The 106,687-nt window shown below is 64.4% G+C and carries 120 protein-coding genes and 5 tRNA genes (1 of these 125 cut by a window edge); 34 read left to right on the top strand and 91 right to left on the bottom strand.

The window, feature by feature from the left end; translation table 11 throughout:
• From fusA to KBY70_RS14550, 5 genes are all read right to left on the bottom strand, one after another.
• Positions 1-1,809 carry the 5' portion of an elongation factor G gene (gene fusA, locus KBY70_RS07210; protein WP_094560089.1) on the bottom strand. 267 nt of this gene lie to the left of the window's left edge, so the window shows 1,809 of its 2,076 coding nt (coding positions 1-1,809); it begins with the start codon at positions 1,807-1,809; its stop codon lies beyond the left edge, outside the window.
• A 110-nt stretch (positions 1,810-1,919) separates the two neighbouring features.
• Positions 1,920-2,390 carry a 30S ribosomal protein S7 gene (gene rpsG / locus KBY70_RS07205; RefSeq protein WP_094560088.1) on the bottom strand — a complete coding sequence of 157 codons (471 nt, stop codon included), beginning with the start codon at positions 2,388-2,390 and terminating at the stop codon, positions 1,920-1,922.
• 110 nt (positions 2,391-2,500) lie between these two features.
• The gene (gene rpsL, locus KBY70_RS07200) at positions 2,501-2,875 is read right to left on the bottom strand and encodes a 30S ribosomal protein S12 (protein ID WP_094560087.1); all 375 of its coding nucleotides are present in this window, start codon (positions 2,873-2,875) and stop codon (positions 2,501-2,503) included.
• 65 nt (positions 2,876-2,940) lie between these two features.
• Positions 2,941-3,297, bottom strand: a complete 357-nt coding sequence (locus KBY70_RS07195) for an AIR synthase (RefSeq protein ID WP_094560086.1) — start codon at positions 3,295-3,297, stop codon at positions 2,941-2,943.
• Positions 3,298-3,358: 61 nt separating this feature from the next.
• Positions 3,359-4,216 (bottom strand): phosphodiester glycosidase family protein, encoded by an 858-nt coding sequence (locus tag KBY70_RS14550; RefSeq protein ID WP_409996033.1) that lies wholly within the window; start codon positions 4,214-4,216, stop codon positions 3,359-3,361.
• Positions 4,217-5,329: 1,113 nt separating this feature from the next.
• Between KBY70_RS14550 and gltB the strand changes: the two genes are divergently transcribed.
• Positions 5,330-9,928: a glutamate synthase large subunit gene (gltB, locus tag KBY70_RS07185; protein ID WP_254987944.1), complete on the top strand. Its 4,599-nt coding sequence runs from the start codon at positions 5,330-5,332 to the stop codon at positions 9,926-9,928.
• A 16-nt stretch (positions 9,929-9,944) separates the two neighbouring features.
• Here gltB and lipA read toward each other — a convergent pair whose 3' ends face one another.
• On the bottom strand, positions 9,945-10,814 hold the full coding sequence (gene lipA / locus KBY70_RS07180) for a lipoyl synthase (RefSeq protein ID WP_094560083.1): 870 nt from the start codon (positions 10,812-10,814) through the stop codon (positions 9,945-9,947).
• A gap of 105 nt (positions 10,815-10,919) precedes the next feature.
• Here lipA and KBY70_RS07175 point away from each other — a divergent pair.
• A tRNA-Pro gene (locus tag KBY70_RS07175) sits at positions 10,920-10,993 on the top strand.
• A gap of 22 nt (positions 10,994-11,015) precedes the next feature.
• On the opposite strand, the gene cobJ is transcribed toward KBY70_RS07175, so the two are convergent.
• Positions 11,016-12,845, bottom strand: coding sequence for a precorrin-3B C(17)-methyltransferase (gene cobJ / locus KBY70_RS07170; protein ID WP_409996030.1), 1,830 nt, complete (start codon positions 12,843-12,845; stop codon positions 11,016-11,018).
• On the bottom strand, positions 12,842-14,164 hold the full coding sequence (locus KBY70_RS07165; protein ID WP_254987943.1) for an Ig-like domain-containing protein: 1,323 nt from the start codon (positions 14,162-14,164) through the stop codon (positions 12,842-12,844). Before KBY70_RS07165 ends, cobJ begins: the two co-directional genes overlap by 4 nt.
• Positions 14,165-14,696: 532 nt before the next feature.
• Between KBY70_RS07165 and psaA the strand changes: the two genes are divergently transcribed.
• Positions 14,697-17,000, top strand: coding sequence for a photosystem I core protein PsaA (gene psaA / locus KBY70_RS07160; RefSeq protein WP_254987942.1), 2,304 nt, complete (start codon positions 14,697-14,699; stop codon positions 16,998-17,000).
• A 19-nt stretch (positions 17,001-17,019) separates the two neighbouring features.
• Positions 17,020-19,227: a photosystem I core protein PsaB gene (psaB, locus tag KBY70_RS07155; protein ID WP_094560080.1), complete on the top strand. Its 2,208-nt coding sequence runs from the start codon at positions 17,020-17,022 to the stop codon at positions 19,225-19,227.
• Positions 19,228-19,353: 126 nt separating this feature from the next.
• Here the strand turns inward: psaB and KBY70_RS07150 are convergent, their stop codons facing one another.
• The 3 genes from KBY70_RS07150 to KBY70_RS07140 form a co-directional block, all read right to left on the bottom strand.
• The gene (locus tag KBY70_RS07150; protein ID WP_254987941.1) at positions 19,354-19,701 is read right to left on the bottom strand and encodes a hypothetical protein; all 348 of its coding nucleotides are present in this window, start codon (positions 19,699-19,701) and stop codon (positions 19,354-19,356) included.
• A 142-nt stretch (positions 19,702-19,843) separates the two neighbouring features.
• Positions 19,844-20,335, bottom strand: a complete 492-nt coding sequence (locus tag KBY70_RS07145) for a photosystem I reaction center subunit XI (protein ID WP_094560078.1) — start codon at positions 20,333-20,335, stop codon at positions 19,844-19,846.
• A 48-nt stretch (positions 20,336-20,383) separates the two neighbouring features.
• Entirely contained in the window at positions 20,384-20,500 is a 117-nt protein-coding gene (locus tag KBY70_RS07140) for a photosystem I reaction center subunit VIII (RefSeq protein WP_094560077.1), read from the bottom strand.
• A 90-nt stretch (positions 20,501-20,590) separates the two neighbouring features.
• On the opposite strand from KBY70_RS07140, the gene KBY70_RS07135 reads away from it, so the two are divergent.
• Positions 20,591-21,073 (top strand): HEAT repeat domain-containing protein, encoded by a 483-nt coding sequence (locus tag KBY70_RS07135; protein WP_143592862.1) that lies wholly within the window; start codon positions 20,591-20,593, stop codon positions 21,071-21,073.
• Here KBY70_RS07135 and KBY70_RS07130 read toward each other — a convergent pair.
• Together KBY70_RS07130 and KBY70_RS07125 are read right to left on the bottom strand one after the other, a co-directional pair.
• A complete protein-coding gene (locus KBY70_RS07130; RefSeq protein ID WP_094560075.1) occupies positions 21,022-22,023 on the bottom strand; it encodes a glycosyltransferase family 2 protein in 1,002 nt (333 codons plus the stop codon). The two genes, KBY70_RS07135 and KBY70_RS07130, sit on opposite strands and share 52 nt — an antisense overlap.
• A 24-nt stretch (positions 22,024-22,047) precedes the next feature.
• Positions 22,048-22,788, bottom strand: coding sequence for a C40 family peptidase (locus KBY70_RS07125; RefSeq protein WP_261356001.1), 741 nt, complete (start codon positions 22,786-22,788; stop codon positions 22,048-22,050).
• Positions 22,789-22,853: 65 nt separating this feature from the next.
• Here KBY70_RS07125 and KBY70_RS07120 point away from each other — a divergent pair, with 65 nt between their 5' ends.
• On the top strand, positions 22,854-23,801 hold the full coding sequence (locus tag KBY70_RS07120; protein WP_254987939.1) for a serine hydrolase: 948 nt from the start codon (positions 22,854-22,856) through the stop codon (positions 23,799-23,801).
• 86 nt (positions 23,802-23,887) lie between these two features.
• Here KBY70_RS07120 and KBY70_RS07115 read toward each other — a convergent pair whose 3' ends face one another.
• The 3 genes from KBY70_RS07115 to alr all read right to left on the bottom strand — a co-directional run bounded on the left by KBY70_RS07115 (position 23,888) and on the right by alr (position 25,888).
• The gene (locus KBY70_RS07115; RefSeq protein WP_094560073.1) at positions 23,888-24,196 is read right to left on the bottom strand and encodes a hypothetical protein; all 309 of its coding nucleotides are present in this window, start codon (positions 24,194-24,196) and stop codon (positions 23,888-23,890) included.
• 367 nt (positions 24,197-24,563) lie between these two features.
• A tRNA-Ser gene (locus KBY70_RS07110) sits at positions 24,564-24,652 on the bottom strand.
• An 18-nt stretch (positions 24,653-24,670) separates the two neighbouring features.
• Complete coding sequence (gene alr, locus KBY70_RS07105; protein WP_254987938.1) at positions 24,671-25,888, bottom strand: alanine racemase; 1,218 nt, start codon at positions 25,886-25,888, stop codon at positions 24,671-24,673.
• 50 nt (positions 25,889-25,938) lie between these two features.
• Here alr and KBY70_RS07100 point away from each other — a divergent pair, with 50 nt between their 5' ends.
• Positions 25,939-26,439, top strand: a complete 501-nt coding sequence (locus tag KBY70_RS07100; RefSeq protein ID WP_094560071.1) for an HNH endonuclease — start codon at positions 25,939-25,941, stop codon at positions 26,437-26,439.
• Between the two features lie 6 nt (positions 26,440-26,445).
• Here the strand turns inward: KBY70_RS07100 and prfA are convergent, their stop codons facing one another.
• From prfA to rplC, 30 genes are all read right to left on the bottom strand, one after another.
• On the bottom strand, positions 26,446-27,543 hold the full coding sequence (gene prfA / locus KBY70_RS07095) for a peptide chain release factor 1 (protein WP_094560070.1): 1,098 nt from the start codon (positions 27,541-27,543) through the stop codon (positions 26,446-26,448).
• 108 nt (positions 27,544-27,651) lie between these two features.
• Positions 27,652-27,978, bottom strand: coding sequence for a 50S ribosomal protein L31 (gene rpmE, locus KBY70_RS07090; RefSeq protein ID WP_254987937.1), 327 nt, complete (start codon positions 27,976-27,978; stop codon positions 27,652-27,654).
• 32 nt (positions 27,979-28,010) lie between these two features.
• Positions 28,011-28,412: a 30S ribosomal protein S9 gene (gene rpsI / locus KBY70_RS07085; protein ID WP_094560068.1), complete on the bottom strand. Its 402-nt coding sequence runs from the start codon at positions 28,410-28,412 to the stop codon at positions 28,011-28,013.
• Positions 28,409-28,861, bottom strand: coding sequence for a 50S ribosomal protein L13 (gene rplM / locus KBY70_RS07080; protein WP_094560067.1), 453 nt, complete (start codon positions 28,859-28,861; stop codon positions 28,409-28,411). The genes rpsI and rplM overlap by 4 nt, the downstream gene beginning before the upstream one ends.
• Before the next feature lie 85 nt (positions 28,862-28,946).
• On the bottom strand, positions 28,947-29,858 hold the full coding sequence (truA, locus tag KBY70_RS07075) for a tRNA pseudouridine(38-40) synthase TruA (protein ID WP_254987963.1): 912 nt from the start codon (positions 29,856-29,858) through the stop codon (positions 28,947-28,949).
• On the bottom strand, positions 29,855-30,205 hold the full coding sequence (gene rplQ / locus KBY70_RS07070) for a 50S ribosomal protein L17 (protein WP_094560065.1): 351 nt from the start codon (positions 30,203-30,205) through the stop codon (positions 29,855-29,857). Before rplQ ends, truA begins: the two co-directional genes overlap by 4 nt.
• 46 nt (positions 30,206-30,251) lie before the next feature.
• Positions 30,252-31,190 carry a DNA-directed RNA polymerase subunit alpha gene (locus KBY70_RS07065; RefSeq protein ID WP_094560064.1) on the bottom strand — a complete coding sequence of 313 codons (939 nt, stop codon included), beginning with the start codon at positions 31,188-31,190 and terminating at the stop codon, positions 30,252-30,254.
• 56 nt (positions 31,191-31,246) lie between these two features.
• A complete protein-coding gene (rpsK, locus tag KBY70_RS07060) occupies positions 31,247-31,639 on the bottom strand; it encodes a 30S ribosomal protein S11 (protein WP_010311626.1) in 393 nt (130 codons plus the stop codon).
• 138 nt (positions 31,640-31,777) lie between these two features.
• Positions 31,778-32,143 (bottom strand): 30S ribosomal protein S13, encoded by a 366-nt coding sequence (gene rpsM, locus KBY70_RS07055; protein ID WP_094560063.1) that lies wholly within the window; start codon positions 32,141-32,143, stop codon positions 31,778-31,780.
• A gap of 94 nt (positions 32,144-32,237) precedes the next feature.
• Positions 32,238-32,351: a 50S ribosomal protein L36 gene (gene rpmJ, locus KBY70_RS07050; RefSeq protein ID WP_006173336.1), complete on the bottom strand. Its 114-nt coding sequence runs from the start codon at positions 32,349-32,351 to the stop codon at positions 32,238-32,240.
• A gap of 65 nt (positions 32,352-32,416) precedes the next feature.
• The gene (locus KBY70_RS07045) at positions 32,417-32,977 is read right to left on the bottom strand and encodes an adenylate kinase (protein ID WP_254987936.1); all 561 of its coding nucleotides are present in this window, start codon (positions 32,975-32,977) and stop codon (positions 32,417-32,419) included.
• A gap of 43 nt (positions 32,978-33,020) precedes the next feature.
• The gene (gene secY / locus KBY70_RS07040) at positions 33,021-34,340 is read right to left on the bottom strand and encodes a preprotein translocase subunit SecY (RefSeq protein ID WP_254987935.1); all 1,320 of its coding nucleotides are present in this window, start codon (positions 34,338-34,340) and stop codon (positions 33,021-33,023) included.
• 102 nt (positions 34,341-34,442) lie between these two features.
• Positions 34,443-34,892: a 50S ribosomal protein L15 gene (rplO, locus tag KBY70_RS07035; protein ID WP_094560060.1), complete on the bottom strand. Its 450-nt coding sequence runs from the start codon at positions 34,890-34,892 to the stop codon at positions 34,443-34,445.
• A 9-nt stretch (positions 34,893-34,901) separates the two neighbouring features.
• Positions 34,902-35,558, bottom strand: a complete 657-nt coding sequence (gene rpsE, locus KBY70_RS07030) for a 30S ribosomal protein S5 (protein WP_094560059.1) — start codon at positions 35,556-35,558, stop codon at positions 34,902-34,904.
• Between the two features lie 14 nt (positions 35,559-35,572).
• Positions 35,573-35,938, bottom strand: a complete 366-nt coding sequence (gene rplR, locus KBY70_RS07025; RefSeq protein WP_094560058.1) for a 50S ribosomal protein L18 — start codon at positions 35,936-35,938, stop codon at positions 35,573-35,575.
• Positions 35,939-35,970: 32 nt separating this feature from the next.
• Positions 35,971-36,510, bottom strand: coding sequence for a 50S ribosomal protein L6 (gene rplF / locus KBY70_RS07020; protein WP_254987934.1), 540 nt, complete (start codon positions 36,508-36,510; stop codon positions 35,971-35,973).
• Between the two features lie 17 nt (positions 36,511-36,527).
• Complete coding sequence (gene rpsH, locus KBY70_RS07015) at positions 36,528-36,929, bottom strand: 30S ribosomal protein S8 (RefSeq protein ID WP_094560056.1); 402 nt, start codon at positions 36,927-36,929, stop codon at positions 36,528-36,530.
• Between the two features lie 19 nt (positions 36,930-36,948).
• Positions 36,949-37,488 carry a 50S ribosomal protein L5 gene (gene rplE, locus KBY70_RS07010; protein WP_094560055.1) on the bottom strand — a complete coding sequence of 180 codons (540 nt, stop codon included), beginning with the start codon at positions 37,486-37,488 and terminating at the stop codon, positions 36,949-36,951.
• Positions 37,489-37,579: 91 nt separating this feature from the next.
• Positions 37,580-37,936 (bottom strand): 50S ribosomal protein L24, encoded by a 357-nt coding sequence (rplX, locus tag KBY70_RS07005; RefSeq protein ID WP_094560054.1) that lies wholly within the window; start codon positions 37,934-37,936, stop codon positions 37,580-37,582.
• Between the two features lies 1 nt (position 37,937).
• Complete coding sequence (gene rplN / locus KBY70_RS07000) at positions 37,938-38,303, bottom strand: 50S ribosomal protein L14 (RefSeq protein WP_094560053.1); 366 nt, start codon at positions 38,301-38,303, stop codon at positions 37,938-37,940.
• A gap of 13 nt (positions 38,304-38,316) precedes the next feature.
• Positions 38,317-38,568 (bottom strand): 30S ribosomal protein S17, encoded by a 252-nt coding sequence (rpsQ, locus tag KBY70_RS06995; RefSeq protein WP_094560052.1) that lies wholly within the window; start codon positions 38,566-38,568, stop codon positions 38,317-38,319.
• A gap of 17 nt (positions 38,569-38,585) precedes the next feature.
• A complete protein-coding gene (gene rpmC, locus KBY70_RS06990; protein ID WP_094560051.1) occupies positions 38,586-38,810 on the bottom strand; it encodes a 50S ribosomal protein L29 in 225 nt (74 codons plus the stop codon).
• A gap of 3 nt (positions 38,811-38,813) precedes the next feature.
• Complete coding sequence (gene rplP / locus KBY70_RS06985) at positions 38,814-39,257, bottom strand: 50S ribosomal protein L16 (RefSeq protein ID WP_094560050.1); 444 nt, start codon at positions 39,255-39,257, stop codon at positions 38,814-38,816.
• A 16-nt stretch (positions 39,258-39,273) separates the two neighbouring features.
• Entirely contained in the window at positions 39,274-40,002 is a 729-nt protein-coding gene (rpsC, locus tag KBY70_RS06980; protein ID WP_094560049.1) for a 30S ribosomal protein S3, read from the bottom strand.
• An 18-nt stretch (positions 40,003-40,020) separates the two neighbouring features.
• Positions 40,021-40,374 (bottom strand): 50S ribosomal protein L22, encoded by a 354-nt coding sequence (gene rplV / locus KBY70_RS06975; protein WP_094560048.1) that lies wholly within the window; start codon positions 40,372-40,374, stop codon positions 40,021-40,023.
• 4 nt (positions 40,375-40,378) lie between these two features.
• Positions 40,379-40,654, bottom strand: coding sequence for a 30S ribosomal protein S19 (gene rpsS / locus KBY70_RS06970; RefSeq protein ID WP_094560047.1), 276 nt, complete (start codon positions 40,652-40,654; stop codon positions 40,379-40,381).
• Positions 40,655-40,689: 35 nt separating this feature from the next.
• Positions 40,690-41,553: a 50S ribosomal protein L2 gene (gene rplB / locus KBY70_RS06965; RefSeq protein ID WP_094560046.1), complete on the bottom strand. Its 864-nt coding sequence runs from the start codon at positions 41,551-41,553 to the stop codon at positions 40,690-40,692.
• Between the two features lie 15 nt (positions 41,554-41,568).
• Entirely contained in the window at positions 41,569-41,871 is a 303-nt protein-coding gene (locus KBY70_RS06960) for a 50S ribosomal protein L23 (RefSeq protein WP_094560045.1), read from the bottom strand.
• Positions 41,864-42,499, bottom strand: a complete 636-nt coding sequence (rplD, locus tag KBY70_RS06955) for a 50S ribosomal protein L4 (RefSeq protein ID WP_094560044.1) — start codon at positions 42,497-42,499, stop codon at positions 41,864-41,866. The genes KBY70_RS06960 and rplD overlap by 8 nt, the downstream gene beginning before the upstream one ends.
• An 11-nt stretch (positions 42,500-42,510) precedes the next feature.
• On the bottom strand, positions 42,511-43,158 hold the full coding sequence (rplC, locus tag KBY70_RS06950; protein WP_094560043.1) for a 50S ribosomal protein L3: 648 nt from the start codon (positions 43,156-43,158) through the stop codon (positions 42,511-42,513).
• A gap of 507 nt (positions 43,159-43,665) precedes the next feature.
• On the opposite strand from rplC, the gene KBY70_RS06945 reads away from it, so the two are divergent.
• From KBY70_RS06945 to recA, 6 genes are all read left to right on the top strand, one after another.
• Positions 43,666-44,127: an NAD(P)H-quinone oxidoreductase subunit N gene (locus KBY70_RS06945; RefSeq protein WP_094560042.1), complete on the top strand. Its 462-nt coding sequence runs from the start codon at positions 43,666-43,668 to the stop codon at positions 44,125-44,127.
• Complete coding sequence (locus KBY70_RS06940) at positions 44,105-45,133, top strand: LdpA C-terminal domain-containing domain (protein ID WP_254987932.1); 1,029 nt, start codon at positions 44,105-44,107, stop codon at positions 45,131-45,133. Before KBY70_RS06945 ends, KBY70_RS06940 begins: the two co-directional genes overlap by 23 nt.
• 14 nt (positions 45,134-45,147) lie before the next feature.
• Positions 45,148-46,800, top strand: a complete 1,653-nt coding sequence (locus KBY70_RS06935) for an AAA family ATPase (RefSeq protein ID WP_254987931.1) — start codon at positions 45,148-45,150, stop codon at positions 46,798-46,800.
• A gap of 84 nt (positions 46,801-46,884) precedes the next feature.
• Positions 46,885-46,956 (top strand) — tRNA-Gln (locus KBY70_RS06930).
• A gap of 11 nt (positions 46,957-46,967) precedes the next feature.
• Positions 46,968-47,756, top strand: a complete 789-nt coding sequence (locus KBY70_RS06925) for an HAD family hydrolase (protein ID WP_094560040.1) — start codon at positions 46,968-46,970, stop codon at positions 47,754-47,756.
• Between the two features lie 205 nt (positions 47,757-47,961).
• On the top strand, positions 47,962-49,149 hold the full coding sequence (gene recA / locus KBY70_RS06920; RefSeq protein ID WP_094560039.1) for a recombinase RecA: 1,188 nt from the start codon (positions 47,962-47,964) through the stop codon (positions 49,147-49,149).
• A gap of 12 nt (positions 49,150-49,161) precedes the next feature.
• Here the strand turns inward: recA and KBY70_RS06915 are convergent, their stop codons facing one another.
• The 3 genes from KBY70_RS06915 to KBY70_RS06905 form a co-directional block, all read right to left on the bottom strand.
• A complete protein-coding gene (locus KBY70_RS06915; RefSeq protein ID WP_094560038.1) occupies positions 49,162-49,536 on the bottom strand; it encodes a DUF1815 family protein in 375 nt (124 codons plus the stop codon).
• 68 nt (positions 49,537-49,604) lie between these two features.
• Complete coding sequence (locus KBY70_RS06910; RefSeq protein WP_094560037.1) at positions 49,605-49,853, bottom strand: DUF2839 domain-containing protein; 249 nt, start codon at positions 49,851-49,853, stop codon at positions 49,605-49,607.
• Between the two features lie 38 nt (positions 49,854-49,891).
• Positions 49,892-51,358, bottom strand: a complete 1,467-nt coding sequence (locus tag KBY70_RS06905; protein WP_254987930.1) for a helicase — start codon at positions 51,356-51,358, stop codon at positions 49,892-49,894.
• Positions 51,359-51,414: 56 nt separating this feature from the next.
• On the opposite strand from KBY70_RS06905, the gene KBY70_RS06900 reads away from it, so the two are divergent.
• Positions 51,415-52,332, top strand: a complete 918-nt coding sequence (locus tag KBY70_RS06900; RefSeq protein ID WP_254987929.1) for a prephenate/arogenate dehydrogenase — start codon at positions 51,415-51,417, stop codon at positions 52,330-52,332.
• Positions 52,333-52,350: 18 nt separating this feature from the next.
• On the opposite strand, the gene crtD is transcribed toward KBY70_RS06900, so the two are convergent.
• A complete protein-coding gene (crtD, locus tag KBY70_RS06895; RefSeq protein ID WP_254987928.1) occupies positions 52,351-53,865 on the bottom strand; it encodes a C-3',4' desaturase CrtD in 1,515 nt (504 codons plus the stop codon).
• Positions 53,866-53,881: 16 nt separating this feature from the next.
• Here crtD and KBY70_RS06890 point away from each other — a divergent pair, with 16 nt between their 5' ends.
• Complete coding sequence (locus KBY70_RS06890) at positions 53,882-54,808, top strand: fructosamine kinase family protein (protein WP_254987927.1); 927 nt, start codon at positions 53,882-53,884, stop codon at positions 54,806-54,808.
• On the opposite strand, the gene KBY70_RS06885 is transcribed toward KBY70_RS06890, so the two are convergent.
• Entirely contained in the window at positions 54,805-55,203 is a 399-nt protein-coding gene (locus KBY70_RS06885; protein WP_369802029.1) for a CAAD domain-containing protein, read from the bottom strand. The genes KBY70_RS06890 and KBY70_RS06885 overlap by 4 nt on opposite strands.
• Before the next feature lie 48 nt (positions 55,204-55,251).
• On the opposite strand from KBY70_RS06885, the gene KBY70_RS06880 reads away from it, so the two are divergent.
• Both KBY70_RS06880 and moeB read left to right on the top strand, forming a co-directional pair.
• Positions 55,252-55,707: a M67 family metallopeptidase gene (locus tag KBY70_RS06880; RefSeq protein ID WP_254987926.1), complete on the top strand. Its 456-nt coding sequence runs from the start codon at positions 55,252-55,254 to the stop codon at positions 55,705-55,707.
• Between the two features lie 11 nt (positions 55,708-55,718).
• On the top strand, positions 55,719-56,891 hold the full coding sequence (gene moeB / locus KBY70_RS06875; RefSeq protein ID WP_254987925.1) for a molybdopterin-synthase adenylyltransferase MoeB: 1,173 nt from the start codon (positions 55,719-55,721) through the stop codon (positions 56,889-56,891).
• Positions 56,892-56,900: 9 nt separating this feature from the next.
• Here the strand turns inward: moeB and KBY70_RS06870 are convergent, their stop codons facing one another.
• Positions 56,901-58,049, bottom strand: coding sequence for a cob(I)yrinic acid a,c-diamide adenosyltransferase (locus tag KBY70_RS06870; protein ID WP_094560031.1), 1,149 nt, complete (start codon positions 58,047-58,049; stop codon positions 56,901-56,903).
• A 63-nt stretch (positions 58,050-58,112) separates the two neighbouring features.
• Here KBY70_RS06870 and larE point away from each other — a divergent pair, with 63 nt between their 5' ends.
• Complete coding sequence (gene larE / locus KBY70_RS06865; protein ID WP_094560030.1) at positions 58,113-59,000, top strand: ATP-dependent sacrificial sulfur transferase LarE; 888 nt, start codon at positions 58,113-58,115, stop codon at positions 58,998-59,000.
• On the opposite strand, the gene speD is transcribed toward larE, so the two are convergent.
• Positions 58,978-59,484 carry an adenosylmethionine decarboxylase gene (gene speD / locus KBY70_RS06860; protein ID WP_254987924.1) on the bottom strand — a complete coding sequence of 169 codons (507 nt, stop codon included), beginning with the start codon at positions 59,482-59,484 and terminating at the stop codon, positions 58,978-58,980. The two genes, larE and speD, sit on opposite strands and share 23 nt — an antisense overlap.
• 52 nt (positions 59,485-59,536) lie before the next feature.
• Complete coding sequence (recF, locus tag KBY70_RS06855; protein ID WP_409996032.1) at positions 59,537-60,664, bottom strand: DNA replication/repair protein RecF; 1,128 nt, start codon at positions 60,662-60,664, stop codon at positions 59,537-59,539.
• A 49-nt stretch (positions 60,665-60,713) separates the two neighbouring features.
• Here recF and KBY70_RS06850 point away from each other — a divergent pair.
• Positions 60,714-60,787: transfer RNA gene (locus tag KBY70_RS06850), tRNA-Arg, on the top strand.
• 7 nt (positions 60,788-60,794) lie between these two features.
• Here KBY70_RS06850 and KBY70_RS06845 read toward each other — a convergent pair.
• The 8 genes from KBY70_RS06845 to KBY70_RS06810 all read right to left on the bottom strand — a co-directional run bounded on the left by KBY70_RS06845 (position 60,795) and on the right by KBY70_RS06810 (position 71,333).
• The gene (locus KBY70_RS06845; protein WP_254987923.1) at positions 60,795-61,253 is read right to left on the bottom strand and encodes an N-acetyltransferase; all 459 of its coding nucleotides are present in this window, start codon (positions 61,251-61,253) and stop codon (positions 60,795-60,797) included.
• A gap of 20 nt (positions 61,254-61,273) precedes the next feature.
• Complete coding sequence (gene ppc / locus KBY70_RS06840) at positions 61,274-64,234, bottom strand: phosphoenolpyruvate carboxylase (protein ID WP_254987922.1); 2,961 nt, start codon at positions 64,232-64,234, stop codon at positions 61,274-61,276.
• Positions 64,235-64,266: 32 nt separating this feature from the next.
• Positions 64,267-65,457, bottom strand: coding sequence for a glutamate--cysteine ligase (gene gshA / locus KBY70_RS06835; protein ID WP_254987921.1), 1,191 nt, complete (start codon positions 65,455-65,457; stop codon positions 64,267-64,269).
• Positions 65,454-67,007 (bottom strand): anthranilate synthase component I family protein, encoded by a 1,554-nt coding sequence (locus KBY70_RS06830; RefSeq protein ID WP_254987920.1) that lies wholly within the window; start codon positions 67,005-67,007, stop codon positions 65,454-65,456. The genes gshA and KBY70_RS06830 overlap by 4 nt, the downstream gene beginning before the upstream one ends.
• Before the next feature lie 64 nt (positions 67,008-67,071).
• Positions 67,072-67,503: a photosystem I reaction center subunit II PsaD gene (locus KBY70_RS06825; protein ID WP_094560023.1), complete on the bottom strand. Its 432-nt coding sequence runs from the start codon at positions 67,501-67,503 to the stop codon at positions 67,072-67,074.
• A 106-nt stretch (positions 67,504-67,609) separates the two neighbouring features.
• Positions 67,610-68,977, bottom strand: a complete 1,368-nt coding sequence (locus KBY70_RS06820) for a histidine kinase dimerization/phospho-acceptor domain-containing protein (protein WP_409996029.1) — start codon at positions 68,975-68,977, stop codon at positions 67,610-67,612.
• Positions 68,974-70,251: a rod shape-determining protein RodA gene (gene rodA / locus KBY70_RS06815; protein ID WP_254987919.1), complete on the bottom strand. Its 1,278-nt coding sequence runs from the start codon at positions 70,249-70,251 to the stop codon at positions 68,974-68,976. The genes KBY70_RS06820 and rodA overlap by 4 nt, the downstream gene beginning before the upstream one ends.
• A 5-nt stretch (positions 70,252-70,256) precedes the next feature.
• Entirely contained in the window at positions 70,257-71,333 is a 1,077-nt protein-coding gene (locus tag KBY70_RS06810) for an Mrp/NBP35 family ATP-binding protein (RefSeq protein ID WP_254987918.1), read from the bottom strand.
• Between the two features lie 160 nt (positions 71,334-71,493).
• Here KBY70_RS06810 and hemF point away from each other — a divergent pair, with 160 nt between their 5' ends.
• Positions 71,494-72,561 (top strand): oxygen-dependent coproporphyrinogen oxidase, encoded by a 1,068-nt coding sequence (gene hemF, locus KBY70_RS06805; RefSeq protein WP_254987917.1) that lies wholly within the window; start codon positions 71,494-71,496, stop codon positions 72,559-72,561.
• Here the strand turns inward: hemF and KBY70_RS06800 are convergent.
• Positions 72,488-73,327, bottom strand: a complete 840-nt coding sequence (locus KBY70_RS06800; protein WP_254987915.1) for a dehydrogenase — start codon at positions 73,325-73,327, stop codon at positions 72,488-72,490. The genes hemF and KBY70_RS06800 overlap by 74 nt on opposite strands.
• A 19-nt stretch (positions 73,328-73,346) precedes the next feature.
• Entirely contained in the window at positions 73,347-73,898 is a 552-nt protein-coding gene (locus KBY70_RS06795; protein ID WP_254987914.1) for a cofactor assembly of complex C subunit B, read from the bottom strand.
• Between the two features lie 67 nt (positions 73,899-73,965).
• Here KBY70_RS06795 and KBY70_RS06790 point away from each other — a divergent pair, with 67 nt between their 5' ends.
• On the top strand, positions 73,966-74,643 hold the full coding sequence (locus KBY70_RS06790; protein WP_254987913.1) for a ribonuclease D: 678 nt from the start codon (positions 73,966-73,968) through the stop codon (positions 74,641-74,643).
• Between the two features lie 34 nt (positions 74,644-74,677).
• Here KBY70_RS06790 and KBY70_RS06785 read toward each other — a convergent pair whose 3' ends face one another.
• Both KBY70_RS06785 and KBY70_RS06780 read right to left on the bottom strand, forming a co-directional pair.
• Complete coding sequence (locus tag KBY70_RS06785) at positions 74,678-74,935, bottom strand: hypothetical protein (protein WP_254987912.1); 258 nt, start codon at positions 74,933-74,935, stop codon at positions 74,678-74,680.
• A gap of 28 nt (positions 74,936-74,963) precedes the next feature.
• Positions 74,964-76,214, bottom strand: coding sequence for a lipid-A-disaccharide synthase-related protein (locus KBY70_RS06780; protein ID WP_254987911.1), 1,251 nt, complete (start codon positions 76,212-76,214; stop codon positions 74,964-74,966).
• A gap of 44 nt (positions 76,215-76,258) precedes the next feature.
• Here KBY70_RS06780 and KBY70_RS06775 point away from each other — a divergent pair.
• Together KBY70_RS06775 and KBY70_RS06770 are read left to right on the top strand one after the other, a co-directional pair.
• Positions 76,259-76,329, top strand: a tRNA-Cys gene (locus tag KBY70_RS06775).
• 116 nt (positions 76,330-76,445) lie between these two features.
• Entirely contained in the window at positions 76,446-76,577 is a 132-nt protein-coding gene (locus KBY70_RS06770) for a hypothetical protein (RefSeq protein WP_254987910.1), read from the top strand.
• 335 nt (positions 76,578-76,912) lie between these two features.
• On the opposite strand, the gene KBY70_RS06765 is transcribed toward KBY70_RS06770, so the two are convergent.
• Both KBY70_RS06765 and KBY70_RS06760 read right to left on the bottom strand, forming a co-directional pair.
• On the bottom strand, positions 76,913-77,434 hold the full coding sequence (locus KBY70_RS06765; protein WP_254987909.1) for a hypothetical protein: 522 nt from the start codon (positions 77,432-77,434) through the stop codon (positions 76,913-76,915).
• 16 nt (positions 77,435-77,450) lie between these two features.
• A complete protein-coding gene (locus KBY70_RS06760) occupies positions 77,451-77,624 on the bottom strand; it encodes a hypothetical protein (RefSeq protein ID WP_254987908.1) in 174 nt (57 codons plus the stop codon).
• A 33-nt stretch (positions 77,625-77,657) separates the two neighbouring features.
• Between KBY70_RS06760 and KBY70_RS06755 the strand changes: the two genes are divergently transcribed.
• A complete protein-coding gene (locus KBY70_RS06755; protein WP_254987907.1) occupies positions 77,658-78,623 on the top strand; it encodes an aldo/keto reductase in 966 nt (321 codons plus the stop codon).
• On the opposite strand, the gene KBY70_RS06750 is transcribed toward KBY70_RS06755, so the two are convergent.
• Both KBY70_RS06750 and purM read right to left on the bottom strand, forming a co-directional pair.
• On the bottom strand, positions 78,620-79,240 hold the full coding sequence (locus KBY70_RS06750; protein WP_254987960.1) for a hypothetical protein: 621 nt from the start codon (positions 79,238-79,240) through the stop codon (positions 78,620-78,622). The genes KBY70_RS06755 and KBY70_RS06750 overlap by 4 nt on opposite strands.
• 291 nt (positions 79,241-79,531) lie before the next feature.
• The gene (gene purM / locus KBY70_RS06745) at positions 79,532-80,572 is read right to left on the bottom strand and encodes a phosphoribosylformylglycinamidine cyclo-ligase (RefSeq protein WP_254987959.1); all 1,041 of its coding nucleotides are present in this window, start codon (positions 80,570-80,572) and stop codon (positions 79,532-79,534) included.
• Positions 80,573-81,008: 436 nt separating this feature from the next.
• On the opposite strand from purM, the gene KBY70_RS06740 reads away from it, so the two are divergent.
• Both KBY70_RS06740 and KBY70_RS06735 read left to right on the top strand, forming a co-directional pair.
• Positions 81,009-81,560 carry a septal ring lytic transglycosylase RlpA family protein gene (locus tag KBY70_RS06740; protein ID WP_254987906.1) on the top strand — a complete coding sequence of 184 codons (552 nt, stop codon included), beginning with the start codon at positions 81,009-81,011 and terminating at the stop codon, positions 81,558-81,560.
• 48 nt (positions 81,561-81,608) lie between these two features.
• Entirely contained in the window at positions 81,609-83,195 is a 1,587-nt protein-coding gene (locus KBY70_RS06735; protein ID WP_254987905.1) for a bifunctional pantoate--beta-alanine ligase/(d)CMP kinase, read from the top strand.
• Here KBY70_RS06735 and KBY70_RS06730 read toward each other — a convergent pair.
• The 3 genes from KBY70_RS06730 to KBY70_RS06720 are packed head-to-tail and all read right to left on the bottom strand — an operon-like array spanning position 83,192 to position 85,148.
• On the bottom strand, positions 83,192-83,683 hold the full coding sequence (locus KBY70_RS06730; protein WP_094560009.1) for a low molecular weight protein-tyrosine-phosphatase: 492 nt from the start codon (positions 83,681-83,683) through the stop codon (positions 83,192-83,194). The two genes, KBY70_RS06735 and KBY70_RS06730, sit on opposite strands and share 4 nt — an antisense overlap.
• Complete coding sequence (locus KBY70_RS06725; protein WP_254987904.1) at positions 83,680-84,306, bottom strand: HEAT repeat domain-containing protein; 627 nt, start codon at positions 84,304-84,306, stop codon at positions 83,680-83,682. Before KBY70_RS06725 ends, KBY70_RS06730 begins: the two co-directional genes overlap by 4 nt.
• A gap of 14 nt (positions 84,307-84,320) precedes the next feature.
• The gene (locus KBY70_RS06720) at positions 84,321-85,148 is read right to left on the bottom strand and encodes a HEAT repeat domain-containing protein (protein WP_254987903.1); all 828 of its coding nucleotides are present in this window, start codon (positions 85,146-85,148) and stop codon (positions 84,321-84,323) included.
• Between the two features lie 246 nt (positions 85,149-85,394).
• Between KBY70_RS06720 and KBY70_RS06715 the strand changes: the two genes are divergently transcribed.
• Complete coding sequence (locus KBY70_RS06715; RefSeq protein WP_254987902.1) at positions 85,395-86,108, top strand: heme oxygenase (biliverdin-producing); 714 nt, start codon at positions 85,395-85,397, stop codon at positions 86,106-86,108.
• Between the two features lie 27 nt (positions 86,109-86,135).
• On the opposite strand, the gene KBY70_RS06710 is transcribed toward KBY70_RS06715, so the two are convergent.
• Entirely contained in the window at positions 86,136-86,378 is a 243-nt protein-coding gene (locus KBY70_RS06710) for a hypothetical protein (protein WP_254987901.1), read from the bottom strand.
• A 132-nt stretch (positions 86,379-86,510) separates the two neighbouring features.
• Here KBY70_RS06710 and KBY70_RS06705 point away from each other — a divergent pair, with 132 nt between their 5' ends.
• Positions 86,511-87,428, top strand: a complete 918-nt coding sequence (locus tag KBY70_RS06705; RefSeq protein WP_143592861.1) for an NAD-dependent epimerase/dehydratase family protein — start codon at positions 86,511-86,513, stop codon at positions 87,426-87,428.
• Here KBY70_RS06705 and KBY70_RS06700 read toward each other — a convergent pair.
• Positions 87,407-88,237, bottom strand: coding sequence for a hypothetical protein (locus KBY70_RS06700; protein ID WP_254987900.1), 831 nt, complete (start codon positions 88,235-88,237; stop codon positions 87,407-87,409). The two genes, KBY70_RS06705 and KBY70_RS06700, sit on opposite strands and share 22 nt — an antisense overlap.
• A 239-nt stretch (positions 88,238-88,476) precedes the next feature.
• On the opposite strand from KBY70_RS06700, the gene hemH reads away from it, so the two are divergent.
• Positions 88,477-89,652, top strand: coding sequence for a ferrochelatase (hemH, locus tag KBY70_RS06695; RefSeq protein WP_094560108.1), 1,176 nt, complete (start codon positions 88,477-88,479; stop codon positions 89,650-89,652).
• Positions 89,653-89,663: 11 nt separating this feature from the next.
• On the opposite strand, the gene KBY70_RS06690 is transcribed toward hemH, so the two are convergent.
• The 5 genes from KBY70_RS06690 to KBY70_RS06670 form a co-directional block, all read right to left on the bottom strand.
• Positions 89,664-90,452 (bottom strand): phycoerythrobilin:ferredoxin oxidoreductase, encoded by a 789-nt coding sequence (locus KBY70_RS06690; RefSeq protein WP_254987899.1) that lies wholly within the window; start codon positions 90,450-90,452, stop codon positions 89,664-89,666.
• Positions 90,449-91,156, bottom strand: a complete 708-nt coding sequence (locus tag KBY70_RS06685; protein ID WP_094560003.1) for a 15,16-dihydrobiliverdin:ferredoxin oxidoreductase — start codon at positions 91,154-91,156, stop codon at positions 90,449-90,451. Before KBY70_RS06685 ends, KBY70_RS06690 begins: the two co-directional genes overlap by 4 nt.
• A gap of 26 nt (positions 91,157-91,182) precedes the next feature.
• Positions 91,183-91,752, bottom strand: coding sequence for a phycobiliprotein lyase (locus tag KBY70_RS06680; RefSeq protein ID WP_254987898.1), 570 nt, complete (start codon positions 91,750-91,752; stop codon positions 91,183-91,185).
• Between the two features lie 49 nt (positions 91,753-91,801).
• A complete protein-coding gene (locus tag KBY70_RS06675) occupies positions 91,802-92,056 on the bottom strand; it encodes a hypothetical protein (RefSeq protein WP_094560001.1) in 255 nt (84 codons plus the stop codon).
• Between the two features lie 100 nt (positions 92,057-92,156).
• Positions 92,157-92,510, bottom strand: coding sequence for a hypothetical protein (locus KBY70_RS06670; RefSeq protein ID WP_254987897.1), 354 nt, complete (start codon positions 92,508-92,510; stop codon positions 92,157-92,159).
• Positions 92,511-92,925: 415 nt separating this feature from the next.
• Between KBY70_RS06670 and cpeB the strand changes: the two genes are divergently transcribed.
• The 3 genes from cpeB (at position 92,926) to KBY70_RS06655 (ending at position 94,759) form a co-directional block, all read left to right on the top strand.
• On the top strand, positions 92,926-93,486 hold the full coding sequence (cpeB, locus tag KBY70_RS06665) for a class 1 C-phycoerythrin subunit beta (protein ID WP_094559999.1): 561 nt from the start codon (positions 92,926-92,928) through the stop codon (positions 93,484-93,486).
• Between the two features lie 60 nt (positions 93,487-93,546).
• A complete protein-coding gene (gene cpeA, locus KBY70_RS06660; RefSeq protein WP_094559998.1) occupies positions 93,547-94,041 on the top strand; it encodes a class 1 C-phycoerythrin subunit alpha in 495 nt (164 codons plus the stop codon).
• 73 nt (positions 94,042-94,114) lie between these two features.
• Positions 94,115-94,759, top strand: coding sequence for a HEAT repeat domain-containing protein (locus KBY70_RS06655; protein ID WP_254987896.1), 645 nt, complete (start codon positions 94,115-94,117; stop codon positions 94,757-94,759).
• 19 nt (positions 94,760-94,778) lie between these two features.
• On the opposite strand, the gene KBY70_RS06650 is transcribed toward KBY70_RS06655, so the two are convergent.
• Positions 94,779-95,669, bottom strand: a complete 891-nt coding sequence (locus KBY70_RS06650; RefSeq protein ID WP_254987895.1) for a HEAT repeat domain-containing protein — start codon at positions 95,667-95,669, stop codon at positions 94,779-94,781.
• Between the two features lie 72 nt (positions 95,670-95,741).
• Between KBY70_RS06650 and KBY70_RS06645 the strand changes: the two genes are divergently transcribed.
• Both KBY70_RS06645 and KBY70_RS06640 read left to right on the top strand, forming a co-directional pair.
• Positions 95,742-96,170: a DUF2656 family protein gene (locus KBY70_RS06645; RefSeq protein ID WP_254987894.1), complete on the top strand. Its 429-nt coding sequence runs from the start codon at positions 95,742-95,744 to the stop codon at positions 96,168-96,170.
• A gap of 414 nt (positions 96,171-96,584) precedes the next feature.
• A complete protein-coding gene (locus KBY70_RS06640) occupies positions 96,585-97,946 on the top strand; it encodes a HEAT repeat domain-containing protein (protein WP_254987893.1) in 1,362 nt (453 codons plus the stop codon).
• A gap of 303 nt (positions 97,947-98,249) precedes the next feature.
• Here the strand turns inward: KBY70_RS06640 and KBY70_RS06630 are convergent, their stop codons facing one another.
• From KBY70_RS06630 to KBY70_RS06585, 10 genes are all read right to left on the bottom strand, one after another.
• Complete coding sequence (locus KBY70_RS06630; protein WP_254987892.1) at positions 98,250-98,879, bottom strand: chromophore lyase CpcT/CpeT; 630 nt, start codon at positions 98,877-98,879, stop codon at positions 98,250-98,252.
• Positions 98,880-98,887: 8 nt separating this feature from the next.
• The gene (locus tag KBY70_RS06625; RefSeq protein ID WP_254987891.1) at positions 98,888-99,430 is read right to left on the bottom strand and encodes a phycobiliprotein lyase; all 543 of its coding nucleotides are present in this window, start codon (positions 99,428-99,430) and stop codon (positions 98,888-98,890) included.
• Positions 99,431-99,707: 277 nt separating this feature from the next.
• Positions 99,708-100,442, bottom strand: coding sequence for a phycobilisome rod-core linker polypeptide (locus KBY70_RS06620; protein WP_254987890.1), 735 nt, complete (start codon positions 100,440-100,442; stop codon positions 99,708-99,710).
• A 72-nt stretch (positions 100,443-100,514) separates the two neighbouring features.
• Positions 100,515-102,215 carry a phycobilisome rod-core linker polypeptide gene (locus KBY70_RS06615; RefSeq protein ID WP_254987889.1) on the bottom strand — a complete coding sequence of 567 codons (1,701 nt, stop codon included), beginning with the start codon at positions 102,213-102,215 and terminating at the stop codon, positions 100,515-100,517.
• 64 nt (positions 102,216-102,279) lie between these two features.
• Entirely contained in the window at positions 102,280-103,164 is an 885-nt protein-coding gene (locus KBY70_RS06610) for a phycobilisome linker polypeptide (RefSeq protein WP_094559992.1), read from the bottom strand.
• 116 nt (positions 103,165-103,280) lie between these two features.
• A complete protein-coding gene (locus tag KBY70_RS06605; RefSeq protein ID WP_254987888.1) occupies positions 103,281-104,012 on the bottom strand; it encodes a pentapeptide repeat-containing protein in 732 nt (243 codons plus the stop codon).
• Positions 104,013-104,068: 56 nt separating this feature from the next.
• The gene (locus KBY70_RS06600) at positions 104,069-104,635 is read right to left on the bottom strand and encodes a phycobilisome polypeptide (RefSeq protein WP_254987887.1); all 567 of its coding nucleotides are present in this window, start codon (positions 104,633-104,635) and stop codon (positions 104,069-104,071) included.
• A gap of 26 nt (positions 104,636-104,661) precedes the next feature.
• Positions 104,662-105,078, bottom strand: coding sequence for a hypothetical protein (locus tag KBY70_RS06595; RefSeq protein ID WP_254987886.1), 417 nt, complete (start codon positions 105,076-105,078; stop codon positions 104,662-104,664).
• A gap of 198 nt (positions 105,079-105,276) precedes the next feature.
• Positions 105,277-105,765 carry a phycocyanin subunit alpha gene (gene cpcA / locus KBY70_RS06590; protein ID WP_094559989.1) on the bottom strand — a complete coding sequence of 163 codons (489 nt, stop codon included), beginning with the start codon at positions 105,763-105,765 and terminating at the stop codon, positions 105,277-105,279.
• 42 nt (positions 105,766-105,807) lie between these two features.
• On the bottom strand, positions 105,808-106,326 hold the full coding sequence (locus KBY70_RS06585) for a phycocyanin subunit beta (protein ID WP_094559988.1): 519 nt from the start codon (positions 106,324-106,326) through the stop codon (positions 105,808-105,810).
• Between the last annotated feature and the right edge of the window lie 361 nt (positions 106,327-106,687).

Here is a 106,687-nt window from a genome sequence, read left to right as displayed (position 1 = left end):
CTTCATCATCGGCTCAAGAAGTACAGGATTGCACTTCTTGACGGCGTCTTTGAAGGCCATGGATCCGGCGATCTTAAACGCCATCTCCGAAGAGTCGACGTCGTGATAGGAGCCGTCGACCATGGTCGCCCTGACGTCGATCATGGGGAAACCTGCAATCACGCCGGATTGGCAGGTCTCCTTCATGCCGGCTTCGGCGGGGCCGATGTACTCCTTGGGAACGATGCCGCCAACAATCTTGTTGACGAATTCAAACCCTGAACCCGGCTCGCCGGGTGTCATTTCGATCACCACGTGGCCGTATTGGCCCTTGCCACCGGTTTGGCGAGCAAATTTGCCTTCGCCTTTGGAGCTGGAGCGAATGGTTTCGCGATACGACACCTGGGGGGCGCCGATGTTCGCTTCCACCTTGAATTCGCGCAGCATCCGGTCCACCAGGATTTCCAGGTGGAGTTCGCCCATGCCGGCAATCACGGTCTGGCTGGTTTCCGGATCGGTGGAGACCCGGAAGGTGGGGTCTTCCTCCGACAGGGACTGGAGTGCCTTGGAGAGCTTCTCCATGTCGCCCTTGGTTTTCGGCTCCACGGCCACCGAGATCACTGGCTCGGGGATGTAGAGCGATTCGAGAATGATCGGATCGGACTCGACGCAGAGGGTGTCGCCTGTGGTGGTGTCCTTGAGGCCCAGCACGGCACCCAGGTCGCCGGCGCGCAGCTCATCCACCTCTTCCCGGTCATCGGCCTTAAGCAGAATCAGGCGGGAGATGCGCTCTTTCTTGTCTTTGGTGGAGTTGAGCACGTAGCTGCCCTTGTTGAGCACGCCCGAATACATGCGCACAAAGGTGAGTTTCCCGTACGGGTCGGCCATCACCTTGAAGGCCAGGGCGCTGAAGGGGGCGCTGTCGTCGCAGGGGCGGTTTGACTCGGTGCCATCAGGCAGCAGGCCGGTGATCGGCGGCACGTCCACAGGAGCGGGCAGGTAGTCGACGACGGCGTCGAGCACCAGCTGCACGCCCTTGTTCTTGAAGGCCGAGCCGCACACCATCGGCACCATGCCGTGATGAATGGTGGCGCTGCGGATGCCCTTGATCAGCTGCTCCTCTGTGAGCTCGCCGTTTTCGAGGAAAGCATCAATTAGTGTTTCGTCGGATTCGGCGACCGATTCCATCAGCTTGAGGCGCCATTCCTGGGCCTCGTCCTTCATGTCAGCCGGAATCTCGCTTTCGATGATGTCGGTGCCGAGATCATTCGTGTAGATGATCGCCTTGTTACGCACCAGGTCGATGATCCCTTTCAGCTCACCTTCGGCGCCGATCGGCAGTTGGATCGGGGCAGCATTGGCCTTCAGGCGATCTTTGATCTGCTCGTAGACCTTCAGGAAGTTGGCACCGGTGCGGTCCATCTTGTTGACGAACACGATCCGAGGCACGTTGTAGCGATCAGCTTGGCGCCACACGGTTTCCGACTGGGGCTGGACGCCACCGACGGCACAGAACACGGCGACCACGCCGTCCAGCACCCGCATTGAGCGCTCCACTTCGATCGTGAAGTCGACGTGCCCGGGGGTGTCGATAATGTTGATGCGGTTGTCTTTCCAGCTGGTGGAAATGGCCGCAGCAGTAATGGTGATGCCGCGCTCGCGCTCCTGCTCCATCCAGTCGGTGACAGCGGCGCCGTCGTGCACCTCGCCCATCTTGTGCACCACGCCTGAATAGAACAGAATCCGTTCAGTTGTGGTGGTCTTGCCAGCATCAATGTGCGCGGCAATACCGATATTTCTAACGCGTTCCAGTGGAAAGGCGCGGGCCACGGGGCAAGTCTCCGAGAGGTCTACAAAACGAGGGCGTTACTCTACAGACTGGGTCTGCAGTAGCTGAAGCCGCCCAGGACTTCAGCCGCTTGAAGGGCAACTGAAGGGAATCAGTAGCGGTAGTGGGCGAAGGCCTTGTTGGCTTCGGCCATCTTGTGGGTTTCTTCCCGCTTGCGAACGGCACTGCCGGCTTCATTGGCCGCATCCATCAGCTCACCGGCCAATTTCTGGGCCATGCTGCGCCCGTTGCGGGCCCGGGAGAAGTTGACCAACCAGCGCAGGGCCATGGCGGTGCCGCGCTCTTGGCGTACTTCCATCGGCACCTGATAGGTGGCGCCACCCACGCGTCGGGCCCGCACTTCCACCAGGGGCGTGGCGTTGCGGACGGCGGTTTCGAACAGCTCAAGCGGATCAGAGCCCGTGCGGTCGTTGATCAGCGAAAACGCGTCTGAGAGGATGCGCTGGGCGGTGGATTTTTTGCCGTGTTTCATCAGCCGGGCCACGATCATCGAGGCCAGGCGGCTGTTGAACTGAGGGTCGGGAAGCACGGGGCGCTTCTCGGCGGCATTGCGGCGAGACATGGTCGACCGGAGCGGGAAGGACGAGGGTGGAATGGACCAGGGACCCAGGCGGGTGCCTGGTAGGCAGTTGGCAGCGATTCAGCGGCTTGACCGGCTGAATCAACGTCAACTCAGGCTTTCGGCGTCTTGGCGCCGTACTTGGAACGGGACTGGCGGCGATCCTTCACGCCAGCCGTGTCCAGGGTGCCCCGAATGATGTGGTACCGCACGCCGGGCAGATCCTTGACGCGACCTCCCCGGATCAGCACCACAGAGTGCTCCTGGAGGTTGTGGCCGATGCCGGGGATGTAGGCCGTCACCTCGAAGCCGGAGGTGAGGCGCACGCGAGCCACCTTGCGAAGGGCCGAGTTCGGCTTCTTCGGAGTGGAGGTGTACACGCGGGTGCAGACACCACGGCGCTCGGGGCAAGAGCGCAGGGCAGGCGACTTTGTCTTTCGGGAAAGACTCTGGCGCTCAGTACGGATCAGCTGTTGAATGGTGGGCATCGAGGGCCGGGATCTGGTCGGAGAACATTGGTCGGACGTCCGACCGATTTCGACAATCCGTCACCTTACTGGGTCGCCTGTCGGCTCGCCCCTCCCCGGCTGAATGCAGTGCCACAGGCGCAGCTCACCACGCCCTCGCCGGGGCGCACCAAAAAGCCTCCTCCGCTGATGTCGCCGCGATAGTCGAGGCTCAAACCCGTGAGCAGGGTGAGCTGCTCCGGCGGGGCGTAGAGGGTGATGCCATCGGCGCGGGCGATCGGCGTTCCCGCCAGTTGGCCGGGTCGCAGCCGGATGGCCCAACGCTCGCAGCTGCCCTCCACCAGGTCGAGGTGCATCATCCCGGGGGTGCCGGCCACGGCAGCTTGCCGCCCCAGCTCAGCTGCGGCGGCGGCGGTCACGCGCAGGCTGTGACCCTTGGGCATGGCGGGCTCGGGAGGTGGTCGGCCCTCCACTTTGGCAGGACTCGCCAGCTCCACAGCCGTTTCATGGCACCAGTCCCACGCCGTTATGCACCGAGCCGGCCACGCCTCTGCCCTTCACCTGCAGCGAGCCTCCCAGCACCAGGCCGGTGGAGCTGCCGCCATCGAGGTTGAGGGCATGGCGCAGTCCCAATTGCTGCAGCAGGGCGGCCGTTTCCCCCAGTGAGGGTCCGCTGTCCTGGGTGCCTTCCATGGTGATCAACCACACCTGCCGGTCGTCGCTGGCCAGCACGGTGCGCGGCGCCCCTTGGCTGAGGAAGGAGCTGCTGAAGTTCTCGGCGGCGCCATTGAGCACAATGCGGCCGTCCAGGAGCAGCAAGGGGCCGCCCCCGATCACATGGGGTGCCAGGCCCAGGTCGTTGCTCGGGCGGCTCTCGAGCTGGAGTCGCTCGCCCGGCCCCCAGGGCAGTTCTGCGCCGCCGCGAGCCACCAGCAACAGGTCATCCCCCCGCAGGAGCACGCCGGCGTCGAGCTCGGCGGGGCCGAGCCGCTGCCGCACACTGCCCGCCTGGATCAGCAGGCCCGTTTCCGAGCCGCTCAGGGCCTTGTAGCTCGACCCCCAGTCGGCGGTGTAGCGGCTGATGCCGCGCTGCACATAGCCGCTGTTCACCACCACGATCGGCAGCCGCTGGCCGCTCGGGCTCACGATCCATTCGCGCAACTGCAAACGACCGAATTGGGGCAGGCTGCGCTCGCCCCAGGCCGCCACGCCCCGGTTCAGGATGGGTCCGGACAGCCAGCGGCCGTTGTCCTTCAGGGCACCGAGGGGCAGGCGCCGCACCCGGTTGAAGTAGCCGCCGTTGATGGCCACCCAGGCCTGCTGCTGGTTGGCGAGCTGCACCAGCGAACTGAGCCCTTCCATCCCCCCTGGCCTGGCCAGGGGCCGGAGCTGCAGGGGGGCGGTGCGGGGATCGATGCGGACCGCATTGATGCGCACCCCCTGGCGAATCAGCCGATCCCACTGCACCTCCTTGCCGAGCAAGGCCTGCAGGCGGGGATCAATCGGAGGGGCGGGGCTGGCTGAGGCGCCGCTGGCCTCAACGGGCCACTCGATCACCACCCGGGCCGGATCCCCCAGGCTGAACACACGGCCCAACTTGCCCGTGGCGGGCTTGAGGCTCAGGCCTGCGGCGGCCTGCTGGCCCAACAGGCCGAGGCCCTGAAGCTGCGCCTGCTGCTCGTTCCGGCTGGTGAGATCGACCCTCAGCCCGCCGGCGTCGCCCTCCAGAACAGCCGGACCACTGAGGTCGAGGACGACGCGTCGGATGCTTCCCGGAGTGGAGCTGCGCACCTGCAGGAGCTGGGGCTTGGCCAGCTCGAGGTTGAGCAGGTTGCCCTCCTGTCGCATGGCCACCCCGAGGGCGCGAAACATCGGGCTCACCTCGATGGTCACCTCGTCGTCGAGGCTGCGCTGGGCGTTGGCAGGCACCTGGAGCCCTTGGCCGAACCACTCCAGATCGAGGGAGCCGTCGCTGCGGCTGCGGCTGGTGACCCCCAGCTGGTTCTCAAGCACCTCCAGCGGAATCCAGAGTTGCGTGGGGCGGTCGCCGGATGGCCCAACCCAAAGCCAACGGGCCGTTCGGGTGCGGCCGTTGATCCGCAGGCTGCTGCCCTGCCGCTGCTGGCCTGTTTCAGGGCGGGGGGCACGGTTGGCCCCTGGGAGCCTGGCTGGAGCCGCAGGTGTGGCCGGCGTTGTGGCAGGAGGTGGAGGCGGTGGTGGGGGCGGCGGTGGCACCGCTTGGGGGATGGCCCGGCTGGCCGCCGGTAGCAGGAGAACCAGGAGCCAGGGAGCCAGCGAAGCTGCGGAAGCCATGGCCCACCCAGCCGTCAGCGCTGAACGCTAGCCCTCTTCGCCGTTGGGGCGACCAGGGCAGGGGGGTGTACATCCCTAGGATTGGACGTTCTGCTGTTGCAGGCACCTCCGGGTGTGCTGCAGCGCTGATCTGTCAGATCAACTGCCGGACCGTTTCGGGTTATGCCTCGTTCCCCTCGCCCCGTTTGGCCCCATTGCGACAGCCCCGCACCGGCGGCGGTCGCGGGCGAGAAGGACGCCTGCGGCGTGGGCTTCCTGGCCAGCCTGAAGGGGGAAGCCAGCCACTGGGTGCTGCAGCAGGCCCTGCGTGGCCTCGATTGCATGGAGCACCGCGGCGGCTGCGGCGGCGATGGCGATTCCGGCGACGGTGCCGGGGTGCTCTGCGGCATCCCCTGGAGCTATCTGGAGGCAGTGTGGCCCGAGGCAGCGGCTGCCAACGGCAGTGCCCGCGGCCTGGGCATGCTGTTCCTGCCGGCCGATGCCACCAAGCGCGAGCAGGCCAAAGCCTTCTGCGCCGAAGAGGCCGCCAAGCTGGGGCTTCGCAGCCTGGGTTGGCGCGCGGTGCCGCTGAATCCAGCAGTGCTGGGCCCCCTGGCCCTGGGCACCGCTCCGGCGATTGAGCAGTGGCTGCTGGCCGCCGACGAAGCCGGCGATGCCCTGGAGTCGGTGCTATTTCGCCTGCGCCGCCGCTGCGGCGACCGGGCCCGCGAGGCCTGGGGCCCTGGACCCAGCGACCTCTACTTCGCCTCCTTGAGCAGCCGCACGGTTGTGTACAAGGGCATGGTGCGCTCGGAGGTGCTCGCCGCCTTTTATGGCGACCTGCGCGATGCGCGCTTTGCCGTGAGCTATGCGATGTACCACCGCCGCTTCAGCACCAACACCCTGCCCCGCTGGCCCCTGGCCCAGCCCATGCGGCTGTTGGGCCACAACGGCGAGATCAACACCCTGCTGGGCAACCTCAACTGGGCCCGGGCCTCGGAGGCCAGCCTCGATGCGGTGTGGGGGGAGGCCGCTGGTGACCTCAAGCCGGTGGTGAATGCCGCCTTCAGCGACTCGGCCAACCTTGACGCCACCCTCGAGCTGCTGGTGCGCAGCGGCCGGCCCATCACGGAGAGCTTGCTCACCCTGGTGCCGGAGGCCTTCCGCGATCAGCCGGAGCTGACAGGCAAACCTGAGATCACGGCCTTCTACGAGTATTCCGCTTGCACCCAGGAGCCCTGGGACGGCCCGGCCCTGCTGGTGTTCGCCGATGGCCGCAGCGTCGGCGCCACCCTGGATCGCAATGGCCTGCGCCCGGCCCGCTACTGCATCACCAGCGATGGCTTCGTGGTGATGGGCTCTGAAACCGGCGTGGTGGAGCTCGAGGAGAGCCGCATCATCGAAAAGGGCCGCCTGGGCCCCGGTCAGATGCTGGCGGTGGATCTGGAGCAGGGCCGCCTGCTGCGAAACTGGGATGTGAAGCAGGAGGTGGCGGCCCGTCACCCCTACGGCGCCTGGCTGGCGGAGCATCGCCGCAGCCTGGCGGCCCAGCCCTGGACGCAGGAGCGCCAGCTGGGCGATCTGGAGCTACTGCAGCAGCAAACGGCCTTTGGCTTCACCGCCGAAGACTTTGAGCTGGTGATCGAGGACATGGCCGGCGCAGCCAAGGAGCCCACCTACTGCATGGGTGATGACATCCCCCTGGCGGTGCTCTCCGATAAACCGCACCTGCTCTACGACTATTTCAAGCAGCGCTTCGCTCAGGTCACCAACCCGCCGATCGATCCCCTGCGGGAAAAGCTGGTGATGAGCCTGGAGATGCACCTGGGCAAGCGGGGCTCGCCCCTGAAGCCGGAGGCCGCCTCGGCCGCGGTGCTGCACCTGGCCAGTCCGATCCTCAATGAGGCGGAGCTGGCGGCGGTGGCCGAGCAAGGTTTGCCCGCCACCACGCTCTCCACCTTGATGCCGATCACTGCTGGACCTGGGGGTCTGGCGGCTGCGGTGGAGCGCCTCAAGGCAGAGGCGGAGGCGGCCGTGCGCGCTGGCACCCAGATCCTGGTGCTCAGTGATCGTGGCGGCCCCAGCGGTGGGATCACGGCCACCATCACCACCATCCCGCCGCTGCTGGCGGTGGGGGCGGTGCACCATCACCTGCTGAACCTGGGGCTGCGGCTGCAGGCCTCCCTGGTGGTGGACACGGCCCAGTGTTGGAGCACCCATCACTTGGCCTGCCTGATCGGCTATGGCGCCAGCGCTGTATGCCCCTGGCTCACCTGGGAAACCACTCGACACTGGCTGGCACATCCCCGCGTGCAGAAGCTGATCGAAACCGGCAAGTTGCCGGCCCTCACGCCCGACCAGGCCCAGGCCAACGTGCGCAAGGCCCTGGAGGATGGCCTGCGCAAGATCCTGTCCAAGATCGGCATCTCGCTGCTGGCCAGCTACCACGGCGCCCAGATCTTTGAGGCGATCGGCCTCGGTGCCGACCTGATCGCGCTGGCCTTCAAGGGCACCACCAGCCGGGTGGCGGGCCTGAGCCTGGGCGAGCTGGCCAGCGAAACTCTGAGCTTCCACGCCAAAGCCTTCCCCGAGCTCAACCGCACCAAGCTCGAATTCATGGGCTTTGTGCAATACCGCACCGGTGGCGAATACCACCTCAACAGCCCGGAGATGGCCAAGGCCCTGCATGCGGCCGTGAAGGCCGGCCCCGGCTACGACCACTTCTCCACCTACAAAACCCTGTTGGAAAACCGGCCGGTCACCGCCCTGCGCGACCTGCTGGAGCTCAAGCCCGCACCCGCTCCCTTACCCATCGAGCAGGTCGAGAGCATCGAGAGCATTTGCAGCCGTTTCTGCACCGGTGGCATGAGCCTGGGGGCGCTCTCGCGCGAGGCCCACGAGGTGCTGGCCATCGCCATGAACCGCATCGGTGGCAAGAGCAACAGCGGCGAGGGCGGCGAAGACCCAGCTCGCTTCCACACCCTCAACGATGTGGACGGGGAGGGGCGTTCCGCCACCCTGCCCACGCTCAAGGGACTTCGCAACGGCGATACCGCCTGCTCGGCGATCAAGCAGATCGCCTCGGGCCGTTTCGGTGTGACCCCTGAATACCTGCGCAGCGGCCGGCAGCTGGAGATCAAGGTGGCCCAGGGGGCCAAGCCCGGCGAGGGCGGCCAGCTGCCGGGACCCAAGGTGGATCCTTACATCGCCTGGCTGCGCAACAGCAAGCCCGGCGTGGCGCTGATCTCGCCACCACCCCACCACGACATCTATTCGATCGAGGACCTGGCCCAGCTGATCCACGACCTGCACCAGGTGCATCCCGCCGCCAAGGTGAGCGTGAAGCTGGTGGCCGAGATCGGCATCGGCACGATCGCCGCAGGGGTGGCCAAGGCCAATGCTGATGTGATCCAGATCTCCGGCCACGACGGCGGCACCGGTGCCTCACCGCTGAGTTCGATCAAGCATGCCGGCAGCCCCTGGGAGCTAGGCCTCACTGAGGTGCACCGTTCTCTGCTGGAAAACGGACTGCGCGATCGGGTGCTGCTGCGCGCCGATGGCGGCCTCAAGACCGGCTGGGACGTGATCATCGCCGCCCTGCTGGGCGCTGAGGAATACGGATTCGGCTCGGTGGCGATGATCGCTGAGGGCTGCATCATGGCCCGCGTTTGCCACACCAATAACTGCCCCGTGGGGGTCGCCACCCAGAAGGAGAACCTGCGCAAGCGCTTCCCCGGCGTGCCCGAGCACGTGGTGAATTTCTTCCTGTTCGTGGCCGAGGAGGTGCGCCAGCTGCTGAGCGTGCTCGGCGTGGCCCGCCTCGAAGACCTGATCGGCCGCACCGAGCTGCTGCAGGCCCGCACCGTGCAGCTGGCCAAAACTCAGGCCCTTGATCTCTCCTGCCTGATCGATCCGATTCCAGCAGCGGCCGATCGCCGCTGGTTGCAGCACGATGCCGAGGCCCATGGCAATGGGCAGATCTTGGAAGACCAGCTCCTGGCCGACGCTGAGGTGATGGCGGCCATGGAGGGCCACGGCCGCGTGGCCCGCACCCTGGCGATCGTGAACACCGACCGCAGCGTGGGCGCCCGCCTCTCCGGCGAAATCGCCGCCCGCCATGGCAACACCGGCTTCGCTGGCCAGCTTGACCTCACCTACGAAGGGGCCGCGGGTCAGAGCTTCGGGGCCTTCGTGCTCCAGGGCATGAACGTGCGCCTGGTGGGTGAAGCCAACGACTACGTGGGCAAGGGCCTCAACGGTGGCCGCCTCACCGTGGTGCCCCCCGCCGGCGTGCAGGATCCAGGCAGCCAGGTGATCCTGGGCAACACATGCCTCTACGGCGCCACAGGCGGTGAGCTGTTTGCCCTCGGCCGCGCCGGTGAGCGCTTCGCCGTGCGCAACAGCGGTGCCCGCACCGTGGTGGAAGGCGCCGGCGACCACTGCTGCGAGTACATGACTGGCGGTGTGGTGGTGGTGCTGGGCAGCACCGGCCGCAACGTGGCCGCCGGCATGACCGGCGGTGTGGCCTTCATTCTGGATGAAACCGGCGGCCTGACGGAGCGGGTCAACCCCGAGATCGTGGCGATCGCCGAGCTCACAACCCCGGAGCAGGAGGCCTTGCTCAAGCCCCTGCTGGAGGCCCACCTGCAAGCCACCGGCAGCGCCAAGGCCGCGGCGATCCTGGCCGATTGGAGCAACTGGAAGGCTCGCTTCAAGCTGCTGGTACCTCCCAGCGAGAAGGCCACCGTGGGCCTGGCGGAGCGGCAAGCGGTGGCGGCCTAGCTAGCGCCCTCCCCCCTCAGCGGGGGTACTGCCGCATCAGCCGCTGCACCTCGCCGGCGTGGTAGCTGCTGCGGGTGAGCGGGGAGCTCACCACCTGCAGAAAGCCCAGGGCCTCTTCGCCATGGCGGCGGAAGCCGTCGAATTGCTCAGGAGTCACGAACCGGTCTACTGGCAGGTGTTTGGGGCCCGGGGAGAGGTACTGGCCAATGGTCACGATGTCCACCCGGTGGCGCCGTAGATCGGCCATCACCTCGAGCACCTCCGTGTCGGTTTCGCCCAGGCCGGTCATCAGGCCGGATTTGGTGTAGGTGCGCGGCCAGCCTGCGCGCACCCGTTGCAGCAGCTCCAGAGAACGCGCGTAGATGCCCTGGGGCCGGGCTTTTTTGTAGAGCCTCGGCACGGTTTCGATGTTGTGGTTAAGCACCTCCGGGGCGCCCTCCATCACCGCCGCCAGCGCCTCCCAGTTGCCGCAGAAATCGGGGATCAGCAGCTCGATCGTGGTGAGCGGTGAGCGGGCGCGCACGTGTGCAATGCAGGCCACAAACTGGCTGGCGCCGCCATCGGCCAGGTCATCGCGGTTCACCGAGGTGATCACCACGTGCTTGAGCCCCAGCCGGGCCACCGCTTCCCCCAGGCGCTCGGGCTCGGTGGGATCGAGCTCTCGCACGCTCTTGTCGAAGTCGATGTCGCAGTAGGGGCAGGCGCGGGTGCAGCCCGGCCCCATGATCAAGAAGGTGGCGGTGCCGCCGGCGAAGCACTCGCCGATGTTGGGGCAGCTGGCCTCCTGGCAGACGGTGTTGAGCTTCAGGTCCAGCAGCAGGTCGGCCACCTCGCCGATCCGTTCCCGCTGGGGGGCCTTGACGCGCAGCCAGTCGGGTTTGAGCACGGCGCAACGCAGGCCGGTGGGGCCGAAGGAAGGGCTGGACGAGACTCTAGAAAGCCACCGGGATCAGGGGGGTTGGGCGGAGGCCATCCCCTAAAGTCGCTCCATCGGGATGTAGCGCAGCTTGGTAGCGCACTTCGTTCGGGACGAAGGGGCCGCAGGTTCGAATCCTGTCATCCCGATTTTTTCTTCCATGGCTTCGGCTCAGCTGAGCTCGGCCCCCGGGTAGCCGCGGGGAGTCACCATGCGGCCATCGCGGGCATAGCTGCTGCTGTTGCCCACGAGCACCAAGGTGAGCATGTCCACCTGCTCCACCGGAAGTTCGCCCAGGGTGTGCAGGCTCACGGCCTCGTCGGCTCGTCCGAGCTGGCGGGCGAGGGCCACCGGGGTGCTGGCTGGCCGGCCTTGGAGCAACAGCTCTTGGGCCCGGGCCAGTTGCCAGTCGCGCCCCTGGGACCGCGGGTTGTAGAGCGCCACGACGAAATCCCCTGTGGCGGCAGCCTGCAGCCGTCGCTCGATCACGGCCCAGGGCGTGAGTCGATCGCTGAGGCTGATGGTGCAGAAGTCGTGCATCAATGGGGCACCAGCCCGCGCGGCGGCCAGCTGCAGCGCCGAGATGCCCGGATGGACGGCGAAGCTGGGGCGTCCATCCGCTGGTTGGGCCAGCCACAACTCCAGGGCCAGGCCGGCCATGGCGTAGATGCCGCTGTCGCCCGATGACACCAGGGCCACGTTCAGCCCCTGGCTCGCCAGCTCCAGGGCCAGGGCGCAGCGGGCCCGCTCCTCGGTGAGTTGGCCATCACAGCGCAGTTGATCCGGACGCCGCAGGGGTTCGAGCAGGTCGAGGTAGAGGCCATAGCCCACCCAGACGGTGGCGTCAGCCAGGGCGCGCCGGGCATCGCCGGTGAGCAGATCCAGGCTGCCCGGGCCGCTGCCCACCAGGTGCAGCTGACCCCGCTGGGGGGCCCATTGGCTTTCCGCCAGAGCAATCGCCAGGGTGGCGGCCCCCTGCTCACCGCCGCTGGTGCGTTCGATGCGTTTGGCCTGGAGCAGTTGCGCCCCAGGGCCCGCAACCAGCAGGGCGGCCGCCTCCGCCACGCTGGCGGTGCCCATCTCCTGGGCCACGGCCGGCGAGGGATTGGGCACCGGCACATCGGCCAGGCTCGCTGCTGCAAACCAGCGAACGGGCCATTGCCGCTGGGCGGCGAGGGCCAGCAGGGCCGGTTCATCGGCCTTGCGGTCGATGCTGGCCAGCCCGGCCACGGCCTCAGGTGCCAGCTGCAGCTCTGCCAGGGTTTGATCCACCAGGCGCTCCAGCAGGGTGAGGCTGGTATTGCGTTCACAGCCAAGACCCAGCCACAGGCTGGGCGGGTGCCAGCGGCAGCCCTGCCCCGCGTGGATGTCCACCACCATGGCTGGATGGGCCGCGTCGGGGCTGCAGACCGTTTGCAGGCCAGCGGCGGCCGGCAGCTCGAGCCAGCGGCGACTGCCATGGCGGGCCTCCACCGCGACAGGCTCTTCCCCCCTGGCGGCCGCGTGCATCAGTGCGTTCCAATCGCCAGCCCCCCGGCGCCAGCCCCAGGCGGTGCCGAAGCTGTCCAGGCTCAGTCGTGCCGCGGCGGCGGTGGCGCCGGTGAGCACCGCCTGGCCACCGAAGCTGGCGGCGATCCGCTGGCTGAGCCGATCCGCGCCGGCGGCATGGCCGCCGAGCAGGGGAATGGCGAAGCGGCCCTCGGCATCCACCACCACCACTGCCGGATCACTGTCCTTGCCCGTGAGCAGCGGGGCGATCAGGCGGGTCACCAGACCGCAGGCCCCGACGATCACAAAGGCACCGGCCGATGGCCATTGGTCCGCAAGGCAGTCCCGTGGCATCGGCTCGTCGTCTGGGCCGACCCGGCCATCGACCAGGCCCGCCTGGGCCAGCCGTTCCAGCAGGGGCGTGCTGGCCGCACTGAAGCCCAGCGCCCAGATCGGACGGCGCGGCGCCCCGTCGGCGGTGCGCGTCGCGTTGAGGCTCGAATGGGACGTCACGCGCCTAGCTTCTGACGCAACCCGGACAGGGGCCCCTGGGGCTTGGGCTTGAGGAGGGAGCCGTCGGCGTTCACTTGATTGCGCGCTGAGCCTTCCAGACTGGTGGATGGCGCGATGCGCTGAGAACTGGCCGGCACCAGGGGCATGGGTGCGAGCTGGCCCTCAGGACTGGGGTCTGGACTGGGTTCGGTGGCGGAGCTGGGGGTCTCCGCGCCCATGGGCTCTGGGGCGGGTTCGACATCTGGAAGGGCCTCGAGCTCCGGCTCCGCTGCTTGCGGCTCCTCGGCCTGGAGCTCTGTTGCCGGCTCTGGCTGCGGCTCTGGCTGGGGTTCGGGTTCGGGTTTGGGTTTTGGCGCAGCCTCAAGTTCGGCCTCAAGTTCGGCCTCAGGTGCGGCCGTGGGTTGGGGTTCTGCTGGGGGTGGGAGCGCGTTGCCCAGCAGTTGGGCCAGCTCGTCGTCGCTCAGTCGGCCCCGCTGCCAGATCGGCCCGGGGCCGGCAGTATCCAGAACCACTTCAGACACCACCGTGTTGAAAGGAGGGTTGAGGGGCTCGCCTCGCCCATCCACCAGCTCCAACAGCACGCTGTTGCTGCCGGTTTGCCATCCCTTGAGCCAGAGGGGCGCGTTTTGATCCACCAAAAAGCTGTCACCGTTCACGGTCACCCGCAGACGCCAGCTGCCGTCGTTGTCGCGCAGGCCCTGGAGGGGGGCATCCAGCAGCAGCCAGTCGAGCAGCACCGGCTGCCGGCCTGCCAGGTCCCCAGGGCTGACCGGGATCAACTGGGGGCTGCCTGCTTGGGGAATCGCCAGGGGATTGGCGGCGACCCGGTGCACCCGGATCTGGTCCCAGGCCCCTGGGCTTTTCACCGCTTCTCCCCAGGGCCGGGCTGCATAGGCGGTGATGCGGTGGCTGCCAGGGGTAAGGGCTGGCAGGTCGATCTGGAGGCTGGCTGGGCTGGCGGTCGCGGTAGACCGGGACAGGCGTACGGGCGCCTGGTCATCAACCTGAACCACCACATGGGGCCCGAGCCCCAGGGCGCCGGCATCGACCAGCGGCCAATCGCGCACCTGCAGGCGCAGGGATACGGGGCCGTTGGGCAGGTTGACGCCATCCTGCGGCGCCAGGATCGTCACCTGGGGGTTGTGCTCGCCCAGCGCTGACTGGAGCTGCTGCACGGCGATGGGCGGGGCCACTTCCTGCAGGCGGCCACTGGGGCCCTGGGGGCTCAGGGGTGGGGTTGGTGCCTCGCCCCCCCGCGTGCTGGAAAGCCGGTTGCAACCCGCGGGCAGCAGCAGCAGCAACGCCAGCAGGCCCGACATCAGGGGCTGCCACCAGCGGATCGGCCGCCTGGGGGCGGGCGATCCGCCCTGGTGCGCCCCCGGTTGGGGACGGGCTGGATGGATTGCGCTGCCTGCGCCCACGCTGGGTTGCTCAGCTGTTTCTGCGGGCATTCTGCTGGGCCGGGCCACCCTGGAAATCCAGAGACTGTTACAGGTTGAATTTTGGTCATTAAGTAATAACGACCAGGTCAAAAGAAGGTCAATCTCGATGATTCTTTTTGTTCTGTAAAGCCCAGTGCTGGCCTGGGAAGCGCCGGGATTGAACCTTTGTAACTGCAACCCAAAACCCCTCGGAAACGGCCCCTATACTTCCGCCAGCGGTCCCCTATTTGGGGCCCCAAGCTCCAGTTGTGGCAAGCGGTTTCGCGGTTTCGCGATGCCTCTTCCCGGCTGGTGCCCATGACTCCGGAGGCCTCGGTCGCCGGTTGTTCATGGGGCCCAACAGCAGGCCTCCCGGTCTGCTGCAGGGGTGGACCCACCACCTCGACCCCGTCCCTCGAGGAACGTCTCGATGACCATCAGCCCACCAGAGCGTGGGGAAAAGGCGAAGGCCATGGTCGACCGGAACCCCGTTCCGGCCACCTTCGAACTGTTCGGCAAGCCCGGCCATTTCGATCGCAGCCTTGCCAAAGGTCCCAAAACCACCACCTGGGTTTGGAACCTCCACGCCAATGCTCACGACTTCGACAGCCACACGAGTGATCTCGAAGAGGTCTCTCGCAAGATCTTTTCGGCTCACTTCGGCCACCTGGCCGTCATCTTCATCTGGCTAAGCGGCGCCTTCTATCACGGAGCGCGCTTCTCCAACTACACCGGTTGGTTGACCGATCCCCTGCACGTCAAGCCTTCGGCGCAGGTGGTTTGGCCGATCTTTGGCCAGGAAATCCTTAATGGCGATATGGGTGCCGGCTTCCACGGCATTCAGATCACCTCCGGACTCTTCCATGTGTGGAGGGCCTGGGGCATCACCAACACAACCCAGCTGCTGGCCCTGGCCATCGGCGCGCTGGTGATGGCCGGGCTGATGCTCAATGCGGGCGTCTTCCACTACCACAAAGCAGCCCCCAAGCTCGAGTGGTTCCAGAACGTTGAGTCGATGCTCAACCACCACCTGGCTGGCCTGCTCGGCTTGGGATCCCTGTCTTGGACAGGACACCTTCTTCATGTGTCCCTGCCCACCAATGCGCTGATGGAAGCGATCGACGCCGGCCAGCCGCTGGTGCTCAATGGCAAGACCATCGCCACCTATGCAGACATCCCCCTGCCCCACGAGTTCCTGAACCAGGACGTGATTGCCCAGCTGTTCCCCGGTTTCGGGGCGGGCATCTCAGCCTTCTTCACCGGCAACTGGGCGGCTTACAGCGATTTCCTCACCTTCAAGGGTGGTCTGAATCCTGTGACCGGCAGCCTGTGGATGACCGACATCGCCCATCACCATCTGGCGATCGCGGTGCTGTTCATCGTGGCTGGCCACATGTACCGCACCAACTGGGGCATTGGCCACAGCATCAAGGAGATCCTCGAGGGTCAGAAGGGTGATCCCCTGCTGTTCCCTGCTCCCAATGGTCATGACGGACTCTTCGAGTTCATGACCACCAGCTGGCACGCCCAACTGGCGGTGAACCTTGCTCTGCTGGGCTCGCTGACCATCATCGTGGCCCATCACATGTATGCGATGCCTCCGTATCCATACATCGGCATCGACTACCCCACCCAGCTGTCGATCTTCACCCACCACACCTGGATTGGTGGCTTCCTGATCGTCGGAGCCGGCGCCCACGCCGCCATCGCGATGATTCGCGATTACGACCCCGCCAGGCACGTCGACAACGTGCTCGACCGGGTGCTCAAGGCTCGCGACGCCCTGATCAGCCACCTCAACTGGGTGTGCATCTGGCTCGGCTTCCACAGCTTCGGCCTTTACATCCACAACGACACCATGCGTGCCCTGGGTCGTCCCCAGGACATGTTCAGCGACTCCGCCATTGCCCTGAAGCCTGTCTTCGCGCAGTGGATTCAGGGTCTGCACGCCGCCGCTGCCGGAAGCACCGCTCCCAACGCCCTGGCGGGGGTGAGCGAAGTGTTCAACGGCGCTGTTGTGGCGGTGGGTGGCAAGGTGGCCGCTGGTCCGATCCCCCTGGGAACGGCCGACTTCATGGTCCACCACATCCACGCCTTCACGATTCACGTGACGGTGCTGATCCTGCTCAAGGGTGTGCTGTATGCGCGTAGCTCCCGCCTCGTCCCCGACAAGGCGAATCTGGGCTTCCGCTTCCCCTGCGACGGCCCCGGCCGTGGCGGCACCTGCCAGGTGTCGGCTTGGGACCATGTGTTCCTCGGCCTGTTCTGGATGTACAACTCCCTGTCGATCGTCATCTTCCACTTCTCCTGGAAGATGCAGAGCGACGTGTGGGGCACCGTCAACGCTGACGGCAGCGTCCAGCACATCACCAATGGCAACTTCGCCCAAAGCGCCATCACCATCAATGGTTGGCTGCGGGACTTCCTCTGGGCCCAGGCCGCACAGGTGATCAACAGCTACGGCTCGAGCTCCAGTGCTTACGGTCTGATGTTCCTGGGAGCCCACTTCATCTGGGCCTTCAGCCTGATGTTCCTGTTCAGTGGCCGCGGCTACTGGCAAGAGCTGATCGAGTCCATCGTCTGGGCTCACAACAAGCTGAGGGTTGCTCCCGCCATCCAGCCGCGGGCGCTCTCCATCACCCAGGGTCGTGCCGTCGGTGTCGCTCACTATCTGTTGGGCGGTATCGCAACAACCTGGGCATTTTTCCTGGCCCGCATCGTCGCGGTCGGCTGACCTTTCCTGACCTTTCCCAATGGCAACGAAATTTCCTTCGTTCAGCCAGGGTCTGGCACAGGACCCGACAACCCGCCGTATTTGGTACGGCATTGCCACGGCTCACGATTTCGAGAGCCACGACGGCATGACCGAGGAGCGGCTTTACCAAAAGCTGTTCTCCACCCACTTCGGTCACCTGGCCATCATTGGCCTCTGGGTTTCGGGCAACCTGTTCCATATCGCCTGGCAGGGCAACTTTGAGCAGTGGGTCGCCGATCCGCTGCATGTCCGTCCCATCGCTCACGCGATCTGGGATCCCCACTTCGGCCAGGGCGCGATTGCCGCCTTCACCCAGGCGGGCGCCTCCTCTCCGGTGAACATTGCGTATTCGGGTCTGTACCACTGGTGGTACACGATCGGGATGAAAACCAACGCCGAGCTTTATCAGGGTTCCATCTTCATGATGATCCTGTCGGCCTGGGCTCTGTTCGCTGGCTGGCTCCACCTGCAGCCTAAGTTCCGGCCTTCCCTGGCCTGGTTCAAGAACGCTGAATCCCGGCTGAACCACCACTTGGCGGTGCTCTTCGGTTTCAGCTCCATCGCCTGGACCGGTCACCTGGTTCACGTGGCCATCCCTGAGGCCCGTGGTCAGCACGTGGGTTGGGACAACTTCCTCTCTGTGCTCCCGCACCCCGCTGGTCTGGCTCCGTTCTTCACCGGCAACTGGGGTGTCTATGCCCAGAACCCCGACACTGTTTATCAACAGTTCGGCACGGCTGAAGGCTCCGGCACCGCGATCCTCACCTTCCTCGGCGGGTTCCACCCCCAGACGGAAGCTCTGTGGCTCACGGACATCGCCCACCACCACCTGGCGATCGGCTGCATCTTCGTGATCGCCGGCCACATGTACCGGACCAACTTCGGTATCGGCCACTCGATTCGCGAGATCCTCGAAGCCCACAACCCGCCCAAGGGCACCCCTGGTGACCTCGGCGCCGGCCACAAGGGTCTCTACGACACGATCAACAACTCGCTGCACTTCCAGCTCGGCCTGGCTCTGGCAGCTCTGGGTGTGGTCACCAGCCTGGTGGCCCAGCACATGTATGCGATGCCGTCCTACGCGTTCATCGCTAAGGACTACACAACGCAGGCTGCGCTGTACACCCACCACCAGTACATCGCCATCTTCCTGATGTGCGGTGCGTTCGCCCACGGTGCGATCTTCTTCATTCGCGACTACGACCCGGAAGCCAACAAGGACAACGTGTTGGCTCGGATGCTTGAGCACAAGGAAGCCCTGATCAGCCACCTGAGCTGGGTCTCCCTGTTCCTCGGTTTCCACACCCTGGGTCTCTACGTCCACAACGACGTGGTTGTCGCCTTCGGGACCCCCGAGAAGCAGATCCTGGTGGAGCCCGTCTTTGCCCAGTTCGTCCAAGCCGCTTCCGGCAAGGCGATGTATGGCATGGATGTGCTGCTCTCCAACTCCGCAAGCGCGGCCAGCACTGCCAGTGCTGTGTATCTGCCTGGCTGGATTGATGCCATCAATGGCGGCAACGACCTGTTCCTGCCCATTGGTCCTGGCGACTTCCTGGTGCACCACGCCATTGCGCTGGGTCTGCACACCACCACCCTGATCCTGGTGAAGGGTGCCCTGGATGCCCGGGGCTCCAAGCTGATGCCCGATAAAAAGGACTTCGGCTACTCCTTCCCCTGCGACGGCCCCGGCCGTGGCGGCACCTGCGACATCTCGGCTTGGGATTCCTTCTATCTGTCGGTTTTCTGGGCCCTGAACACCGTGGGCTGGGTGACCTTCTACTGGCACTGGAAGCACCTCGCCATCTGGCAGGGCAACGTGGCTCAGTTCAACGAATCCAGCACCTATCTGATGGGCTGGTTCCGCGATTACCTGTGGCTCAACTCCTCCCAGCTGATCAACGGCTACAACCCGTTTGGCAGCAACAACCTGGCCGTTTGGTCCTGGATGTTCCTGTTCGGTCACCTGGTGTGGGCCACCGGCTTCATGTTCCTGATCTCCTGGCGCGGTTACTGGCAGGAACTGATCGAGACCATCGTTTGGGCGCATCAGCGCACTCCGCTCGCCAACCTGGTGGGCTGGCGCGATAAGCCTGTCGCTCTCTCGATCGTTCAGGCTCGCGTGGTGGGCCTGGCCCACTTCACGATCGGCTACATCCTCACGTACGCCGCCTTCCTGATCGCCTCCACCTCGGGCAAGTTCGGCTAATCCTTTAGCCCTTGCCTTCTCCTTGAGGGACGAACCAACCCCGGCACAAGCCGGGGTTTTTTATTGGCTTTCATGGGGGGGGCGATGAACCGAGATGCACGGCTCAGCGGGTTGCCCCTCCATGGTTTAGCGGTTGTTGGTTGATCTGTAGTTCTGCTCCACGTAGGCCTGGTCTTCGCAGCGCAGCTCATTGCCGTCGGTCTGGGCGCGTTCTCCCTGTAGGCAGGTCACGGTGGCGCGGTGACCTGCGCTCCAGCCTTGCTTCAGGGCTGCTTGCTCGATCCGTTGCTGCGCCAGCTTGGCTGCTTCAGCCTGTTGATCCGCCTGGGGTTGTCCAGCTGCATTTGGGGCCGGCAGCGTTGGTTGTGCCGGCAACTGGGGACCACCTTTCTGGCAGGCCGCGAGCAGGACGCCGCTGCCCACGAGCGCCAGGCTGAACGGCAGCAGCCTGCGCTGGTGATTGCGGCTTGGCATGGAATCGTCTGGCATCGCACCATCGGGCATCGGGGCTGCGCCAATGTTGGCGCTGATCGCTCCCCGTGCACCCACGCATCAAAAAAGCCCCGCCGAAGCGGGGCTGGGGCCTGTTGGGATGGCTGGGCTTTGCGGCTGAGGCTCAGCCGACGCTCCAGACGCCGCCGGCGATGTTGACCAGCGGAGCCACGATGGCCGTGCCGGCCAGGAACCAGGCAAAAGCGGCGCCGCCGCAACCGCCGAGCCAGAAGCCGCTGGCAAATTCAGCCCAGCCTGCCTTGGTGAACAGGTCGGCGGGAGGGTTGTCGATGGTGGCGTCAGCGGGCTGGATGTTGGGTCCGTTACCCGCGGTGCCGTAGATCGACAGGCACACCGTGAGGATCGACACCAGGCCGATGGTGGCCAGCAGGCCAGCGGTGCTGGCGTACTCGGTGAGACGCAGCGGCCCGCAGATCGTGAATGGTCCGTAGAGGAAGAAGCCATGGGCCATGCCCACTTCCAGTCCCCGGCGGTTGGGCGAGAGCGACGGGCGGTAGGCCGGCAGGGCGTTCAGGAAGGCCTTGCTGAAGTAGCTGCTGTTAACGGGGGTGGCCAGATTGCCGACACAGGGGTCGGCCACGGGGGTCACAGTCATGGTGGCGGGGGGAAAGCGGTGAGGCAGGGCAACGGCTCCGGTTGGAGCTCAGTCGCTGGCTTCGATCACGTTGAACAGCAGGGTCATGGCCAAGGCTGGGCCGAGGATTCCCACAAGGGGTACGAACACCGAGGGCATCCAAGCGGCAGCGAATTCTCCAGTCATGGCACGGGCCAATAGCAACCATCAATACTGTAGGGAGCTCCCCCAAAGGGGCCCCAATGCCCCTGCAGGGGCGACATAAAAGTTCAATCCATGCCCCCGTCTTTGCTGACCGCCGTTGCGGCCATCGTGGCTGCCTCGTTCTGGTTGTTGGCCCGTCGTCGCCCGACCCTGGGGCTTGCCCTCGATTCGCAGGCCGTGGCGGCTTTGAACCGGGCCCAGATTGCTTTGGTGGCAGGTGGCGCCGAGCCTGCCGCGTTGACAGAGGCTGATGGGCTGGCTGCACGATCCCGGCCGCTGCCCATGACGGCCCGCGAGAGAGCGCTCTTCCTGAGGGCTCTCAGCCTTCAGTTGGGAGGGCCTGCACGCGAGCGCCTGGCTGCCATCGAAGCGGCGGGCGTTTGGGGTCAGCGGGCCAGCCTGCCCCTGTTGGCCCGTGGCCTACGCGACGTCGATCCAGCCGTGGTCCAGGCAGCGGCCCGCGCCATGGAGCGCTTCCGTGGCCGTACCTGTGGATCCGGCCTTCAGCCACCGCTGCAGTTGCCGTTGCCCCGCAATGTGGCCCGCACCCGGTAGATCGGCCGGCCCTGGCTTTCGTGGTAGGTGCGCATCTGGAGCTCGGCCAGCAGGCCAAAGCAGAACAGTTGCACACCCGTCAGAAAACTGAGCAGAGCCATCAGCAGTAGGGGGCGATCGCCGATGTCGTTGCCCAACAGGAGCTTTTCGCCCACGAGCCAGAGGCCGATCAGCAGGCCCACCCCCATGGCAGCGAGCCCGCCGAAGCCGAACACGTGCATCGGTCGGGTCAGAAATCGCTTCATGAACCACACCGTCAGCAGGTCCATCAGCACCCGGAAGGTGCGATCAAGCCCGTATTTGCTCTCGCCAAAGCGCCGGGGGTGGTGGTTCACCTTCACTTCGCTGATCCGCGCTCCTTCGATGAAGGCCAGGGCCGGCAGGAAGCGGTGCAGCTCGCCGTAGAGGTTGAGGTCGCTCACCACTTCGCGCCGGTAGGCCTTAAGCGAGCAGCCGTAGTCGTGCAGCCGCACTCCGGTCACCTGGGCGATCAGGCGGTTGGCGATTCGGCTGGGCAGCAGGCGTTGCATGGCCGCATCCTGGCGCTGGTGGCGCCAGCCACTCACCAGGTCGTAGCCCCGGTTGAGCTCGCTGAGCAGCAAGGGGATATCGGCGGGGTCGTTTTGGAGGTCGCCATCGAGGGTGACGAGCACAGCCCCGCGACTGGCATCGAATCCGGCGGCGATGGCGGCGGTTTGGCCGTAGTTGCGGCGCAACAGCACGGCCACCAGCTCGGGCGCCGTGGCGGTCAGCCGGCTCAGCACGCCGGCGGTGTCGTCGCGTGAGCCGTCGTCCACCAGCACCAACTCAAAGGCCAGCCCCAGGGGCCGCACCGCGGCCAGCAGTTGCTCGACCAGTTGGGGCAGGCTCTCCTCCTCGTTGTAGAGGGGCACCACCACGGAGAGATCCAGACGTTCCGGAATGGGTTGATCCGGCGCCAACTGGTTCATCGTTCTCCTGTTCTTGCGGCGAACCTAGGCGGGCAGGGGGCTGCCGTCATGGCTGTGCATGACACGGCCGGCGCTGCGCAGTTCCAGCCGGTAATGACGCGCCACCGGGTGGGGGTTGTGGGGCGCGAGGTCGTCGAGCCCGACGCCATTGCGGCCATGGGCAATGCCGGAGCTGTGCAGGTAGCGCCCCCCACCCAGGTGCAGGCCCACATGGGTGCAGCGTTGGGGCGTGCCGAAGAAAATCAGGTCGCCGGGGGCCAGCAGCTGGGTTTGGCCGGGTTGCACCGCTACCGGCTGGCAGAAGCGCTCCTGCAGGTAGGCGTCCCGCGGGATCCAGATGCCGGCGCTGGCAAAGGCCCGCTGCACCAGGCCGGAGCAGTCGTAATCAGGGCCCAGGCTGCCGCCCCACAGGTAGGTGTTCGGCTGCTGCCGTGCGGCCTCCGCAAACCCCAGCACCAGCGGCAGCCGCCGGGCAATGGCGCTGCGCGCGAGCCGTTCGGGCTGCGGGCGGCCGCTGGCCACCGCTGCTCCCAGAAGTGCCGTGGGCTCCAGCCAGCCCGGGTAACCATCCTCGAGCAAGCGCACCCGCAGGCGCCGATCCCCCCCCGGCTGTGGGCTGGTGAGGATTTGCAGGTGGCGGCCCACCCAGGCCTGGGTGGCGAGGCCCTTGCCCTGGGGCTGGCTGTGCAGATCCACGGCGGCGGTGAGGCGCCAGATCGTGCCGGCGAGGAGCCATTCAGGCGCCGTCGGGGCGCCTAGGGCCAAGGGGATTGGATGGACGCTGCCTAATCTCGCCACACTTGTATCTCGCCACAACGTGGCCGGTGGTGATGGCGTTCTACAGCCCCGATCCGGCCATGGGCCAGATCCTGGCCGACCTGGTTCGAGCCCTGGAGTTGGAGGGGAGGCCAGGGTTGGCCCAGCACCTTTCGATCACCTGGGTGCGTTACGACCAATCGCTGATCGCGCGCGCTGCCGATCTGGCCCAGGCGCAGTTCTGGGGTCTGCCGGTGCAGGGCGCCAGCTGGGCGGGCGATCGTCGGCGCTATCCCGCCAGTGTGGTGAAGCTGGTGTATCTGGTGGCTGCGGAAGCCTGGCGTCAGAGCGATCTGCTGATCGACACGCCTGAGCTGCGCCGCGCCCTCGCCGACATGATCCGCGATTCCAGCAATGACGCGACCGGCCTGGTGCTGGATCTGCTCACTGGCACCACCAGTGGTCCGGCGCTGCCGCCCCGGCGCATGGCCGCGTGGGTGGAGCAGCGCCAGTTGGTGAATCGCTGGCTGGCAGAGCTCGACTGGCCCGAGCTCCAGGGCTGCAATGCCTGCCAGAAAACCTGGGGAGACGGCCCCTACGGCCGCGAGCGGGAGTTTTATGGCGAACAGCTGGATAACCGCAATCGCCTCAGCACCGATGCGGTGGCTCGGCTGCTGCAGGCGGTGATCGCTTCGGCGCTGGTGTCCCCTCCCGCCTGTGCGCGCATGCGCGCACTCCTGGCCCGCAGCCTGGATCCGGCGCAACGGGCCGCGGATCCTGAAAACCAGGTGGATGGCTTCATTGGTGAAGGGCTGCCGCCATCGGCTCAGCTCTGGAGCAAAGCGGGCTGGATGAGCCAGGCGCGGCACGATGCGGCCTATGTGGAACCGCCAGCGCCACAGGACGGGGGCCGGGCGGCCCCATTTCTGTTGGTGATTTTCTCGGAGGGCGAGGCCTGCGCACGGGACACCCGCCTCTTGCCTGAAATTGCCGCTCGTTTGGCCGCGGCCAGCGCCATTTGAGTGGCTCACCTGGGAGAGGCCGAGGCTGCTGCTGGTCCTGCTGAAATCGCGCTCTTGATTCCGTTGGGTTGATCGGGCGTCGCGTCCTATGCCTTCGAGAGAAGGATGGCCTTGAGATCAGTGGCAATCTGCTCGCATCTCGTCCCCCGCTTGAGCATGGGTTCGGAGCTTCTGACCTCAATCTGGAACTCGTCTTTTGATCCGTTGGTGGCGGAGATGATGACAGTTACACGAGCATTGGCAGGGGTCCTGGTGCTTGCCTGCTCCCTGGCGTAGATCGAAACGCTGCTGGAGAATTCTGGGTCTATCTCCAGGCCCAATTGTTCAACAGCGCCGACGAAGTTTCTCAGAAGGTCCTGGTGCTTGGATACTGCTATCCACTGGAACAGCGCCACGACTGCTTAAGAGCTAAGCCACTTATAGCGCTTTCCCGTGAATAGGCATTTTTTCCGCCCACGGCGGGCCTTGGTGCGTTGATTGAATAGTTTTGCGCAGTGGCTTTCCTCGCCGAGGTGAAGGCTATTTGGTGATTGCTGAGTTCGGGCGCCTCATGCGAGCGTCGCTTTTCCTCTCGCCACAATCCAGGCCCTGAGTTTCCTGAGGCGTACCTGATTCAGGTGTCGACGTAAGCCAGCATCTGCTGGTGTTCTGCCGCGTCTGAACAGTCCTGCTTGGCTGGCCTGCTTGCCGAGGCGTCGCCCTTGGGATCGCGAGGCTGGCCGGTTTCGGGAGGGGACGCACCCTCCTCAAACCAGTTTTCAACGGAGAGGGAGGGATTCGAACCCTCGACAGAAGTTGCCTCCTGTAACTCCTTAGCAGGGAGCCGCTTTCAACCACTCAGCCACCTCTCCAGCAGCTTGACGAGCTTATCAGTGAGCCCCGTCGATGGGGCCCTCCCAGGCGGCCTGGGCCGCGGTGAGGCGTGGCAGACGGTGCTTGAAGCCGCACAGGATCTCCCAGGGGATGGTCTGGCAGTGGTCGCTCCAGTCGCTGGGGGTGATCTGGTCGTCGCCGTCCTGTCCCAGCAGGGTCACCACCGAGCCCACCTCCAGCGCCGGGCAGTCGGTGGCATCCAGCACCAGTTGGTCCATGGTGATGGCCCCTACCTGGGGCAGGCGTTGGCCAGCAAACAGCACTTCAAGTTGGTTGGACAGCTGCCGGGGCACGCCATCGGCATAGCCGATGCCCACCACCGCCAGCCGGCTGGGCCGGCTGGTGCGGAAGCGGTGGCCGTAGCTCACCCCCACTCCGGATCCCACCTCCCGCACCAGGCTCACCCGGGCGTGCAGGGTCATGGCGGGCTCCAGCTGGGTGACACCGGCGAGGTGGGGCGCAGGGCTATGGCCGTAGAGGGACAGGCCGACGCGCACCAGGTCGTAGTGGAGCCCCGCACTGCGCAGGGTGCCAGCGGAATTGGCCAGGTGGCGGCTGCCGCTCTCCAGGCCCTGGTTGCGCAGGGCCTGGAGCACTGTGTTGAAGCGCTGCTGCTGCTGGGCCGTGAGGCCATCGTCGTCGCCCGGTGCCGCATCGGCGCTGGCGAGGTGGGAGTAAACCCCTGCCAGCTGCACCGCCTCCAGCTCGGCGATCGCCGCCGCCAGCCTGGGCCCCTCCTGCCAATCGACCCCCAGGCGCGCCATGCCGGTGTCGAGCTTGAGCTGCAAGGCCATGGCTTGGCCCTGATCGCTGGCGAGGTTTTGACAGAGCAGGGCCTCGCGCATGCCGCTGATGGTGGGCATCAGCTGCCAATGCAGACAGCTGCGCAGCTCCTCCGCCTGGGTGAGGCTGCCCATCACCAGGATCGGTGCCTCGATTCCGGCCCGGCGCAGTTCGATACCTTCGGCCAGGGTGGCCACGCCACATTGGCTGGCTCCGCCGGCCAGGGCGGCCCGGGCCACTGGGATGGAGCCATGGCCATAGCCATCGGCCTTCACCACCGCCATCAGGCTGGTGTTGGCGCCGATGCAGCGCTTGAGGCTGCGGGCGTTGGCGCTGATCGCTTCGGTGTCCACCTCCACCCAGGCCCGCTGGCGGGCCAGCCCGGCCTCAGGGGCCGCGGTGCTCCAGCTGGCCCTGGTGGCCTGGGTCACGGATGAAACGGAAGATTGCGCCTAGCATGCCGCCCATCACGGGTGCTGGCATGGGCCACGTTCTCGTTCTGAATGCGTCCTACGAACCCCTCAACATCACCACCTGGCGTCGCGCCCTGGTGATGGTGCTCAAGGGCAAGGCGGAGGGGCTCGAGCATGATCCTGCTCGCTGGATTCGCGACGATACCTGGTTGCCCACGGTGATCCGGCTGCGTCAGTACGTGCGGGTGCCGTACAAGCAACTGCCACTCACCCGCCGCAACCTCTTCCACCGCGATGGCCATCGCTGCCAATACTGCGGCATCAGCGCCGAGCAGCTCTCGGTGGATCATGTGGTGCCCCGCAGCCGCGGTGGTCTCGACACCTGGGAGAACGTCACCACGGCCTGCCTGCCCTGCAACGTCCGCAAGGGCAACCGCACCCCCCGGGAAGCCGGCATGCCCCTGATCCGGCAGCCCCATCGTCCCTTGAGCAGCCTCACGTTTGAAGCGAGTCGTCAGATCTCGGCGGGCCGCCATGGGGAGTGGGCCAAGTATGTGATCGGCGCCTGAGCTGGCTCAGCGGGTCATCTGTTCGGCCAACTCCTCGAGCTGGCGGCTCTGATCGGCCGCGATGCAGGCCCCGATCAGGTCTTGCAGCTGGCCGTTGAGCACGGGTTCGAGCGAGAAGTTGCGGCCCAGGCGGTGGTCGGTGGTGCGGTTGTCTTTGACGTTGTAGGTGCGGATCTTCTCGCTGCGGTCGCCGCTGCCCACCTGGGCCAACCGGGCGGAGCGCTCCTGGGCATTGGCCTCGGCCAGTTGGCGCTCGTAGAGCTTGGCCCGCAGGATCTCCAGAGCCCGTTCGCGGTTCTGCAGCTGGGAGCGCTCCTGGGTGCAGAACACCCGGATGCCGGTGGGTTTGTGCAGCAGATCCACGGCCGTTTCCACCTTGTTGACGTTCTGGCCGCCGGCCCCCCCGGAGCGGGCGGTGCTGATCACGATCTCGGTGGGATCGATCTGCACCTCCACGGGATCGGCTTCGGGCATCACGGCCACGGTGGCGGTGGAGGTGTGCACCCGTCCCTGGGATTCCGTGGCGGGCACCCGTTGCACGCGGTGCACGCCGGCCTCAAATTTGAGCTGGCTGAACACCCCCTCGCCTTTGATGGCCAGGATCAGTTCCTTGTAGCCACCGAGTTCGGCTTCCGAGGCGCTCACTGGCTCCACGCGCCAACCCACGCTCTGGGCGTAGCGCTCGTACATGCGGGCCAGATCGCCCGCCCAGATGGCCGCTTCATCGCCGCCGGCCCCGGCACGGATTTCCAGCATCACGCTGCGCTCGTCGCGGGGATCGCGGGGCAACAGGGCGAGGGTGAGCTTGTCGCGGAGACCGGCGATGGCCTCGCCCAGGCTGGCGAGCTCTTCAGTGGCGAGCTCTTCCATGGCGGCATCGCCGCGGTGCTGCTTCAGCAGGGCGCGGGCTTCGCGCTCTTCCAGCTCGAGCTTCTGGAGCTGCTGGTGATCCTGCACCAGGGGTTCCAGTCGCGCGCGCTCGCGGGCGATCGCCTGGAGCTGGCTGGGGTTGGCCGCTACGGCGGGATCAGCCAGCTGCCGCTCGAGTGTCTCGAAGGTGCGGCGGGCCGTGTCTAGGCGCTCATGCAGCAGGGAGAGATCCATCGGCGGTGCGGAACGGGTCCGGTAGGGCTCCAGACAACAAAAAACCGGATGCCCGAAAGCACCCGGCCGGGGGATTGGGATTCAAGCGAACGCAGGCCTGACTTGGGTTCAGGCTTCGGCGCCCACTGCAGTGGCTTCGGCAGCAGGAGCTTCGGCAGCAGGAGCGTCGGCTGCGGCTGCGCTCTTGGCTTCTTTTTTGGCACCGGAGCTCGAGCCTGCTGCATCGGCACCGCCCATTCCGTACTTGCGCATGAAGCGATCCACCCGCCCCTCGGTGTCGAGGATTTTCTGGGTGCCGGTATAGAAGGGGTGGTTGCCGCTCCACACGTCGACGTGGATCTCAGGCGAAGTGGAGCCGGTGGTCATCACCACCTCTCCGTTGCAAATCACCTTGGCATCGGGGTACCAGGTGGGATGGATGTCGGCCTTGGGCATGACGAAAAGGGGCTGATGGCGTGAACAGGAAATCAGCGCTTGGAGAACTGAGGCGCCTTACGGGCTTTCTTCAGGCCGTACTTACGACGCTCCTTGGCGCGGGGGTCACGGCTGAGGTGGCCTTCCGTCTTGAGCGGCTTGCGGTTGTCTGGCGAGAGGTCGCAGAGAGCGCGGGCAGCACCCTGCTTGATCGCATCGGCCTGGCCGGTCAGGCCACCGCCGCGCACGTTCACCAGCAGGTCGTATTCGGCTGCCAGACCGAGGGTCTGCAGGGGAGCTTTGACGGCTGCCAGGTAGACGGGGTTGTAGTTGAGGTAGTTGTCGCCAGGGCGACCATTGATGGTGACAGTGCCGTTGCCGGGCACCACACGCACGCGGGCGACGGCGGTCTTGCGACGACCCGTACCCCAGTAGACGACTTTGTTGGTGCTCATTGGGCGGCAGTGGCGGGATCGAGGGCGAGAACCTGGGGTTGCTGGGCAGCGTGGGGATGCTCGGTGCCCTTGTAAACCTTCAGCTTGCGGAACAGCTGACGCCCCAAGGCGTTGTGAGGAAGCATGCCCTTGATGGCCTTCTCCACGATCCGCTCAGGAATGCGGGCCTGCAGATGGGCGAAGGTCTCGGTTTTCATACCGCCTGGGCGACCGGAGTGGCGGCGGTAGATCTTCTGGGTCGGCTTGTTGCCGCTCACCTTCACCTTGTCGGCGTTGATGACGATCACAAAGTCGCCGGTGTCGAGGTGGGGGGTGTAGCAGGGCTTGTTCTTGCCGCGCAGCACCTGGGCCACTTCGCTCGCCAGGCGACCGAGGGTCTGATTCTCAGCGTCCACCAGATACCACTGGCGGTCGAGGGAATCAATGGAGGGCAGGGGGGTCTTGTTCATTTCGCCTGATCAGGCACCGGCAGGCCGGAAGTTGGGGCAGGACAGCTGGTCGTAGAACACAACCCAGTGCCCGGATTCAGTGACCTTACCGCTTGGCCTGCGCTCCCCCGGACGGCGGCGGCGCTGGATGTGCGGACTGGACGGCTGAAGCAGGCTGGAGATCCGGTGAATCGGATGTCTCGAGCTGAAACCGCGGTTGGCAATCATACCAGGCGGCTCTGGGGAAGACCTCAGTGGGATAGCCCACCCGCAGCAGGCACAGGCCCTGGGGGGGCGCCGCCTCTTTCACCTCGGCCCGCCGGCACTCGCGCCAGCGGTGTTCGAAGGCCTCGCCGCTGAGCCGGCCTTCCCCAATGGCCACGAGCTGGCCCATCACCAGGCGCACCATGCCGTAGAGGAAACCGCTGGCTTGTAGCTCCACGGTGATGAGGTCGCCCTGGCGCTCCAGGCGCACCTCCTGGAGGGTGGTGCGGCCGTGGGCGCGGCGGCTGCCGGCCCGTTGGAAGGCCGAGAAATCGTGTTCACCCAGCATGGCCTCAAGGGCTTGGGCCATGGCCTGGTCGTCGAGCCGCTGCTGGTAGCGATGCCAGCTCCAGGGAGCCAGAAACAGATTGGGGGTGCGGGCGTTGTGGATCGTGTAGCGGTAGCGCCGGTAGCTGGCACTGAAGCAGGCGTGCCAGGTGTCGGGCACCTCGGCGGCCGCCCGGATGCGAATCGAGCGGGGGAGCCGCCCGTTCAGCGCCTTGGCCCAGCGCTCCGGTGGGATCGGCCCGGCGGCGTCGAAGTGCGCCACCTGGGCGGCTGCGTGCACGCCGGTGTCGGTGCGGCCCGCCGCCATGGTGCGACCAGGCCCCAGCGGATCCAGTGCGGCGATCGCCGCCTCGATGGTTTCCTGCACGCTGGGGGCGTTGCGCTGCCGCTGCCAGCCGCAGAACGCCGCGCCGTCGTATTGCAGGCAGAGGGCGATGCGGCGCAGGGACGGTCCGGAGCGGGTCAGACCAGCTCGATGATGGCCATCTCGGCGTTATCGCCGCGGCGGGGCACGGTGCGGATGATGCGGGTGTAGCCGCCTTGACGCTCGCCGTAGCGCTCCTGGGCCTTGTCAAACAGGGCGTGCACCAGCTGCTTGTCGTAGATGTAGCCAATGGCGCGGCGGCGGGCCGCAAGGCTGCCGTCCTTGGCCAGGCTGATCATGCGCTCGGCCTCGTCGCGAAGGGCCTTGGCGCGGGCTTTGGTCGTGGTCACCCGACCTTCGCGGATTAGCTGGGTGGTGAGTCCACGCAGCATCGCTTTGCGTTGGTCGGCGGGGCGTCCCAACATGGGGACTCGGCACTGGTGTCGCATGGGACTGGGGCTGGTGAGGTGGCGTGTCGGAAAACGGGGCCGCCGATCAGGCGCTGGTGCGGCTCTGGGGCAGGGTGATGCCGATGCGCTCCAGCGCTTCGATCACCTCATCGGCTGACTTGGAGCCGAAGTTTTTGATCTCCAGGAGATCTTCGTAGCTGAAGCCCATCAGATCAGACACGGAGTTGACCTGGGCGCGCTTCAGACAGTTGTAAGCCCGCACGGAGAGGTTGAGCTCTTCAAGCGGAATCTGGGCCTCGGCGGAGGGTTCCGGCTCCAGGCCGGGCTCTTCCACCATGGTGAGGCTGGCCAGGGGCTGGAACAGCGCGATCAGCTGGTTGGCCGCCTGCGCCATGGCGTCGTCGGGGGTGACGCTGCCGTTGGTTTCGATCTCCAGGCGCAGCCGCTCCCGGGCGGAGCCGCCTTCGCCAACAGCGGTTTCATCCACCGTGTAGTTGACCCGGCGCACGGGCTTGAACACCGCATCGATCTGAAGCAGGTCGATGGCGCTGGTGTCTTCGCTGTGGCGATCGACGGGGCGGTAGCCGACGCCGCGCTCCACATGCACTTCCATCTCGAGGCTGTGGCCCTCGGCCACGGTGGCAATCAGGCGATCACCGTCGATCACCTGCACCTGTGAGGAGAACTGCAGGTCGGCGGCAGTCACGGTGGCAGGGCCATTCACAACCAGTCGGCCGATTTCCAGCTCGCGGTTGCGGCTGTTCACCGAGATCTGCTTGCAGTTCAGCAGGATGTCGAGCACGTCTTCGCGCACGCCAGGAACGGTGGCGTACTCGTGGTTGACGCCGGAGATGCGCACGGCGGTGATGGCACTGCCTTCAAGGCTGCCGATCAGGACGCGCCTGAGGGCGTTGCCGAGGGTGGTGGCCTGGCCGCGATCGAGCGGGCCGATCAGGAAGGTGCCGGTCTGGGACCGGTCTTCGGCGACCTGATGCTCGATCCGATCAATTTGGTAATGCAGCACGTTCTGAAGGGTCGAAAGGTTGGAAGAAGCCTCGGGGGCAAGCACGAGACGACGAATCAGACACGACGGCGCTTGGAGCGGCGGCAGCCGTTGTGGGGAAGGGGAGTCACGTCGCGGATCAGGGTGATCTCCAGGCCCGCAACCTGCAGGGCGCGAATGGCGGTTTCACGGCCGGAGCCGGGGCCCCGCACCAGCACTTCGATCTGGCGCATCCCCTGTTCAAGGGCGCGTCGAGCGGCGGCCTCGGCGGCGGTTTGGGCAGCAAAGGGGGTGCCTTTGCGGGCGCCCTTGAAGCCGCTGGCTCCGGCCGAGCTCCAGGAGATCACTTCGCCGGCCGTGTCGGTGATGGACACGATCGTGTTGTTGAAGGTGCTCTGGATGTGCGCCACACCATTGGGGACGTTGCGCTTCGTCTTCTTGGCGCCGGATTTCTTGGCTGGTTTTGCCATGGCGGAAAGGCCTGCTGGTGCAGGAGGTGATCAAAGAACGTGAAGGGGGTCGCTCTGGTGACGCCGGACGCAGGAGGTCTGGGCTGCTGGAGCAAGAGGCGGCAGGGCGAGGGGGGCATTGAGGAAGGGGGAGGCGCCTTACTTCTTCTTGCCGGCCACGGTTTTGCGGGCACCGCGGCGGGTGCGGGCATTGGTGCGGGTGCGCTGGCCCCGGACGGGCAGGCCCATGCGGTGACGACGGCCCCGCAGGCAACCGATGTCTTGGAGGCGCTTGAGGGCCATGCCCTCTTGCCGACGCAGGTCGCCTTCGAGGGTGAAGCTTTCAGCGGCCCCGCGCAGTTTCTGAACGTCGGCGTCGCTGAGGTCCTTCACCCGGGTGTCCGGGTTGACCCCGGTTTTCGCCAGGATCTTCTGGGCACGGGTGAGACCAATGCCATACACATAGGTGAGGGAGATCTCAACGCGCTTTTCGCGAGGGATATCAACGCCGGCAATCCGAGCCACGTGGGAAATCGATGAGGGGGCAAGACGCGCCGCCAAAGCGGAGCGGGATAAACATGGATACAGCTGGCCCCCAGGCGGGGCTGGCTAAGGCTGATCAGCCTTGGCGCTGCTTGTGCTTGGGATTGGTGCAGATCACCATCACCCGGCCGTGGCGACGGATCACCCGGCACTTGTCGCACATTTTCTTGACTGAGGCACGCACCTTCATGGGCGTTGTGCTCTCCGAATTTGCAAACCGACAACCTATCACACGGGTCAACCACTTCTTGGGCATCAGCCCAGCAACGCCGTGATCCGTTCGGCGATGGTCTCCACGGTGCCGTTGGCCTCCACGGCCTGAAGCAGGCCTTTGCTTTGGTAATAGCGAATCAGGGGTGCGGTCTGCTCGCGGTACACCTCGAGGCGATGGCGGATCACGGTCTCGTTGTCGTCGGCCCGGCCCCGGCCCAGCAGACGTTGGATCAGCACGGCGTCATCCAGCTCCATCAGCACCACCAGCTCGATCGGTTGCTGCAGCTCGTCAAGCAGCACCCCCAGGGATTCCGCCTGGGCGAGGTTGCGCGGGAAGCCATCCAGCAGCCAGCCGCCGCCCCCGCTGGCCGCCTGGGCTTCCAGGCGACTGCGCACGATCGCCAGCACCAGCGCATCGCTCACCAGCTCCCCGCGGGCCATCACCGCCTCCGCTTCCTGACCCAGGGCGCTGCCGGCGGCCACTTCGGCCCGCAGCAGATCGCCAGTGGAGAGATGCAGAAGGTTGCGGTCGGCGGCCAGCTGCTCGGCCTGGGTGCCCTTGCCAGCTCCGGGGGGGCCGAGGAACAGGAGACGTTGCTTCATGGCGGGACTGAAAACAGAGGTCGGGGTGCCGAAGGGCGTGCGGTTACTGCCGCACCATGCCTTCGTAGCGCTGGGAGATCACGTAGGTCTGCACCTGTTTGGCGGTGTCGATCGCCACGCCCACCAGGATCAGCAGGGAGGTGGCCCCCAGGCCCTGGAAGGTGCGCACCTGGGTTGCCCCTTCCACGGCCGAGGGAATGATCGCCACGGCGCCGAGGAAGACACCACCCAGCAGGGTGAGGCGGTTTTGAACACCGCTGAGGTAGTTGGCCGTGGCTGAGCCGGGGCGCACGCCGGGGATGGCCACGCCGCTGCGCTTGAGATTGGTGGCGATGTCCACCGGATTGACTGTGAGCGAGGCGTAGAAGAAGCCGAAGCCGCAGATCAGGGCGAAGAACACCAGGGCGTAGAGCCAGGGCGTGCTGCTGTTGGGGTTGAGGTAGCCCGCCAGCTGGATCAGCCAGGGGCTGCGAGTGATGTTGGCGATGGTCAGCGGCAGGAACACCACCGCTGAAGCAAAGATGATCGGCATCACGCCGCCGGCGTTGAGCTTGAGCGGCAGATAGCTCTGGCGTGCCGAGAGCACCCCAGCGCCGCCCACCTGGCGCTTGGCACTGACGATCGGGATGCGGCGGTTGCCCTCCTGCACAAAGATGATCCCAACGATCGTGAGCAGGAACACCAGCACCAGCACGACGATGCCGCCCACGGTGCTGCGGTCGCCGCTTTGGGCCAGTTCGATGGTGGAGCCCAGGGCCTTGGGCAGGGTGGCCACGATGTTGACGAAGATCACCAGGGACGCGCCCTGGCCGATGCCCCGTTCGGTGATCACTTCGCTGATCCACATCACCACCATTGAGCCGGTCACGAGAGCCAGGGCCGTTTGGATGACAAACACGGGCTCCGAGAGCCCCTCGGTGGCGTACTGGCGCAGGATCAGGGCAAATACCGTGCTCTGCAGGATTCCCCAGCCCAGGGCCACGTAGCGGGTGATCTGGGCAATCTTGCGGCGACCGGCCTCCCCTTCGTTCTTTTGGAGGTCCTCCAGCTGGGGCAGGGCTGCGGTGAGCAGCTGGATGATGATCGACGCGTTGATGAAGGGCAGGATCCCCAGGGCAAACACACCCAGGGTGGAGAGGCCGCCCCCGGTGAAGATGTCGAGGAAGCCGATCAGCTGGCCCCCCCGGGAGAGAAACTCCTGGAAGGCCACCCGGTCGATGCCTGGCATCGGGATGTAGATGCCCAGCCGCACCAGCAGCAACAGGCCGAGGGTGGTGAGCACCCGGTCGCGCAGGCCCTTTGATTGGATCAGTTGGCTGAGGATTTCCCCAGCACTGGGGTTGCGACCCCGGCTAACAAGCATGGCGGCGTGAGGTGGGCATGAAAAAAACCGTCCGCTGAATCCTGGGGGGTCCCGGGATCCAGCTGGACGGCTCAGACCTTAGGGCGGAGGCCCGCAAGGCGATCAGATGACTTCGCAGCTGCCACCGGCAGCTTCGATCTTGGTGCGGGCGCTGGCTGTGAACGCAGCAGCCTGCACGGTGAGCTTGACCTTGAGGTCGCCATTGCCGAGCACCTTGAGGGGGTGCTTGGGGCTGGTCACCAGGCCTTCTTTCACTAGGGAATCGAGGCTCACGGTGCTACCGGCCTTGCACTCGGCCAGCTTGGCCACATTGATGATCGTGAACTCCTTGGTGTTCACCAGCTCAAAGTGCTTGAGCTTGGGGATGCGGCGGTAGAGGGGCATTTGGCCACCCTCGAAGCCAGGACGGGTCGGACGACCCGAGCGGGACTTCTGACCACGCATGCCGAAGCCGCAGCTCGCACCCTGACCGGCGGCGATGCCGCGGCCTTTGCGCAGTTTGCGGCGACGGGCGCCGGCGTTGGGTTTCAGGGATTGGAGATTGATGCTCATGGCGAGGCCTCAGGAGTAGATCTGCTCGAGGGAGATGCCCCGCTCCTTGGCGGTCTCCTTGTGGGTGCGAAGGCCGGCCAGAGCCTCCATCGCAGCCCGGGCGTTGTTGAGGGGTGTCTTGGACCCCAGGCGCTTGGCCAGCACGTTTTTGATGCCAGCCAGCTCCAGCACCGTGCGGATCGAGCCACCCGCGATCACACCGGTACCGGGAGCGGCCGGGCGGATCAGCACGCTGGCAGCGCCGTCGCGGCCATTGCTGAGGGTGGGGATGGAGCTATGGCGGGTGAGGGGCACCTTGACCAGGTGCTTCTTGCCATCGGCCACGCCCTTGCGGACGGCGCCGATCACATCGCCGGCCTTGCCGACACCCACGCCCACCTGGCCCTTCTCGTTGCCGACGACAACGATGGCCCGGAAGCTCATTTTCTTACCGCCCTTGACGGTCTTGGAGACTCGGCGGATCTGGACCACCCGCTCCTGCCACTCGGAGTCGCGCTCCTGGCCGCGACGGTTGTCGCGCCCACGGCCACCGCCACCGCGGCGGTTGTCGCCACCCCGGCCCTCACCGCGGCCACCGCGGCGCTCCTGCTGGCCTTCGGCCGCTACAGGCACATCCGACGCGGCCGGAATGTCGTTGGATTGAACTTGATCGTTGGTTTCGGTCATGGTGAGAGCAGGGATCAGAACTGAAGGCCCGCTTCCCGGGCGGCGTCAGCCAGGGCCTTGACCCGGCCGTGGTACAGGTTGCCGCCGCGATCGAAGACCACCTGCTGGATGCCCTTGGCAAGGGCCCGTTTGGCAACCAGCTCGCCTACGGCCACGGAGGCATCGCAGGTTCCGCTGGTGGTGAGGCTGGTGCGCAGGTCCTTGTCGAGGGTCGACGCCGCGCAGAGGGTGTTCTGAGCGTCGTCGTCGATGACCTGGGCGTAGATGTGGTTGTTGGAGCGGAACACGGCGAGCCGGGGACGGGCAGCCGAGCCACTGAGTTGGCGACGCAGGCGGCGGTGACGCTTCTGGGTCTGCTGTTTGCGGGAGATGGATGACATGGCGATACAGGGTAACGACGCTCAGGCAGACCTCATTTCTTACCGGTCTTACCGGCCTTGCGCAGGATGTGCTCACCCTCGTACTTGATGCCTTTGCCTTTGTAGGGCTCGGGCGGACGGATGGCGCGCACCTTGGCAGCTTCGTTGCCCACCAGTTCCTTGTTGGCACCGGAGACGAGCACGGTGGTGTTGCCTTCGACGGCGAAGCTGACGCCATCGGGGGGCACCATCTCCACCTGGTGGCTGTAGCCGGCGGAAACCACCAACTTTTTGCCCTGGAGAGCGGCGCGGTAGCCCACGCCGACGATTTCCAACTTGCGGGTGTAGCCCTGGCTGACGCCTTCCACCATGTTGGCGACAAGCGTGCGGCAAAGACCGTGGCGCTCGCGCGAGCGGCGGTTTTCGCTGCTGGGGCTCACCACCAGGGTGTTGCCGTCCTGGGAGATCTGCACCCCATCGGGCAGGGTGCGGCTGAGTTCGCCCTTCGGACCCTTCACGGTGACGTCGAGACCATTGAGGCTGACGCTCACCTTGTCGGGGAGGGGAATCGGGGCTTTACCAATACGAGACATGAATCAACCTCCCGGGATCAGTAGACGTAGCAGAGCACTTCGCCACCGACACCCTGCTTGCGGGCGTCGCGGTCGCTCATCACTCCTTTGGATGTGGAGATGATGGCCACTCCCAGGCCGCCCAATACTTTGGGCAGCTGGCGATTGTTCTTGTAGATGCGCAGGCCAGGCTTGCTGACGCGCTGGACGGAGCGGATCGTGGGCTGGCGGTGCTTGCCGCTGTACTTGAGCTCGAGCACCAGATGCTTCTGCACGCCTTCACCTTCTTCGGTGATGGCTGCGATGAAGCCTTCCTGCTGCAACACGTTGGCGACGTTGCGCACCAAACGGGAAGCAGGAATCTTGGTGGTCTCGTGACGCTTCTCACTCGCATTGCGGATGCGGGTGAGCATGTCGGAAATCGGGTCGTGATTGGCCATGGTCGGGTCCGAAGAGGGCTCAGTTGCTGCGGAACGGCATTCCCATCTCGCGGAGGAGGGCCCGGCCCTCTTCGTCGTTACGGGCGTTGGTCACGATCGTGACGTCCATCCCCCGGATCGCATCGATCTTGTCGAAGGAGATCTCGGGGAAGATGATCTGCTCGCGGATCCCCAGGGTGTAGTTCCCCCGGCCGTCAAAGCTCTTGGGGCTCACGCCGCGGAAGTCGCGGATGCGCGGTAGAGCGAGATTGATCAAGCGCTCCAGGAAGGCATACATCCGCTCACCCCGGAGGGTGACGGCGACGCCGATGGGCATGCCTTGGCGGATCTTGAAGCCGGCGATGGCCTTCTTGGCGCGGGTCACAATCACCTTCTGACCGGTGATTGTGGCCAGCTCCGTGATGGAGGCCTCAAGGGCCTTCGTATTCTGGGCGGCTTCACCGAGGCCCCGGTTGACGGTGACTTTCACCACCTTCGGGACTTCGTGAACGTTGGAGAGATTCAGATCCTTGAGGAGTTTGGGCTGAATCGTCTCCCGGTAGCGCTGTTTCAGTGACATGACGGAGGGAGGGGGTGCGCTTCTGGTCGGGGTCAGAAGGCGGACAGGAACAGGGATAGAGATGGAAGACTGTGAATGGGAACTGGGCCGATCAATCCAGTATTTCCCCGGTCTTTTTGAGGCGCCGCTTCTTGGAGCCATCCTTTTCCACGACGATTTCGACGCGGCTGGCCACCTGTTTGGTGGTCGAGTAGAGCATCACGTTGGAGGCGTGCAGGGACGTTTCCTCGGTGACGATCTGGCCGGTCTCGCCCTCTTGGGTGGGCTTGACGTGGCGGGTGCGCAGGTTGATGCCCTGCACGACCACCCGGTTCTCATACGGCAGGGTGCGGAGCACCTCGCCGGTTTTGCCCTTGTCCTTGCCAGAGATCACCTGAACGGTGTCGCCTTGCTTGAGGCGCATCTTGATGCGCTCGGGGGACTTGGCCTTGGGGGTTGCGGTCGCCATCTCAGATCACCTCCGGAGCGAGGGACACAATCTTGGTGAAGTTGCGCTCGCGCAATTCGCGGGCGACGGGGCCGAAGACCCGCGTGCCCTTCGGGTTGTTGTCGGTGCCGAGAATCACGGCAGCGTTGTCGTCGAACCGGATCGAGTTGCCGGTGTCGCGACGCAGGGTTGCCTTGGTGCGAACCACCACAGCCTTCACCACATCCGACTTCTTGACGCCCATGTTGGGCATGGCGTCTTTGACGGCGGCCACAATCACATCGCCCACGTGGGCGTAGCGACGGTTGGTGCCGAGCACCCGGATGCACTGGATGCGCTTGGCGCCGCTGTTGTCAGCGACGTTCAGAAAAGTTTCCTGTTGGATCATGGGTCTGCTCTCTTCAACCGGCGGTGCTGTTGGTGAGAACTTCGGCCACGGTCCAGCGCTTGGTGCGGCTGAGTGGGCGGGTCTCGGTGATGCGAACCCGGTCGCCCACTTTGCAGCTGTTCGCTTCGTCGTGGGCCTTGTAACGGGTGGTGCGGCTGACCGTCTTTTGGTAGATGGGGTGGGGGAAGCGGTTTTCCACCGCCACCACCACCGTTTTGTCCATCTTGTCGCTGACGACGGTGCCGACCCTTTCCTTGAGTGCCATGGGGATCGAGGGGGGTATCAGGAGGCTGAATCAGCCGTGGCGGCGGAGCGTTCTTGCTCCTGCTGCACCGTCAGCAGGTGGGCCAGCTTGATGCGGGCCTCCTTGAAGCGGTGCGGGTTTTCCAGCCGGCGGGTGGCCTGCTGGAAGCGCAGCTCAAACAGTTCGCGCCGGGTGGCGCTGACCTGTTCGTTGATCTGGTCGCCGCTGAGCTTGCGCACGTCGGCGATGTTGGGTCGTGCCATCGGTCAGGCCTCCACAGGGGCTGCAGTGTCCTGATCCGCCAGGCTCAGGAATTTGGTCTTCACCGGAAGCTTGTATTGCGCTAGGCGCATGGCTTCCTTGGCGATTTCGGGGGTGATTTCAGCACCGCCCATTTCAAACAGGATCCGGCCCGGTTTGATCACAGCCACCCAGAATTCCGGGTTGCCTTTACCGGAACCCATGCGGGTTTCGGCGGGGCGCATGGTGACCGGCTTGTCGGGGAAGATCCGGATCCAGATCTTGCCGCCCCGCTTGACGTGGCGGGTCATCGCCCGGCGGCTGGCCTCAATCTGGCGGGACGTGATCCAGCCACATTCTTGGGCCTGCAGCGCAAACTCACCGAAGGCAATGGTGTTGCCGCGGGTGGCGACGCCGCGCATACGGCCTCGCTGTTGTTTGCGGAATTTGACGCGTCGTGGACTCAGCATGGTTCAGGGCTCCGGATCACTCTTTGTTAGAGCGGTCTTCAAACTGTTGCGGCTGCCGGCTGGTCCGGCGGCGGGGGGCAGCGCCCACGGGCAGCTGCTCTTTCTGGCCAGGCAGGACCTCGCCCTTGAACACCCACACCTTGATGCCCAACACCCCGTAGGTGGTGCTGGCCAGCTTGGTGGCGTAGTCGATGTCGGCGCGCAGGGTGTGCAGGGGCACACGACCTTCGCGGGTCCATTCGGTACGAGCGATCTCGGCGCCGTTGAGGCGGCCGGCCACCATGATCTTCAGGCCGAGAACGCCGGCCCGTTGGGCCCGCTGCACGGCCATGCGCATGACGCGACGGAAGGCCACCCGCTTTTCCAGTTGCTGGGCGATGTACTCGGCCAGCAGGAAGGCGTCGGCATCGACCCGCTCGACTTCCACCACGTTGATGCGCACCTGACGGTTGGCATCGCCGAGGGTTTTCTGGATGCCGGTGCGCAGCTCCTCAATGCCGCTGCCCTGACGGCCAACGAGCACGCCGGGGCGGGCGGTTTTCAGTTCGACTTCCAGTTGGTCAGCCTTGCGGGCGATCAGCACATCGCTGATGCCGGCAGCGCCGTACTTCTTGTGGATGAACTTGCGAATCCGATCGTCCTCCTGGAGGAGGGTCGGGTAGGTCTTGCTGGGGGCGTACCAACGCGAGCGGTGATCCTGGGTGATCCCCAGGCGCAGGCCGGTTGGATGGATCTTGTGTCCCATCGGTCGGTGTCCTCGGGGTCAGGCGGAAGGAGCCACAGCAATGCTGATGTGGCAGGTCTGTTTTTTGATCGCGTAGGCACGACCCTGGGCGCGGGGGCGGAAGCGCTTCAGGGAAGGACCCATGTCGGCGATCGCCGTGGCGACCACCAAGGTGGAGGGATCCAGTCCCAGGTTGTGTTCAGCGTTGGCCACCGCAGAGCGCAGCACCTTGGTGATGGGCCCGGTGGAGCGGTAGGGCATGAACTCGAGCATGATCAGGGCCTCGCGATAGCTGCGGCCACGGATCTGGTCGAGAACCCGGCGCACCTTCGAGACGGAACCGCGGATGTAGCGGCCGTGGGCGAGGGCCTGGTTGGAAGGGGTGTTTGCCATAGCGTTAGCGGCCTCCTTTCTTGTCCTTGATGTGGCCCCGGAAGGTGCGGGTGGGGGCAAATTCCCCGAGTTTGTGGCCCACCATCTGTTCCGTCACGTAGACGGGAACATGAGATTTGCCGTTGTGAACGGCAATGGTATGGCCAATCATCATCGGCAGGATGGTGGAAGCGCGTGACCAGGTTTTGATCACGGACTTGTCATCGGCAACGTTTTGCTTTTCAACCTTGCGCAGCAGGCTGTCGGCAACAAATGGTCCTTTTTTGAGTGAACGTCCCATGGCGGATTAAGCGAACAGCAAAGCGGTGTGGATCATCACGAATCGCGTCCGCCACGGCTCCGTTTGGAGATGCGGCGACGTTTCCGGAGCACAAACCGATTGCTGGGTTTGTTCCGCTTACGGGTTCTGAGGCCCAGGGCGGGTTTGCCCCAGGGTGTCACCGGACCGGAGCGACCGATCGGTGCCTTGCCCTCACCACCACCGTGGGGGTGGTCGCAGGGGTTCATCACCGAACCGCGCACTTCAGGCCGGCGGCCCAGCCAGCGCTTGCGGCCAGCCTTGCCGAGGCTGGTGTTGCGCACCTCGGCGTTGCCCACTTCGCCGAGGGTGGCGTAGCACTCGCGGCGCACCAGCCGCACCTCGGTGGAGGGCAGCTTGAGGGCGACGTAGTCGCCTTCCTTGGCCACCACCTGGGCACTGGCCCCGGCGGTACGCACCATCTGGCCACCGCGTCCGGCATAGAGCTCCACGTTGTGGACGCTGGAGCCGAGGGGGATGGCGGAGAGGGGCAGGGCGTTGCCGGTTTCGATCGGCGACTCAGGGCCGGACACCACCTGCTGGCCGATCTCGATGCCGGCCGGCGCCAGGATGTAGCGCTTCTCGCCATCGACGTAGAAGAGCAGCGCCAGGCGGGCGTTGCGGTGGGGGTCGTAGTGGATCGCCGCCACCTTGGCGACCACGCCGTGCTTGTCGCGGCGGAAGTCGACGATGCGGTAGAGGCGCTTGTGGCCACCGCCGCGGTGGCGGCAGGTGATCACGCCGCGGTTGTTGCGGCCTTTGCGGCGGTGTTTGGCCACCACCAGTCCCCGCTCCCGACCACGGCCAGTGACTTCAGAGAAGTCGCTGGCGACGCGGGTGCGGGTGCCGGGGGTGATGGGGCGGTAATTGCGAATAGCCATGTTGTTTCAGACCCCTCAGGACTCAGGGAACAGCTGGATGGCGTTGCCCTCGGCCAGGCGCACCACCGCTTTCTTCACCTGGGCACGTTTGCCGGCGAAGCGTCCCACGCGCCGTGAGCGGCGAGGGGGATTCATGGTGCTGATGCCGATGACCTTCACGTCGAACAGCTGTTCAACGGCAGCCTTGATGTCGGGCTTGGCGGCCCGATGGTCCACCTCGAAGGTGTACTGGTTTTGCTCGAGGGCCCGGGTGGCCTTCTCGGTGATCAGGGGCCGGCGGATCACATCCGCGAGCCGACTGGAAAAACGCTCAGCCATCGCCGTAGACCTCCTGAATCTTCGCGAGTGCTTCCTCGCTCACCACCAACTTGTTGGCGTGGAGCAGATCGAACACGTTGAGCTGATCAGCGGCGATCAGCTTGACCTTCTCGAGGTTGCGCACGGAACGCCGCACGGCCTCGGAAGCACCGTCGAGCACCACCAGCACCTTGGTGCCGGCTTCGATGCCGAAGCGGGCCAAGGCAGCGGTGATCTCCTTGGTTTTGGGGGTGTCGAGCCCCGCTCCGAAGCCTTTCACCACGGTGATGTCGTCGATGCGGCTCATCAGCGCGGTGCGCAGGGCCAGGCGACGTTCCTTGCGGTTCATCGCCACGGCATAGCTGCGGGGCTTGGGACCAAACACCACACCACCACCGGGGCGGAGGGGGGTGCGGATCGAACCCTGGCGGGCCCGACCGGTGCCCTTCTGTTTGTAGGGCTTGCGACCACCACCGGCCACTTCGGCACGGGTGAGCGTGCTGGCTGTGCCCTGGCGGGCGTTGGCCAGCTGACGCACCACGGCGCGATGCACCAGGTCGGAGGCGGACGTTTCTTTAGCGACCTTGAGGTCGAGGGCAGCCTTGCCGGCTTCTTTGCCCTGCCAGTCGCGGATTACACAGTTAGCCATCGATGTTCTCCTCAGTTCCCAGCTTTGGCGCCCACCCGGTTCGCCGGGCGGATGTTCAGCAGGGCGCCGGGCTTGCCGGGCACTGAACCCTTCACCACCAGCAGATTGCGCTCCGCATCCACTTTCAGGATGACGAGCCCGCGGGTGGTGGTTTGCTTGCCGCCGTAACGACCAGCCATGCGCTTGCCGGGGTAGACGCGGCCAGGCGTGGTGCCGGCGCCGATCGAACCCGGCTCACGGTGGTTCTTGGAACCGTGGGTCATGGGTCCGCGGCTGAAGCCGTGGCGCTTCTGGAGGCCGGAGAAGCCACGCCCCATGGTGTCGCCGCTCACATCGACCTTCTGGCCTGCTTCGAAGGCCGTGACGGTGATGGAGCCACCCAGCTCAAGGCCATCGACACTGTCGACCCGATATTCCTTCAGGTGACGCAGGGCCTCATCGCCCGACTTCGCCAGGTGCCCCTTGGCCGGCTTGTTCACGAGCTTGTCGCGAATGTCGCCAAAACCAAGCTGCACAGCGTTGTAGCCGTCGGTGCTGGTGCTTTTGAGTTGGGTGATACGGCAGGGACCAGCCTCGATCACGGTGACCGGGATGGATCTGCCCTCTTCATCGAAGAATTGGGACATGCCCAATTTCTTCCCAAGAATGCCGATGGACATAGGAGGGGAAACAACGCCAGCTGGACCACCGCACAACAGGAGCCCAGGGCTCATGCGTAACGGTGAAGCTGAACAAATCGAGGAGCTGCCTGGCTCGGCCAAGGTGGCCGCATGGCGTGGCCCGAGACGAAGCTCCGGCGGACGCGGTTGCGATTTCCAAGGGCTAGCAAGGCTGATCTGGATTGGATCAGCGCGGCTGGGACTTGTCTGAACCGGACCAGAATCTCCGAAGGAGATGTGGCGCGTTCAGGCAGTTTCCCGACGGACCATGCAACCTGTGACAGCTGCTTGTGCCGTGCTGGCCGAGGACGGCCACCACCACTGGTGACCGTGTGCTGCGAACTGGAGGCCCGGCTAGCGGACGGGCACAGTTCATCAGCACAGTTGACAATCTTACCTCACGGGTTGACAGCCTTCCATTGCGTGGCGCTGCAGTGATCGAGTCCATGCGTGTTCGCGGGCCGGCGTGAGCTGTCAGACTGCTGTTGAGCTTTGTGATCCTTTGCGATGCCTCTGCTGCTCTCCGGGCGCGGTTTCCGGCAGGACCTGGAGCGGGCTGGGGCCTTGGCTCTCTTCGCCCCGCTCGAAGGTGGCGCAGAAACCCGTCTGATGCGTCGGATGCGGGCGGCGGGGTACCGAGCCCAGCTCACCTCGGCCCGGGGGCTGGGGGATCCGGAAGCCTTTTTGTTGCAGCTGCATGGCGTGCGTCCACCGCACCTCGGCCATCAAAGCGTGGGTCGAGGGGCGGCCGTTGGGGAGGTGCAGCGGGTGATGCCTCAGTTGGGGAGCCTGCTGGAGGGGACCCAGCCGATCCTGCTTTGGTTGCTCGAAGGCCAGGTGCTGTCGCGGGCCGAGCTGGGGTCGTTGGTGTCCCTCTGCCGGCGTGAGCCGCGGTTGAAGTTGGTGGTGGAGATGGGAGGGGCCCGGGCCCTGCGCTGGCAGCCCCTTGAGCAGCTGCTTGACGCCTGAGGCGGCCCTGACCCGCGGCAGCTGGGTCAAGTTGATCTGCGGTGCCAGCAATCAGGATCTGGCGGCCATTGAAGATGTCTGCGGGGTGTTCGCCTTGGCAGGCGTCCACTGCATCGATGTGGCGGCCGATGTGGCCGTGGCTGCCGCTGCCCGTCGCGGCATCGCCTGGGCCCAGGCGCGGGGAGCGGCCCGGCCCTGGTTGATGGTGAGCCTCAGCGATGGGGCCGATCCCCATTTCCGCAAAGCCTGGTTTGATCCCCAGCGTTGTCCGCCGGCCTGTGCTCGCCCGTGTGAGCGGGTCTGTCCGGCCCTGGCGATCGGCGTGGCGGCCACCGGTGGGCCCGGGGTGCTGGTTGAACGCTGCTACGGCTGCGGTCGCTGCCTGCCGGCTTGTCCCGAGGGCCTGATTGAGGAGCGGGGCCAGGTGCTGGAGGCTGTCGACGTGCCACCCCTGCTGACCCAATTGCGGCCCGACGCGGTGGAACTCCACACCCAGCCAGGCCGGGGGGCAGCTTTTGCCGAGCGGCTGGCCCAGGTGGTGGCCAGTGGTGTGCCGCTGCAGCGGTTGGCGGTGAGCGCTGGTCTGGAGGGAACGGCCCAGCTGCCAGCCGGCTTGGGTGCCGAGCTGTGGCAGCGCTTTGCCCTGCTGCGCGCCCAGGGCCTCCGCCCCCTCTGGCAGATGGATGGCCGGCCGATGAGTGGCGATGTGGGGGCCGGTACGGCCCATGCCGCCGTCAAATTGGCTGCAGCGGTGCTGGCCTGCGCCCCCCCTGGCCCCGTGCAGCTGGCGGGGGGCACCAATGCGCACACCTTGTCTCAGTTACAGGCTCCTCTTCGGCGCCACATTGCGGGGGTGGCCTTCGGTGGGGTGGCCCGCCGTCTGTTGCAACCGCTGCTGTTGGAAGCCCAGGGCCGGGGACGTCCCCTGCTAGCCGATGGGACCCTCTGGCCCGAGGCCCTGGAGCTGGCTCAGGCCCTGGTGGCTCCCTGGCTAGAACAGACCTAGTGCCCGACGATCCGGTGTCCAGCTCTGCCCCGACGGCTCCCCAGCGCGTCACCGACGACCTCGACCGTCTGCTGGAGCTGCTGCCCGAGGTGGTGCAGACGTCGCTGGCGACAGAGGAGGCGCGGGAGCAGCTGTTGGAGGTGGTGCTGGATCTGGGGCGGGTGCCGGAGGCCCGTTATCCCGGCCAGGTTCGGGCTCTGGGTCAGCGGCCCCTGGAGCGCTCCGATCTGGCGGCGGTGGTGGAGCGGCTGGGGATTTTTGGCGGCGACAATCGCGCCGGTATCGAGCGCACCCTGCACCGCATCAGCGCCATCCGCAACCGCACCGGTGAGATTGTCGGCCTCACCTGTCGGGTGGGGCGGGCCGTGTTCGGCACGGTGGCGATGGTGCGCGATCTGCTGGATTCCGGCGAGTCGTTGCTGCTGATGGGCCGACCCGGCGTCGGCAAGACCACCGCCCTGCGGGAGATCGCCAGGGTGCTGGCCGACGACCTGGGCAAGCGGGTGGTGGTGATTGATACCAGCAACGAGATCGCCGGCGACGGTGACATCCCCCATCCCGCCATCGGCCGCGCCAGGCGGATGCAGGTGGCGCGGCCGGAGCTTCAGCACCAGGTGATGATCGAGGCGGTGGAAAACCACATGCCCGAGGTCATCGTGATCGATGAGATCGGCACCGAGCTCGAGGCGCAGGCGGCCCGCACCATTGCCGAGCGGGGCGTGATGTTGGTGGCCACGGCCCATGGCAACGCCATCGAGAACCTGATCAAGAACCCCACTCTCTCCGACCTGGTGGGCGGCATTCAATCGGTGACTTTGGGGGACGAGGAGGCCCGCCGCCGTCGCACCCAGAAGACGGTGCTGGAGCGCGCTGCCGAGCCCACCTTCGCCTTGGCGGTGGAGATGCACAGCCGTCACCGCTGGCTGGTGCACCGCGATGTGGCCCGCACCGTGGATCTGCTGCTGCGCGGTCAGAGCGCCCGGCCCCAGGTTCGTGAGCTCGGTGCCGATGGCCACCTGCAGGTCGAGGAGGTCGTGCCCCCCGCGGCTTCGCCCCTCTCGAGCCGGCCGCGCCTCGTGCCCCGGCCCTTGCCGGAGCCCGACGAGCCCGATGCCGGCGAGGCCACTCCCGTCGTGGAGCCTTTGCCCGTGTTGCGGGTGTATGGGGCGGGCATCAGTCGGGGGGCTTTGGAGCAGGTGGTGCGGGCCCGCCAGGTGCCGGTGGAGGTGGTGGGCAGCGTGGAGTTGGCCGATGCGGTGCTGAGCCTGCGCCAGCAGCTCGGCAGGGACCCCCACGTACGCCGCCAGGCCCAGGACCTCGGCCTGCCGATCCTGGTGCTCAAATCGGCGGCGCCACCCCAGCTGCAGCGGGCTCTGGAGCGGCTACTGGAGCGCCACCGCCAGGACCGTGCTGCCCGAGACCGTGCCGCCCAGGATCCGGCGGCGCTGTCGGCGGCCAGCTCCCAGGGGGACGATGCCCTGGCCGGTCTGGAGGAATGCCGTCTGGCGGTTGAACAGGTGGTGCTGCCCCACGGCCAGCCTGTTGAGCTGCTGCCCCGGAGCGATCGGGTGCGCCTGATGCAAGCGGAATTGGCAAGCCGTTACCGCCTGCGTACGGCGGTGTTTGGCCGTGGATCCGAGCAGCGGCTGCGGGTGTTTCCGGCTTGAACGGGTGCCGGTGGATCGGTCGCGGTTGACGAAGGACCGGGCGCTATGGGTAACTATCTAGGCACCGGTTGCGACCGGCTGCATTGGGTCGTCGCCAAGTGGTAAGGCAGCGGGTTTTGGTCCCGCCATTCCTAGGTTCGAATCCTAGCGACCCAGTTTTTCGCCCCATGCCGACACAGCCCAGTCGCGCCAAAACGGCTTCCCCGGCTGCGGCAGATCCTCTCGTGGTGTTCGACTTCGATGGCGTGCTGATGGATGGCATGCCGGAGTACTGGTGGGCGGCTCGGACGACGGCTCTGCAGCTTGCCCCTCAGTTGGTGTTGCCGGAGCAGGCTCCCGCGGCCTTCGTTCGCTTGCGACCCCTGATCCATCAGGGTTGGGAAATGGTGTTGATGGCCGCTGAGCTGGGCCGGGCGGACCTTGACCTGGAGGGCCTGCTGGCCCACTACGACGCGGCCTTGCCCGTTGCCCTGGCGCGTTGGGGTTGGGACGCCGCGCAGCTGCAGCAGCAGCTCGAGCAGGTTCGTGCTGCGGCCATCGCCGCTGAACCAGAGACCTGGTTGGCCCGCCACCGGTTGTATCCGGGGGTGAAGGAGCGCCTGGCCCAGCTGGCTGGGGAAGGGGCGGACTGGGCTGTGCTCACCACCAAGGGTGCGGCGTTTGCCTCACGGCTGCTGGCCGCCGCGGGTCTGCAACCCTGGGCGCTCTACGGCCATGAGCAGGGCAGCAAGCCCGCGGTGTTGCGGGGGCTGCTGGCCGAGCAGCGCCCCCTGTGGTTCGTGGAAGATCGTCGCCCCACCCTGGAGACGGTGCGGGCCGATCCACGACTGGCCGCGGTGCGCTGTTGCCTGGTGAGCTGGGGCTACCTGGGACCCCAGGACGCCCAAAACCTGCCGGCGGATATCGCCTGGCTCACCCCCGAGCGGTTTGCGGCGCCCCTGGCGCAATGGCCCTAGTGGGCTAGAGTACGCGCGTACTACAAGCAATTGGTACGCCGGTCCTCTTTGGTGGCACTTGCTGCTTAGAGGTCGCAGGATGGCTGCCTTCGGGGTTTCCCGGGGCTGTTCCTGCGGGGCCTGCCGGGTTTCGACCCGCTCTCCGGCCCGCTCCCCGTTCCGGTTCCCGCCCTTGCGGCCTGTCCCATCGCTTCTGATTGCTGCCATGCCCGCCGATTCCACCACCAGCTCTTCCGTGTCCCCTTCCCCTTCCTCCTCCCGCACGTCCGCCAGCGCCGCCGCCGAGCGGGACAAGGCCCTGGGGTTGGTGCTGAACCAGATCGAGCGCAATTTCGGCAAGGGCTCGATCATGCGCCTTGGTGACGCCTCCCGCATGCGGGTGGAAACCATCGGTACCGGTGCCCTCACCCTCGACCTCGCCCTCGGTGGCGGCTATCCCAAGGGCCGGGTGGTGGAGGTCTATGGCCCGGAGAGCTCCGGTAAAACCACCCTCACCCTGCATGCCATCGCCGAGGTGCAGAAGCGCGGTGGCGTGGCGGCCTTTGTCGATGCGGAGCATGCCCTGGATCCGGTGTACGCCGCCGCCCTGGGGGTCGACATCGAAAACCTGCTGGTTTCCCAGCCCGACACGGGGGAGATGGCCCTGGAGATCGTCGATCAGCTGGTGCGCTCGGCCGCGGTCGACATCGTGGTGGTCGACTCGGTGGCGGCCCTGACGCCCCGCGCTGAGATCGAGGGGGAAATGGGGGATCTGGCGGTGGGCAGCCAGGCCCGCTTGATGAGCCAGGCGATGCGCAAGATCACCGGCAACATCGGCAAATCCGGCTGCACCGTGATCTTCCTCAACCAGCTGCGCCAGAAGATCGGCGTCACCTACGGCAACCCGGAAACCACCACGGGCGGCAACGCCCTGAAGTTCTACGCCTCGGTGCGGCTCGATATCCGCCGCATCCAGACCCTCAAGCGCGGCACCGAGGAATACGGCATCCGCGCCAAGGTCAAGGTGGCCAAAAACAAGGTGGCGCCTCCCTTCCGGATCGCCGAGTTCGACATTCTGTTTGGCCGGGGCATCAGCACCCTCGGTTGCTTGCTCGATCTCGCCGAGGAAACCGGTGTGGTGGCCCGCAAGGGTGCTTGGTACAGCTACGAGGGCGACAACATTGGTCAGGGGCGTGACAACACGATCACCTGGCTGGAGCAGAACCCCGAGCAGGCTGAGTTGATCGAACAGCTCACCCGCCAGAAGCTCAAGGAGGGCTCGGAAGTGACGGCCAATTCGATGAAGCCCCTGGCTGCAGCTGCCAAGGCTGCTGCCACTCCGGCTGCTCTGGCGGAGTCTTCTGCTCTGGGGGAGTCGGCAGCGGCCCTGGCTGAGTTGCCGGTGGCGAGCTGACAGTCTCTCGGCTCAGGGGCGCGAGAAGGCGCCCCTGGGCTTGGAGGTCAGGTTGGCGGCACGGGATCCGCCGGCAGCTTCGGGGTTCTGGAGCACTTGGGCGACCCGCTGCAGTTCCTGGATGGCTTCGGCGCCCTCCAGCTTCACCAGTTCGTGGCCGTCGAGGGATTCCACCCAGCTGATGCCGAAGTCGGACACCAGAAAACGCACCATGTGGTTGGCGTCCAAGTTGGCCACGAAGGAGGCGCCGTGGCCATCACGGCCATCGCCGCAGATGTAACAGGTGGCGGCGATGCCCCGGTTCTGAAGGCTTTTGGCCAGAGCCTGCAGGCTCATCACCAGGTCGTGCACCACGGATCGGTATTGCTCGGCGAGACGCGGGAACACGGCGGAATCCCAAACTGCTTCAAATTCTAATGTTTTCTTTAAGATTTCGAGGTGGGCCAGCCGGCCGTTCAGCCATCCGCAAGGGTCCACCAGCCCGCGGCGGGGCCGATGAAGCGCACCGTCACCCAAAAGAGCACCAGCGCGGCGATGCCCACCCAGGCGCCCTTGGTGGTGAGAGTCACGAAGCGATCGGCCTGGTTGCGGGTCAGCGGCAGCCAGCTGGCGATGCGTGGCGAGGTGTCAACCTGCTTGGTGCGGTCGGGCTTGATCGCTTTGGGCGGCAAGCCCTGGATGCTGCGGCGCTTGGCTTCCCCCATTCCCTTGGCTGCTTGTGTGCTGCGACGAGAAGCTCAGGCTAATGAGGCAGAAGGCGGCTGAGGCTGACCCAAGGTTCGAGGGCGATCAGCACCTGCCGCCCCCAGCTGCGCCCCCGTAGGCGTCCATCCAGCACGGCCAGTCGCCCTCCCCCATGGCGCCGCAGGCCGGCTAGGCCCAGTTGCAGTCGGTTGAGGCCATCGGGCAGCAGGCACTCCCGGAACCAGTCGCGACCGTCCTGGCGCAGGGCCAGCACCCGGGCGGCGGTGAGGGGATCCTCGAGGCTGGCCAGGGGCAGCAGGGCCACCACAATCTGGCTGGGTAGGGGCAGTCGCTGCTGCTGCTCCAGCCACCAGCTCCAGCGGGCGCAGATCACGCCGTTGCCGTCGGGCGCAGTGCTTTCGTGCACCACGCGCGAGCCGAATTCCGCCGCTAAACCACTGGTGAGCCCCCGGCGTAGGGCGTCGTCATCGATCAGCACCACGGTGAGGCCGGCCTGCCCCAGCACCAGCCGGCGGCTCTGGTCCAGCAGATGTAGGCCGTAGTGGGGGCTGTTGGGCAGGGGTTGCCGCAGCGGGGCATAGAGGGGCAGGGGATCGGCCAGCGGCGGATCCCCCAGGCTCACGCTCACCACTGGCTGCAGTCCGAGGGCAACGCCCGGCTCTGGCTGCCCGGCGGCGGCCCGGGCGCTGGCCAGCTGGCCCAGCAACACGGCGCCGCGCTGCTCCAGCAGGCCCTGCAGCACCCGCAGCGGCTCGAGTGGTTGGCGGTGCAGCTGCCACTGCAGCAGCTCGGGATTTACCTGGGCCCAGCTGGTCCAGCCGTTGCCCTGGGCGTTCAGCCAGGCGGGCCATGGTTCGGGCAGGGGGCTTAGCAGCTGCAGCAGGTGGCGCAGGGGTGCCTCGTCTTCCGGCGCGAGGGCCACCAGCTGGTTGGGGCGGCGAGGATGGCTGAGCACCTGGCGGTTGAGTCGCTCGTGCAGGGTCAGGAGGCTGGCTTCCGCCGCCGGCTGGGCCCGCCGCAACTGGTCCCAGTGCTGCGGCGTTACCACCACCTCCAGGGCCTGGCGCAGCAGGGTGTCGAGCTGTTCAGCCTCGGGAATCACCAGTTGCCGCGTCCCCAGCAGTCCCTGCTGCCAGGCCGCCACCAGTTGGTGGTGGTTGAGCAGCCACACGCGGGCTCCGGCCGGCGGCCGGTCACCTTCGAAGCACGGCAGGGCCAGGCTTGGGTCGGCCCGTCCCAGGCGGGGCAACTCAACCTGGAGCAGTCGCTGCCGCTGGGCTTCACTCACCACCAAGGCCAGCGGTTCCTCGCTCAGCGCCAGCGGCACCAGCAGGCTGATCCACCAGCTGGGATCGCTGCCCGGAGCCAGCCGCACCAGGGTGTGGTCGCTGCGGCGCAGGCTGCGGGCCACCAGGCGGCTGAGGCTCAGATGGTGGGGCCAGGGTTCGCCGCCCTCGTGCTGCAGCAGGGCTTTGAGTTGCTGGTGGGCGCGGGCTTCGAGCATTCCCAGGCGGCCAACAGACGCAAAGCGTAGGAAGCTGGCTGGATGGCTCTGCCGCAATGACCTCTGTTTCCCTGCCGCACCCGGCGGCAACCACAACCGCCGCACCTGCCCTGTGGCGCCAACGCCCGGTGGGCGTGGTGGGCCTGGGGTTGATCGGTGGCTCCCTGGGCTTGGATCTGCAGCAGCTGGGGGTCGACGTGCGCGCCCTGGTGCATCGCGAGGCCACGGCCGATCGGGCCCGGCAGCGCGGGTTGGCCACGCAGGTCAGCACCGATCCCGCTGTGCTGGCTGACTGCGGGCTGGTGGTGCTCGCCCTGCCCCTCGACCGGCTTCTGGAGCCACCTGCCGAGCTGCTGGCGGCCCTGCCAGCGCAGGCCGTGATCACCGATGTGGGCTCGGTGAAGGCGCCCGTGCTGGCCTGTTGGTCGCGGTTGGTGCCGCGCTTTGTGGCCAGCCATCCCATGGCTGGCACCGCCCAGGCGGGGGTGGAGGCTGGGCAGTTGGGGCTGTTTCGGGATCGCCCCTGGGTGGCCACGCCGGATGCCGCCACCGACCCGGAGGCCCTGCAGCTGGTGCAGGGTCTGGCCCGGGCCGTGGGCGCCCAGTGGCTCAGCTGCGCTGCCGTTGAGCACGACCGGGCGGTGGCGCTGATTTCCCACCTACCCGTGCTGGTGAGTGCAGCTCTGCTGCAGACCGCGGATCGCTCGGGCGCCGATCCTTCGGGAGACGGCGAGCTGGCTGGCCTGGTGCGGCAGCTGGCCTCCAGTGGCTTTGCCGACACCACCCGGGTGGGTGGAGGGAATCCGGAGCTCGGCACCCTGATTGCCTGCTGCAACCAGGTGGCCCTGCTGGCGGCGCTCGGCCACTACCGCAGCGCCCTGGATCAGCTGGAGGCCTGCGTGCGGGAGTCGGATTGGCAGGGGTTGCAGCAGACCCTGCAGCGCTGCCAGAGCCTGCGGCCGGAGTTTCTTTAGGCCTGGTGCCCGCTTGCCCTAGGCCAGCACGAGCGGCTGCTGGCGGGCGGCCAGCAACTGGCGGCAGGCCATCAGGGCTGAGTGACTCACACCGGCGGTGCCTTCGCCGGGATAGATCGCGTCGCCGCAGAGCCAGAGGCCCGGCAGGGGCGTGCGGCTGGCTAGGCCAAAGGGCCCGAAGCGGCTGGGGTGTTGCCCGAGCCCGCCCACGTAGCCGAAGGGGCGGCCGGTCCAGCGCTCAAAGCCACGGGGCGTGGCGGTTTCGCAGTGCAGCCAGGGCTGCTCGGGCAGCTGCAGCAACGCCCGCAGGCCCCGCTCCATGCCCGCTTGAGCACTGGCCTTGCGCGCGGCATAGGCCTCTGGGCTGAGCCCAAACCAGGGCAGGGCCTCCGTGAACACACTGACAATCACCGTGGCTTTGCCGGCAGGGGCTCGGCCATCGCCCTCGCGGCTCACCGACACGAACAGTGATCCCGGCTCGTCCCAGGCACCCTGCAGGTGGGCAGGGCATTGGGGGGGCAGGTCGCGGCGGGCCACGGCCCCATAGAGCACCAGGGCCCCCGAGGGTTCGCCCAGCTGGCTCAGCCGCTGGCGGTAGCCCGCGGGCAGCTGCGGACCGAGCAGGGCAGGCAGGGTTTGGGGTGGCAGGGCCAGCACCACGTCGCTGCAATGCAACTGGAAGGGGCGATCTGCCGGTCCAAGGCCTTTCACCTGCCAGCGCCGCTCCGGCGGGGCAGCGGCATCGCGCTCCAGGCCTGTGACGCGGTGGCGGGTGCGCAGCTGGCCGCCGGCCTGATGCAGGCCCTGCTCCAAACCGGCACTGAGGGTTTGCATCGACCCCTCCAGGTGAAACAGCCCCAGGGGCTCCTGGGCCATGGCCAGCACGGTGGCGCCATAGAGGGCGGCGGTGCGGTTGGCGGGTTCCTGGGAATAGAGCTTGAGTTGCAGGTCGAGGAAGCGTCGCAGGCGGGTATCGCCCGCTGCGCCGCAGAGGTGCAACAGGTCGGCGATGGTGGAGCCCACCAGCAGCCCACTGGCCAGGTTGGCCGGGCGCAGGGCCCCCAGCAGCTGGCCCAGATCCCAGGCGTTGCGGGGGGGCAGCACCGGATCCTGGGTGGCGAAGCCCCAGTTGGCGCGGTGCAGGGCCGCAGTCAGCTGCCAGAACCGCTCGCTGCCGGGAAACTGCGCCTGCCGTTCGGCCTGCCAGCGCGCGGGGTCGCGCCAGAGCTGCACCGGCGGATGGCCATCGCCCAGATCCACCACACAGCCGGGATCGAGCGGGCTGGCCTGGGGCAGGGGAACGCCGAGGTGCTGGAAGATCCGTGCGTGGATGCCCCCGGGCTCGAGCCCCGCCACCTGGGTGGCACCCACATCAAAGGTGTAGGGCCCGCGGCGGAAGGTGCCGGCGCAGCCGCCGCTCTGGTGGTGGGCCTCCAGCAGCTGCACCCGCATTCCGGCCTTGGCCAGCAGGGCCGCGGCGGTGAGGCCGGCGATGCCGGCCCCCACCACCACCACATCGCTGTGTTCCTCCATGGCGGCATGCTGGCAGGTGCCTGATCCGCAGCGCGTTGTGGCGGCTGAGCCCCCAGATCCCCTCAACCTGTGGCTGCACCGCCAGCTGGGGCAGGTTGTGGTGGGCCGCACGCCGGTGGGCGGTGGCTGCATCCACAGCGCCTGGCGCCTCGAGCTCGCGGGCGGTGGCACTGTGTTTGCCAAAACCAACACGGCCGCCTGTCTGCCCCTGCTGGAGGCGGAAGCCGAGGGGCTGCAGCAGCTGGCTCGGCATGCCTCAACGGGCCTGGTGATCCCCGAGCCCCTGGCCTGGGGCGTGGAGGGTGAGCAGGCCGTATTGGTGTTGGGCTGGCTGGAGCTCGGCGGACCGGTTGGCGCCGCGGCTCAAGAGAAGGCCTGGTTCGCGCTCGGCCAGGGGTTGGCCGGATTGCATCGCTCCAGCGCCAGCTGCGCCCCTGCCCTGGGCTATGGCTGGCCGGCCGACAACTTCCTGGGTTCAGCCCCCCAGCCCAATGGTTGGCGGAGCGATTGGGGGCTGTTTTTTGCCGAATGCCGTCTGGCGCCCCAGCTGGCCTGGGCGGCTCGCCGCGGGCAGCCCCTACGCGGAGCCCAGGCGCTGCTGGAACGGGTGCCGCATGGGTTGAACAGCCATGGCTGTAGGCCGGTGCTGGTGCACGGTGATCTGTGGGGCGGCAATGCGGCCCTGCTGGCCGATGGGCGCGGGGCGATCTTTGATCCGGCCTGCTACTGGGGGGATCGGGAGGTGGACCTGGCGATGGCGCAGCTGTTCGGGGGCTTCCCGCCCGCCTTTTTCAACGGCTATGCCGATGGCTGGCCGCTGGAGCCCTGTGCCGGGGGGCGAATCTCCCTCTACAACCTGTACCACCTGCTGAACCACGCCAACCTGTTTGGCGGCGGCTACGGCCACCGCGCCCAGGCTTGCATCGATGCTCTGCTGGATTAGCCCAGATACTCCTTGCGGAGGTTCTGAACCTTGGCCACCACAGCATTGCGCTTTTCGCTGGTGGTGAGGTTGTGCCAGCTCCATTGGCCCACCACCACCAAGCCGAGCAGTTCGAGCAGGCCGGGCACCACGGGCAGCAGGTTGATGGTGTCGAGCACGCCTTTGATCAGGATCTGGGCCACGATCACAGCCAGGATCACGCCGGTGGCCTTGCCGATCCGGCCCATCTGATTCCAGTCCACCTGGTCGAGGGTGCTGTTCACCTTCGTCAGGATTTCGCTGTAGCGCTCGCTGAAGCTCACCTCGGTGGAGCTGGAGGGTGCTCCTGTCTCCACGTCAGTGGCAGTCCCAGTGGCCGTGCCCTGCTCAGTCGCATCGGGGGTCATATCGCTCATGGACCAGGTGGAGGGGCTGATGTGTGGAATGCTCCATAAGGTATCGGTGTGACCTCCCAAGCGCCAGCGCAGCTCAGCTCGGGTCTGGGCCTGCTCACCGTTCTGCGCCAGATCCTGGTGTCCGCTGCACCCCAGGAGGGATGTGCCCTGCTGCTCGGCAAGCGGCTGGATGATGGCTGGGAGCTGGACTGGATCTGGCCCTGCTGCAACGTCTGGCCGGTGCCTGGCGAGCGCTGCCGTCGCTTCGCGATCGATCCCCGCGAGCAGCTGTTGGCGCAGAAGTGGGGGCGACCGCGGGGGCTGGAGGTGCTGGGGGCGGCCCACAGCCATCCCTGCAGTCCTGCGGTGCCTTCCAGCACCGACCGCTACCTCACGCTGCAGCCGGCGCTCATGCTGATCCTGGGGCGCGACCAGGACCAGGACCAGGACCAGGAGCTGGTGGCCTGGTGGTTGCCGGAGCCTCCCGCCCAGCCCCAGCGCTTGCCATGGAAAATGGAGAGCTGATCCAAGAGGCCATGCTTCCTCCCGACACCAGCGGCGTTCAGCTCAGCCCCGATGAGGTGGCCCGTTTTGCCAGGCACCTGATCCTGCCCGAGGTGGGCATGGAAGGGCAGAAGCGGCTCAAGGCCTCTTCGGTGCTGTGCGTGGGCACGGGTGGCCTCGGCTCGCCGCTTTTGCTGTATCTAGCTGCGGCCGGTGTGGGCCGGATCGGCATCGTCGATTTCGACGTGGTGGATCACTCCAACCTGCAGCGCCAGGTGATTCACGGCACCAGCTGGGTGGGCAAGCCCAAGATCGAATCGGCCAAGGCCCGCATCCTCGAGATCAACCCCCATTGCCAGGTGGATCTCTACGAAACGGCCCTCACCAGCGACAACGCCCTGGAGATCATCCGCCCGTACGACATCGTCTGCGATGGCACGGACAACTTCCCCACCCGCTACCTGGTGAACGATGCCTGCGTGCTGCTGGGCAAGCCCAATGTGTACGGCTCGATCTTCCGCTTCGAGGGCCAGGCCACGGTGTTCAACCTGGATGCCGAAAGCCCCAACTACCGCGACCTGTTCCCGGAGCCGCCGCCGCCTGGCATGGTGCCCTCCTGCGCCGAGGGCGGCGTGGTGGGCGTGCTGCCAGGGATCATCGGCGTGATCCAGGCCACCGAAGCGGTGAAGATCATCACCGGCATCGGCACCACCCTCAGCGGCCGCCTGCTGTTGTTCGATGCTCTGGGCATGAAGTTTCGGGAGCTGAAGCTGCGGCCCAACCCCGAGCGGCCGGTGATCGACAAGCTCATTGATTATCAGGAGTTCTGCGGCGTGGGCGGCAGCGCCCCCGGCCAGGAAGAAGCGGGCTCGGTGCCCAGCATTAGCGTGGCCGAGCTCAAAACCATCATCGATGGCCAGGTGGAGGACATCCTGTTGGTGGATGTGCGCAATCCGCCCGAGGCCGACATCGCCGTGATTCCTGGATCAGTGCTGGTGCCGCTGGACCAGATCGAAAGCGGCGTGGCGATCGATCAGATCCGCAACCTGGCGGCCGGCAAGAAGATTTACGTGCACTGCAAGCTGGGCGGCCGTAGCGCCAAAGCGCTCATCGCCCTGGGGCGCCACGGCATTGAGGGCGTCAATGTGTCCGGCGGCATCGACGCCTGGAGCCAGGAGGTGGACCCGAGCCTGCCGCGCTATTAAGCCTCGCCTTCAGTAATCCACCCCGCGCTTGAGGTCGACGCCGCGCTCGGCGTAGTGCTTGTGGCACACCATCTCGGAGTGCACAGAGGCCAGGTCGAAGTAGGCGGGTCGGTTTTTGCAGCGCCCGGTGAGAATCACTTCGGTTTCGGCGGGCTTGCGCAGCAGGGTCTGCACGATCGGCTCCACCGGCAGCAGCTCCAGATCCACCGTGGGGTTGATCTCATCGAGGATCACGGTTTTGTAGAGGCCGCTTGAGATCGCGGCCCGGGCGATCTCCCAGGCGCGCTCCGCTTCGATGTAGTCGATCGGCTGCTGCTGGCCGCGCCACACAATCGCGTCGCGCCCCGAGCGCAGGTGATCTACCAGGTGGGGATAGCTCTCGCGCAGGGCGGCGATGGCGGCATCTTCGGTGTAACCGGCGCCGCCTTTGAGCCACTGCAGGATCAGCACCCGGTGGCTCTTGTCCTGGGAGATGCCCCGGCCGATGGCCTGTAGCCCCTTGCCCAGGGCACTGGTGGATTTGCCCTTGCCCTCACCGGTGTAGATCTCCACGCCATCGAGGCCACCGGGCCCCTGGTGGGCCCGCATCTCGGAGTGCAAGTCGGCCAGCTGCACCAGCGGGCGGGGGGCGCCACGGCCGGTGCAGATCACTTCCATACCCCCGGGTTTGGCCGCCAGGGTGCGGGCCACATCGTCGATGTCCAGCAGCCCCAGGTCCAGCACCGGGTTGAGCTCATCGAGCACCACCACGGAGTAGAGGTCGCTGGCGATGGCGCCCTTGGCGATGTCCCAGCCGCGCTGGGCCTCCTGCCGGTCGAATTTGGTCACCTCCTCGGCGCTGAAGAAGTCCCCGCGGCCGGTGCGCACCTGGTCGATCAGATGGGGGAAACCCTGCTGCAGGGCCTCGATGGCGGCATCTTCGTCGTAGGCCCGGCCGGGCCCTTTGAGGAAGCGCAGCAGCAACACCCGGGTGCGTTTCTGTTCGCAGATGCCTAGGCCAATCGTGCGCAGCACCACCCCCAGGGCGGCCTGGCTCTTGCCCTTGCCGTCGCCGTCGTACACGTGCAGCTGGCCATGGGCCCGCTCATCGCTGCCGGCCGCCGTGCGGATGCCGATGCCCCGGCCCGTGCCCCGCTGCGGCGTCTGGGTGCTGCTCATGGGGCGATGTTACCGGCGCCGTTGGGTTGGGGTTGCCAGGATCGGGGCTGGATTCCGGGCTTGATGCACTTCTCCCTGCTTGAACCGCTGGCGCCGCCGCTGGACGCAGCTCTGACCGCCCTGCGTCAGCAGCTGGCGGCCCTCGATCAGGTGGTGGTGGCCTATTCCGGTGGCGTCGACAGTGCCTTGGTGGCGGCCCTAGCCGTGGAGCAGCGGGGCGAGGCGGCTCTGGCCATCACCGGGGTGTCGCCCGCCCTGGCCCCCCATCTGCGGGCCGAGGCTCAGGAGCAGGCCCGCTGGTTGCGGATCCGCCACCGCGAGATCGCCACGGCGGAGCTGGAGGATCCCGCCTATGCCAGCAATCCCGAGCAGCGCTGCTACGCCTGCAAGCGGGAGTTGCACCGCCTGTTGGCGCCGATTGCGGCGGCGGCCGATGGCGCGACCGTGGTCGATGGCGTCAATGCCGACGACCTCGGTGACCACCGGCCCGGCATCCAGGCCGCCCGGGAGTTCGGCGTGCGCTCCCCCCTGGCCGAAGTGGGCCTCGATAAGGCCGGGGTGCGCCAGCTGTCTCGGGCTCTGGGGCTGCCCTGGTGGGACAAGCCGGCTCAGCCCTGTCTGGCGTCGCGCTTTCCCTACGGAGAGCCGATCACGGCGGAGCGGCTGCAGCGGGTGGCGGCGGCCGAAGCCTGGCTGCTGGCCGCCGGCTGGCCCCAGGTGCGGGTGCGCTCCCAGGGGCAGACCGCCCGTATTGAGCTGCCTGCCGATCAGCTGGCAGAAGCCCTGAGTTTCTGGGTCGAGGCCACCCCGCGGCAGGCGCTGGTGGCGGCCTTTCGGGCCTTGGGCTTCAGCGCCGTGGGCCTCGACCTCGAAGGGCTGGTGAGCGGCAAGCTGAACCGCGACCTCAGCCCGGGGGCTCAGTCCAGGTTCAGAGCGTCACCGCAGCGGTGAAGGCCTGATCCCGCAGCGGATCACGCACGCTGCCGGCGATGGCCGAAGGCGTTTCGCGACGGAAGCTGGTGAGCTTGTGGTCGTTCGCCGCGAGTTCCTCGGCGAGCACAGCGCAGGCCTTCTCGGGCATGGTGTGGTCGCCGCAGGTGAACACATCAACCGCGGCATAGCCCGATTCGGGCCAGGTGTGGATCGAGATGTGCGACTCGGCCAGCAGGGCCAGCCCCGTCACGCCCTGGGGTTCGAAACGGTGGGTGATCAGGTTGAGCAGGGTGGCACCGGCACGCTTCGCTGCTGCGGTGATGGTGTCCCTGAGGAAGGCTTCGTCGTCGAGCCGGGCGCTATCGCAGCCGTAGAGCTCGAGAATGCAATGCTTCCCGACCGTATCGGAAACCTGGTGGGGGAGGGGGGCAGCTGGGTTGGTCGCTGCGGAGGCCTCAGTCCATCCCGGGTTCGGGTGGAGGCAGGGCAGGGTTTGGGTCATCGAATCCGATCGACAAGTCGACCACCATACGTGGTGGGACCGGTGAAAGTGCCTAGGAGTTTGCTGCAATCGCTCCGCCCCCCTCAAGCAACCCGGCGCGCATTTGCACCACCTGGCTCTGGGCCTGCCAGCCGCCGCTAAAAGCCCCCAGGTGGGTGGCGCTCACCAGGCACTGGTGGCCCTCGCCCACCGCCTCCAGCAGCAGTTGTTGCCGCACCGGATCGAGCTCGGCCAGCACATCGTCGAGCAGCAGCAGGGGGGGCTCCCCCAGCACCGTGCCCACCAGTTCCAGTTCGGCCAGCTTGAGGGCCAGCACCAGGGTGCGCTGCTGGCCTGCTGATCCGTAGCGGCGCGCGGGTTGGTTCGCCAGGCTCAGCCCTAGTTCGTCGCGGTGGGGGCCCACCGTGCATTGGCCCAGACGCAGCTCCTCGCTGCGCTGCTGCTGCAATTGCTCGAGCAGGGCCTGGCGCCAGGGCTCTTCCGCGTCCTCGCCGCTGAGCGCGGTGCCGCTCTGGTAGTGCAGCTGCAGCTGTTCGCGACCGCCGCTCAGCCGTTGCTGCCAGGCGGCGGCCAGGGGCTCCAGGCGCTGAATGGCCCTGAAGCGGCGCCGGTGCAGGCGGGTGCCGATCACGGCCATCTGCAGATCGAAGGTGTCGAGCAGGGCCTGCAGCGTGCCGCCGCCCAGGCTGCGCCGCAGCAGCTGGCTGCGTTGGCGCAGCAGCCTGCCATAGCGGCTCAGCAGATCGCCATAGACAGGCTCCAGTTGCAGCACCACCCGGTCCAGCCACTGGCGGCGACCGGCCGGTTCACCGCGCACCAGCTCCAGGTCGAGGGCACTGAAGCCCACGCAGCGCAGGGAGCCCAGCAGGTCGAGCTGACGCTCCAGCACCTTGCCATTGCGCTGGGCGGTGCGCCCGCCGCTGCGGCGCAGGTGGAGCTGCAGCAGATCACCGTTGCCGGTGGCGGCTCGCACCTGGCTGCTCGACTCCCCGTGCTGGATCAGGTCGCGGTCGCTGCCGGTGCGGTGGGAGCGCAGGCAACCCAGCAACTCCACAGCCTCGAGCAGATTGGATTTGCCCTCGCCGTTGGCACCAATCACCAGCAGCCGGGGAGCTTCCATGGCCAGCTCCAGTCGACTGATATTGCGAAAACGCAGCAGCTCCAGGCGGTGCAGCCGGATGGGTCAGACGCGGTGAGCGGTTAAGGTAAGCCCACCGAGGTTCGGCCTTGGGCATGTAGCTCAGTTGGATAGAGCATCAGATTCCGGTTCTGAGGGTCGGGGGTTCGAGTCCCTCCATGCTCGTTTGCAATCAGGTTTTCAAGATGAGGCCCATCGCCCGGATCCCTCCGGGATCCACGGCAAAGCCATAGCGCTCCAGTGCCGTGAGGGCTTCCGGTGGTGCCGAGAGGGAAATGCTGCACCCCGCCAGCTCCCGGCGCAGCCGTCCCAGGGCGCCATGCACCAGCACCGCCAGGATCTCGCTCTGGCCAGGATCGGCTGGATCGGCACAGAGGTCCCAGAGGTTGGCGTTGAGGGCCAGATCACTGGTGGCCCGCACGAAGCCCACCAGCTGCCCATCGGGGGCGGCTATGGCCAGGTGCCAGAGGCTGCACTCCAGCACCCGCTGCCAGCGCTCGGCCGGGCGCGGCTGATCGCCACTAGCCACCAGGAGTCGGTTGAGGGATTCAGGGCTGGGCGCCCCTTCGGCCAGCAGGCGATAGCCCTCCCGCAGACGTGGGGCTGGGGGCTGGCTGCGGAAGGGGATCAAGAGGGAGTCCAGAGCTGGGTTTAGCCGGTGTTGCGCATGCCCGCCGCGATGCCGTTGATGGTGAGCAGGGCCCCCCTCAGCAGTTCGCTGCGGCTGTAGGTGCGGCCATCGTCGCTTGCGGCGGCGGCCGCTTCGCTCATCGGTGGTTGGCGGTTTTGGTCGCGTAGCCGCCGCAGCAGGGCCACCTGCAGGAAGCCCAGGGGAATGATCGTGCGGTTGCGCAGATCCACCGACAGCTGCAGCGCCGGATCGCCATCCAGGAGCAGGCTGTGGCCGGTGATCGCCAGCACCAGATCCCTGGTGAGCACGAATTCGGCTGCAATCACCTGGAAGATGTGCTCAAAGGCTTCGCGGTGTTCGCTGCGGCCCAGCACCTGGACGTAGTGGTGGGCTAGATCCAGATCAACCTTGGAGAGGGTCATCTCGACCTTGGAGACCAGCATGCGGAAGAACGGCCAGCGCTGATACAGCAACCGCAGCAGCTCCATCTGGCCGGGGTCCTGGTGCAGCTCCTCCTGCAGGGCGGCCCCCACCCCAAACCAACTGGGCAGCAGGAAGCGGCTCTGGGTCCAGCCGAACACCCAGGGAATGGCCCGCAGGCTTGAGAGGTCTTTGGCGCCACCTTTGCGGCGGGCCGGGCGGCTGGAGATCTGCAGTTTGCTGATCTCTTCGATCGGCGTCACCTGCTGGAAGAAGGCCACCAGGTCGGAATTGTCATGCACCAGGGCCCGGTAGTGGTCGCGGGAGCGGGCCGCCAGCCGGCCCATCAGGTCATTCCAGCTGGGGGTGTCGTCGACGGGGGTGCTCACCAGGCTGTTCTGCAGCACGGCGGTGGTAACCGTCTCCAGGTTGTAGAGCGCCAGCTCCGGTAGGGAGTATTTCGAGGCGAGCACCTCTCCCTGCTCGGTGATCTTGATCCGGCCGCTGAGGGTGCCACTGGGCTGGGCCAGGATCGCCTGGTAGGCAGGACCGCCGCCCCGGCCCACCGAGCCGCCGCGGCCGTGGAAGATGCGCAGGGCGATCCCGTGCTCGATCGCCAGCCGCTGCAGGGCGATCTGGGCTTTGTGGATCTCCCAGTTGCTGGAGAGGAAGCCGGAATCCTTGTTGCTGTCGGAGTAGCCCAGCATCACTTCCTGCAGGGGCTGGCCGCCATCGCTGGCCAGCAAAGCCCGGTAGAAGGGATGGCGGAACAGGGTGCCCATCACCGCCGGGGCCCCCTGGAGATCTTCGACCGTTTCAAACAGCGGCACCACCAGCAAGCCGGCTTTCTGGGCCATCGGGTCGACCAGGCCGGCCTCCTTGGCCAGCAGCAGCACCTCCAGCAGGTCGGACACCGTGTGACTCATCGAGATCACATAGGTGCGGCAGATGCGGGAGCCGAATTCCTGCTGCAGCCGCTGCAGCATGCGGAACACGGCAAAGGTTTCCGCCGCGGCAGCGCTCCACTGGGCTGCGGGCGGCAGCAGGGGCCGGCGGGTCTGCAGCTCCGTCAGCAGCCACTCCACCCGCTGCTGCTCGTCCATCTCCCCGTAGGGCACGGGCAGCTGCAGGTAGCGGCTGAGTTCGTCGAGGGCGTCGCTGTGGCGGGTGCTCTCCTGGCGGATGTCGAGGCTGGCCAGGCAGAAGGCGAAGATCTGGGCCTGGCTGATCAGGTGCTGCAGCAACTCGCAGCTGAGGCCGGTGCCTTCGAGGCTGTCCTGGATCAGCTCCAGGTCGTTGCGAAACTCATCGACCGTGCTGTAGTGCAGCTCCTGGGAGGCTGGAGGCGTCAAGCTGCCCCCCATCGGCGGCGGCGGGGCACTGCCGTCACAGGGTGATTCCCAGCCCGCATCGGCCAGCTGCTGGTTGCGCTGGTGGGTCAGCCGCAGCCGCTCCAGGGTGTAACTGAGCTTGAGCCGGTAGGGCTCGAGTCGGTAGCGGGCCGCCCGTTCCTCGTAGATCTCGGGGAAGCGCAGCCGGTCCATCTCCAGCGATTCGAGCAGGGCCGGGCTCACCTGGCTCCACTGCATCGAGATGCTGAGCTGGTCGCGCAGCTCCGTCACCGCCTTGATGTAGCGCTCCAGCATCAGCTGTCGCTGATAGCAGGCGGTCCGCCAGGTGATGTCGGGGGTGACCGAGGGGTTGCCGTCCCGGTCGGAACCGACCCAGGAACCGAAGGTGCAGAACGCATCCCGCGGCGGCTCCACGTCCGGGTAGCTGACCTTCAGGGCGGCGCGAATCCGGTCGCGCAGCTGCGGCATGGCGTCGAAGAGCACCTGCTGGAAGTAGTGCAGGGCGTAGTCGACCTCATCGAGCACCGTGGGTTTGAACTGGTGCAGTTCGTCGGTGCGCCACCACAGCCGGATCTCCTCCTCCAGCTGCAGCCGCAGGCTCTGGCGCTCCAGGCTGTTGAGGCCGCTGCCCTGCTCCAGCTTCTGGATGAGGGTGGCCACCCGCCGCTGTTTGTGCCGCACCGTGTGGCGCACGATCTCGGTGGGATGGGCCGTGAACACCAGCCGCAGATCAAGGGTGCGCAGCAGGTTTTCCAGCTGGGCTGGAGGCACATTCAGGCTGCGCAGCCGCTCGAACAGCTGGCGGAAGGTGGCGGGGTCGGTCTGGTTCGCCAGGGCCGGCAGGAAGGGGTCGCTGGGGCAGCTGTCCTGGTTTTTGAGGCTGTCGAGGTAGCTGTCCTCCTCGATGTGCTGCTCGAGAATGTTGACCAGTTGGAAATAGAGGGAGAACGCCCGGGCCGCAGCGATCGCTTCGGCCAGATCCATCTCCCGGATCAGCTGCACGATCGCGCTGCTGGCATCGCCGCCGGTGCTGTCTTCCCCTTCACTGGGGTCGCTGAGGTGTTTCAGGCGCAGCAGCCGCTCCGCCTGCCCGGGGGGGCATTCGCTGCGCAGCACGGTTTCCCACAGGTCTTCGACCAGCTCCAGTCGCTCGCCCAGCAGGCGGGTGACCCGTTGCGAGGCGGGCGGGGTGGGCGTGGACTGCCGCATGGGAGCCGGATCGGCAGCAAGAAGATCCATGATCATCCCAAAGGACTCGGCCCTCCGACTGTGCCAGTTGCGTCCAGCAGTCCAGTCGCCTCCTGCAGGGCTGTTTCCTGGTCGGCCATTGCCTGGATCTCCCGGCTGAGGAGCTCCTCGATGGAGAGGCCGGCCTCCAGACCCGCCAGCCAGCGCATGGCTTGATTGCCGTTGTCGAGCACGTTCTGCAGGGGGGCCAGCACGGCGCTCAGGCCAAGCTCATCGGCCAGGGGCGTCAGCTCCGCCAGGTGTTCGCGCAGCCAGTGGCGGGCGGTCACCGGCGCCCCGTCGCGCCAGTGATGCAGCGTGGCCTCCAGGCTGGAACGGGCTGCGGCGCGGTCGTTGGCATCCGCCAGCTTGGCCAGTTGGGCGGGGCTCAGCCGGCTTGTTTGCAGTGGGTCGTTGCGCTTCGGGTCGCGCAACAACTGCTGCAAGCGCAGTTCGGCGTAGGCCGTGATCGCCAGCAGCACCAGCGGATCGGTCACCAGATCGCAGATGCGGATCTCCAGCCGGTTGAGGTCGTGGGGCCGGTTGTCGCCATTGGGCCGCACCGACGTCCAGAGGTGGCGCACGTTCTGCATCGTGCCCAGCTCCAGTTGCTGCCCCATCCAGCGGATGTAGTGCTGGTGGTCCACAAACAGCGGCACATCCGCGGGCGTCAGCGGAAACTGCAGCCAGCGCTGGGAGTGAGCGCCGGTGGCGGCCCCATCGAGAAACGGTGAGCTGGCACTGAGGGCCAGCAGCAGGGCCGCCTCGCAGCGCATCAGCCGCAGCCCGGCAAACAGGCTGTCCATCTGTTCGGGGGCGCTGCTCAGCCCCAGGTTGATGTGCACGCTGGCGGTCACCACCTTGGTGCCGTAGGTGGTTTCGATGTAGCCGTGGTAAAGGTTGTTGGGGTCGGAGCGCTCGAAGCGGTGGCTGTCGCCCAGGCTCAGGGTGCTGCCGGGCAGCAGGGTGAGCTGGCGGCTGGCCAGCCAGTGGCGCAGCCGTTGGCGCGGCTCGAGCAGCAGCTGCAGCTGGCGGGTGTAGCTGGCATCCGGGGGGGTGATGTATTCGAGGTTGCGGTGGTCCGGCTCGGTCACGAAGCCCTCCAGGGCCGCCGCCGCCTCGGCCGAGCAGCCCACCACCGTGCCGTCGGCCCGGCCGGTGTACAGCTCCACTTCAAAACCCTTCAGCAAAAGAGGCGAGCTCATGGCTGGGCCGGCAGCAGACAGGCCAGGGCCTTCAGCATGCCCCGGGCCTTGTTGAGGGTTTCCTGGTATTCGGCTTCGGGCTTGGAATCGGCCACCACGCCGGCGCCGGCTTGCACTTGCACGCGCCAGCCCCCCTCGGGATGGGGCAGAACCACCATGGTGCGGATGGTGATGGCGGTGTTGAGGGCGCCGGCCAGGTCGACGCCGCCATACACCCCTGAATAGGGGCCGCGGGCATCCGGCTCCAGAGCATGGATCAGCTGCATGGCGCGGATCTTGGGGGCGCCGCTGACGGTTCCGGCCGGGAAGGAGGCCATCAGCAGATCCCACACCGTTTGCCCCTGCGCCAGGAGCCCCTCCACCTGGCTGACGATGTGCATCACGTGGGAATAGCGCTCGATCACCATCAGATCGCTCACCTGGACGGTGCCGGGCTGGCAGACCCGGCCCAGGTCGTTGCGGCCCAGATCCACCAGCATCACGTGCTCGGCCCGTTCCTTGGGATCGGCCAGCAGGTCGGCCTCCAGGGCTAGATCTTCGGCCTCATCGGCGCCACGGGGGCGGGTGCCGGCGATTGGCCGCAGGGAGGCTTTCACAGACCCATTCGCGGTGGGTTCGGCCTTCACCATCACCTCCGGGCTCGAGCCGATCAGATACCAGCCGCCGAAGTTGAAGAACGCCATGTAGGGCGATGGATTCACCATCCGCAGGCTGCGGTAGAGCTCGAAGGGATCGCGCTCGATCCGGGTTTCCAGCCGCTGGCTCAGCACCAGCTGGAACACATCGCCCGCTTCGATGTGCTCTGCCCCACGGCGCACGGCGGCTTCGAAGGCTGCCTGGCCCACGTTGCTGCCGGTGGTGAGAGCGCTGGCGATTTCACGAACGCTGGCATCGTGCCAGCGCAGGGGGGTGACGGAGTCCGGCAGGGGCCCATGCATGCGCTCCTCCAGGGCGGCGATGCGGGCGGCGGCGGCGGCGTAGGCGGCCTGGGGATCCTGGCCGCTGCTCAGGTCGGCATAGGCCACGGCGGTGATCTGGCGCTTGACCTGGTCGAACACCAGCAAGCTGTCGGCCAGCATCCAGCAGCCATCCGGTGGAGCACCCTCCGGGGCCTGGTGCACCGGCACGCTCGGCTCGATCCAGCGGATCAGCTCATAGCCCCAGAAGCCAAACAATTGCCCCACCGGCGGCAGGCCGGGGATCGGGGCGCTGGTCAGGGGCTCCAGGCACTGGCGCAGCAAGGAAAAGGGGTTGCCCTGCAACGGCTCGCAGCGGCCGTCGCGCCAGCGGCGCTCCGAGCGCTCCCCGCGGCTGGTGAGGGTCCAGAGGGGGTCGCTGACGACGAAGCTCCAGCGGCCGATCCGCTCACCGCCCTCCACCGACTCCAGCAGTGCGCCGTGGTCGTGGCGGGCGCCCACCTTCAGCCAGGTGGTGAGCGGTGTTTCCAGGTCGGCGGGCCAGCACTTCCAGAGGGGAATGAAGCTGTTGCCAGCCGCCACCGCCTCGAGGAACGCCTGCTGGGCAAGGCCATCGCGATCGGGGCTGGGCATCGGGCGGGCAGGCAAAAAAAACGGGGCGCCTGGCCCCGCCTTTATGGGGGTTGATCGACGCTGCTCAGGCGTCGAAGGTGTTCTTGCCCGTGAACTTGAGGTTGGCGGGATTGGGGTTGGCACCGATCCGGCGGGGGTTATGACCCACCATGGCGCGGCCTTCGTTGACCTTCTCAGGGAAGACGCCGTCTTTGGGGTGCAGGAACTCGGTGTCGCCGCCGGGGAAAATCCGGTAAATCTTGTAGTCCTCGATCCGGGGCTTGAACTTGGTGCGCAGTTGGGTGCCGAGCGCCAGGCACTGCTCCTTGCGGGCGAAATACATCAGGTTTTCGCCCTCATTCATGTGGGCGGCGCCACCGGTGGGCAGCTCGAACACCTGTTCCTTCGGGCTGCTCCAGGTGATGGCGTATTTCTCCTCAGTTTCAGCAGAGTTCAGCAGGCCGCCGGTGCTGCCGATGTACTTCGGGAGTTGACCGCTGAGCACCGTCGCTGCCATGGCTTTGGAACGTTTCAGCCGGAAACTAGCACCGTGTTTTTGACCGGATCGGGGCTTCTGCTCCACTCTTCACACCCGTCAACAAACGGCTCCTCCCGTCGGATCTTCAGCACACGGGAAAGAACACGGTGAGGCCGCTGCCGCTGCGTTCCGTCAGGCGGCCGCCGAGGCGATGGAACAGCCGCTGGGTGGCTTGGCGGCTGAGCTGCAGGCTGCCGGTGGCTGGATTCCAGCTCAGCACCGGCCCCACCAACTCCCGCTGTTCACTGTCCTCTGCGGAGGCGGTGTCCTCGAGGCGGTGGCCCTCGCTGCTGAGTTGCAGCTTCAGCCGTGACCCCGCTGGCAGCAGGCTCACGGTCACGCGGCTGCCGCTGGGCAGGCCGCGGCTGAACCGGTCGATCAGGCCGCCCAGCGTGGTTTCCAGGCGGGCCGGATCACTCAGCACCGGCGATAGGCCTGCGGCGATCTCCAGCTCCAGCTCCAGGCCCCGGCGGGCTAGCTGCCGTTGCCACAGCTCCTGGTGCTGGCGCAGCACCTGGCTGAGGTCGGTGCGGGCGAGGGCGTGATTCTCGAGGGTGGCCTCGCCGCCTGGTTGCCGCTGCAGTTCAGCCGCCAGAAAGATCAACCCAAACCGGTCAATCTGCTCGCTGCATTCGCCGTCGATCTGCTCCAGGCGCTGGCGCACCACAGGCGAGAGATCATCGCGCCGCAGCAAAGAGCGGATCAGGGTGCGAATCGTGGCCAGCGGCGTGCGCACCTCATGGGTGAGGGCCTCCAGCAGGGCCAGTTCGCTGCTGATGGCCCGGGGGGTGTCGCCGCCGGGGCGATCCCGCGCTGTGCCGCCGTGCACCAGGGGTTGCAGGGTGAGGCTGGGGGCCATCGCGGCCAGCCGTTCGCCCATCCGCGGCCAGAAGCGCAGGCCCAGCTGGTCGTCGCTGCGCAGGGGGCCCAGCCGTTGTAGGGCGCTGCGAAGGGCTGACGAGGCTTGCGGGTCGCGGGCCAGCAGCCGTTCGTGGATCAGCCGCAGAGCTTCTGAAAGAGCTGCCGGGTCGAAGCGCACGATCAGGCGCCGGCCTTCGGGCGGGCCATCCAGGCAGAGCGCCACCTGCAGCTGGGGGGTGATCACCAGCAGCAGCGGATCGGTGCCGTCGTCTTCCTCCAGCACCAGCCGCTGGAACCCACCCGTGCTGGCGGCCCTACCCGCTCCGGGTAGCAGCGGGGCAGAGCCGGGTAGCAAGTCGTCGAGCTCGCGCGGGGCCCACACCCAGCCCTGGAGCTGCTGCAACAGGGCCGGTTCGTAGAGCGCGGGCAGGGGGGCGGCCAGCCACAGTCCGTAGAGGGGCTGGCCCTGCAGCAGGAAGTCCTCCTGCAGGGTGGCCAGGGCTGCCCACCACTGGCGCCGCACGGTGTCTTCGCTGCCGACACCGGCCGGCACGCCCTCGGCCAGGCAGCGTCGCAGGTCGGCCAGGCTCACCAGCGCCCCTGGGAGATGCGGCCCCGGCGTGCCACGGAGGCACACAGGCCAAGGGAGATGAAGTTGACGAGCATGGCGGAGCGTCCGTAGCTGAGCCAGGGCAACGGGATGCCGGTGATCGGTCCCAGTCCGATCGTCATGTTGATGTTGACCACCACCTGGAACATCAGCATCGCGCCGATTCCTACCACCACCAGTGCTTCGTAGTCGCTGCGGGCCCGTCCGGCGATCTGCAGCAGCCGCCACATCAGCAGCACAAACCCGGCTACCACCAGCACTGAGCCGAGAAAGCCCGTTTCCTCGCCGAGGGCGCTGAAGATGAAATCCGTGTGCTGCTCAGGGATGAAGCGCAGTTTGGTGAGGGAGCCATGCATCAGCCCAGTGCCCCAGATTTGGCCCGAGCCAATGCCCACGGTGCTCTGCAGCAGGTGGTAGCCGCCACCGAGGGGATCCTGGGCAGGATCAAGAAAGAGGGTGAGGCGAGCCCGCTGGTGCGGCCGTAGGCCGTGTTCCCACAGCCACGGGGCCGCCACTGCGAACACCCCCTGCACCGCCAGGCTGATGGCCAGGGCCACCCGTTTCCAGGGCAGGCTCGTCCAGGCCAGCCAGCCCATCAGCGGAATCCAGCCCAGCAGCAGCCAGGGCAGGGTGCCTGCCACGATGGCCGCTACTAGGGGAGAGAGCAGCAGCAGCACCCATGCCCCAGGCATCCCCGCCCAGAACAGCATCACCAGCAGCACGGCTCCAAACACCAGGGAGCTGCCCAGGTCGGGCTGCACGAACACCAGCAGCCAGGGGAGGGCGATCAGGCCCACAGGACGCACCAGGTCGACCGGGCGATCCACCGGATGCCGGGCCAGCACGCCGGCCAGCAGGAGGATTGCGCCCACCTTGGCGAATTCCGAAGGCTGCACGTAGAAGCCACCGATGTTGATCCAGCTCTGGGCGCCCAGGGCGCTGGTGCCCACGATCCGCACGGCGATCAGGCTGGCCACCATGGCGCCGTAGATCGGCCACTTCCAGGGGATCAGCCGCTCCAGCGGCATCCGCGCTAGCAGCAGGGCCACCACCATGCCCACCGCAGCCGTCACCCAGTGCTGGTACCAATCGGCGTAATCCGCCTGGCGCTGGGTGCTGGCGATCAGGATCCCTGCCAGCGCCACCATGGCCCAGGGGATCCCCCAGAGGATGAGGTCGACGTCGGCCAGAGGGCTCTTCTTCCGGCCGCGGCCGCGGAAGAATCGATTTTTTCGCCGTCCCCACTGGCCCAGCATCGGATTCAGGCTGGCACCAGGTGGGCGGCGCCGATGCGCTGGGCCAGGGCCAGGAAGGCTTGGGCGCTGGCCGAATCGGGATGGCTGAGCACCACGGGACGGCCGCTATCGCCGCCTTCCCGAACCGGCATCTCCAGGGGCAATTCGGCCAGCAGGGGGACGCCGGCTTCATCCGCCAGGCGGGCCCCGCCGCCGCTGCCAAACAGGGCGTAGCGCTTGTCGGGAGCATCCGGCGGAATGAAGACGCTCATGTTTTCGACCACGCCCAGCACGGTCACCCCCATCTGCAGGAACATCGCCAGGCCGCGGCGGGCATCGGCAAGGGACACCTGTTGCGGGGTGGTGACGATGATCGCCCCGGCCATCGGAACGGCCTGGGCGATGGTGAGTTGGGCGTCGCCGGTGCCGGGCGGCAGATCCACGATCAGCACATCCCGCTCGCCCCAATCCACTTGATAGAGAAACTGGCGGATGATGCCGTTGAGCATCGGACCCCGCCAGATCACCGGTTGGTTCTCCTGGATCAGCAGCCCCATCGACACCATGGCGATGCCACAGGTCTCGATTGGGGTGAGCACCTGGTGGGCACCTTCGCCGCGCACCTCGGGGGTGCGGTCAGCCACCCCCAGCATGGTTGGGGCGTTGGGGCCGTAGATGTCGGCATCCAGGAGGCCGACCTTCAGTCCGGAGGCGGCCAAGGCGCAGGCCAGGTTGACGGCCACCGTGCTCTTGCCCACGCCCCCCTTGCCGCTGCTGACGGCGATCACCTGACGGACGCCCGGGATGGCCTGGCGTTCTGGTAGTTGTCCCTGGCCGCCCGCCCCGATCGGGGCGGAGCCGGCGGGTTGGGCCAGTTCGATCTGCACGTCGTTCACGCCGTCGAGGGCGAGCAGGGCGGCTCTAGCCTCGGTGGCAATGCGGTCGCGCTGGCTCTGGGCAAAGCCGGGTAGGGCCAGCCGGAATACGGCTCGATCGCCGTCCAGCCGGGGCTCCTGAATCCAGCCCAGCTCCATCAGGCTGCGCCCGCTGCCCGCATCCTGGACGGCGTTGAGGGCGGCAAGGGCCTGCTCCACAGAAGCCATCGGGGAGGTGAACAAGGCCCGCGATCCTAGGGGCCACGGCCGAAGCCATGACCGTGACCGCGCTGTGGCCTCGCCGTGACAGACCCTCTCGAACACTTGTGTGGATGGGGGGTGGCCTGAAATGGTGAGACCTTTCCGGCGCTCTTTCGGCGCACTGTCGATGCTCAAGGCCCTGCTGGCGCGTGGCAAAAACAAGCTGGCCCTGGAGGCCCCGCCGGCCGATTCGCGCCAGCGGGCCAAGGCTCTGCTGATGGGCCTGCAGGACTCCATCTGCGCCGGCCTGGAGCAATTCGATGGCGTCGGCCGTTTTGAAGAGGAGAGCTGGGTGCGCCCCGAGGGCGGTGGCGGCCGCTCGCGGGTGATCAAGCAGGGCCGCGTGTTTGAGCAGGGCGGCGTCAATTTCTCCGAGGTGGAAGGCTCCGAGCTGCCCCCCTCGATCCTGAGCCAGCGGCCCGAGGCCAAGGGCCACCGCTGGTTTGCCACCGGCACCTCGATGGTGCTGCACCCCCGCAACCCCTACATCCCCACCGTTCACCTCAACTACCGCTACTTCGAGGCGGGCCCGGTGTGGTGGTTTGGTGGCGGCGCCGACCTCACCCCCTACTACCCCTTCCTGGAAGACGCCAAGCATTTCCACCGCACCCTCAAGGGGGCCTGCGACAGCGTGAACCCCGCCTATTACGAGGTGTTCAAGCCCTGGTGCGATGAATACTTCTTCCTCAAGCACCGCGGCGAAACCCGTGGTGTGGGCGGCATCTTCTACGACTACCAGGATCCACGCGGCGTCCTCTACAAGGGCCAGAACCCGAGTGGCCCGGCCGCGGCCGCCAGCCAGGCCGTTGGTGCGGTGAACCAGAGCTGGGAGCAGTTGTTCCAGCTGGCCTCCGCCTGCGGCAATGCCTTCCTGCCGAGCTATGTGCCCATCGCCGAGAAGCGCCAGTTCACCCCCTTCAGCACCCGCGAGCGCGACTTCCAGCTCTACCGGCGCGGCCGCTATGTGGAGTTCAACCTGGTGTTCGATCGGGGCACGATCTTCGGCTTGCAGACCAATGGCCGCACTGAGTCGATTTTGATGTCGCTACCCCCGCTGGTGCGCTGGGAATACGGCTACCAGCCAGAACCTGGCAGCCGCGAGGCCCTGCTCACCGACCTGTTCACTCTCCCCCAGGATTGGTTGAAGGACGGCTCGCTTGTGGGGCGCTGCGCCCCCCATCAGGCGGTGGACTGATCGCCACACCCTCAGGCTCCGCAGCGCCGGATGCAAGGCCCTGCTGCAGCGCACTCACCACCCGCTCGGCAATCGCGGCGATCGCCGCATCGCGGCTGCGGGGATTGCGCAGCGCCGCCTCCAGGCTGCCCTCCAGCTTGCCAATCTCCAGGATGGCAATTCCACGTCTGGGGGCCCCGAGGCCGTTGCGGTAAAGCAGGGGGTAGGGGCCAAAGGCGATCGCCAGGCTTTCGTCGAGGCGGCTGGGCGGGCGATGCAGCGGTGGGATCAGGCCCGATCCCACCCCGTCGGGGCCATAGGCGTCGTAGTGGATTTCGAGGGCATAGCCACCGGCCTCCGCATGGGCCTTGCCCACGCTCCAGTTGGTGCGGGGATCGTCGGCGTTGGCGATCGTGCGCAGGGGTGGTTCGTAGAAGCGGATCGCCAGGCCGCGCTGCTGCCCCAGGGCCACCACCGCCTTGGCGGTGAGCAGGTTCCAGTAGAGCTCATCGCGGATGCCGGGCTGCATCGGGGCGGCCCCGGCAAGATCGACCGCGGCGCCTGCCGTGCCGGCTCCGCCGATCCCCTGGGAGTCGGCATGGCCGGCCAGCACGAGGATTTCGGTGCGGCTGGGCAAGGGGACCTGGCCCAGCCAGTCTTTGCTCAGTCGGCTGCGGGGGCCAGTCAGGGGATCCAGGTTGGCCAGCAGCGGGGCCTGGGCCGCGGCGGCGGAGCCCAGGGTGAGGGCCCCAAGCAACACGGCACCAACCCACCGACGTCGATCCATGGCTGGGCTGGTGGAAGGGCTAGATGGGGGAGCTGAGCAGCTTGCCGTCGCTGAACAGACCCAGCTGGGGGCCCAGTTCCAGCTCAAGGGCGATCAGCTCGTCGCGGTGGGCCCGCAGCCGCAGGGCACTGCCGGTGGCGCTGTCGTGGCTGATCAGGCGCAGCTCCAGGGTTTCGGCCCGCATCGCCCGGTTGCGGTAGATCAGGCCCGCCGCCGGGCCCAGCAGCGCCAGCAGCAGCGGCCACCAGCCCAGTTGGGGCAGCAATTGCCGCAGCACCAGCCCGAGGCAGGCGGCCCCCACGGCCCCGAGCACCGACAGCAGAACAGCCAGCCAGGGGCTGGCGGCGACTTCGGCGCGGAAGCGCAGATGACGCCGCTCTGGATCACTCGATTCGGTCTGCCAGCCGCGCTGCTGCAGCCACTCGCTGAGCCGGGTCAGCACCTCCAGAGGCGGCCGCGACGAGCGCACGTCCACCACGGTGGTGCGGTCTTTGCTGGCAGCCCGCAAAAAGAACACCAGGCCGATGGCCAGGAGCAGGGTGAGCAGCAGGGTGGAGCCGAGGTTGGCCATCCCCCCATTGTGCCGCCAGCCGGGGGGCCGTGGCTTGCCAGCATGGGGGCGCACTTGTTCCCTCCGCATGGCCGCCCCGTCCGCCCCCAGCAACCTGCCGGCCCCCGCACGCTTCGCCGTGTTCGATGCTGACCTCGACGCGGAGTGGGCCGCCCTGTTTGCCGGTGCGCGGGCCCTCGCGGTGGACACCGAAGCCATGGGCCTGATCCACGGCCGCGATCGCCTCTGCCTGGTGCAGATCTGCGACGACCACGACAACGTGTGCTGCATCCGTCTGGCCCGGGGCCAGAGCGAGGCGCCCCGGCTCCAGGCGCTGATGGAAAACCCGGCGATCGAGAAGGTGTTCCACTTCGCCCGCTTCGATGTGGCCGCCCTGGCCGAAAACCTCGGCATCACGGTGAACCCGATCTTCTGCACCAAGGTGGCCAGCCGCCTGGGCCGCACCTACAGCCCTCGCCACGGTCTCAAGGAGGTGGTGCAGGAGTTGGTGGGCGTTGAGCTCGACAAGCAGGCCCAGAGCTCCGACTGGGGCCGGGTTGAAGATCTCTCCGATGCCCAGTTGGCCTATGCCGCCGGGGATGTGCGCTACCTGCTGCCGGCCCGGGACCGGCTGGAAACCATGCTCAAGCGCGAGGAGCGCTGGGAGTTGGCTCAGCGCTGCTTCGGCTGTCTTCCGGTGTTCGCCGATCTCGATCGCCAGCGCTTCCACCTGCTGTTCGAGCACTCCACCGGCGGCAACCGCTGAGCCACGCCTGGGCGGCGCGTCAGTCTTCGACGATTCAGTCTTCAACCATGAAGTTCTCGTCGTTGCCCACCGCTTCGAGCAGGGAGGTGAGCAGGTCGTGGTTGTTGGCGCCGCTGCCCTGGGTCTCCTCCAGCATCTGCTCGGCCAGGGCCAGCTTGGCGGCCGTCTCCCGGAGCCCCTGCTGGGAGGCCTTCACATCCACCTTGCGGCGGGCGGCCGCCAGGCTGATGCCCAACTGGCTGGCCAACTTGCCGCAGGCGGCGTTGTAGGCCCGATCAGGAATGCCGGCCATGGCAGCGCAGAGGCAGAGGATGGCCGCATCATCCCAGCAGGCGCTGCTCCACCAACGCAGCCAGCCGAGCGCTGCCGCCGGCTGGCCCCATGCGGCGGCGGCCCCAGGCTGCGCGCCGCGCCCGTTCGTGGGGATCCTCGAGCAACTCCTGCAGCCGCCGGACCAGATGCTCCGGGCTCTGGCAGGGCTGCACGGCACCGCCGAGCAGCCGGCTCTGGCGGCGGGCAAAGCCCGCCTTGAACTGCGGACCTGGGCCCGGCAGCGACAGCGACGGCACCCCCAGCCCCGCCAGTTGTTCGGTGGCGGTGCCGGCGGTGGCCAGGCCCAGTTCGGCCCAGCTCGCCCAGCGGCTGAAGCTGTGCTGGCCCAGCAGCAGCTGCCAGCGGCCCCTTCCCCAGCTGGCGCTGGCGCCGATGGCGGCCGCTTCCGCGCTCAGGGGCATCGGGGTGAAGCCCCCACTCTTCAGGAGCTGGGCCCAGGCTGCCGCGCTGGGGGTTGAGCCTGAGGCCACCAGCACCACCGCCGGATCGGGCGGCTGCCCCAGCGCCAGGCAGCCCAGCAGCCGGCGGGCGTTGGCGAGGGATTCGGGCAGGCGGCTGCCGGCCAGCAGGATGAGGCGCCGTTGGCTCTGCAGCCAGGCCGGCAGAGGGGCGTGGGGGAAGCCATCCATCATCGGGTTTCCGGGAGCCAGGGCCGCCACCCCATGGCGGCGTAGCCCGCGGGCGGTGAGCCTGTCGCGCACGGCCACGAGCCGGCAGCGCCGGCTGCCCATCACGGCCCATTCCCACGGATCCCATTCGCTGCCTTTGCAGCGGTGGTAGGCATCCGCCAGGGGCGAGGGGCGCCAGCCGGGTGGCCCTGACGAGGCCCAGGTGCAGTCGCTTTTGGGGGTGCCGATGAAGCCGAAACGGCCGCCGCTGCTCCAGGCCAGCAGCAGGGGCAGCAGGTCGCCGACGGCCAGCACCGGATCGCCCTGGCGGGCCCAGACGCGCACCAGGCGTAGCTGCCGCCAGCTCAGCAGGGGCAGGCCGGCGGCCAGGTCGCGGGCCAGGCCCCGCAGGCTCTGGTTGCTGAAGCCGCCGCTGGGGAGCTGCAGCTGGGGGCCGAGCCGCTGCAGATGGCCAGCGGCTTCGTCGGCGGCGAAGGCCTCCCCCAGCCCGACCAGGGGCAGCACCCGCACGATCAGATCGGGCCGCCGCTGCCGCAGGGCCTGCAGCACGCGCTGGGCGATCAGATCCTCCCCGTGGCCGTTGCTCAGAACCAGCAGACGGGAGGACATGCCATGGCTGATACGATCCGCTGCAGGGAGTTTGCTCCCTGTGCGGCGGCATGGCCAAGTGGTAAGGCAGAGGATTGCAAATCCTTTACCCCCAGTTCGAATCTGGGTGCCGCCTCTTTATTGGCCGCGAGAGCTGGCCGCTTTTTTGCTGGCTTGATCGGTGAGCACCTTGCAACACTCCAGGCACCCCAGCACAACCGCCCATATCCTGAGGGCACTCCCCCAGAACCGATGAAGCGCCTGCTGCTCCTTGCTCTCACCGCTGCGACCCTGCTGATCGGCACAACCGTCAACGCTTGCGAGAAGCACCTGAACGGCCACCAGAACGGATCCGATACGGATCTGGAAGGCAGCAGGAAGTAGGACGTTCCGGCGAAAACCGCCTCAGTGCCGATTGGAATCAGGGTTCAAGGCAAGCGGGAGGAGCAGGGCGGCGGCGACGGGAACAACCCTTCCGCCCGCTTCCTCAAGCGATGAAGGGTCGAACTCCTCCACCGGGTGAATCCAAGTCAGGACAGCGGGTCTGACGTGAGCAGGCGCAAGACTTAGTCACAAAAAAATCCCTGGCGTGTTCGACTCCGCCAGGGACAGGTCTCCCGTCGCTCATCACGACAAGATAAAGATACTGAGTATTTCTGCTTAGCAAAGGTCATTGTCGTGCTGGGTGTTCATGCGCGCACACCCAGCACGACCGATGATCAGTGCCGGGCCTTGGCCTCCCAGAAGTGGCCGTTCTGGTCGCGGGCCTGACATTGCAGGGTGCGGCGTTCCAGCAGGCAGCTGCCCCGGGCCAGTTGGGCCGTCGGCAGGGTCGGTGCCACCCCTTGGTCATCGGCCAGGCTGCTGGCCACGGTGGCCACCTCCAGGCGGATCGGCCAGCGGGGTTGGCATTCGCCATTGGTGTTGCAGCGCATCGTCTGCTGCCCTGCGGCCAGCACGCCACCGAAGACCAGGGTCTGGCTGCCGAAGCGCTGGTGGGCCGACGGTTGGATCAGCCGCACGCTCAGCAGACCCTCCATGTTTTGCTCGAGCCGCAGCCGTTGGCAGGTTTGCTGTTGGGCCTGCAGGGGCAACTCCATCCGCCCTTGGAGCAGGGAGCAATCGCGCAGTTTGGTGTCCCAGCGCCCGAACCCTTCCGCCTGCACGGCGCCGTCCAGGCTCAGGACCAGCACCACGGCCAGGCGGGCCGGCAGGCGGTGAATCGGCAGCAGGAGAGGCATCAGCCCAGGGGGTGGCTCAGTAGCCCGAGTCAGCCACGCAGCTGCCCTGGCAGCTGATGCCGTTGCTGGCGGTGCGCCCGCAGTGTTGGCAAAGAATGGGCTCGGGTGCGGGGGCTGGGTCGCCTGTGGCCGGGCCCCGGTTGTCGGTGGCACCTGGGTTGATGGTGCCAGGGTTGGTGACATCGGGCATCGTGGGGCAGCACCGCAGGCACGGCAGTCCACCATGGCGCATCCGTTGCCCGGGATTGGTGTGGGCACCTGGGCCTGGGGGAACCAGTTGCTCTGGGGATACGACCCCCGCCAGGATCCCGTTCTGGAGGCCACATTCCAGCGGGCCGTGGCCTGCGGTCTGCAGATGTTCGACACCGCCGACTCCTACGGCACTGGCCGTTTCAACGGTCGCAGCGAGGCTTTGTTGGGCCGCTTCAGCGCCGCCCTGCCTCCCCAGCAGCGGGACAGGCTGTGCCTGGCCACCAAGTTGGCCCCCTTCCCCTGGCGGCTCGGGCGGCGCGGCTACCAGCGGGGTTTCGCCGCCTCGAAGCAGCGCCTTGGCGGTCGCATCGACCTGGTGCAGCTCCACTGGAGCACCGCCCGCTATGCGCCCTGGCAGGAGGCCCCCCTGCTCGAGGGCTTGGCCGATCTGGTGGAGCAGGGTGAGGCGGGAGCCCTGGGGGTGTCCAACATGGGTCCGCTGCGGCTGCGGGCTGTGCACCGCCGGCTCGCCGAGCGGGGCGTGGCGCTGAGCAGCCTGCAGGTGCAGCTGTCGTTGCTGGCCCCTGATCCGATCCGGCCCGGCGGCGTGGCCGAGCTGTGCCGCGAGCTGGGCATCCGCCTGATCGCCTTTAGCCCCCTGGCCTTGGGGTTGTTGGCCCGGCCGCTGCAGGCCCAGAGCTGGCCGATGGGCCCCCGGGGCGCCCTGTTTCGCCGTCTCGGCCCGGCCCTGGTGGAGCTCCAGGCAGAAATGGGCCGAATCGCCGCCAGCCATGCTGCCAGCTTGTCTGCCGTGGCCCTCAACTGGTGTCGGGCCCACGGCGCCATGCCGATCCCCGGCCTGCGCCGCCCCGACCAGGTGGACGATGCGGCAACTGCGCTCACTTGGTCACTGTCTGCCGAGGAGCGTGAACGCCTCGACGACCTGGCCCTGGGGCTGGAGGTCGGCATGCCAGCCAACCCCTTCCAGAGCGCTTAGCCGGCTTGGGCGGTTGGATCGAGGGTGAGCACCACGGGCATCGCCTGGGGGCGCACCAGCGGCACCACAGGACTGGCGCCTGGGTCGCCGTGGGATTCGGCTTCGGCCGCAGCCGCTTCCGGTCCACAGGCGGCGAGCGCCTCCTGCAGCAGGGAGTCGAAGGTGGCGCCGGGCAGCTGATGGCGGGCCAGCTCCAGAAATGCCCGGGCCAGGGACTCGCCGGCGGCGGCCCGCAGGGCCGGGTTGTTGCGCCGGAGCTGCAGCTCGTCCTCGATCGAGCGAATGAAGCGCTCGGTCACTTCCCGCTTGGTGGAGGCCCGGATGCGGGTGTCCTGCTCGGCCTGGGAGAGGAAGGGCTGGGCATCGAGCTCCTCCAGCCGGCGACCGAGGCTTTCGAGCACCTCACGCGCCTCTTTGGCCACGTGGGCCAGTTGGCCGTCGGAGAGCCGGGGCAGGTCTGCCACGTACACCTTGCCGTGATCCCTCAGGGTGAGGAAGGTGGGCCGTATGCCTCCGCGCTGGGGGGCAGGCACTGGATCGCGCGGTCGCAGGGGGCGGCTGGGCGGAACGGGGCCAGCGGAACTGCGGCGGCGGGTGAGGCGCTGGCCGGAGCCCAGGGATCCCTGGCCTAGCCCGCTTGAAACTCCCGGGCCGGCAGGGCCAGATCCGGTTAAACGTTGTCCGGTTAGGCGTTGTGGTGAACCTGGTGAACCAAGCGGTGAACCAAGTGGTGAACCTACTGATTGCGTCATGACGCCTCTCCTGATTTGTCTTCGTTCTGCTCGGCCACCAACCTGCATATCAGGGATGGTGACGGTTCGAGGTCAGTACCCTAGGCAGCAGCGTTGACCTGGCCGGCCCTTGGCCTCCAACGTGAAGCAATTTGCCAGCAGCGGCTTGGGCGCCGCTCAATCTCCGTAAGGCAAGCCCGCCAGGGGTTGGGCGCCAGCACTGCCGCTGGCCACCTCACCCAGTTCCCAGGCGGTGTAGCCGGCTTGCTGGCAGACGGCGAGGGCCTCGGATACGGCGGAGGCAGGCAGCACCAGGCAGAAGCCCACCCCCAGATTGAAGGTGTTCCAGAGATCCGCCTCCGGCACCTCGCCGGCCTCCTGCAGCCAGCTGAACAGGGGGGGGCGCTGCCAGCTGTTGGGGTCGATCACGCCATGCACGCCAGCAGGGAGGCAGCGGGGCAGGTTTTCCGGCAGGCCGCCCCCGGTGATGTGGGCCATGCCGTGGATCGGCAGGCCGTTGGTCAGGAGGGCTTTCACAAGGGCTCCGTAGAGGCGGGTGGGGGTGAGCAGGGCTTGAATCAGGGGCTGATCGCTACCTGGCAACGGGGTGCGTTCGTCCACCGCCTGGGTGTCGAGGATCCGACGCACCAGGCTGAATCCATTGCTGTGCACACCACTGCTCGCCACCGCCACGATGCGGTCGCCGGCAACCACGGCGCGGCCATCGATCACTGCGCTGGCCTCCACCACGGCCACGCAGAAGCCCGCCAGGTCGTAGCGGCCTGGACCATAGAAGCCGGGCATCTCTGCGGTTTCCCCGCCCAGGAGGGCGCAGCCGCTCTGCCGGCAGCCCTCAGCGATGCCTTGCACCACCTCGGCCATGGCCTCAGGGCTGAGTTTGCCGGTGGCGATGTAGTCGAGGAAGAACAGGGGTTCTGCCCCACTGGTGATCACGTCGTTGACGCACATCGCCACCAGGTCGATGCCCACGTCGTGGTGACGGCCGTGGGCTTGGGCCAGTTCGAGCTTGGTGCCGACCCCGTCGGTGCCCGCCACCAGCAGGGGCTCCCGCAGGCCTGCCGGCAGTCGGCAGAAGCCACCGAACCCGCCAAGACCACCCACCACTTCTGGGCGATGGGTGGCTTCCACGCTGGCGCGGATTCGATCCACAAACGCCCGGCCTGCGACCACGTCCACGCCGGCAGTGCGGTAGTCCATCCCGTCGAAGTCCATCAGGTGCTGTCTCCTGATCCTCCAACGCCAGCCGTCCGCCGTCAGCGGGCGACCGACCACGCCCAGCTGATGGACGATTGACAGATTGGTACATGCGGCGATTAGCTGCGCTGATGTCTGTCATTTGGGTCGCTGATGCCGGGGTGGCTTGCTGACGGTGGCTCAGCCCTGTCAGGGCCTGCGCTCGGGGATTTGATGACAAATTCTGATCGGTTCTTGGGGTGTCGTTTTTGACCGAAACCGCCCGCGACGGCCGTTAACTTTGCGTCGTTGTCAATTCCCGATAGGAACTCCGAACGCGAATTCGCATCTCAACTCCATTCAGTTTGAGTTCGAATCCAACGCTGACGAATCACCGATTGGCCGTGAAGCTTTCGCTTTCGGCTGGTGATTGCTGCTCCTGCAGCGGGTTTCGTTTGTTATGCGTCGCACTTTCTCCCTTGGGGCCCTTGCCCTGCTTCTCTCTGGTAGTGCCTTGGTTCCCGCCATCGCCGAATCCAGCCGCGCAGCCACCACCAACGATGCCGTTGCCGTGGCTACGCCGAGCTCAGAGGTCCAAGGACCCAGCAATGACGTCGCCATTCGTGAGGCCGACAGCGAATCCGTCCCTCCGGAGACCCTGATCAAGCAGGCTCCCCCTACTCCCATTGCTCCGGCCCCGAAGCCAGCACCCCGGGTGGTGCAGGTGAGCCAGGGCACCGCCAGCTGGTATGGCCCTGGCTTCTTTGGCAACCGCACCGCCAACGGCGAAACCTATCGCCCTGGCACCCTCACCGCGGCCCATCGCACCTTGCCCTTCGGCACCCGGGTTCGGGTCACCAACCTCAACAACGGGCGCAACACGGTGGTGCGCATCAACGATCGAGGGCCTTTTGTGGGCAATCGGGTGATCGACCTGGGCCATGGCGCTGCCCAGGAAGTGGGTCTGGTCTCCAGTGGACTTGCTCCAGTGCGACTGGAAGTGCTCCAGTGATCTGAGCTGCTCGGCAGCTCTCCTCCAGCCCATCCGCCAACCTGGCGGATGGGCTTTGTGTTGCCGGCCCGCTGTCTGCCCGTGCAGTTGCTCCACACCCGAGACGATTTGCGCGCCTGGCGGCATGAGCAGCCCGGATCGGTGCAGTTCGTTCCCACGATGGGGGCCCTGCACGCGGGGCACCAGCAGCTGATCCGGCGGGCGGCGGAGCCTTGCGGTGGTGCCATCTCCCCCGTGCTGGTGAGCGTGTTTGTCAATCCGCTCCAGTTCGGCTCTGGCGAAGATCTCGACGCCTATCCGCGCGACCTCAGCTCCGATATCGCGTTGGCCGCTGCAGCCGGCGCCACAGCCCTATTTGCGCCGAGCGTGGCTGAGGTTTATCCCCAGGGAGAGGCTGGCTTGACCCGGATCAGCCCGCCCCTGGCCCTGCGCCAGGTGTTGTGTGGCCGCAGCCGTCCGGAGCATTTCGAGGGGGTGGCCACCGTGGTGGTGCGGCTGCTGACCCTGGTGCGACCGGACCGGTTGTGGCTTGGCGAGAAGGACTGGCAGCAGCTGGTGATCCTGCGCCGGGTGGTGGCGGATCTGGGCCTACTGCTGCGGATTCAGGGCTGCGCCACCGTGCGGGAGGCCGACGGGCTGGCCTGCAGCTCCCGCAACCGTCGCCTCTCCCCCCCCCAGCGTCAGCAGGCTGCGGCCCTGCCCGCCAGCTTGTCCGCTATCGCCGACGAGGTGGCGGCCGGGCAGTGTCAGGCCGGGGAGGTGACTGCCCGCTTGTCTCGCCAGTTGGAGGCGGCGGGGCTGCTGGTGGATTATGTGGAGTTGGTGGCTCCCCATAGCCTGGAGCCGTTGCCGCAGGTACAGGGCATGGCTCTGCTGGCCGCGGCGGTGCACTGCGGCCCGAGCCGCCTGATCGATCACGTGTTTCTGATGTCTCGCCAGCCGATCGTTGCCATTGATGGTCCGGCGGGGGCGGGCAAGAGCACCGTCACCCGGGCCTTCGCCAAGCGGCTGGGGTTGATCTACCTCGATACCGGCGCGATGTACCGGGCCCTCACCTGGTGGGTGCAGCACCAGGGCGCCGACCCGGCTGATGCGGCAGCGGTGGAGCCGCTGCTGGTGGATCTCAATCTGCAGCTGCGCTCCGGTTCCGGTGGCGAGCAGCAGGTGAGCATCAACGGTCACGACGTCACCGCGGCCATTCGCAGCCCTGAGGTCACCGCTCAGGTATCGGTGGTGGCAGCCCATGGTTGCGTGCGCCAGGCGCTCACCGCCCAGCAGCAGGCGATGGGGCGCCAGGGGGGGCTGGTGGCCGAGGGCCGGGACATCGGTACGGCCGTGTTCCCCGATGCGGAACTCAAGGTCTTTCTGACGGCCACGGTGGCCGAGCGAGCCCGTCGTCGTGCCCTGGATCTGGAGCAGCGGGGCTTTGCGGTGCCTCCCCTGGCCGAGCTCGAAGCCCAGATCGCCGAGCGCGACCAGCTCGATTCCAGCCGGGAGGTGGCCCCGCTGCGGCAGGCCGACGATGCGGTGGAGCTGGTGACCGACAGCCTGGCCATCGAGGCGGTGATCCAGGCCCTGGTGGATCGTTTCCGGGAGCGGGTGCCGGAAGAGGCCTGGCCAACGCCGGCGGCTTAGCGGTCTAGGGCCTGCAGCAATCCAGTGCAGGCATCCTCCAGCAGATCGAGCACCTGCTCAAACCCCTCTTCGCCGCCGTAATAGGGGTCGGGCACCTCGTGGGCGTCAAAGCGGCTGCAGTAGCCCACCAGGGGCTCGATGCGGGCCTGCTGCCCGTGAGCGCCCGCTGCAGCGCAGGAGCGGCCCTCCCGTGCCAGGGCCTGCACGTGGGCAAGGTTGGCGGCATCCATGGTGAGGATGTGATCAAAGCGGTCCAGGTCGCTGAGCTCCAGCTGGCGGGCCCGGCTGGTGAGGGCTATTCCGCGCTGGCTGGCGGCTGCGCGCATGCGTGGATCAGCGGCCTTGCCCACATGCCAGCCCCCCGTTCCGGCTGAATCCACTAGGAAGCGGTCTGCTGCTCCCGCCTGGGTTAGTTGGTGTAGGAACACCCCCTCAGCGGCGGGGGAGCGGCAGATGTTCCCCAGGCAGACGAACAGCACTCGCTTCATTGGGGCTCCAGGCGCGACAGTGCCAACTTCGCGCGCCGCTGAACCACCGGGGGGGTGTCTTCGGTTGCTTCGCTGAGTGTGACCAACCCATTGCGGGCCTGCTGCAACTCTGTGGCGTCTGGGGAAAGCCCCTCGGCGAGGGACTCCAGTCCTACGGCCACCGCGTAGCGCACGACCCATTCACCATCGGCCGTGGCGGCCAGCAGGGCCGCCAGGCAGCGCTGGCGCACCTGGTGCTGCTCTGCCTCAGCCAGGGCGCCCAGCTGCAGCTGGCCCAGACCTTTGGCCGCGGCTCGGCGCACACTGGCGGCCACATCGCTGCCGAGGGCATCTAGCAGCAGCTCTAGCCCGCGCACATCGCCGATGCCGGCGAGGGCGCGCACTGCCCAGGCCCGGGCTCCGTAGTTGTCAGGGTCGAGCTGCAACAGGGCCTCCACGGCTGCTGTCCCCAGGCTGATCAGCCCGTTCACGGCGGCTACTGCCGCGCCGGGGTTGTTGAAGCCCAACACCTCCACCAGGACTGGGGCTGCGCTGGCATCGGCGCAGCTGGCCAGTTCCTGGGTGGCTTGCAGTAGGGCCAGGGCGCTGCCGGCCTGTTGCAGGGCTGCAATTCGGGCTGCCACCGGTGAAACCTGGCTCATAGCAAAAGGTCCATGCAGGCCAGCAGGGCTTCGTCGCCGGGGTCGCCATTGCCCTGTTCCACCAGCCCCCGCAGGGCCATCAATTTCAGACTGTTCTCTGCCCGGGTGGCGGCAATGGCTTTGAATCCGGGCCGCCAGCCGGCGGTGCCTAGATCCATCAGGGCTGCACGACGCACCGGCAGCTGGGGATGGTCAAGTAGGTCCACAAGCAGTTCCCCCCAGCACGCCTCACCGCTCAATTGCAGCAGGGTGCGCGCCGCAGCGCTGCGGATCACGGGGCGCTCGTGGGCAAGAAAGGGTTTCACCACGGCCAGCACCCGCGGCTCGTTGACACCGATGTCGCCCAGGGCTCTCAGGAGGGCTTCACAGGGTTCCACTAGACGGGTGCTGTTGGCCTGCTGGGCGCCGGCCACGGTGGGGCCGCTGGCTAGCCTCTGGCAGAGAGCCTCAATGGCCTCGCTCGCAGCGAGTTCGCCTAGGGCCCGGGCTGCTGCTTCTCGCAATTTGTCGTCGGCATCCTGCAGGGTGTCGAGTAGGTCTGGGATGGCCGCTTGCGCTGCTGGAGCCAGTTTGCCGAGGGCGCGGGCGGCATTGCGGGCTACTGCGTTCTCCTCAACGCCGGCCCCGCTATCCCTGGGCCGGCGCTGGCGTAGGGCTTGTTGCAACAGGGGCACCGCCTCCGGGTGCTGGCTGCGCATCCGGCCTAGCCACCAGGCTCCGTAGTACTGCTGGGAGGAGTCTTCGCTCTGGCGGAGCCGGCGCAGGGCTTCCTGCTCACTGATGGGTTCGCCTGCTTGGGGGGGCCTGGCGTCGGCTTCGGCCATGGGTGCTGTTGCGTGACGCGGACACCTAGTGATGTTGCCAGCCCAGGGCTGGTTCCAAAATTCAGCTTGGGCATGATTCCGGCAGGTCCGCTGAGGGCTGGCTCTGAATGAGTGAGAGCTAGCCGCAGTACTAATGCTCATGGCGGGCCAATTACTAAGGTCGTGAACTCTTCGCAAAGGGGCAAACCAATCCAGGGCGCCCCCTCTAAGTTGCTGCCCATAGACCTGTTCCTCAGACTGGCACCTATGGCTGTTGCGCTCGCCTCCCAACTGCGTGAAGGCACCAAAAAAGCCCACACGATGGCGGAGAACACCGGCTTCGTGAGCTGCTTCCTCAAGGGGGTGGTGGACAAAGCCAGCTACCGCACCTTGGTGGCCGACCTCTATTTCGTGTATTCAGCGATGGAGGAGGAGTTCGGCAAGCTCAAGGACCACCCCGTGGTGGGTCCAGTGGCTTTTGTCGAGCTCAACCGTCGCGAGAGCCTTGAGCAGGATCTGGCCTTCTATTTCGGCCCGGATTGGCGCAGCGCAGTCAAGCCCACCCCCGGGGCTCAGCAGTACGTCGAGCGCCTGCACCAGGTGGCGCGGGAGTGTCCGGAGCTGCTGGTGGGCCACCACTACACCCGCTACATCGGTGATCTCTCCGGTGGCCAGATCCTCAAGAACATCGCCCAGAAGGCGATGAACCTGGGTGAACACGACGGCCTGCGCTTCTACGAATTCGACGCGATCCCCGACGAGAAGGCCTTCAAGACCAACTACCGCGCCACCCTGGATGCCCTGCCGATCGATCAGGTCATGGCCGATCGCATTGTCGAGGAGGCGAACCACGCCTTCCACCTCAACATGACGATGTTCCAGGAGCTGGAGGGCAACCTGATCGCCGCCATCGGCAAGGTGCTGTTCGGCTTCCTCACCCGCCGTCAGCGCGCTGGCAGCACGGAAGTGGCGGCGGCCTGAGGCTTGGCGGCGGTTGGACCGGACCCATCAGTCCTCGATTAAATCAACGCTCACCAGCCGGGTGAGGCCTCCAGTGGTGGCCGGGTCGATGGTGCCTGGCTTGAAGTTGGCCTGAAACCACCACTGGCGACCATCCTTGCTGCGCCGCTCCACACGGAAGTTGTCCAGTCCCTGCTCCCGCAGTGCCAGTTGCAAAGCATCTCCGCTGCAGCCGGCGCAAGTGACGGAAAGTGGCGGTAGCCCAGGCACTTCAACGCTAAAGACGGGCATGGGCTTACGGCGACAGCTCAGGTTGCCATAGGAACCGAGTAGGGCTCAGGGAGCGTCATCCGTAGCGATGACAACGCAACCCCCCATCCGGCAGGCCTAGGGTTGCAAAACTTCACGATTTGGCTTCGCGGGATGACTTCTACCCCTGATCTGGCCTCGCTTTATCAGTTGCTGTCTCTCCAAGAGCGCCCGATCCTGCCCTCGGGCGAGCGTCGCGCAATCCTGGGTTGTGGCTACGTAGGCGAAGCGGTTGCCAAATCCTGGAAGCAGGAAGGGCATGCACTCTGGGGCACCACAACCCGGCGTGAACGCTTGGCAGAGCTGGCTGACCTAGTCGAGAATCCGTTGGTTTTTGATTCAACGGATCCCTCCAGCAGCCTGGACTTCGCGGCAGATCTCGACGGCATCTTGGTGTCCTTCGCTCCGTCAAAGAGTTCCAGTGTTGAGCTGAACCAATACGAGCAGACCTTTCTTGGCGGCCTGCAACGGCTGATCGAAACGCTTAGCCGTCGGCCTGTCAGCTCGCCACTGCAACTTGTTCACCTGAGCAGCTGTGGCGTGTATGGCAACCGGCAGGGAGCGCTCACACGTGAGAGCGATCCAACTGATTCAAATCATCCAGTGAACTCCGTGCTCGTGAGGGCAGAGCAGATGATTGCGTCGGTCCGCACCGAATCGATCAAGGTCTGCGTGTTGCGCCTCGGTGGCATATATGGGCCTGGACGCGATATTCCGGGCATGTTGCTTAGTGCAGCTGGCAGCTTAGTGCAGCGTAATGGCTTGAATGTGCCGTGCTGGATTCACCGCGACGACATCGTTCGAGGTATCAAATTCGCCTTTGACCAAGGCCTGAATGACACATATAACCTGGTCAATGACACCCAGTACAACGGTCAGGAGCTCACAGATCGGTTGTGTGAGCGCGCTGGCCTGCCACTGGCCAAGTGGTTGACCAGAGACACCAGCGATCGAATCCTTAATGCGCGGGTGAGTAATGAGAAGCTTAAGCAGCTTGGCTTCAGCCTTTCTCATCCATGCATGGTGGGCTGAAAGCGACGTTCTATCCAGGCCAGTAGATTGTAATTGGCATCGAACTCCATTGTCAGATGCACAAAGTTTTGTCGATCTAGTACGCAGCCGAAGTGGAGGTCAAATGATTGCTTTGACAAACTCTCAGGAAGGCTGCAGATTAAATTATCTTCAAATAGCCCATTTGCTTCATTCTTAATAAACCATTCGCTACAGAATGGCGCCAACCGCTGTTTTGAAATCGCAATTCTAGAACTGAATCCGGGTCTGATCACTGATTCCACTCCTTGCCAGCCAAAGACGGTCTCGAATACCGCCTCCAACGATTGAAACTGAGCGCGTTCCGGGTCAGGACTAGTGCGTTGGCAGCGGAAGGGTGTGGCGGCGATTGAGTCCAGCAGCATCTCTCCATCCGGTTGTTGCTGGTAAAGCGCAACCAGCATCGAACGACTGCGGCCGCTGAAGAAGTTCACTTCATGCCCAGCACGCGTGCAACTGCCTGCCATTTGCAGGCTCGACTGACCTGCAGTCTGCGGAAAATGCCAGCAGTTGTGGCTGAGGTTGTAGTTGTGCCGATATAGGGGGAAGCGGCGTTCTCCACCCGGTGCGAATCGAAGGCCTGTTCCATGCCATTCACCCGTATGCGCATCCGAGAAGCGGATGGCGTAATGCGAGGCCTCCGGGTTGACGGTGCCCTGCTTCATATTCATGCCGTCGCTGTTGCGGCCGTACCAGGTGGTTGTTCCTTGCCAGTCGCCATCAAAGCTGGCGCGCATGAGGTTCCATTGGCGATCAGCTGCGGCTTTGGCGTGGATGTCTAAATCTTCCATTGTCTTTAGTTCGGTAGTCGGGTTTTCCAGAATCGTTGTTTCGTGATCAGAGGTCCGAGGCGAAAAGTTTATGGGGCTCTCAGGCCATTATCCGCTGGCTAAAGATCCTTGGGGCTGGGGTGTGCCTTAATCCACTTCGCTGCCAAGGCCGACCCTAAATATTTCTTAATCAATCGAGCGAGTGCAGCTGCAAGCGTTTGTTGGCCTATGGTGATGTGCTGCCTCATGATCGCCAAGCCATGTCCAAGGTAGGTGTTCTCCTGCTAAACCTCGGGGGTCCGGAGCGCATCCAGGATGTCGGCCCTTTTCTCTACAACCTGTTCTCGGACCCCGAGATCATCCGGCTACCCAACCCAGCTCTGCAGAAACCTCTGGCTTGGCTGATCAGCAGTCTGCGGGCGAGAAAGTCGCAGGAGGCTTATCGCTCTATCGGCGGGGGCTCGCCACTGCGGCGAATCACTGAGCAGCAGGCGCGGGAGCTGCAGAGTGCCCTGCGTCTGCTTGGGATCGAGGCCACCAGCTACGTGGCGATGCGCTACTGGCACCCCTTCACCGAATCGGCGGTGGCAGATATTAAAGCCGACGCTGTGGATGAGGTGGTGGTGCTGCCTCTTTATCCCCATTTCTCGATTAGCACCAGCGGTTCCAGTTTTAGGGAGCTTCAGCGTCTTCGTCAGGCTGATCCTGTCTTCGCAGCGTTGCCGATTCGATGCATCCGCAGCTACCACGATGACCTGGGCTATATCGACGCCATGGCCGGGCTGATCGCCCGCGAGATCCAGGCCTGCCCAGATCCAGATACCGCCCACGTGTTCTTCAGTGCCCACGGTGTTCCTAAAAGCTACGTGGAGGAAGCGGGCGATCCCTACCAAGGGGAGATCGAAACCTGCGCCCGGTTGATCATTGAGAAGTTGGAGGCCACATTGGGCCACAGCAACTCTTTCACCCTCGCTTACCAGAGCCGGGTGGGCCCTGTGGAGTGGCTCCAGCCCTACACCGACGAGGCATTGGAGGAGCTAGGACGGCAGGGTGTGAAGGATCTGGTAGTTGTGCCGATCAGTTTTGTGAGCGAGCACATCGAGACCCTCGAAGAGATCGACATCGAGTATCGCAAGCTGGCTTTCGAATCGGGCATCACCAACTTTCGGCGTGTGCCGGCGCTTGACACCAACCCTGCGTTCATCCAGGGGCTTGCACGACTCGTCCAGCAGGCCCTGGATGGACCCGAAGTGAATCTTGACCAGGCGGCGGCTTTGCCCAGCACTGTGAAGCTCTACCCCCAAGACAAGTGGGCTTGGGGCTGGAACAACAGCTCAGAAGTGTGGAATGGCCGTTTAGCTATGGTCGGATTCTCCGCTTTTCTAGTGGAGCTGATCAGTGGAAGTGGGCCTCTTCATGCCATAGGCCTACTTTGATCTCCTTTTTGCTAGGGATAGTGTCTGTCCAGATCAAACAACACCTCATGAATATATGTCTCGGTCCACTCTGCACCGTGAAAGCGGCTGAGCATCCCCCTTGCTGGATCTTTCTCTGCCCGGTAGCTGGTGTAGCGCCTTTGGCCATTGAGCAAGATCGCTGAGCGATCGTCTGCTACGGGGGGCGCTTCATCCACGAGCTGTAAATAAAGCTTTAAATACTCAGCAAAGGCTTGAAATATGATGGTGCTGATCAGCTCATCGGAGGCTACGCCCAAAGGCAGACGGGTCCAGAGAAATGCAGGCGAAAAGTAAGGTTCTGCCTCAGCAGGAATGGGCCCGCCATCGGGTAAGTGAGGTTTCCAGCTGTTAAAAATTGGGAGCAAGCGATCCCAGACAGGTTGGGTATGGAGGGAATCGCTGCGGTCAACCGGCTGCAGGTCAAGGGCTAGCAGATGGCCTGAGGGCAGCGTGACCAAATCGGCTCCGAAGAAAGGCAGATCAAAGCGGCAGTTGGGATTGATGACTAGGTTCAGCACGGACGCTGCTGGCCCCGCCTCCACGCAAGCGGCCCTCACCTGGCGAAGCTTGTTGGTTTGACAGGCCCAGGTTGCAGTTTGCACAACTACCGGCTGTGCCTTCGAACCGGTGGATCCGGTTTTTTGCAGAAACTGCTCCGGCACGGGGTAGGCGGTTGGCTCCAATGCCTGAAGCATTTTGACTGCATGATCAAGAAAGGGCTGCCAACGCCAACCGGGGATTCTGACCTGGTCAAGGCTGCAGCTTTGCGGTGCTGTCATTGCTGCGGGCTAGATGGGAAGAGGAACTCGTGCAGAAAGCGATCCGACCAAGCCTTGCCGAAGTGGCTGCTAAACAGTCCGTGAGCCGGATCTCTTTCGGCGCTATAGACATCGTATGCCTCCTGCAGGGTTTTCACCTTTTCTGCTGTAACAATGGAAGTGCGTTGGCCGGCTTCGGCGCTGAGCTGCCAGTAGCAGTCGAGAAAGGCAGTGAAAGCTCTGGGCAACGATTCCTGCGCCTCCTCAGCTCCTCCACGGCAGAACAGCAGCCATGGCGAGAAATATTGGTTTGGATCAAATGAGCGCATGGCCTCAGCACCGTGAAGATCCGGGTGGCGAGAAATAAGTTCTTTTAGGCCTCGATAATAGGTGTCAAGATAATTTTGATCCTGCAGTAGTGGCTGAAAATCAAGCACTGCGACCAGCTTGCCGCGGGTGCCGAACCAAAGGAGATCGATTCCCATCAGGGGCTGATCGTTGTTGTATTCGGGATAGGCCACCGAATTCAACACTTGCAGGCTGTCCCCCGCGTCCATCCTGGTCACCCGCCAGCGTCGGAACCCAGGCACCTGCCAGAGCCAGCTTTGGATCACGCTCTGCCTCTTCGGGGAGCGACATTCAGCTAGCCCATCGGGTGGGGCAATGGGCTGCGCTCCAGACCTTTCCAGCCTGCTATTGAGCTCTTGCAAAAAAGGGTCAAACATCTCGGAGCGCTCAGGAGCAGGGTGGGTTAACGGAAACCGGCGGCCATGGAATCGGCGCTTTCCCGAAGCGACTGCAGAGTTGCGTCGGAGGGGCAACGAAGCTCCGTGCAGTAGGTGGTCATCGACACACCATCGAGACACTGCACTGAGCTCACCCGCATTCGCACCTGATCCGTGACGAACCAGCAGCGCTCCGTGCCGACATTGCTGTCGTAGCGCGTGGTAACGGTCATGACGCCATCGGTGGAAAAGGTGTATTGACTGAGGACGGGCTGCTTCTCCACGTAGCCCTTGTCACGGACTAGGAAACCCTGAGAGGGATCTCCTGCGAGAGGGATATCTATTAATACTGCCGCTTGATCTTCTGCTCTGGCTAGGGGCTTTAGATTGCTTTCCCACCAGAAACGAGCCCCTCCTGCTGCTAAATGAGGGTTGATATTGAGAGCTAGGCATATCTGTGTGACGGCTGGATCCTCAGCGGAGAAGGGCTCGATCACAAGATTGGAATCGCCGAATTCATCATCTTGGTGGTCGAGGTGGTGTACAGCCCGCCGCGTCAGCCAGGACCCTCGACTGGCCGCCAAGAACTGGTCCATCGTTCGGGCTGGGTCCACGGGTGCCACGGGCGTGTGAGGGGGATGGGGGTTAGTCCTGCTCGGACTTCTGGGACTCAAGTTGAGCCAGAATTGCTTCTAGCTTCTGCAGCTCGGGATGCTGAGCCAGGGTGAATTCCACTTGCTTCTGAGGGAGCTTCAGTCTTTGCCCCATGCCGATCACATCTTTGATCAGTCGATCGCGGTAGGCCGCCAGCTGATCAATCGACTCCTGCAACTCCTGCCGACTCGGATCGGATGCGTTGAGTGCAGACGTGTCGGCGCGAGCGGTGGTGCCGTCGGACATGGGTTGCGTAGCGCGAAGGTCAGCATACGCAGTCGACCGCTGCGATTCACCAAACCGGCTGCGCCGTTCACCAGGGCTGCTCGGTTGTGGCGGATCGTCCTCAGCAGGGCGGCCGGGGTGAGTGGTTCGTCATGGCGGCGTCGTGGGCACCGGCATTCCAAAGGTCAGCCTCCTCAAATGGGATTCGCTTGGCCGATGTTTGGACGATGTTGGTGAACAGGCGCAGAGCGGCATCAAGCTGGCAAAGCCGCTTCAGCGGCTGGGCTCTTTGTAGCCGGCGGCGCCCCAACATGCGCTGCACCCGGGCTCCACTGCAGCAGCAATGCCTTGAGAACCGGTCGAATCTCCAGGTGACCATGGTTTCAATTGCCACCACAAGCGTGGGCAACACCGCCGCCAGGCGTTTGCCGCAGCGATGGTCGCTGGCCTCCCACAGGGTCTCCAGGAGTCGCATCACTCGGGGCCCCAGCGTCTCCGGCCGGCAGCAGCCGCAGCCGCAGCCCCGATTTGCGCTGATACCCGCTGAGGTCCACCAGGCCATCCATCAGGGCAAGAGCAGCTGCAAACGGCTGCATTCCTGGTGAAAATGGAAGAAAAGATAAATCTCCCGGCGCTTTGTGGCGCAATTGGGTGGGAGTGCGTCCTTCCTTTTGCCAAAACCCTTTGCCAGCGCTGCCCTTTTAAGGTCGACAGCGATGGGTGACGAAAGTTTGCATGATTGCTTTGATCGGGGTCCTGAGGCTGGAGATAGCCGTAGTTTCCCCTTACGCCTTCCCCGGGAGGCAGCTAAGCCATGCAGCTCCAAGCAGATCTAATGATCTTCCCTGGCTGTCAACTGGCTGAGCACTAGAACCCCTGGCCCCTTTCCCATGCTCGACGCCTTTTCACGCGCTGTCGTCAGCGCAGATTCGAAGACTGCCCCAATTGGAGGCGGTGAGCTTGCTGCTCTCCGTAACTATGTTGCTGAGGGTAATAAGCGTCTAGACGCTGTTAACGCCATCACCAGTAATGCCTCCTGCATCGTTTCAGATGCAGTCACCGGCATGATCTGTGAAAACACTGGCCTGATCCAGGCTGGTGGCAACTGCTATCCCAACCGCCGCATGGCCGCCTGCCTGCGCGATGGCGAAATTGTGCTTCGCTACGTCAGCTACGCGCTGCTGGCAGGCGATGCCTCGGTTTTGGACGACCGCTGCCTGAACGGCCTCAAGGAGACCTACATCGCTCTGGGCGTTCCCCTTCAGTCTGCCGCCCGCGCTGTGGCCATCATGAAGGCTTCTTCCACAGCTCACATTAACGAGACAAACACCAGCGGCACCAACCCTGTGGAAACCCGTTTCCGCAAGATGGAAACCGTTCAGGGCGACTGCTCCGCTCTAGTGGCAGAAGCTGCTACCTACTTTGACCGTGTGATCAGCGGCCTCAGCTGATTCATCCGAAGAGATTGCTTTTTTAAACCACTACAACTCAATTAAACGAGGATCTTCACGATGAAGTCTGTTGTGACCACTGTTGTGACCGCCGCTGATGCCGCTGGTCGCTTCCCCTCCCAGAACGACCTGGAAGCTGTTCAGGGCAACATTCAGCGAGCTACTGCTCGTCTTGAAGCTGCTGAAAAGCTGGCTGCCGGTCTGGACAAAGTGACGAAGGAGGCTGGTGACGCTTGCTTCAGCAAGTACCCCTACCTCAAGCAAGCCGGCGAAGCTGGTGAGAACCAGGTCAAGGTGGACAAGTGCTACCGCGACATCGCTCACTATCTGCGTCTGATCAACTACTGCCTGGTTGTGGGCGGCACCGGCCCTCTCGATGAGTGGGGCATTGCCGGAGCCCGTGAGGTGTACCGCACCCTGCGCCTGCCTACCGCTGCTTACGTAGAAGCGCTCACCTTCACCCGCGATCGGGCTTGCGCCCCTCGGGACATGAGCCCCCAGGCTCTCAACGAGTTGAAGTCCTACCTTGACTACGCCATCAACGCCCTCTCCTGATCAGTTTCTGATTAATTGTTGAGGACAACCCAGGGAGGCCTTCGGGCCTCCTTTTTTATGTGAAAATCAGGCGTTGCCTACCCTCCCCCTCTCCTCGATGGAAATGGACGCATTAGATATCTTGTTTGACGATCTAGCCCACCCTAATCCTTATATTCAAAGCCAGGCTTTTATGGCTATGGTCAGGGATTGGCCTCAGCAAGCACTTCCTCGCCTGCTTGGTCTGTTGGCCCAACCGGATATAGCTTTACGCAGGGCTTCTGTTCGTGGTATTGGCGCCTTTGGTGCGGCAGCCTTGCTGCCCTTGGCGGATCTTCTTATGGCTAGCACGGACAGCACTATCCGCGCCAGCTGCGTGAAGGCCTATGCCCAGGTGGCTTCAAACCAGCCTGGGATCCATTTCCCCGAGACAGCGATGCGGGCTCTCGAGGAGGCACTCAGCGACGACTCACCCGTTGTGGCTGTTGCTTCGGTGATGGCCCTTGGGCAGGTTGGTGGGCAGGCGGTGCCGCTGTTGCTAAGAGTGGTGGGTGGTGATAATCCAGCCCAGGCGGTAGCAGCTGTCAATGCACTCGCCCAAATCGATGATCCTGCAATCGAACCGATTCTTAAGGATCTGCAGCATCAACCACAGGTAGATAGTTATGTGCGAGAGACCCTTGAATCAGCCCTAGCTCGAATAAGTGACCTGCAAGCGCGTCAACCTCAGCCGGGCTGACGCGAGACGATAAGCATCCTCACTTGCTCAGCTGACTGATTGCTAGTTCGAGCACTAATCTGACTCCAGGTTGTACTTCCTGTTCCACACTTGCTTGTAATGTAGGCAATGCATCCCTGGCTCCTAGCTTCATCAGCGATAGAGCAGCGTTTTTGCGAACCTGTTCTTCCGAGTCGGTGAGCAGGGGGAGCAGGCGCGGACAGGCCCATTCTGGCTCCTGCAACTTCCCCATCAGCGTTGCAGCTTCTGCCCGCACTTCGGAGTCCAGGTCATCTAGCGCGGTTAGAAGCAGCTGCCTCGCCTCGTCATCCCCCAGAGCCTGGATCTGTTCGCCGAGAGCTGCTATTGCTGCCGCTCTTATCCTGGCATCCGGAGAGCTGGCTGCTTGGCGAAGCGCTTCGGGCGCCTTGGCGCCGATAAAAGCAATCCCCCAGCTGGCCAGCCCCTGCTGCATGGCCGAAGCTTTTGGATGAACCAGCACTGAGAGGAGTGGATCGAGAGCCTGCTCGCCGACTGCAGCCATCGCTCCGACCGCTGATCCCTGCACAACGGGATCCGAATCTGAGAGCAGGGTTTCGAGTAAGACGGGCAAGGCAGCTGGATCTGCAATCAGGGTCAGAGTCTTAGCTGCAGCACGTCGAACGGTGACGTTGTCGTGAGACTGCAATGCACGGCAGAGTGTTGGCACCGCTGCAGCACCCACTGCTCCAAGGCTTTCGGCAAAGGTGAGCCGCATCAAGCCCCTGGTATCGCCGAGACCAGCCACCATCCGCTCAATTGCTGGGGTGTCGGATGAAGGAACTAACCCCTGACGAAGTTGGGAACGCAGCTCTGCAGCCAGAATGTTGGCTTCTTCAACGCTCAGTTGCTGGATCCCAGATGCGGGGGTAGCGGACAGCTCGGCAGACAAGGTTCCCTCCTATTGGACAAATTATCAGGGATAGCCGCTGCGATCCTATGGTGGGCTTAACAAGATCAGGACATGACACGCTTTTTGCTCTCCCACAACCTTCAGGTGGCTTCCGAAAGCCTGAAAGCCCTCAATTCCGCCGATCTGGCGGCGGGGCTTGTTGCGCACCTATCCATCGATTTCCATGTTCAGGCACTGAGCCACCCCCACTGGTTGGTTCAGGTGGAAGCGGATCTGCTGCCCATTGATCTGGCCAAGGCCATGCTCCGAGCCTGGCGTCAGCTGCGCTGCTCTACAGGCGCTACAGATGATGCGTGCCAGCTTTTGGCCTTGGGTGGTCGTAAGGACGATCAAGGAGCCTCTGGAGCGTTGCTGCAGAGGGGCGACTGGGGGGTCGATGTGGTGGAGACTCTGAACACAGCCGCTTTCCTTCAGTCGATCAACTGGGAATTGCTCAAACAGGGGCGTGCTCCTGATGGCGTGTTCGAGCTTCAGGGCTGAGCTGGGCTATTTGCGGCGGCGAGTGGATTGCCGTCCAGCTTTGGGTGATTCGCCTGGGTCGGCAGCCAATTTGGTCACCACTGCGGAAGCCGAGTTGGAAGCCTCAAGCGGTTCCACCTTCGTAACAGGGATTCCGTTCTGGTGTAGTTGCTGCATGGCATGGCTCAGCATATGGCGCGGAACTAGCAGCTTCTGAGCAACCCTCTGGGGAGTTTCAGAATTGATGCTTGTAACAACCAGAAGTGCACCACATTGATGGGGTCCCATCGAGCGTCTATTTTAGATGGTTTCATATTGAACGTGACCGGGCCGGGTTGCGTCAAGACACATAATTCTTAAACTTTCAGCGCGCTTGCCCTGCCGGCCACCAGAGTTGGGATCAGGCCAATGTTGAGCTACACAGCTTCGCCCCCTTTGACTTTTGAGGACAGTATTTTGGCAAGCTCCAGCAACAGTTATGACAATATTCATCCCGGGCTCAGCCATCATGATGCGCTAGCGATTCTTGAACAATCTCTTGACTCGCTTGATTCTGCCAGCGACTACTACATGGCGGCCGCCCATCTCGTGAATTTCCCCGGCGATAAAACGGAGGAGGCATTATTGCGGCTCATTGATAATTCTTCGGGCGAACAGGCGGTTAATCTTGCGCGCCGCAAAGCGGTCGAAGTTTTGGGCAGGCTTGGGGTTCAACGGGCCATACCCAGCATTGGGCGTTGCCTAAGGAGTAACGATCACTATCTCATTGAAAATGCCGCCTGGGCCCTTCTTCAGCTCAATTGCCAGGATGTTGAACTCCATCAGGCGATGCTGCTATTACTTAATGATCCAGGCCAGAGCCGCAGGGTTCTTATCCAGGCTCTTGTTGGGTTAGAAGTGCATGGGGCCTTGCCCGTACTTCAATCGCTGCAAGATGATGCGAATCCAGGGGTTCGCGGCGCTGCTTTGTCCGGGGTTGCACAGCTCAGTGGCGATAGCAGTCGCCTTCAAGAGTTGGAAGACCACCTGACCCTGCCTAATCAAATGGACCGGCAGTCGGCGATTCAGGATTTAATTGACTGTCGAGCTACATATCTACTGCCTTCGATCCTCAAGGCGCCCGTGTCCCCTGTGTTCAGGTTGCGCGCTCTGCGGACACTCTGGCCGGGCCAAGAAAAAGCACATGCAGGCCTTGACCTGCTTACTTGTTTAGATTCGCTGATGTTGGATCAGCCAGAGGATTTGGTCTTGGCGCACTGCTACGACGCTGAACCCACCATATTATTTTTATTTGATGAGTTTTTTGGTACTGACTTTAGCCGTTGCTACCTAGCTTTGTCCACATTGAAGCGTAGGCCAGCAGAGGAGCTCTGGCCTGTTTTCTGGAAGCGATGGCAGGAGGATGCTTTTAATGACTACGGCGCTCATTACTTCTTCATTCAGCTTCTTGGTAGTGTGGATATCTGGCCTTGCGCTGCTACTTCTGAGATTGAGGCATTGCTGCTGGAAGCTATGAATAGCAAGCGCCCACAATTCGGCAAATCAAGACCGGCTGCTTGCTTGGCTTTGAATAAGCATTTCCCTGATATATGGTGCAAAAGTGTGCGGCAGCTCTTGTCCTCCGATTTCACGCCAAGCTGGGAGCTACGTTATGCGGCATTGATAGGTCTTGATTCAATTGATGTTGGGAATAACCATGAAATAACTCAGGTTTTACAGAATGCTTTTGCCGTGCAGGATCCTGATGTTTTAGTAGATCGTAGGCGTCAACTGCTTATTTCAGAAAACCGGGTCTGAAAGGAGCCACGCTCAGCCCAGTAGCGTTGGATTTCCAGGCCTTTGGGCCTCGGCACAGCTGCGTCAGCTCTCAGGATCTTGAATGTTCGACGGGGCCCCATGGGCCAGTTTCCAATTGCTCTTACAGACCGCACTTGCCCACCAATCATATTTAGGCAGGCTTCAAAACGCTCAAGCTGACTATGATCGATTGTTTCAAAAATAAAGTCTTGGCCTTGGCAAACTAGGTGCTGCGAGCGAATCCAGCTACGGAATTGGCGGATAGCTTCTCCGTCAGCTTGCAGTGTTTCAGTTTTATCCAACTTATTTAGGTTCTTCTCCCTTATGTTTACTTAGACGTGCCCACTCAGCTGTCACCTCATTCTCAAAGCTAGCCACGCGTTCAAAACGTAGTGGCCCATGTTCAGAGCCCCATTGCAAGGTATTAGTAGCTGGATCAAAACCCTGATCTCTACTAATCCAGTTTTCATGATCAACCAACACCTCACTCACTAGATAGGTAGGCTGCCCGTCGCGTGGCACTAGGCATTTATTCCCAGGCTCTACCTTTCCGCTGAAGCAACCCGGTTTCGTCTCTTGGAAATGCATCGCACAACCGCAGCGCTGTTTAAGGCGATCAATATGAATAAGCTTAAGCAGTTTAGGCGTGAAGCCTGCTCCAGCTAAGCGAATTGGTTGGTCGAATCCAAAATTCTCAACAATCTGCACATTCTCGGTTGAAATCAGTCGATGTACGCCTTGCCTATAAGGTCGCCAAGGATCATGCCCATAGCTTTGCTCGGAGTAAAAGCCAGGGCCCTGAAATACTTCCCAAGGCAGCGGGCGAAAATAGATATTGATATGGGCGAAATTTACGGGGTCTTGCTGTGCCTGGGAGAAATTACTGTAGTGCCCAGCTAGAATTTTAGCGAATTTCAGGGTAATACCTATCATCGTGAACTCTATTGGCTGAACGAATCTAACCGTCTGATTTCAGATGCGAAGGATGTTTGCAGTATTCCTGAGCCGGCCGAGGTTCGCAGCACTGATGAGCGGCAGCGAACATTCTCAGATACGAACCAGATCCTTTCCTCCGCAATCGATTGACCATATTGCGTAGTGAGTATAAAAGTATCATCTTCTAAAAAAGAATAGTTTGATACTGCTTGCTCGGCCTCTGCATATCCAGCGCTTCGCAGTAAGATTCCTTTTTGATTATCAAGTGGGATTGGAACGAGGATGCATGATCCTGCTGATACTTCACTGGGCCCCTCTGGCTCCCAGTCACTTTCTGCTTTCCATTCCATTCGGAATGGCAGAAGGGGGTCAGCGTTGTGTATTTTGCACTCTCTAATTAACTGAAGCACCAACGGATCTTGGAGTCCAACTGGTTCAATCAATACTGAACTGCGAACATCCTCAAATTGCTGAAATGCAAGAGAATGACCGCTTCTCATGGAACGCCAGCGGCCTAGGCTACGAGCTACAAAAGATTCCAGCTGCATCAACGCTGCTCAGGCCTTGTTTCTGTGAGTTGTCCGTGCAGATGGCAGACGACCTGCCTGAACCATGTGTACCCATGTATCGATCATCATGTTGATCGCAGGCAGTGTCGTTGTAGTGCTCTGATCATTCCGAGAGCACTCTGCTTTGAGATGGTGATTGTCCATTAAATCTATGGTTTGTAGCCAGGGTGATTGTTGCTGATGCTTTTGGGAGGCGGCTCAATTGTTGCAGCATTAAACTTAATGCAGCCTTGAGCCGCTTCCAATTTCATTTAAATTAGGACTCTCGTACTGACACGATACGACCCCTACGTCGATGAATTGATTGGATCGCTGATGATAGCGAGCTGAAGGGAACTGTTGTCGTTTGCGTTACGCCTCGATTTAGGCCAACAGGATTAGCACTTGTCCAGCGAATAGCGTAGCGCTGGTTGTTGCGACCACCTGGCCCGGGTGTTTTTTGACTGCCTCCGGGGGGCGAAGTGGTCGCCAGGCTCACTAATAATTGTGATTGTTCGTCACCGTCAAAAGTTGCAAAGCCCGATGTTAATGCACGTGTTCTGTTGTACGTAAGATTGGATTCACCTTTCTGGCTTGCCACTCCCCTGTCATAAGGAACTGTATCAAAGCCAAAGACCTCTAGATACTCGACTCCGTATATATAGCTGTTGATTTCTGCTTCGTAGCCTTCTGCGGCCAGGAGCTGAACATGCTTGCTCAGTTCAGCCTGATTTCGTGGGGCGCGGCCTAAGAGATGCTTGAAGTTGAGTTCAACAAACCGATAGGGACCATTTGCATCAAAAAAGAGACGCCGATAGCTGTCGGACAGGGCTAGAGCATTGATCAGCCCCTGCACAGTGAGGTCGCCGTTGATGAACAAACTCTCTGCAGAGACTGAGAGCTCTTCGTCAAAGAGGTGTGCATTGCCAAATACCTGGCGGTAGGCGGCTTTCAGCTGGGCTTGGGCTTCTGATTGGCGTAAACCCGAATTGGGCCGGTCAAGAGTTTCCATTTGCATGGTTTTTAGGATGGTAGGGGGTAGTTTAGAAACAGCAGTTGTCCCGAATAAATGATCCAGTGTTTTCTAGGTGATTTCGGTCACAGAAATGATCCGACCACCGCGTCTATGGATGTAGCCTAGTTGGCTGGTAATGTCATTGCCGCTTACTACGTAACTGGCGTTCGGGTTGCGTTGGCGGCCGCCTGCTGGCTGGGCATTGACGACAATACGGAAGCGCTTGGATGTGGGATCAGCTGATCCAGAGGCTGCACCAAGCCTGTTAATCCGTACGGTTGTATTTGACCAGTTTGTAGGGGTAGATCTTGTTGCTACTGAATTCTGCAGGCTTGAGGCACATTGAATGGTGTCACTGGCTGCATAGCCTTGCACTAGGGCTATGTGCCGATTAAAGGAAACCTGTTCGCGACCGTTTTCCGTGGCTACACGCAGATATGGAACAGTATTTTCGCCGAAGGTGTTCTGATACTCTTCGCTATCAACGTAGCTGTTGATTTCTGCTTCATAGCCGTGAATGGCTAGCCTTTGTAGATGCTCACTCATCTCGGCCTGAGATGCGGGTGCACGCCCCAAAATATGTTTGAAATTCAGCTCAACAAAACGGTAGGGAGCATTTGTTTCGAAGAAGCGCCGGCGATAGTCTGAAGAAAGTCCAATAGCTCTTATGAATTCGCGAGTGCTGAGCCTTCCCTCAGCAAACTGGCTTTCTGCTGTTAAGTTGCGTTCGCTGTCCATTACATGGGGATTGCCCAGCACTTGGCGGTATACCGAGCGGATCAGCGCAGTAATCTGATCTGCTGAATCACCGTTGCAGCGCTCGAATACTTCCTGCTGGCGCTGGCCAAGCCCAAAGCCAACGTATAGATCACCACGCATAGGTGTCGAGTCGCCTCCATCGGCACTGTTCCGCTTGACAGGCACTAACATACCGCCCGAACCAGCCGCTGTTCCTCCCGTTTGACTAAGGGAAGCAGATCGGTAAACCTGTGCAGGCACTCTTATTGAGAGCCTGTAGCCGCTAACTAGATTGCCTAGCAGTTGACTTTTGGTTCCTACGGCTGTGTCGCTGCCAGCGAAATTCTGCTCAAGTGCTGCGATCCTGTTGAACGCTGCTTGAGGCTGGCCTACTGGTGAGTTCCAACTTGTTTGGTATGGAACTGTTTCCTCGCCAAAGGACTTTAGATACTCATCGGAATCAAGATAGCTATTGATTTCTTCTGTGAAGCCACTTGTGGCGATTAATGCCACATGGCTAGCCACCTCTGCTTGATTCTGGGGGGGGCGGCCCAGCAGATGCTTGAAATTAAGCTCAACTGCTCGATGCGGAGACACAGCATCAAAGAAGCGCGAGCGATAAAAATCGGATTGGGCCAATCTGCGTACGAACTCGCGTACGTTTATGTCCCCATTGCGTAATTTTGATTCGGCGCTCAGCAGGCGCTCGCTTTCCATCGGCTGAACATTGCCGAATACCTGCCGGTATGCAGCTCTTACTGCGTTGTGAAAAGCAGCATTGTCGTTTGCGGTGAATGCTGATGGTGTATTTAGTAGCTGCTGGTTGCGAAATTGATCATCGCTTGTGGCAGTTTCTACGGCATCAGTCCTTTGTCGAGAAAACCTTGCTGGTGCCTCAAGTAGCTGAGTGGCTCCGAAATCAAGTGAATTGCTTTGATTTGCTGTCACGGGCGGGTGGGGGAGAAGTGGGGGTGGCAGGTAAAAGACTTGCTTTGCTTTTTGGAATATAATTGCTTGGATGTCTTTCGGCATCCAACTAATTTTGACTGCTGAATCGGAAGCTCTATTGTCAAACAGAGCCAGTTGGAGCAATGGATCAGTCTAATGGTGTGATGCTTGCGATCTTGCCCCCCTCGCGGTGGATAAGTTGATATTGCTCTGAAAGCTTATTGAAGGGAACGAAGAATACCCTGTTTGCTTTCCTATAGCGTGATGTGGGTCGCACGTTATTGGCCCGATAGCCGGTGACTTCTACCCGATAGACTTTGCCTGTTTCGCCTGCGAGTACACCAATCCGTGTAACGGGATCTGTCAGGTTGGCAGCTGGGCGGTAGCTCCAGCCTTGGGTATCTTGTGATGAGGGAGCCACCACAGGAAGGGGGCGGTTCTGATAGGCAGCACCGCCAAGACGGCTCCTGATTCCAGCCAAGTTGCCTTTTAGGCTGCTGCTGCTGTTGCCACGTAGCAACTGGAATGACCAGGTGAACTCTTGAAGCGTTGCACAGGATTCTGTTTTCCACCCACGTTGATATGGCACTGTCCACTCACCAAAGTTGTTCTGATATTCGTCAGAATCTAAGAAGCTGTCGATGTCTGCTTCGTAACCACTTGTATCTAGTCTTTCGGCATGCCCCCGCATTTCCTCGAAATCTGCTGGAGCACGTCCGAGTAGGTGGCGAAAAGCCAGTTCGATATAGCGGTAGCGTGCGCATGAGTCAAAAAAGCGCGTGCTATAAAGATCGCTTTTTGCGATCCGTCTTACCAGTTCTCTAACGCTGATTTCCCCTAGCTTGAACTGCGATTCTGCAACAATTTGTCGTTCGCTCTCCATCACGTAGGCATTTCCAAGAACCTGTCTGTAGACAGCCCGGATTACTGACTCCTTCGCTTGGTCGTCGTCTCTTGGCACTAGCTCACGTGGTGCTTCGCACTCTTGGGAGAAGCTCTCCACACCCAGGATCGAGGCTGGACCAAACGGCATGACTTTCTTGGCGATACCTGGCCATTATCTCTGATCCCTCACAACCCTCTCCTTCGACTTCACGAATCTCAAGATGTTGCTTTAACCGCTTCGCTTTGTCTGCCACTGCGAGTACCCTATGCGGGTTTTGTTGTCGATTCCAGCAGCGACTCCAGTGTTGTCCGAGTCGCTTGCCTAGTGAGTGGGTTCCAGCAATCCAGTTCGATATGAGAGCGAGTTAGGAGGTTGGCTAGCTGCATCTTGTCCAAACCCGTGGCTTGACTGAAGTCAGCGCCCTTGATACTTTCAGCCTCATCTAGGATAGCATCTGCCAAATTAGCGGCTCTAAAGTCTGCCTGTTGCAACTGACTACCGTTAAAGCGTGCGCCTATGCAACGACTACCTTGCATTTTTGCAAATCTTAAGTCTGCTCCTACAAAGCGTGCTCCGTCTAATACTGCACCACTGAGGTCACATCCGCTTAGGTACGCACCCATGAAGTTGGTGCTACGTAGGTCCATACCCCTGAGATCTGCACCATTCAAAAAAGCCCCATTAAGAGCTGCACCAGGGCCTACCGCTCCTGACTTTTCAAGATCAAAGCCAGCGGGTACACGAGTCTTTTTGTCATATCGAGCAAGTGTTAAATTGCATCCTTCTAGTAGGCAGGCGCTGAGGTCTGTTCCCCTTATATCCATTCGACAAAGGTTTGCCTGACGCAGGTCAAGTGGTTGTAGAACACGTTTGTTCCAGCTTGCACCGCGCGCGTCTACGTGTTGATGCTGCGTCGCAGTTGGTTCGCATTTCTCAGGAGCACTCCATTGGCTTGGATCTTCTGGTAACAAAAATGCTTGATGCTTTTGGTACATTTTCAGGCAGGATTTGATTTTCTAGTAATTAGATACATTTACGTTCCGTGCTAGCGCTAGCTTTGCTCGGTTGGTAGCAGAGCGTTGGTCAGGTTATCAAAAGCTTTGTTGAGGCAGGTTGCCTCATGAGCATGCCCTGAAGTTTCTAGGACTTGTGTGGTTAGTGCACGCATCCGAGCTAGGACATACATCATCGCAGTGATAGGTACTTCTATTTTCTTGTATAAATGACGCAATGCAATCATGCCCTCTATGTCTGCTATATCTGTGCAATCGCATGCAACCCCATAAATTATCACCCGCAAAAACTGTTGGCAATCGTGCCAGCAGGCTTCTGCTCGTGGCTCCGGGAATAGCCCTCCGCCAGGCATTGTGAGCTGTGGTTGTTGGGTTAGTAAATCTCGCCTTGCTTCATCAATTACCTGGTTTGACCCCGCTATTAGTAGCCCAATGGCATCCTCTGAAGTATTGCAATAGTTACATATTGCTTTTGATTCCTCTGCGCTGAGGAACCGTTTTGAAGTATCGGCTTTAGCTATCAACACCCTTGCCGCTTCGGGGATGCTGTTGCGATTGCTTATGCCGCATACTTTTGCATCCTTGGCAAGTTGGCTGATCTCCATTTTCTGTTGAGCTTCTCTAGTTAGTTTCACCATTCTACAGGAGTAGCGGTTAGCCAGCCATGTCGTTCCAAATGGAATGCCCAGACTGCTGTCCCGCCAAGTTCTGGACAGTGTTCAGATGCCAGATCCACTAGCTGTTCTGACACACCGAGGTTTTTAAGTAGATCCCTTGCTCCGGACGTTCCTTCAGCCACGGCTGAACGGATTGCTGCTCCGACAACCCAGGTCAGATTAGTGTCTGACAGTTTTCCGCTGTTCCTTTCGCAGGCAAGTAAAAGATTTTGGTTGCCAGGATGTTTCTTGTGATAGGCCTTCCAAATCCCAATGTCGTCAATTCTTAGGTCTATGCGCAAGCGAGCCTCGTCGGTACCGTACTGAATCTCCTGTTCTCCTCCAGCTTGGTTTATTAAGTCTTTAATGCTAAAAGTTTCATTGGGTGACATGGTGTTTTTGTTTTGGCAGTAGGATGGTTTTACCGGGCTGTCTAGAGTCTTTCCCGAATCTTTGCGCGCGCTTAATGCAACAAGCCTATTGCCTTAATGCTGATTCTGTCCGCAACTCTTTATTTCTTTTATTTTTTAAATAAAAATAGCCCCCCCTGCTTAGGGGAGGCTATTAATCACTTTTAACAGGAAGCCTGATCAAACAAGCGCGTTGATTGCGTAATCGAGGTAATTGTTTGCTTCTGTTGCTGCTTCGCCTGTAAGGCCATGGTTGGCTTTGATGTAGCTAAGAGCTTCAACATACCAGGAGGGGGAGAGCTCAAAAGCGCGATTGATTTCATCAATACCGGCAATCAGGTACTCATCCATGGGTCCGGTGCCACCAGCCACGAGGCAGTAGGTGACCATGCGGAGGTAGTAGCCGATGTCGCGGGAGCACTTAGCCTTACCACGGGCATCAGCGGCATAGTTTGCACCCTGCATCTGGGTGGTGTAGGGGAACTTGTTGTAAACGGCCTGGGCAGCGCCGTTGACCAAGTTGTCTGCGTTGGCTGTTAGGCCCTTAGCAGCTGCGAGAGCATTTTTGGCGCGGTCAAAGCGACCAAAAGCTGAGTTGAGCTCAGTGTTTGAGAGGAACCGTCCCTGGGAATCAGCGGTTGCGACGGCTTCGGTAAGGGGAGTCTTCATTGGAAAGGGGAAATAAGTTGGTTTGGCTTTTTAGTGAGCTGATCAGCCGACGGCTGCTGCAGCGCGGTCGAAGTAGGTCCCGATTTCGCTGATTAGAGCTGAGCAATCTCCCTGGGTGATGCCGTTACGGTCGTTGGCAATTGCAATGGCGGCGTCTTTCATCTTGCGAACACCTTCAGCAACCGAAGCGCCAGGAACGCCGAGGGCCAGGTAGGTCTCCCGCAGGCCGTTGAGGCAACGGTCTTCCAGCACGGATGCATCGCCGTTGAAAATGGCGTAGGTGATGTAACGGAGGATGATGTCCATATCGCGTAGGCACGCAGCCATGCGGCGGCTGGTGTAGGCGTTCCCGCCAGGAGCTGTTAGCGCCGGCTGAGCTTCAAAAAGATCGCGGGCCGCATTGGTGACGATCTTGGATGCATTGGAGGTGATGCGGTTCACAGCATCCATCCGCTTGTTGCTCTCGGAAACCATCGCTGCAAGCGCGTCGATTTGACCGGCGTTGATGAATTCGCCACGGGCATCAGCCTGGGCTACAACCTTGGTGAAGGCGTCGAACATTGGGAGGCTCCTAGTCGCGACGAATAGTCGGAAGGGTGGATAGGGGTTCCAGGCTGGTCAGGGCCCAGGCGAGCGCAGTGCCTCTTGTGGGCAGAGAGCAGCAGCCTGGCTGTTTCAACTTGGTGCGCCCATTCTCATCAAGATGCCTGCCTGCCTACTGCTCCCTTAACAAACGGTCACTGCCCCAAGGCCTGGAGGGCTCTTCTCGTTGCAGGTGGCCATGGCAGGTGCCTCTGACGTGACCCCCTTTGTTGGTCCAAGCCTTATGAGAGTTGGTGGGTGTGGTCATGCGGCAACTCCCTGTTGAGCTGCCTCCAGGGGCGTACGCCCCTGGAGGGCCGAGTGCGGCCTGAGAGAGTTG

This window comes from Cyanobium sp. ATX 6E8 (assembly GCF_024346335.1).
Lineage (GTDB): Bacteria > Cyanobacteriota > Cyanobacteriia > PCC-6307 > Cyanobiaceae > Cyanobium_A.
The sequence above is the reverse complement of the archived record's forward strand: the minus strand, read 5'-3'. Positions and strand labels throughout refer to the sequence as shown.

Excerpts from the sequence above, each read along its gene's own strand:
- rpsG (WP_094560088.1), bottom strand. The coding sequence starts at position 2,390 with ATGTCTCGCCGCAATGCCGCCGAGAAGCGCCCCGTGCTTCCCGACCCT.
- rpsL (WP_094560087.1), bottom strand. The coding sequence starts at position 2,875 with ATGCCCACCATTCAACAGCTGATCCGTACTGAGCGCCAGAGTCTTTCC.
- KBY70_RS07195 (WP_094560086.1), bottom strand. The coding sequence starts at position 3,297 with ATGCCCAAGGGTCACAGCCTGCGCGTGACCGCCGCCGCCGCAGCTGAG.
- KBY70_RS14550 (WP_409996033.1), bottom strand. The coding sequence starts at position 4,216 with ATGGAAGGGCTCAGTTCGCTGGTGCAGCTCGCCAACCAGCAGCAGGCC.
- gltB (WP_254987944.1), top strand. The coding sequence starts at position 5,330 with ATGCCTCGTTCCCCTCGCCCCGTTTGGCCCCATTGCGACAGCCCCGCA.
- KBY70_RS07165 (WP_254987943.1), bottom strand. The coding sequence starts at position 14,164 with ATGTCGGGCCTGCTGGCGTTGCTGCTGCTGCTGCCCGCGGGTTGCAAC.
- psaA (WP_254987942.1), top strand. The coding sequence starts at position 14,697 with ATGACCATCAGCCCACCAGAGCGTGGGGAAAAGGCGAAGGCCATGGTC.
- psaB (WP_094560080.1), top strand. The coding sequence starts at position 17,020 with ATGGCAACGAAATTTCCTTCGTTCAGCCAGGGTCTGGCACAGGACCCG.
- KBY70_RS07150 (WP_254987941.1), bottom strand. The coding sequence starts at position 19,701 with ATGCCAAGCCGCAATCACCAGCGCAGGCTGCTGCCGTTCAGCCTGGCG.
- KBY70_RS07145 (WP_094560078.1), bottom strand. The coding sequence starts at position 20,335 with ATGACTGTGACCCCCGTGGCCGACCCCTGTGTCGGCAATCTGGCCACC.
- KBY70_RS07140 (WP_094560077.1), bottom strand. The coding sequence starts at position 20,500 with ATGACTGGAGAATTCGCTGCCGCTTGGATGCCCTCGGTGTTCGTACCC.
- KBY70_RS07135 (WP_143592862.1), top strand. The coding sequence starts at position 20,591 with ATGCCCCCGTCTTTGCTGACCGCCGTTGCGGCCATCGTGGCTGCCTCG.
- KBY70_RS07130 (WP_094560075.1), bottom strand. The coding sequence starts at position 22,023 with ATGAACCAGTTGGCGCCGGATCAACCCATTCCGGAACGTCTGGATCTC.
- KBY70_RS07120 (WP_254987939.1), top strand. The coding sequence starts at position 22,854 with ATGGCGTTCTACAGCCCCGATCCGGCCATGGGCCAGATCCTGGCCGAC.
- KBY70_RS07100 (WP_094560071.1), top strand. The coding sequence starts at position 25,939 with ATGGGCCACGTTCTCGTTCTGAATGCGTCCTACGAACCCCTCAACATC.
- prfA (WP_094560070.1), bottom strand. The coding sequence starts at position 27,543 with ATGGATCTCTCCCTGCTGCATGAGCGCCTAGACACGGCCCGCCGCACC.
- rpmE (WP_254987937.1), bottom strand. The coding sequence starts at position 27,978 with ATGCCCAAGGCCGACATCCATCCCACCTGGTACCCCGATGCCAAGGTG.
- rpsI (WP_094560068.1), bottom strand. The coding sequence starts at position 28,412 with ATGAGCACCAACAAAGTCGTCTACTGGGGTACGGGTCGTCGCAAGACC.
- rplM (WP_094560067.1), bottom strand. The coding sequence starts at position 28,861 with ATGAACAAGACCCCCCTGCCCTCCATTGATTCCCTCGACCGCCAGTGG.
- rplQ (WP_094560065.1), bottom strand. The coding sequence starts at position 30,205 with ATGCGACACCAGTGCCGAGTCCCCATGTTGGGACGCCCCGCCGACCAA.
- rpsK (WP_010311626.1), bottom strand. The coding sequence starts at position 31,639 with ATGGCAAAACCAGCCAAGAAATCCGGCGCCAAGAAGACGAAGCGCAAC.
- rpmJ (WP_006173336.1), bottom strand. The coding sequence starts at position 32,351 with ATGAAGGTGCGTGCCTCAGTCAAGAAAATGTGCGACAAGTGCCGGGTG.
- KBY70_RS07045 (WP_254987936.1), bottom strand. The coding sequence starts at position 32,977 with ATGAAGCAACGTCTCCTGTTCCTCGGCCCCCCCGGAGCTGGCAAGGGC.
- secY (WP_254987935.1), bottom strand. The coding sequence starts at position 34,340 with ATGCTTGTTAGCCGGGGTCGCAACCCCAGTGCTGGGGAAATCCTCAGC.
- rplO (WP_094560060.1), bottom strand. The coding sequence starts at position 34,892 with ATGAGCATCAATCTCCAATCCCTGAAACCCAACGCCGGCGCCCGTCGC.
- rpsE (WP_094560059.1), bottom strand. The coding sequence starts at position 35,558 with ATGACCGAAACCAACGATCAAGTTCAATCCAACGACATTCCGGCCGCG.
- rplR (WP_094560058.1), bottom strand. The coding sequence starts at position 35,938 with ATGTCATCCATCTCCCGCAAACAGCAGACCCAGAAGCGTCACCGCCGC.
- rplF (WP_254987934.1), bottom strand. The coding sequence starts at position 36,510 with ATGTCTCGTATTGGTAAAGCCCCGATTCCCCTCCCCGACAAGGTGAGC.
- rpsH (WP_094560056.1), bottom strand. The coding sequence starts at position 36,929 with ATGGCCAATCACGACCCGATTTCCGACATGCTCACCCGCATCCGCAAT.
- rplE (WP_094560055.1), bottom strand. The coding sequence starts at position 37,488 with ATGTCACTGAAACAGCGCTACCGGGAGACGATTCAGCCCAAACTCCTC.
- rplX (WP_094560054.1), bottom strand. The coding sequence starts at position 37,936 with ATGGCGACCGCAACCCCCAAGGCCAAGTCCCCCGAGCGCATCAAGATG.
- rplN (WP_094560053.1), bottom strand. The coding sequence starts at position 38,303 with ATGATCCAACAGGAAACTTTTCTGAACGTCGCTGACAACAGCGGCGCC.
- rpsQ (WP_094560052.1), bottom strand. The coding sequence starts at position 38,568 with ATGGCACTCAAGGAAAGGGTCGGCACCGTCGTCAGCGACAAGATGGAC.
- rpmC (WP_094560051.1), bottom strand. The coding sequence starts at position 38,810 with ATGGCACGACCCAACATCGCCGACGTGCGCAAGCTCAGCGGCGACCAG.
- rplP (WP_094560050.1), bottom strand. The coding sequence starts at position 39,257 with ATGCTGAGTCCACGACGCGTCAAATTCCGCAAACAACAGCGAGGCCGT.
- rpsC (WP_094560049.1), bottom strand. The coding sequence starts at position 40,002 with ATGGGACACAAGATCCATCCAACCGGCCTGCGCCTGGGGATCACCCAG.
- rplV (WP_094560048.1), bottom strand. The coding sequence starts at position 40,374 with ATGGCAAACACCCCTTCCAACCAGGCCCTCGCCCACGGCCGCTACATC.
- rpsS (WP_094560047.1), bottom strand. The coding sequence starts at position 40,654 with ATGGGACGTTCACTCAAAAAAGGACCATTTGTTGCCGACAGCCTGCTG.
- rplB (WP_094560046.1), bottom strand. The coding sequence starts at position 41,553 with ATGGCTATTCGCAATTACCGCCCCATCACCCCCGGCACCCGCACCCGC.
- KBY70_RS06960 (WP_094560045.1), bottom strand. The coding sequence starts at position 41,871 with ATGGCTGAGCGTTTTTCCAGTCGGCTCGCGGATGTGATCCGCCGGCCC.
- rplD (WP_094560044.1), bottom strand. The coding sequence starts at position 42,499 with ATGGCTAACTGTGTAATCCGCGACTGGCAGGGCAAAGAAGCCGGCAAG.
- rplC (WP_094560043.1), bottom strand. The coding sequence starts at position 43,158 with ATGTCCATCGGCATTCTTGGGAAGAAATTGGGCATGTCCCAATTCTTC.
- KBY70_RS06945 (WP_094560042.1), top strand. The coding sequence starts at position 43,666 with ATGCCTCTGCTGCTCTCCGGGCGCGGTTTCCGGCAGGACCTGGAGCGG.
- KBY70_RS06925 (WP_094560040.1), top strand. The coding sequence starts at position 46,968 with ATGCCGACACAGCCCAGTCGCGCCAAAACGGCTTCCCCGGCTGCGGCA.
- recA (WP_094560039.1), top strand. The coding sequence starts at position 47,962 with ATGCCCGCCGATTCCACCACCAGCTCTTCCGTGTCCCCTTCCCCTTCC.
- KBY70_RS06910 (WP_094560037.1), bottom strand. The coding sequence starts at position 49,853 with ATGGGGGAAGCCAAGCGCCGCAGCATCCAGGGCTTGCCGCCCAAAGCG.
- KBY70_RS06905 (WP_254987930.1), bottom strand. The coding sequence starts at position 51,358 with ATGCTCGAAGCCCGCGCCCACCAGCAACTCAAAGCCCTGCTGCAGCAC.
- KBY70_RS06900 (WP_254987929.1), top strand. The coding sequence starts at position 51,415 with ATGACCTCTGTTTCCCTGCCGCACCCGGCGGCAACCACAACCGCCGCA.
- crtD (WP_254987928.1), bottom strand. The coding sequence starts at position 53,865 with ATGGAGGAACACAGCGATGTGGTGGTGGTGGGGGCCGGCATCGCCGGC.
- KBY70_RS06885 (WP_369802029.1), bottom strand. The coding sequence starts at position 55,203 with ATGAGCGATATGACCCCCGATGCGACTGAGCAGGGCACGGCCACTGGG.
- moeB (WP_254987925.1), top strand. The coding sequence starts at position 55,719 with ATGCTTCCTCCCGACACCAGCGGCGTTCAGCTCAGCCCCGATGAGGTG.
- KBY70_RS06870 (WP_094560031.1), bottom strand. The coding sequence starts at position 58,049 with ATGAGCAGCACCCAGACGCCGCAGCGGGGCACGGGCCGGGGCATCGGC.
- larE (WP_094560030.1), top strand. The coding sequence starts at position 58,113 with ATGCACTTCTCCCTGCTTGAACCGCTGGCGCCGCCGCTGGACGCAGCT.
- speD (WP_254987924.1), bottom strand. The coding sequence starts at position 59,484 with ATGACCCAAACCCTGCCCTGCCTCCACCCGAACCCGGGATGGACTGAG.
- ppc (WP_254987922.1), bottom strand. The coding sequence starts at position 64,234 with ATGCGGCAGTCCACGCCCACCCCGCCCGCCTCGCAACGGGTCACCCGC.
- gshA (WP_254987921.1), bottom strand. The coding sequence starts at position 65,457 with ATGAGCTCGCCTCTTTTGCTGAAGGGTTTTGAAGTGGAGCTGTACACC.
- KBY70_RS06830 (WP_254987920.1), bottom strand. The coding sequence starts at position 67,007 with ATGCCCAGCCCCGATCGCGATGGCCTTGCCCAGCAGGCGTTCCTCGAG.
- KBY70_RS06825 (WP_094560023.1), bottom strand. The coding sequence starts at position 67,503 with ATGGCAGCGACGGTGCTCAGCGGTCAACTCCCGAAGTACATCGGCAGC.
- rodA (WP_254987919.1), bottom strand. The coding sequence starts at position 70,251 with ATGCTGGGCCAGTGGGGACGGCGAAAAAATCGATTCTTCCGCGGCCGC.
- KBY70_RS06810 (WP_254987918.1), bottom strand. The coding sequence starts at position 71,333 with ATGGCTTCTGTGGAGCAGGCCCTTGCCGCCCTCAACGCCGTCCAGGAT.
- hemF (WP_254987917.1), top strand. The coding sequence starts at position 71,494 with ATGCTCAAGGCCCTGCTGGCGCGTGGCAAAAACAAGCTGGCCCTGGAG.
- KBY70_RS06800 (WP_254987915.1), bottom strand. The coding sequence starts at position 73,327 with ATGGATCGACGTCGGTGGGTTGGTGCCGTGTTGCTTGGGGCCCTCACC.
- KBY70_RS06795 (WP_254987914.1), bottom strand. The coding sequence starts at position 73,898 with ATGGCCAACCTCGGCTCCACCCTGCTGCTCACCCTGCTCCTGGCCATC.
- KBY70_RS06790 (WP_254987913.1), top strand. The coding sequence starts at position 73,966 with ATGGCCGCCCCGTCCGCCCCCAGCAACCTGCCGGCCCCCGCACGCTTC.
- KBY70_RS06785 (WP_254987912.1), bottom strand. The coding sequence starts at position 74,935 with ATGGCCGGCATTCCTGATCGGGCCTACAACGCCGCCTGCGGCAAGTTG.
- KBY70_RS06780 (WP_254987911.1), bottom strand. The coding sequence starts at position 76,214 with ATGTCCTCCCGTCTGCTGGTTCTGAGCAACGGCCACGGGGAGGATCTG.
- KBY70_RS06770 (WP_254987910.1), top strand. The coding sequence starts at position 76,446 with ATGAAGCGCCTGCTGCTCCTTGCTCTCACCGCTGCGACCCTGCTGATC.
- KBY70_RS06765 (WP_254987909.1), bottom strand. The coding sequence starts at position 77,434 with ATGCCTCTCCTGCTGCCGATTCACCGCCTGCCGGCCCGCCTGGCCGTG.
- KBY70_RS06760 (WP_254987908.1), bottom strand. The coding sequence starts at position 77,624 with ATGCCCGATGTCACCAACCCTGGCACCATCAACCCAGGTGCCACCGAC.
- KBY70_RS06755 (WP_254987907.1), top strand. The coding sequence starts at position 77,658 with ATGGCGCATCCGTTGCCCGGGATTGGTGTGGGCACCTGGGCCTGGGGG.
- purM (WP_254987959.1), bottom strand. The coding sequence starts at position 80,572 with ATGGACTACCGCACTGCCGGCGTGGACGTGGTCGCAGGCCGGGCGTTT.
- KBY70_RS06740 (WP_254987906.1), top strand. The coding sequence starts at position 81,009 with ATGCGTCGCACTTTCTCCCTTGGGGCCCTTGCCCTGCTTCTCTCTGGT.
- KBY70_RS06735 (WP_254987905.1), top strand. The coding sequence starts at position 81,609 with ATGGGCTTTGTGTTGCCGGCCCGCTGTCTGCCCGTGCAGTTGCTCCAC.
- KBY70_RS06730 (WP_094560009.1), bottom strand. The coding sequence starts at position 83,683 with ATGAAGCGAGTGCTGTTCGTCTGCCTGGGGAACATCTGCCGCTCCCCC.
- KBY70_RS06720 (WP_254987903.1), bottom strand. The coding sequence starts at position 85,148 with ATGGCCGAAGCCGACGCCAGGCCCCCCCAAGCAGGCGAACCCATCAGT.
- KBY70_RS06715 (WP_254987902.1), top strand. The coding sequence starts at position 85,395 with ATGGCTGTTGCGCTCGCCTCCCAACTGCGTGAAGGCACCAAAAAAGCC.
- KBY70_RS06710 (WP_254987901.1), bottom strand. The coding sequence starts at position 86,378 with ATGCCCGTCTTTAGCGTTGAAGTGCCTGGGCTACCGCCACTTTCCGTC.
- KBY70_RS06705 (WP_143592861.1), top strand. The coding sequence starts at position 86,511 with ATGACTTCTACCCCTGATCTGGCCTCGCTTTATCAGTTGCTGTCTCTC.
- KBY70_RS06700 (WP_254987900.1), bottom strand. The coding sequence starts at position 88,237 with ATGGAAGATTTAGACATCCACGCCAAAGCCGCAGCTGATCGCCAATGG.
- hemH (WP_094560108.1), top strand. The coding sequence starts at position 88,477 with ATGTCCAAGGTAGGTGTTCTCCTGCTAAACCTCGGGGGTCCGGAGCGC.
- KBY70_RS06690 (WP_254987899.1), bottom strand. The coding sequence starts at position 90,452 with ATGACAGCACCGCAAAGCTGCAGCCTTGACCAGGTCAGAATCCCCGGT.
- KBY70_RS06685 (WP_094560003.1), bottom strand. The coding sequence starts at position 91,156 with ATGTTTGACCCTTTTTTGCAAGAGCTCAATAGCAGGCTGGAAAGGTCT.
- KBY70_RS06680 (WP_254987898.1), bottom strand. The coding sequence starts at position 91,752 with ATGGACCAGTTCTTGGCGGCCAGTCGAGGGTCCTGGCTGACGCGGCGG.
- KBY70_RS06675 (WP_094560001.1), bottom strand. The coding sequence starts at position 92,056 with ATGTCCGACGGCACCACCGCTCGCGCCGACACGTCTGCACTCAACGCA.
- KBY70_RS06670 (WP_254987897.1), bottom strand. The coding sequence starts at position 92,510 with ATGCGACTCCTGGAGACCCTGTGGGAGGCCAGCGACCATCGCTGCGGC.
- cpeB (WP_094559999.1), top strand. The coding sequence starts at position 92,926 with ATGCTCGACGCCTTTTCACGCGCTGTCGTCAGCGCAGATTCGAAGACT.
- cpeA (WP_094559998.1), top strand. The coding sequence starts at position 93,547 with ATGAAGTCTGTTGTGACCACTGTTGTGACCGCCGCTGATGCCGCTGGT.
- KBY70_RS06645 (WP_254987894.1), top strand. The coding sequence starts at position 95,742 with ATGACACGCTTTTTGCTCTCCCACAACCTTCAGGTGGCTTCCGAAAGC.
- KBY70_RS06630 (WP_254987892.1), bottom strand. The coding sequence starts at position 98,879 with ATGATAGGTATTACCCTGAAATTCGCTAAAATTCTAGCTGGGCACTAC.
- KBY70_RS06625 (WP_254987891.1), bottom strand. The coding sequence starts at position 99,430 with ATGCAGCTGGAATCTTTTGTAGCTCGTAGCCTAGGCCGCTGGCGTTCC.
- KBY70_RS06620 (WP_254987890.1), bottom strand. The coding sequence starts at position 100,442 with ATGGAAACTCTTGACCGGCCCAATTCGGGTTTACGCCAATCAGAAGCC.
- KBY70_RS06615 (WP_254987889.1), bottom strand. The coding sequence starts at position 102,215 with ATGCCGAAAGACATCCAAGCAATTATATTCCAAAAAGCAAAGCAAGTC.
- KBY70_RS06610 (WP_094559992.1), bottom strand. The coding sequence starts at position 103,164 with ATGCCGTTTGGTCCAGCCTCGATCCTGGGTGTGGAGAGCTTCTCCCAA.
- KBY70_RS06605 (WP_254987888.1), bottom strand. The coding sequence starts at position 104,012 with ATGTACCAAAAGCATCAAGCATTTTTGTTACCAGAAGATCCAAGCCAA.
- KBY70_RS06600 (WP_254987887.1), bottom strand. The coding sequence starts at position 104,635 with ATGGAGATCAGCCAACTTGCCAAGGATGCAAAAGTATGCGGCATAAGC.
- KBY70_RS06595 (WP_254987886.1), bottom strand. The coding sequence starts at position 105,078 with ATGTCACCCAATGAAACTTTTAGCATTAAAGACTTAATAAACCAAGCT.
- cpcA (WP_094559989.1), bottom strand. The coding sequence starts at position 105,765 with ATGAAGACTCCCCTTACCGAAGCCGTCGCAACCGCTGATTCCCAGGGA.
- KBY70_RS06585 (WP_094559988.1), bottom strand. The coding sequence starts at position 106,326 with ATGTTCGACGCCTTCACCAAGGTTGTAGCCCAGGCTGATGCCCGTGGC.